This is a genomic window from Synechococcus sp. PROS-7-1 (genome assembly GCF_014279795.1).
Classification (GTDB): domain Bacteria; phylum Cyanobacteriota; class Cyanobacteriia; order PCC-6307; family Cyanobiaceae; genus Synechococcus_C.
In genome coordinates this window covers 620381-732030 of record NZ_CP047945.1, presented here as the reverse complement: position 1 = coordinate 732030, position 111650 = coordinate 620381, and the positions used below count along the sequence as shown (strand labels likewise).

Genomic DNA, 111650 nt, shown 5'->3' with positions numbered 1-111650 from the left:
CACTACGTGCTTCATGCACCCCAGGGCGACACCTATGCCGATCTTCTGTTCACGATGATCGAACGCCGCGGGCAGCGACCACCGGTGACTTACACCACCTTTCAGGCCAGAGATCTGGGAGGCGACACCGCAGAACTGGTCAAGCGGCATGTGCAAGAAGCAGCGGATCGCTTTCAACCCGATGCTCTGCTTGTGGGAGAGAGCTGCACGGCCGAATTGATCCAGGATCAGCCCGGTGCACTGGCGCAGGGTATGGGACTAACCATGCCCGTCGTCACCCTGGAGCTACCCGCCTACAGCAAGAAGGAGAACTGGGGAGCAGCAGAGACCTTCTACCAACTGATGCGTGGACTGCTGAAACAGACCGTGCCGCAACAGCCGGACCACGATGTGAAGGCTTGGAAGCACGAAGGTCGTCGGCCAAGAGTGAATCTGCTCGGACCGTCCCTGTTGGGGTTCCGTTGTCGAGACGATGTCCTTGAAGTGCAGCGATTGCTGTCACTTCATGGCATCGACGTTGGCGTTGTCGCACCGCTTGGTGCGGGTGTGGAAGACATCCTTCGGCTGCCCCAGGCGGACTTGAACGTATGCCTTTATCCAGAAGTGGCTGAATCCAGCTGCAGCTGGCTGGAACGCAACTTCGGCATCCCGTTCAGCAAGACGGTGCCAATTGGAATGGGGGCTACCCACGATTTTCTTGTGGAAGTGCATGATCTGCTGGGGATGTCCCCTCCAGAAGCCGCAGAGGGATACCAGCGATCCCGCATGCCCTGGTATTCCGAATCCGTGGATTCCACCTACCTCACGGGCAAGCGGGTGTTCATCTTCGGGGATGGCACCCACGCCATTGCAGCAGCAAGGATCTGCAGCGAAGAGCTGGGATTCACCGTGGTGGGGCTGGGGTCTTACAGCAGGGAAATGGCCAGACCCGTTCGCGCCGCAGCCAAACAACTGGGGCTTGAGGCCCTCATCTGTGATGACTACCTAGCGGTCGAAGCAGCCATGGCCGAGGCAGCTCCCGAACTGGTCCTGGGAACGCAGATGGAGCGGCACAGCGCCAAACGACTGGGGGTTCCCTGCGCTGTGATCAGTACGCCGATGCATGTTCAGGATGTTCCGGCCCGCCATAGCCCTCAGATGGGCTGGGAAGGCGCGAATGTGATCTTCGACTCCTGGGTCCACCCATTGATGATGGGCCTTGAGGAGCACCTGATCGGCATGTTCCGCCATGACTTCGAGTTTGTGGATGGACACCAGAGTCATCTGGGTCATACGGGGGGAGCGGGTGCCGGCAACGGCAACGAGGGACTGCATGAATCTGGCTCCCTGCAGGAGGCCCCATCAGGCCAGCTGGTCTGGACCGTCGATGGCGAAGCAGAACTGAAGAAGATCCCATTCTTCGTGCGTGGAAAAGTTCGACGCAATGCCGAGTCGTATGCCCGAGAGGTGGGCTGTAAGGAAATCAACAGCGAAACGCTCTATGACGCCAAAGCCCACTACAAGGCATGAGCATTTTCACTCAATTATTTAAGCCAATCAACCAATAATCAACAGCCAAGCTAAAGCTTCTGAAAGCAGATCTTTCATTTCCCGGTGAATCACAGACAGAACACATCCACTGCTGTTGAATGACAATGATCCATTGTGCGAAGGTCGCTGCATGACCACGACCCTGAAGCGTCCTGTTGACGGCGACGGCAGTGTTCAGGTCCATCAGGACCCCTCAGTAAACATCGAAGAGGAAACCCTGGTCATTGCCGTTTACGGCAAGGGGGGCATCGGCAAATCCACCACCTCCTCCAACCTCTCCGCTGCATTCTCCAAATTGGGCAAGCGGGTGCTGCAGATCGGCTGTGACCCCAAGCACGACAGCACCTTCACCCTCACCCACAAGATGGTGCCGACGGTGATCGACATCCTTGAGGAAGTCGACTTCCACAGCGAAGAGCTGCGTCCAGAAGACTTCGTCTTCACCGGCTTCAACGGTGTGCAGTGCGTCGAAAGCGGCGGCCCACCGGCAGGGACCGGTTGTGGTGGTTATGTCACCGGCCAGACCGTGAAGTTGCTGAAGGAACATCACCTGCTGGAAGACACCGACGTGGTGATCTTTGACGTGTTGGGCGACGTGGTCTGCGGTGGCTTTGCTGCGCCCCTGCAGCACGCCAACTACTGCCTGATCGTGACGGCCAACGATTTCGATTCGATCTTCGCGATGAACCGGATCGTTCAGGCGATTCAAGCCAAAGCCAAGAACTACAAGGTGCGGCTCGGGGGGGTCGTGGCCAACCGCTCGGCTGACACCGATCAGATCGACAAATTTAATGCGCGCACGGGCCTGCGCACCATGGCCCATTTCAAGGATGTGGATGCGATCCGTCGATCACGGCTCAAGAAGTGCACGATCTTCGAAATGGATGATGACGACGAGGCGGTTCAAGCCGTCCGTGAGGAATATCTGCGCCTGGCGCAGAACATGCTCGACAAGGTCGAGCCCCTCGAAGCCACATCGCTGAAAGACCGGGAGATCTTCGACCTCCTCGGCTTCGACTGATCAGAGTCCCACCAGCTGCATCGATAGTTCCCAGACCCGTCGGGCGGTGTCTGGGTCGGTGGCCTTGTCAGACAGCTCCTGGCTGAATTGCTGACCATCCTTCTTTTGCCGGTTGCCCCAGCTCCAGTGCACGCCCGATTCGGCGAAATCGGGATTGGCGACAACGTCTGCAACCCGTTCACCCGCTAGTGCTTGAGAGACGTAACCGCCAGTGATGTTCTTCTGGAACCAGGGAAAGATCGTCTGAAAGGCCTTGGGGGTGTTGCGGAACAGCGGTGTGTCTGCGACGCAACCTGGATAGAGCGAAGTGAAGGTGATTCCTGTGTCCGCGTGCAAGCGGCGATGCAACTCCTGGGTGGTGATCATGTTGCAAAGCTTGCTGTCTTTGTAGGCCTTGCCAGGCTTGAAGGGCTTGCCACTGGCCATCGCAATGGGGTCTTTGAAGCCGGCCTCGAAGCCAGACAGGTCACCAAGATCAGCAGGGGCCGGGATTGGAATCTTTCCACCCAGTTCTTTGGAGTTCGCAGTGACGGTTCCCAGAATCACCACCCGCTTGGAGGGATGGCTGGAGTTCTGCAGGCGACCCAGCAGCAGCTGCACCAGCAGGAAATGGCCGAAGTGGTTGGTGGCCATTGAAATTTCATAGCCCTGAGGCGAACGCTCCGGTTGCTTCAACTTGGGTTTGTAAACCGCTGCATTACAAACCACAGCGTCCAACGTCTCGGGCAGAGCATCAACCGCTTGGCGCACACTCTCGAGATCGCCAAGATCCATCAACACGTGTTGCAGCCGCTCTTTGGGAAGGTCCAGTTCGTCTGCAGCCGCCGCAGCCCGCTGTGGGCTGCGGTTGGCTGTGATCACCGTCCAGCCTCGACTCACTAATGCACGTGTGGCATTCAGGCCCACACCCGATGTGGTGCCAGTAATCAGAACGGTGCCGGGCATGGACATCTCAAAACCCTTGAAAGGAAGCCAGTCTGCCCCTCAGTGCTGCAGCGCTCACCGCAGGATCACGAAACTCAGCGCCAAATCACTCTCAGACGGTTCGGAGCAATCCATTGATCTTGCTCATCCATCAGACGCTCATCACCACCAAGGGTGAACAACGTGTCGAAACGCTGTTGCAGAGTCTGAAGTTTGGATGTTTCGACCTCGACAACAGCGGCCATCTCACCATGGCGATCGAGTCGTTCCTGATAGGCCATCGACAGACGAACCAAACTCACGACACCAAGAAAGGTGAGACCGAGCTTCACTGTCAGCGCAAGCGTGCTGCACAACAACTCCCTGCGATCGTTTTGATGCTGGAGAAGCGCAGCAAGAGATGCTGCGTCAGCTGGCTTGGTGACGGCGTTTTGCATGCCCGCTTGTAACGCAGGGAACACTCCTTGCCAAGGGGACGACCGCTCAGACCCTGATGCCGATCAAGCGCGGTAGAGGCTGACGCACAGACGCACCGCAAGCACCCCTGCGTGGGCAGCGACCACGAGAGCGATGAAGATTTCGGTCTGGGTGATGGAGCTGACCATGTCGGACCTCGAAACCATTGCATTCTTCCGCCTAGCCCCCTCCAAACGCCATCATTCGCAAAGGCCTGTCACACCTTTATGGAAGCCGGATGCCACCAGTCTTCGCTGACCATTACCGCAGAAGCGATCCAGCGACTGGATCTGAAGGCCCTCATTCCTTGGATGGAGCAGCCTCTAACCAAGCTGTTGAACGACGGAGCTGTTCTTGAACTGAACTATGAGTGGCCTCGAGCAGCGGAGGATCCTCGGGAACTGAGTGAATGCGCTGAACCCAGACTTTGGGCGTTAAGAGCTGACGCTCGCTATCCCTGGCTTCCCCTTCTGTTGAATCGCTCGAAGGGATGCCTCATTCAGCATGTGGCCATGCTCGTTCCCCATGATTTCCGCCCGAGCGAAGGAATCCGCTTCGATCCTCAAGCCCTCGAGCTCTGGATCACGCACCGGTTGATGGTTCTGGATCAGCTGGGGGCAGACGCAGGGGTTCCCGGACATCAACGCGGCAATCTCTCGCTAATGGCTGCAAGCCTCGGCTTCGAGCTCGACGCGGGCTTCTGGGAACTTCTGGACCAGACGCGATGACCCTGAGAACAACCAACACTCCCTGGTGCTGGCTCGTGCTGGCAGCAGTTCTTCTCCAGGGCTGCTTCAGGCAGTCGCTACCGGAGCAAGCCCTCACATCCCCCGCATCGGCGGCAGCCACCAGCCTGGATAGTCCCTTAGACACCCAACCGCAGACACCTCTGCCACCGGGGCAACTTGGTCCAAACCCAGAGCTCCTCGCCAGTCTGAGCGCAGCGCCCCTGTCCCTGTCGGCTCAGCGCACAGAGCGCAAACGTCTTGATGGAGAACGCCTCTGGACACTGGAGCTTCATCAAGACGAACGACTCCTGGCCCGCTGGGAGGCCGTGAGCGGATTCACCACCAGCCAATCCCTCGATCGCCGCTGGTCTCCAGGCAACGGAGCTCCCCTGCCCCCAGGCCTGTACACCCTGGGGCTGCCTGAAGCCTGGGGAGACGACATCTGGTTCACCCTGACGCCGCGCTTCGACACGACCCGCTCCGGATTGGGTATTCATGGTTGCAACCCCGGCAGTGGCTGCGTCTGTCTCCCGGATCGCGCCTCCTTAGAGGCCCTTGCGAACTGGGCCAAAACGGTCCAGATCCAGACACTCACTGTGTTGAATTAACCCTCCAAAGAAGACAGCAAGCAGCGTGGAAACATTCCATGTGTTGTAAGCATCACACCAACACTGCAGGACGGTCTCTAAAACCGGATGGAATTCCTTGGATCAATGGACACCAATATCTGGATGATCATCGGCTTCCTGTTGGCAGCCTATTCAGTAGTGGCCAACGACTCGCTGCAGACGCTTGGCACATACATTTCTTCGAACAAAAAACGCACCCCAAAAGTGGTGCAGATGATCTTCATCTGCTCCGTCACGATCTTCGTGTTGATGCTCGGCTGGTCCATCAACGGCGGCGAACCGGCCTGGGGAAGGCTGGAAAAATTTCCGATTCCTGAAACCTTCACTTGGGTTTACATCATTCCGCCACTTGCGGTGCTGGGCCTTACCGCCTGGGGCGCACCTGTCAGCACATCTTTCCTGGTGCTTTCCGCATTTGTTCCCAAGAACATCCCCAAACTTCTCGAAAGTTCTCTGTCTGGTTACTTCCTAGCGTTCTGTCTCGGTTTGGCTGCCTGGGGTCTTGGCATGTGGCTGCTGGAGCGTTGGGTGTTCCGGCGTACTCAGGAAGGCAAGGATTTCAACAAGGTGTGGTACGGCCTGCAGTGGTTCTCCACCGGCTTCCTCTGGAGCATGTGGATGGTGCAGGATCTCGCCAACATCTTCGTCTTCCTTCCCCGCAAGCTCGAGTTATTTCCGATGTTGGTCTGCACCGCCATCCTCTGCATCGGACTTTGTGTGCTCGTCGCCATCGGAGGTGGTCCGATTCAGGGTGTGCTGCGCAGCAAAACCAACACCGCCGATCTGCGTTCGGCCACGGTGATCGACTTCATGTTCGGACTTTGCCTGCTGTATAAAGCGTTTCTCAGCACCTTCCCGTTGAGCACAACGTGGGTGTTCCTGGGTTTACTGGGTGGTCGGGAGATCGCCCTGCGCATCAAAGAGCAGGAATTCGAATACGTCTTCACCAATCGGTCCGGAGGCAATCTCGGAAAGATCATCGGCAGTGATCTCTGGAAAGCATTCATCGGCGTGATTGTCAGCCTGGTCATCGCCCTTGGCCTGCAGCCACTGATCGCATGGACTGCGGGCTGAGTTCAGTTCAGAGGCAGCGCGAGGGCGATAGCTCGCCGGCCACTGTCGATGGCCAGCACCAAGGCCAGAAGCCGTAAAAGCCAGGCCAGTGTTCCTGGCCTGACCCGATCCAAGCGGGATGCGGTCCACTGGGCCGAAACAGCAGCGACCCCTCCCAGCAGCAACCCCATCGAAGCCAGTCCTCGCCCCTCTTGCAGAAACTGGAGCGACGCTGCACTGGCCGAACAGGCCACGGCCAAGGTGCTCAGTCGAATGGCTTGGCGGATGGGCATCGACAGTCCACTCACCATCAGGGGCACCATCAACAGCCCTCCCCCCAGACCAAGCAGTCCTCCGGCCAAACCCGCCACAGAACCGACTGCGGACAACCCCCAGAGAGATAGATCCTGACCATCACTCGGCGGAGCCTCCTCACGATCGGCTCGGATGGAGCCGGCCAGCACCAGATACAACAAAGCCTGCAGGGCCAAAAGGTGCCAGCCGGCCACCCCACCCCCCAGACGACTGAAGATCAGCGCTGTCGCGAAGGCCGTCAAGCCAATCACCAAGCCAGGCTTCAGCGGCAAGGAACGGCTCCGCCAGTGGGTGAAACTTCCGCCGATGGCGGTGGGAACAATGGCGAAGGTGCTCGTGGCCAGGGCCTGATGCGGAGTGAGGCCCATCCAAAGCAGCAAAGGAGCGAAAATCAGGCCTCCGCCGATGCCCAGGAGGCCTGCCAGGGCTCCCGCGAGCAGTCCCATCGGCAGAACCACTAGACCTTCTGCCAATGTCATCGCTGCCATGACGCTGTCTGCATCTTGCCCGTCCGGCGGACGCCGCCCAGCCAGGCTTGTGCCGACCCAGATCCGCAGCGGTGCTGAACAGATGGCCCTCGACACCCTGCTTCTCGAGCAGAGCTGCAGCGGCGCTGCTGATGCCCTGATTCTGCGTTTCTATCAATGGAGTCGCCCCACCCTCTCCTTAGGACGCCACCAGGGTCCCCCAACCGACCAGTGGCGACAGCTTGCCGCCTCCGGTGACTTGGATTTGGTACGGCGCCCAAGCGGAGGTGGCGCCGTCCTGCATGCAGGCGGACTCACCTATGCCCTGGTCTGGGCCGATCCTCCCCGTCAACGCCGGCAGGCTTATACCCAGGTGAACCACTGCCTTCAAGAGGGATTGCAGGCCCTGGGCCTCGATCTCCAACCAGGGATAGATCCGTCAGAAAGGATCGTTGCTGACTGTTTCGCCCAGTCCACAACAGCCGATCTGGTCGACCCCTTTGGCAGCAAACGCATCGGTAGTGCCCAATTCTGGAAACGGGGTCACCTGCTGCAGCACGGGGAAATCCCCCTGAATCCGCCTCAAGGCCTCTGGGAGGCTGTTTTTGCGACCTCTCCCCCCTGTTGGTCGCCCTCGGCACCCTCGGCAGCAAGCCTTGAGCTCGCTCTGAACCAGGCGTTCCAAAAGCTCAACCCAGGTCTGAATTGGCGCGACGAGGGACTATCCCCAGACGAGATTCATCGGATGGACAAGCTCACAACCGATTACCGCCTTGAACCAGATCAGGCCTGACGTTTGAGAAGTCCTGACGCCTGCATGCTGTTGACCACTTGCAGCAGGGGCAGACCAAGGGGGTAGGTGTTATTGCGCCTCGAGCTTTCCAACATGGCATCAGGAAGCTTCACGGCCAATCCACGAAGCACGGCCTCACCAAGCTCACTGCGATCAAGGGTGCCATCAGGGAGTCCTGCAGGGCCAAGCACAAGCAAACGCCCCTGATCACTCTGCTCCAAAGCGAGGACCGCCTTCCAAAGAGGCGATGACTGTTGGATGGACGGCAAGAGCTCCAAAGGCTGGAGATGATCGCTGATCGTCTGACGATCCCATTGCTGTACGGGGAGGTCCCTCAGGGGTTGATCGGTGATGAAGCCGACCCATCGACCGTTCCTGCAGACCAGAACCCAGTCGGAAAGGCGGGGATCATCTGATTCCACAGCCCCAAGCCTCATCTGACTGAGCGTGCGAAGGGGCTGATCGGCTTCAACAACACGAAAACGACGGGAGGCCGTCTTGCCGACAGTCTCGTTTTGAAGAACCTGCTGCAAAGCGAGGGTTTGGGTTTGGCTGCGGGAGGCACCCATGCCAAACCAGCCGAGCATCACCAACCAGAGGCCTGGCCAAACGGCGCCTTTAAAGATCAACCAAAACCCAATCACCATCGCCAACAGCGACAGGAAACGTCCGCTGGCCGTTGCCACCTGGATGCCTCTGCGTTGACTGCCGGTCCACTGCCAAACAAGGGCCTTAAGGATCAAGCCACCATCAAGAGGCAAACCAGGCAGAAGGTTGAACAGAGCAAGGATCAGGTTGAGCCAACCGAGCTTTGCGACCAGATTTCCCAGCAGCGGGTTCACCTGTACGGCTGCCTGCATGCTGGCCAGCAGAGCTGCAGCAAGAAGCAGACTCACAGCCGGACCTGCCGCAGCGACCCGCAAGGCTCCCATCGGCGTGGGACATTCCTTTTCAACTCTGGCCACACCCCCGAGCAGGAACAGGGTGATGCTGCTGACCTTGACGCCCTCGCGGATCGCCATCACCGAATGTCCCAGCTCATGCAACAGAACGGAAACAAACAGCAGAAGAGCGGTCAGGAAACCCGTCAACCAGCTGGCCCAAACAAGCCCTTGCGCTTCAGGAAGCTGAGCCACTTCACTCTGGAAGGCCAGGGTGAACAGAACCAAAATGATGAACCAGCTGGGATGGACCCGCAGTGGGATGCCACCGATACGCATCAGTTGCCAGCCATCACCCAAGAGATTCGCCGGCAAAGCCGGTCGCCATCAATTCCATGATCCTAGAAAGGATTGCGATCGTCGCTTTTCGCCATGGTGGGCCAGGCCCTGCACCTCAAGATCTGCGGTCTGACCGACAGCACGCAAGCTTGCGCCATCGCTTCGATGGGAGTGCAGGCCATCGGCGTGATCGGCGTGGAGGGAACCCCTCGCTGCGTTGCTCCCGAGAAGCGCAGGGAGATTTACGCCAAGCTGACTTCGCAATCAGATGTTGAGCGCGTCTGGGTGGCGGCTGACCCCGCCGACAATGAACTTGATGACGTATTGAGCGGCCAGGGCACGCCGTCGGTGGTTCAGCTCCATGGCCAGGAATCGGCAGCACGCTGCGCGGAACTCCGCGCCAAACATCCGAGCATCCGCTGGTGGAAGGCCCTGCGCCTCCGTGATGATGCGGATCTCGAGGCGATTCACTGCTACTCCCATCAGGTGGATGCGCTACTCATTGATGCTTGGAGCTCCAATCAGCTAGGGGGAACAGGGCACCAGCTGAACCCGATCTGGCTTGATCGCGTGCAAACGCACCTCACGGGGGGAGCTCCCTGGTGGCTTGCTGGCGGAATCTGTGCGGAATGGGTGCCGAAGCTCGACAGGATTCATCCCTTCGGCCTTGATGCGTCCAGTCGGTTGGAAATCAGCCCTGGAGTGAAAGATCTCGAACGTGTGCAAGCACTTGTGCAATCTCTTGAAGACAGAACTCTCAGGCTCGGATAGCTTGAATCTCTCTTCACTGCAGCTTCATGATTCGGCTGTCACCCCTGCTCTTGGTCTTGATGGCAGGACTACCGGCGGGAACGTCAGCGCAGGGACTGCTTCCTGGTTGCCGTCTCGAAAACGGCAGCCTTCAGTGCGTTCCTGGACTCACCGCCGATCCCCAGCAGCAGATCCAGGTTTTGGAAGGCCAGATCAACCGTGATGTGCAGACCGAAGGCCACCTGGAGCAGGCCATTGAAGGACTCAAACGCTTCGAACTGATCGGCGAAGCCAAAGAAGGTCAGTTGATCAAGGCTGAGTTGATGCTTCAAGGTGGAGGCTTCGAGGAAGTCCACATCCATTGGTATCGGCGAAACAACCAGGGCAATTGGCAGTTGGTCGATAACGTCACCGAGAGCACCTATCGCGTAGGTCCCAGTGATCGTGGAGAGCAGTTAATGGCCGTTCTCGTTGTACGTACCTCCGATGGGAAGGTGCAACGGATATCGAGCAATGTGCTCGGACCGGTCAGCAACTAAACCAAGAAAGCCTGTTGCTACAACGCGTTTCTCAAGTACTGAGGAGCGCTTCCTGCTGTCGCACGAGCTCGAAGAACTCTTGCTTGAGGCTGGGATCATGACGAAAATCGCCCCGGACGACTGAATTCACCATGCTGGTCTGCGGTTCTTTCACACCCCGCCATTTCATGCAGTAGTGCTGGGCTTTGATGATGATTCCCAACCCCTGTGGCTTACAAAGTCGCTCAATTTCATCAGCAAGAATCATCACTGCCTCTTCCTGGATATGAGGTCTTGAAAACACCCAGTCAGCAACACGGGTGAACTTAGAAAGACCAATCACCCTCTCTCCAGGCTTGATACCAATCCAGCAGTTGCCCATGATGGGCACCAAGTGGTGTGAACAAGCCGAACGCACAGTGATAGGTCCAACCGTATAAATTTCATCCAGCTTTTTCACATTGGGGAAGCTGGCCACTTTGGGCTGCTGGTGATAACGGCCTTTGAAGACTTCGTGTAGATACATCTTCGCCACCCGCTCAGCTGTTTCAGCCGTGTTGTGATCGTTCTCGATGTCGATCACAAGAGCATTGAGAAGATCTCGGACGCGGTCCGCCACCTCAACCTGCAATGCATCGAGTTCCCCGGGAAGCAGATGATCTGCCACATTGTCATTGGCAAGGAACGACACATCCCGTTCCCTTAGTCGCGCACGGATACGCTCAGAAACTCGGGACTCCAGCGCAGAGAGCTTTCCGTTCTGAGATACAGATCCGTTGCCGTTGGTGGAGACAGGAAGGGTGGAAGTCATATCGAGCAGTGATCAGAAAGCGCCGGTGGCCGGCATCAGAGTGAGGTCTTCGACGACCTGAGTGGCAGGTTGCTGAGCAAGATGCAGGAGTGCGGCAGCTGCCTGATTTACGGGAAGCATGGCACGGCGGTCGAAAGTGCTGTCGACCGTAGGAGAGTCCCACAGTGACGTATTCACAGCTCCGAGCGTGAGCGTGCAGGCGCGGATCCCATTTCCTCGCTCCTCCTCAGCCAAGCAGCGGGTGAAGCTGGCAAGAGCAGCTTTAACCGTGCAGTAGGCCCCCCAACCAGGAAAAGCGTTTCGCGCCGCGTGACTGCTCACATTGATGACCAGTCCGCCAGCGGGACGCATGGCTGGAACAACTGCAGCACAGACCTGAAAAACGCTGGTGAGGTTGAGCTGCATCAACCACTCCCAGCGATCAAGCGGCATGGCGAGCAAGTCTCCCGTCCAGGCAGCACCCGCATTGTTGATCAAAACCGACGGGCGAAGACCCTGGTTGAGGAGCTCCTCGAGACCTGGAGCGATCACGGAAGGATCGGTGAGGTCGATGGCTCGATAGACAACTCGGGAACCGCTGGCCGACAGCTCAGCCTTGAGGGACTGAAGCGCTGCCTCACTTCGAGAAACAAGCAGAAGATCCCATCCAGCTGATGCAAAGGCCTTGGCAGCAGCTTGACCAATCCCGCGGGATGCACCTGTAATCAGTACGGAAGGCAATGAATCCGTGCGAGCCGAGGTACCCTACTCAGCTGCAAGGGCTTCCGGTGATAGGCCATCGAGAAATTGCCCCATGGCCCGGAACTTGCCGTAGCGCTGCTCTTTGAGATCCTCCTGGGAGAGCCTCAGAAGAACCTCAAGATTGCGGGTTAGAGCCTCCTTCAAGATCTCGCCAGCCTCCAGTGGAGCCCAGTTATTTCCGCCGACTGGCTCAGGGAGCACCTCATCCACCACACCGAGGCTGAGCAGGTCCGGGCCCGTGATCTTGAGAGCCGAAGCCGCTTCGGAGGCTTTGCCTGCATCACGCCAGAGGATGGATGCGCAGGCCTCGGGACTCGCCACTGTGTAAACGCTGTGCTCAAACATCAGCAGCCTGTCGGCGACGCCGATTCCCAAAGCACCGCCGGAGCCACCTTCTCCAATCACAGTGGCAATGATGGGCACCCTGAATCGGAACATCTCACGCAGATTCACCGCGATCGCTTCCCCCTGCCCCTGCTCTTCGGCCAGCAGACCGGCGTAGGCACCAGGAGTGTCAATGAACGAAAGGATCGGAAGTTCAAAACGATTGGCATGATCCATCAGACGAAGAGCCTTTCGATAGCCGCCCGGGGTGGCCATCCCGAAGTTCCGCGCCACGTTCTCTTTCGTGTCCCGTCCCTTCTGATGTCCGATCAGCATCACGGCGCGATCGCCCAAGCGGCCAATACCTCCGATCAGGGCCTGATCGTCACTGCCCCGCCGGTCACCATGAAGCTCGACCCAGTCATCGCAGAGCATCTGGATGTAGTCCAGAGTGCTGGGGCGATGGGGATGACGCGCCACTTGTATTTTTTGAGCTGGCGTCAGCGATTTGAAAATCTCCTCACGGCGGCGTGCAGCCAGCGTTTCGAGCTGGTGGAGCTGAGGGCTGACGTCAACCTCTGAGTCGCGCGCGCGCTGGCGGATCTGTTCAATCTGCTGCTCGAGTTCGACCAGGGGTTTCTCAAACTCGAGAAGCGGACGGCGTGGCATGGCGAATCAAGAGAGTGAGGTCAGGCAGCTGCAGCCTGAGGAAGGCCCTGCAGATTGAGGGTGGTGAACCCATGGCGGACGGAGGCCCCACCAATGAAATCCATTTTCTCCAGCGTGATGTTGTTCCGTCCCCAGCTGAAGTTGGTGTGATGCGACTCAAACTCGAGAAGCATCGCTTCGGCGAAGCAGGCAAACATTTGACGCTGAGGTTTTTCCATCTCGGCGATTTCCATCATCGACCATCCGATGTCTGTGAAAAATTCAACAATCCCGCCCTTCAAGACGTGAATCCCTTTGGCAGCCACATGGGTATCAAGGTTTTTGGGGTAGCCGCCATCGATCATCAAACAAGGAGTTTTCAGCCTGGACGTGTCGATCTCAAGGGTGCGAGGCATGCTGGCGACCCAAACGACGACATCAGCTTCCGGTAGCGCATCTTCGAGACTAAGAATCCGACCTCCGCCGAGCTCTTCCTGGAGATCTTCAAGCGGTTTCTGTTGCCGAGCCACGAGCAACAGTTCAGCCACCCCGGTCCGGGAGGAGAGCCAGCGGCAAACGGCACTGCCGATATCCCCGGTTGCTCCGACCACAGCCACAGTGGCCTTTTTGAGATCGATGCCCAGAGAGGGAGCATTGTTTTCAACTTGGCGGCAGATCACCCAAGCCGTATGGGTATTGCCGGTGGTGAAGCGCTCCCAGGCCAGGGTTGTGCTGCGCACGTGCTGGTGCTGCAGCAGGTTGAAGTTCTCGAAGATGATCGAGGTGAATCCGCCAAGCGCAGTGATGTCAATCCCCTTTTTCTGGGCGAGCTCCATGGCATTGAGCACCTTGCGGCGTGCCGTTTTGAAACGACTCAACATTTCCGGCACGAAGCAGGAGTCGATGTAGGCACCCTGAATGGTCCGACCTGTGGCGCTGGTGACCTCGACGTGCTCCACAAGCTGAGGCGGGGCGCTGCACCACACATCGAGGTCACCCTCAGCGATGTGATCGAACCCAAGTTCGGAAGCCTTCCGCCTGGCAGCTTCAAAACTTGTGGAATGTCCGATCAGACCAAACATGTGCCGCCGACGATCGTGTGTAAACGCATTGAACAGAACCGCACCCGACGGTGCGCTGATCGATCATCGTCCCACGTTGGCACGTGTTCTGCACAACGTGCCTGTGAGCGAACCGGACCGGATCAAGGGGTCTTGCTTCAGACCGCGAGGGCAGCAGCAGCCATCCGAGCAATGTCCCTGGAAGTGAAACCAATCTGTTCCAGTGCCTCTTGATAAGCGATCAGGAAATCCTCGATGAGATCTTCCTTTTCCATCTTGAGAACTGCGGCATCGGCTGCCACTTGCTCGAGCATTGAGCGAATCAAGGGCAGATTGACCTTGTTGGCTTCCATCAATTCTTCGCGGCTCGCTTCGAGGTTGGCTTTGAGCCACTCCTGTCCGTAGTTGAGATGGGTGTATTCATCTTTCACCACACCCTCAGTGATCTTGCGCGCAAAGGGGTCAGCGACAGGGATATAGATGTGATAGGCGGAGATAGCAAAGGCCTCGATGAGTAACGCCTGAATCAGCAGACAGGTCACCACCTTTCCCTCTTTCAAAGCAGTCTGAAAATTGCCGTGAAGGGGCGCGAAAAAGTCCTTCGCGAAGGGCATATCCGCCTCTACGCCAAGGTTGCGACCGCAAGACATGAAGCCCTTCATATGCTTCATCTCCATCCTGGCCAGTCGCGCCAGTTCATCGGCCTGATCGGGGATCAGCGTGCCGAGGGAGATGTAGTTGTCATGCGCCTCTTGCTCGCCTTCGATCACGATCGCGTTGATACGGCTATACGCGTCCTTGTAGGCCTCGCTGGAGAAGTCGGGGAGCGCCTGGGTGGATCCAGCCTGCTCGTCCAGAACGGCGACCTCGGAGGTGACAGGGGTCGGCATGGATCTTTCCGAATTAATCAATGCGACCGACTGTAACCAGAGCCACCCGTTATGGATGCAAGGTTGATGGTCCTCGCACACGCCTGGCATCGGCGGTAGGGGGCCAATCAGAGACCATCAAACTGCTGAAAAGGCTGCTCCAATGGTCTATGAGGGCGGTGTTCAGACGGTGCCCGAGCGAGGCGTCGGCTTTGCGACTGTCTCCGACAACTCCGCTGTTGCTGATGTCGGCTGTGAACCAGGCATAAGGGGCAGCACCCTCGAGGCTCCACCCATCCGGCGGGGGTACGGCGGATTGGAGACCGTCGCAGGGACGCTCCGGTCCGACAAGTTCGGGGGCGAGGGCCAGCATCAGACTGGTTTCTGCCAGCCCTGCGTGCAATCCGTTCTGTAGCTCCTGGCTGGGGATCAGGGCCTCGAGCCCCGCGACACCACTCCAGAGAAAGCAGGGCAACACAGCCATCGATGGAGCTCGGGCCGCCAGCTCCCTGGCTGCGGTCTGCAGCAATCCAATCTGCCCGCCATGGGCATTGAAAAGAACTAGTCGCTTCACCCCCTGGTCTGCCAGCTGCTCCCCCACCTCAACAACAAGGCGAATCAACAGATCGGCACTCAGGCTCAAGGTGCCAGGAAATCCTCGGTGTTCAGGAGAGAGACCAATCGACTGAGGGGGGAGCGCCCAGATCGGCCACGCGTCCGGGAGCGTCTCCAAGACACGGGAAAGGATCCGCTCCGCGAAGAGAGCATCCGTCGCGAGAGGCAGCTGAGGGCCGTGCTGTTCCAGCGCTCCGAATGGCCAGACCAGCGTTGAACGTGGGTCGCGCAGCCGCGACGCTGCATCAGGCCAATGCAGGTGATCCAAGCGTCGCGATCTGCGGGAGTCTGAGCACTCCATCGACTCTTCACCATCTCCTGTCAAACTGACCGATCAAGGACGACGGGTCCCATGGCCGGCACAGAACGTCAGAATTCATCTTCAGAACCCCGCAAGGCAGCGACTCCCTCGGCGCAGCCGCCGAAAAAGCCCTTGCAGGTCATGCATATCAGTAAGCGAGAGGAGCAGGACCGTCTGCGCCGTGATGCCGAAGAAGCAAGAGCCGCGGCAGATGCTGCGGCAGCGAGGGCAGAACAACTCGAACAGGCGGCCCTCGAGGCAGGCACATCCCTTGCACCTCCGCCCCAGGCCGCCGCTCCAGCGGCTCCCCGCGCCGCAGAGCCGGAGGTGCGCCGATCCCCCGACCATGACGATTTCGGCGGGATGACCATGGCCGATCTCATGGGTGGATCGGAGTCGCGTCGGAAGCCTGCAGAGATGCAGCAGGCCTCCGGAGGACTTCAGCGCAGTGTGGATGATTTCGATTTTGATGAGGATGCCTTCCTGGCTGCCCTTGACGAGAACGAGCCCGTCGGCACCACGGGCGATGTGGTTACGGGAACGGTGATCGGGATGGAAAGCGATGGCGTGTATGTCGACATCGGCGGCAAAGCACCTGGCTTCATGCCCAAAAGTGAGTGCGGCCTTGGCGTGATCACGAACCTCAAGGAGCGTTTTCCCAAAGGCTTAGAGATCGAAGTCCTGGTGACACGGGAACAAAATGCCGACGGCATGGTCACCATCAGCTGCAGAGCCCTGGCACTGCGTAAAAGCTGGGACAAGGTGAAGCAGCTTGAGAAGGAGGGCAAGGTGGTGCAGGTGAAGGTGAGTGGCTTCAACCGCGGAGGCGTCACCTGTGATCTCGAGGGCCTGCGTGGCTTCATTCCCCGATCTCAGCTCCAAGAGGGCGAGAACCACGAAGCTCTCGTTGGCAAGACTCTTGGTGTTGCCTTCCTTGAGGTCAATTCCGAAACCCGAAAGCTTGTGCTCTCGGAGAAAAAAGCCGCAACGGCGGCCCGTTTCGCCGAACTGGAAGTCGGCCAGCTGGTGGAGGGCCATGTGGCTGCTGTTAAGCCCTACGGACTGTTCATCGATCTCGGAGGCATCAGCGGACTTCTCCACCAGTCGATGATCACCGGCGGCAGCCTGCGATCACTTCGGGAGGTCTTCGACCAAGGCGACAGCGTCAAAGCGCTCATCACCGAGCTCGACCCTGGACGGGGACGGATTGCCCTCAACACCGCCATGCTGGAAGGGCAGCCCGGAGAGCTTTTGATCAATCGCGACACCGTGATGGCCGAAGCTGCCGAACGTGCCAACAGGGCTCGTAACGTCCTCAGGCAGCAGGAACAGTCAGCTGGATGATCACCCCTCCACAGACAGTCGGTAATAACGGAGAACGATCCTCGGCGCCGAAACAGGCTGACTGGGAACTCGACTTCTACTCGAGACCCATTCTTGAAGCCGATGGCAAAAAGCGATGGGAACTCCTGGTCACAAGCACTCCCACCCCTTCAGCTCCGGACTGTTTTCGGTTTGAAAAACGCTGTCCAGCTGGTGATGTGAACTCCACCTGGTTGGCTGCAGCTCTGCGCGAAGCCTTGGGCACCGCCAACGAACAAGGGTGGATGCCGCCAAGACGTTTGCGCACATGGCGCAGCGCGATGCGCACGATGGTGCAACGCGCTGCCAGCGAGCTCGGCCTGGAAATGATTCCAAGCCGAAGAACCTACGCACTCCTCGACTGGTTGGAGGAACGGGAACGGGATCTCTATCCCCTCGATGAGGGATTCATGGCTGGCCCGCTCGCTCCACCTCCCGCTCCGATCGCCACGCCTCCATTGCCCTTGCCTGAGGCCGTCCGGGGAGACGCCTGGGGTTGGGCAGCCCTGCCGCTGGGAAGTCTGCGTGAAGCCGGCGAATGGCCCATGGGATTCAACGGTCTTCTACCGATTCCAGAGGCGATGGATCCTGAGCTGCCGGTCCCAGGCTTGCGCCTCTTCAGCCAAACCCGCGCCCTTGCTCTGGCCGGCTGGGTGGGAGGCTTGGAGCCCGTCCGGCTGCGCGTGAACGCCCAGCAACTGATCCTTGACGCCGGGCAGGATGACAGTTGGCTTGTTAGCGATCTAGGCCAAGGTGAGGCCGATCAGTGCCGTGATGCCCTGATGGACTCCGTCAGCAGGTCCCGCGGCCTGCAGTTCATCTCCGTGCAGACCACTCCCGACAGCCAGCGGTTTGACGGGTTCTGGATGCTCAGGGATCAACCCGAGGCCTAAGCGTGGATCCAACCCAAAGCAACGACCGCTGCTTCAATGCTCTCGAGCAGTGGACCTGGGTCGGCTGTTATGGGGGGTACTACCTCACCTCTGACCTCCTGCACGCAGCGGGGTTTGAGCATGGTTTTTTCACCCGTCGCTGGCAAGGCCGGGGACCTGACGAGCTCGCCGGTTACCTCTCGGCAGGCGCCAGTGTGCATCGTCCTCAGCAAGTGCATGGCAACGTCGTTCTGCCAGCATCGAAAGCAACTGAATCCCCCTGGCCTGAGGCCGATGGGCTGGTGAGCGATCAAGGCGGGCAAAGTCTCTGGGTCTGCGGTGCTGACTGCACGCCTGTACTGATTGCCGATCCGGACAGCGGTCACGTCTCGGCCTGTCACGCCGGGTGGCGAGGGGTGGCCAGCCGGATTCTTCCGGGAGCGGTCTCTCAACTGGAAGCCCTGGGTGCCCGAAGGGATCGCCTCCTGGTTGCGATGGGCCCTGCCGTAAGCGGAGAGCTTTATCAGGTTGAAGAGACTGTGGCTGAGAAGATTGGAGCCTCGTTAGGGAGTCGGCAGGCATCCTTCCAGGTCCTGGAACAGAGCGGAATCATTCGTGAGGATCCCGAGGACGGTCGCTGTCGCCTCGATATCCGCAAGGCCGCCTTCTCCCAACTGGTGGACTGCGGCCTACAAGCTGACAAGATCAGCCTGTGCCCGCTCTGCACAGTCAGCGAACCCGACCTGTTTCACTCCTGGCGACGGGATCAGGTGAAGGCGGTGCAGTGGAGTGGCATCGTCGCTCAAGCCGCGGCCTGATTCCGGCACCATCATTCCGAGGGTCGCTCCGAGAGGCGCAAGGCCACAGCTTCAGCCGCCCGAATTCCGTCAATGGCAGCTGACAGGATCCCCCCTGCGAACCCAGCCCCTTCACCGGCGGGAGTCAAACCCTGAACGTTGATCGACTCCAACGCTTGATCGCGCGGAATGCGCAGTGGAGACGATGTTCGCGTTTCGATAGCCGTGAGCACCGCATCGGGGTGGTCGTATCCAGGGAGTTGCTTCGCAAAGGCCGGCAGGGCCTCCCTAAGCGCAGCAATCATCGACGCTGGCAGCAGGTCAGCGAGGTCGGCAGGACGCACACCTGGCTGGTACGACGGTGCAACAGAGCCCACTCCCGTTGATGCACGGCCCTCGAGCAGATCCTGCAAACGCTGGATGGGGGCGCTGTAATCACCTCCTCCCAGCTCGAAGGCCCGACCTTCAAGCGCGCGTTGAAATGCCATGCCTGCCAGAGGATCCCCATGGAAACGTTCATGGGGAGCCAGGTCATCATCCGAGACCGGGATGACGAGCCCACTGTTGGCGTTGCGCTCATTGCGGGAATGTTGGCTCATGCCGTTCGTCACAACACGGCCTGGCTCAGAGGTTGCTCCCACCACAAATCCGCCGGGGCACATGCAGAAGCTGTAGACGCAGCGGCCGTTACCGGCGTGATGCACCAGCTTGTACTCGGCGGCACCGAGCAGGGGATGACCAGCACAATCACCCCAGCGAGCACGATCGATCAGTGCCTGAGGGTGTTCGATGCGTACGCCGATGGCAAAGGGTTTGCGTTCCAATGCAACACCAACCCCCTCCAGCATCTCGAAGGTGTCTCTGGCCGAATGTCCCGGCGCCAATACCAATTGGTCGCATGCCAGATGCGTGCCATCAGACAGTCTCACACCGGAGAGCTTCAACGGTTTCTCTGCCGAGGGTGATCCTGGTTCGATCTCCAGTGCATCCACCCTGCTTCCGAAGCGCACTTCACCACCCAGGGCTTCGATCCGCGCTCGCAATCCCCTCACCACTGTGGCGAGCTTGAAAGTACCGACATGGGGTCGGTGCAGCGTGAGGATCTCACGGTTGGCACCACAGGCGACGAGTTCCTCCAGCACCTTCCTGCCGTAATGGGCAGGATCACTCACCTGGCTGTAAAGCTTTCCGTCGGAGAAAGTTCCAGCCCCTCCTTCGCCGAACTGCGCGTTGGATTCCGGCTGGAACGCCGAGGTCCTTCGCCAGAATCCGAATGTATCGGCACTGCGCTGCTTCACTGGCTGCCCCCGCTCCAGCAGCAGAGGCCGAAAGCCCATCTGAGCCAGCAGAAGGGCCGCGAAATAGCCGCATGGGCCAGCTCCGATCACTACAGGTCGATGCTGCCCACTGGTTTCTTGGGAAGGTGGAGCCTGAGTGACGTAGTGATAGCGCTCATCGGGACTGCGACGAACCCGACGGTCCTGGGCACACCGACGCAGCAGAGCATCCTCTCCACGCACCTGCACGTCCACGCTGTAGATCAGGCGAATCCGATCGCGTCGACGCGCATCGATGCTGCGTTTCACCAGATGGCGCTCGAGCAGGCGATCCCGTGGAATTTTCAGGCAGCGAAGAACGGCCCGTTCCAGATCCTCCTCCGTGTGATCAAGCTCCAAACGAAGCTCGCTCAGCCTCAGCACAAGTCCGCTCTCCCGGGTCGTCCCCCTTGAAAACCTACCGACCGGGGATCCGACGGGTCGTGGCCTGCCCAGAAGGTGGTTGGCCCGGACGCTGCATCAGATCGCTCGCTGCGCCGATCAGACGCACAGGTTTTCCGCTTAGACGATCCTCAATGGCTTGGCAAAGGGGTTTCGGCTCTTGATCGGGGTCCAGCCAACCCAGTGGATCCCTCGTTCCCTCCGTCGAGACCGGTGGGGGTGTCAGAGAGGACAGGGCCATCAACCGAGCCGTATCAAATCCAGACGCCGCCAGCAGTGTGGGCTGCTCTCCACGTGAACGGCGATAGATGGAAGCGAAGTCAACCCAACCAGGACCATGGGCCGGCTGATCGAGAATCAACTGCGGCCAAGACCGTTCGGAAAGATCCTGAACGCGGTGATGGGGCAGCAACCAGACCCGAAGCAGGGCCTCGGGTGTTTGTCCGAAACGGCCTGAAGACTGAGCCTGATCAAGTTGCTCGGCCAAGGCACTGTCATGGGCTGCGGCCAAAACGATGGCCTGAGGTCCCTTCCAGGCCACATCGTTGACCAACTGTTCCAGAGCAGCTGTATCACCTGGGTTCACCGTCTGTACCAGGGATGGTTCGTAAGAGTCCACGATTCCGCCTTTCCCCTGAAAGGCGGAAACAAAATGCTCAGCTTGATCGGCACTCCGATCCGTTGGATCGGCCACCAGCATCACCCGTCGAATGCCTTGGTCGAGAAGGTCATCGGCCAGTTGATTCAGATCCTGCTGATAAGGCGGAACAACCGGATGGAGACGTCCTTCAGGATCGAGTTCAGCGAGGCTCTCGAGGGATTCTCCACGCTGATAGGGGAGGAGAACCCCAAGTTTGCGCTGGCTGGCGAGCTGGGAATAGATGGCCAGATCAGCAGAAAAAGGAGCCACCAAAACAGACACCTGCTGACCAAGAAGAGCCGATGGGTCATCTCCTGGAGCAATGGACAACCAGTCCACAGAGGCAGGTTCAACGCCACAAGCTCTGACCTGATCCAGACCAAGAGCAAACCCGCCCATGAATTCAGCACTCACGCCGGCCCCGTCACCGTGGGCAATGGCAACCACGGTGGATCGCGACGAGGCACTGGCAGACAGAGACTGGCAACCGATCAGCGTGGCAAGCAGAACAAATCCGGATTGCAGAGAGCGGAGGACACGAGACTGACCAGCCATACCCTCCTTAAGTCGAGACACCGCAAGAGGTTCATCCGATGCAGGGACCTTTGAAGGTGCTTCAGAAGAATGGGTCATGGCCAAACGCCCCCAGGATCTGAAGCTAGAGATTTCAGCCTGGGTCGTCGGGTTTTGTCACAGGATCCTGCTGCGTCTCTGGAGGATCCCCCTGAATCAGCAGAGCGAGACCACCTGCCAGAACCAGCAGAGCTCCCATACCCACCGCAAGCGGTCGATTGCCGGAGGCGGCGTCACCCCAGATCGCCGTACTGAAGAATGCAGAGCCGAGCAGGAAGCACGGGACCATCACGATGCCTGAGGCGATTCGGTTTTGTGCCATCTCAAGCGGGGGGACAGGTTGTATGGGCCAGACCCTCATTCACCAGAGCAGCACCCAGATCCTGGTCAGCACCGATCGGCGTCACGCGCGCAAGGAGGAGACCATCGGCGCTTCCCTCCGGACGAAGATTGACGCGACGGCGACGGGGAAGGGTCTGGCGCAACCAATCGACGGCCTGTTGCTGGTCCTCCGGCAACACCTCAATACAGGCCAGACGAACGCTGTAGTTGCGGTTGCGATCACCAACCTGAAGCAGTGTGGCTTCTCGAACCTGAAGGACCTCAGCAGCCTGGGTCAGCAAGGGTTGAACCACAAGCAGCATCAGCGCCAGTGCAACCCCCAAAACTTGACGCCCCATCACAGAGCGCTGCCACAAGAAGGGCAAAAGCGGTGATCACTGGAGGTGACGGCACCGCAGGCCGGGCAGTTGCGTTTGGGATCCATGGCCAGTTCAGGGTGCGAAGGAAGACCCACCATCTGAGCATTGCTGCAACCCGGTGGCACCATCGGATAACAGTTTTCTCCACGTCGGACATGCACATCCACAAGGGTGGGGTGAGGCGAGGCAAGGGCTGCAGCCAGTCCCGACTTGAGCTCGGCACGGTCCACAATCTTCATTCCCTCAACGCCAAAGGAGCGCGCCAGCATCTCGAAATCCGGCATTCCTTTCAGCATGTCTGAGGCTGAATACCGCTCCTCATAGAAGCTTTCCTGCCACTGGCGGACCATGCCCTGCCAGTGATTGTTCACGATCACCACCTTCACCGGCAGGTCGTACTGCGCGAGGGTCCCAAGTTCCTGAATGTTCATCAGAACACTGGCATCTCCTGCGATGCACACGACTCTCCGATCGGGACAAGCCACCTGGGCACCCAGTGCCGCAGGCATGCCAAATCCCATCGTTCCCAGCCCAGCGCTGCTGATCCAACCTCGAGGCCCGTTACGCAGGTACTGGGCAGCCCACATCTGATGCTGTCCTACGTCGGTGGTGACGATGGCATCGGACGCCAGATCTCTGACCGCCAGAAGCACCTCTTGGGGGTAGATCGGTCCTTCAGAAGGGGGAATGGTCAAGGGGTAGCGCTGTTTCCAGTCCTTGATCCTTTCCAGCCAGGCTGCGGTGCGCAGTTCAGGACTCTGTTGCAGGCTGAGTTCAACGAGTGCCGCCAGGCTGGCGCCAACGTCCCCGAGAACCGCCACATCCGCTCGCCTGTTCTTGCCGATTTCAGCAGGGTCGATCTCAAAGTGGATCACCCGTGCCCGGGGGGCGAAGGTGTCGAGTTTGCCGGTCACGCGGTCATCGAAACGCGCTCCCACCGCGATCAGCAGGTCACAATCGGTGACGGCGAAATTGGCGTAAGCGGTGCCGTGCATGCCGAGCATGCCCAGCGCCAGGGGATGATTCTCATCAAAGGCCCCCTTGCCCATGAGTGTTGTGGTCACGGGGAGCTGATAGCGCTCAGCGAGCACCCTCAGACTGTCGTGGGCTGAAGCGGCGACGGCCCCACCACCCACGTACAACAAGGGACGGTTGGCCGTTTTGATCAACGCAAGTGCGTCAGCAACAGCAGCAAGATCCGGAGGGGGTGTGGCTCTAAAACCAGCAGGAATGACCGTCCCCGGCTCGACGGGCAGGTAGTCGAACTCCTCCTGTCCGACATCCTTAGGAATATCGATCAGCACTGGACCTGGGCGCCCTGAGGCGGCGATGTGAAAGGCCTGAGCGACCACCGAAGCAAGATCCGCAGGATCGCGAACCACCCAGGAATGCTTCACGATCGGCAGGGTGATTCCGAAGATGTCGGTTTCTTGAAAGGCGTCGGTACCGATCGCCGTTCGGGGGACCTGCCCGGTGATCACCACCATCGGAACGGAGTCCATCTGCGCCGTGGCGATGCCGGTGACGAGGTTGGTAGCTCCCGGTCCTGAGGTACCGAAACAAACGCCGACACGACCGGTTGCCCGCGCGTAGGCATCGGCGGCATGGGTTCCACCCTGCTCATGCCGAACAAGCACGTGGCGCAGCCACCCTTCGCTTTCCGCCACATGAAGAGCGTCATAGATGGGGAGGATGGCCCCGCCTGGATAGCCGAAGATTGTGTCGACTCCATGGCGACGCAACGCATCCATCAGGGCATGGGCACCGGTCATCCGGCAGCCATCCCCATGTCCGGACGCTGCATCGACCTTGGGAGCGGAGGTCAGCGTCACAGCGGCATCACGACATACTGATCTTCAAGATTAAGGTTCAACCGACCTTCCTGCCCAATGGAGGAAGTGCTCTGTGGCAAGCCTTAGAGAAGACCGAGAGCATGCAACGGTCCGTGGCCGCTGATCAGCTCGAACAGGAACGCGGAGAATCCGAGCATTGCCAGGCGACCATTCCAAACTTCAGAGCTGTTGTTCCAGCCCCATTCCCATTTCTCCTGGGGATACAGCTTGACCTTTGTGGGCAGCTCTGCTGCAGCGTCAAGACTGACTTCAGGACCTTCCAAACTGGTCGTAACGAGATCCGCCAACCCTTCAATAAACGGCGGATAGGTATCCAGAGCGCGGACACGCCGGAAATTCACCACGCCAGCTTCAGTAGCCAACTCTCGGTACTCAATATCGATCTCCTCCAGGGTTTCGATGTGCTCACTAACAAAGCTGATCGGCACCACAACCAGGTCGTTGATCTTGGCTTTGCCAAGTTCCTCGAGCGCCTCCTCGGTGTAAGGCTTGAGCCATTCCACCGGGCCAACCCGGCTTTGATAGGCGAGGGTGAAAGGATTCTCATGACCCATCAGCTCGCCTAACGCCTTCATGATCAAATCCGTGCAGGCTTCGATCTCCTTCTGGTAAGGATCGCCGGCCTCCTCGACGTAACTCTTGGGAACACCATGGGCGCTAAAAAACACATGCGCCTTGGTGGGGTCATCGCTCTGACGCACGTCCTCGGCGATCAACTCGGCCATCGCCCGCACATAACCCGGATGATCAAACCAACTGCGGATGCATCGGATCGGTAGCTTTTCGAAGGCCGCGTCTCCCTGCCTCAGCCTTTGAAGCTCGCGAAAGCTGGAGCCACTTGTGCTGATGGAAAAATGTGGATAAAGGGGCAGAACCACCACCTCGTCCATGCCATCCGCTTTGATGTCGGCAACGGCGGATTCAGTGAAGGGATGCCAGTAGCGCATGGCCACGTAGCTGGTGGCATCAATTCCGCGCTGACGCAGCACACTCTGAAGTTCTCTGGCCTGCTGCTCTGTGATTCGCCGCAGCGGTGACCCTCCGCCAATCGAGCGGTAGGCCTCCTGAGACTTGCCGCTACGCAGGGTGCTGATCAACCAAGCCAAGGGCTTCTGCAGCGCGGGGATGGGCAACCGGATGATCTCCGGGTCAGCGAAGAGGTTGAACAGGAAGGGGCCTACGTCCTGAATGCGCTCGGGTCCACCAAGATTCAGCAGTACGACGCCGACGCGGGACATAGCAATCACACCGGGTTCAGGGGGTTGAGCGTAGCGGCCATTAACGCGATCCTTGGCGTCGGCGACACATTTATGGAGTTCGAGAAGGCGCTGAATTCCGCCAATACCCGTTTGGCGGCGCAGGGATCGAAACTGCGAATCGAGCAACGCGGCTCCCGCTTGAACCTGCGCGGCGTGCTGCCGTTGCGTTTGAATCCAGACCAGACAAAGCTCCAGCGCATCAGCCTCGGCGTCATGGCCGACCCCGCTGGGCTCGACCATGCCCTCAATGCCGCATCCCTGGTTCGACTGCAGATCGATCAGGGATGCTTTGACTGGTCAGCCTGGTCATCCCGCCGAAGCGACGCCAACGCACTGGAGCCCACCCAGGCGGTCGACGCCGCCTTGAAGCGCTTCGAAAAAGCCTTTTTCAATGATCCCAGGCGTCGCCGTTCTCCATCTGGCAGTCGCACAACCTGGAGCGGTGCCTACCTTCCTTACCTACGTCGTCTCTCGCATCAGTCCGATGGCGGCACCATCAGCGCCGATCTGCTGCTGCAGACTCTCATGAGCTACGAAGACGGCAGCCGCAGTCGCCAGCAATGCGCCACAGCGCTTGCGGCCCTGGCCCGCTTCCTGGAGATTCCGCTCCCTGACGACTGGCGTGAAGAGGCCGGCGGTTATGGCTTGCACCGAGCCCGGTTCCGCCAGCTACCCACAGACCGTCAAATCCTCGAAGCCGCACTCACCATCCCGAATCCAAGCTGGCGCTTGGCCTATGGCCTGATGGCCACCTACGGACTTCGCAACCATGAAGTGTTCTTTTGCGATTGTTCCGCCTTAGCCGAGGGCGGAGATCGCGTGCTGAGAGTCCTGCCCACCACAAAAACAGGCGAGCACCAGAGCTGGCCGTTCCATCCCGAGTGGGTCGAGCGCTTCGGCCTTCAAGAGCTGGCCGACAACCCCAAAGCGCTGCCGGCAATCCGCACCGACCTGCGCAAGACCACCCTGCAGCAAGTGGGGCGGCGGGTGAGCGAGCAGTTCCGCCGCTACGCACTGCCGATCACCCCTTACGACCTGCGTCATGCCTGGGCCGTGCGCACCATTCATATCGGCCTACCGGACACCGTTGCCGCCAGGATGATGGGCCACTCGGTGGCGATTCACACGCGCACCTATCACCACTGGATCACCCGCCGTGATCAGCAGCAGGCGGTGGATGCGGCCTTGGCCCGTCATCGAGCCTGACTCCCCTTCCCTGATGTCGTCATTCCTGCGCCCCCTGGCCTATCGCTATCGCTGGATTTACGACGCGGTCACGGCAGTGTCATCCCTGAGCGTGGGCGGTGTGGAGAAGCTCCGAGGCTTAGGCCTTGAAGCCCTGCAACCGCATCTGCCAACTGGAGCTGCCGTGCTGGATCTCTGTTGTGGCAGCGGCGAAGCAGCCGCCCCCTGGCTCGCAGCGGGCTTTGCCGTAACGGGTCTCGATGTCTCCCCTCGTGCCTTGCAGCTGGCCGCAACTCGCCACCCGATGCTGCAACGCGTGGAGGGCCTTGCCGAAGAGCCCCCACTCCGTTCCGAGAGTTTCACCGCCATCCAACTGAGCGTCGCCCTGCATGAATTTCCCCGCCGTGAGAGGGCAATGGTGTTGGCCAGTGCTCTCCGCCTGCTCCAACCCGGCGGTTGGCTCGTGCTGGTGGACCTGCACCCGGCCGGCCCCTGGCTGCGACTGCCTCAGCAGATCTTCTGTGAGCTGTTTGAAACGGACACCGCGACCGCCATGCTGGAGGACGATCTGCCCTCCGAACTTCAAGAGCTTGGTTTCACATCTGTGAAGCAGGAGCTTCTCGCAGGGCAGGCACTGCAGCGGATCACCGCGATGCGTCCCATCCAAACCGAACAGCCATGAGCACGAAGGATCTCGACCAATCGGCAGCGGAGCTGGGCATGGGCGGAAAGCTTGCCCCTGAATCAGACGATGCCGGTTATCGCAAACGGATGGAGCGACGTCAGCAGGTCCAAAAACAGCGGGTGGAAGAACGCAACAAGGAAAAGGGCCTGATTCTCGTGTTCACAGGCCAGGGCAAAGGGAAAACAACGGCAGGACTGGGTCTCGTCTTGCGCACGCTCGGTCATGGTGAGCGAGTGGCCATCGTGCAGTTCATTAAGGGCGGCTGGGAACCAGGAGAAGCACGGGCGCTGAAAGCGTTCGGCGACCAGGTGCGCTGGCATGCCCTAGGCGAGGGCTTCACTTGGGAGACCCAAGACCGGGAACGGGATCAGCAGCTGGTGGAAACGGCCTGGCAGACAGCCCTGGAGTATCTGCGTGATGCAGCAGTGAAGCTGGTGCTGCTCGATGAATTGAACGTGGCTCTGAAGCTGGGCTACATCGATGCAAACACCGTGATTAACGGGTTGAGGGAACGGCCCGCGCTGACCCACGTGGCCGTGACGGGGCGCGGCGCGCCTACAGAGCTTGTGGACGCAGCCGATCTGGTCACAGAAATGACCCTGATTCACCACCCGTTCCGCGAGCAGGGCGTCAAAGCGCAGCCTGGCATTGAGTTTTAGAGATCACTGTCGGTCGAGATCGCTGCGCAACAGCCCCATCGCTGCTGTCAGCACTGACAATCCACTCACCAGGAGTGCACGGTGAACCAGTGGGTCACGCCAGCAGGAAGGGTCCTGGCTGGCCCGATCAAGGGCCGAAAGGGTCAGACGGGCCATCACCGAACTGCGTGCGCCGTTCTCCTCAGCCATGGAATCCCTGTCGTTTCCCCATCCAAGCGGCTAAGGCCCTGTGGCGCCAGTGATGGGGCTGTCCGATCTCGCTTGCTACTGTCAGCAGGATCAGGTGGATGAATGGCCTACGCGCGCGCACTCCTGAAACTCAGCGGGGAAGCGCTGATGGGAGACCAGGGCTACGGGATCGATCCAGCCATTGTTCAGGCCATCGCCCGTGACGTGGCCGGTGTTGTCGCCAGCGGCACCCAGCTGGCAATCGTTGTAGGTGGTGGCAACATTTTCCGAGGGCTGAAGGGGTCAGCCGCGGGGATGGATCGGGCCACGGCGGATTACGTGGGGATGCTCGCCACTGTGATGAATGCCATCACCTTGCAAGATGGCCTCGAGCGGGCTGGCATCCCCACCAGGGTGCAGACAGCCATCGAAATGCAAGAAGTTGCTGAGCCCTACATCCGCAGGCGAGCCATCCGACACCTCGAGAAAGGGCGTGTGGTGGTCTTCGGCGCAGGGTGTGGGAACCCCTTCTTCACCACCGATACCACCGCAGCCTTAAGGGCTGCAGAGATCGGAGCGGATGTGGTTTTCAAGGCCACCAAGGTGGATGGGGTCTACGACAAAGACCCCCACATTCATGCTGATGCAGTGCGCTACGACGCACTGACCTTCCAGCAGGTTCTCAGTGGTGAATTGGCGGTGATGGACAGCACGGCCATCGCCCTCTGCAAAGACAACAACATCCCCATCGTGGTCTTCAATCTGTTCGAAGCCGGCAATATCGGCCGTGCCGTGGCAGGTGAGCCCATCGGTTCTCGCATCAGCAACTAATCATCGTCATGTCTCAATCCGATCTCGAATCCAGCATGCGCAAGTCGGTGGAAGCCACCCAGCGCAACTTCAACACCATCCGCACCGGAAGGGCGAACTCCTCCCTGCTGGATCGGATCAGCGTGGAGTACTACGGCGCCGAAACACCGCTGAAGTCGCTGGCCACCCTCTCCACACCGGATTCTCAGACGATTCAGATTCAGCCGTTTGACATCAGTGCTCTGGCATTGATCGAAAAAGCGATCGCCATGAGTGAACTGGGTTTCACCCCGAACAACGATGGCAAGGTGATCCGCATCAACGTTCCCCCGCTGACTGAGGAGCGTCGCAAGGAGTTCTGCAAGCTGGCCTCCAAGTACGCCGAAGAAGGCAAGGTGGCCCTGCGCAACCTGCGCCGCGACGCGATCGACAAGATCAAGAAGCAGGAAAAGGAGGGCGAGTTCTCCGAAGACCAGAGCCGTGATCAACAGGATGAGATCCAGAAGTTGACCGATCAGTTCATCGCCGAACTGGAAAAGCATCTCGCCAACAAGGAAGCCGACATCCTGAAGGTGTGAGCGTCTACGACGTCGCCGTGATCGGAGCCGGGGCCGCCGGCTCCGCAGCAGCTTTTCATCTCGCTAAGGCCGGGCATCGCGTGTCCGTTCTGGAAGCTGTCGATGGGCCACGCGTCAAACCCTGCGGTGGCGGCATGGCGTCATCAGTTCAGCAATGGTTCCCCTTCGATCTCAGCCCAGCGGTCGACGATGTGATCCGCCAGGTGGACTTCAGCTGGTGCCTGGACGATCCGGTTGTTGCTGAGCTTCCAGGAGAGGCACCGTTCTGGATTGTGAGACGCGAACGTCTCGATGGATTGCTACTGGAGAAGGCCCAGGAAGTCGGAGCCACGCTCCACTGCCCCTTTCTGGTGCAGACGATCGGCCGTGAGGATGGTCAATGGATGATCCGCAGCGACTGCGGCATCACGTTGAAGAGCAAAGCGGTGGTGATTGCAGATGGTTCAGCGTCGCCCTGGTCGGCTCAGTTTGGGCTTGGGCCCCGAGATCTCCATCTCGCCAGCACACTCTCCGTCCGTCTGGAGGGGCTTGGAACACTCAACCCTGGTGTCGCCCGCTTCGAATTCGGTCTTGTCCACCACGGTTTCGCCTGGGCTTTCCCCCTGAATGGAGGCATCAATGTGGGAGTGGGCACATTCATCGGCCGGAATCCGATGGATGCAGACACTATTCTCAACGCCTTGCTTCCTGATCTTGGTTTCCCTGCTGATTCAGGGCTCCGCCAACAGGCGGCACTGAGAGTCTGGAATGGCCACAGTCCGCTGCACGGCAATGGGATGGTGGCTGTCGGCGATGCGGCATCACTGTGTGATCCCTTTCTGGCGGAGGGATTGCGACCGGCACTGTTGAGCGGATGTGAGGCAGCGACATGTCTCGACCGCTGGCTCAACAATGAGGTGACGACCCTTGAGGACTACTCCACGGTGATGCGTCGCCGCTGGGGCGACTCCATGGCCTGGGGTCGGCGCATTGCCCAGGTGTTCTATCGCTTCCCCGGTGTGGGGTATCAGCTGGGGATCAAGCGGCCCACTGCACCACGGCGGATTGCTCAGATTCTCTCCGGGGAGATGGGCTACGGGGACATCGCCCAACGAGTGATCCGTCGCCTTCTGCTGCAGCGGGGCTAAAGATCCAGCGCCAGTTGTTCAACACCAGGGTCAGTGGTCTGCTGCCTCGATCGTCTCCGCCGGGTTGCGGGCAGACCTGAACGTCGGGAGCCATGGCGCTGCTGGATGGCATCCGCATGGCGATCAAATCCTGCGGAACGACGAATCTCGAAAATTCTCTCTTTGGCTTCACGCGCTGAAAGAGCGCAATCAACAATTGGCATCGGCCTGGCACCGCCGAGAGACCAGGGCTCATGCAAATGCACAGCAGGAACATCCTCGAGTTCCGGACACCAGCGGCGGATAAAGGTCCCATCAGGGTCGTGATCAAGCCCCTGCTTGATCGGGTTGTAGATGCGGATTGTGTTGATGGAGGTGCTGCCCGACTGCATCTGGCACTGACTCCAATGAATGCCCGGCTCGTAATCCACAAACTGTCTGGCCAGATGCAGACCTGTCTCACGCCAGGGAAGCCAGAGGTTGTAGCTGGCGAACGACATCAACATGGCCCGCATGCGGAAGTTGATCCAGCCATGGGCTCGCAGAGCCCGCATGCAAGCATCCACGAAGGGAACGCCTGTTTGACCCTCGGCCCAGGCCGCAAAGCGCTCGTGATCCAGAGAGCGGATGCCGCGCATGAAGGGGTGAAAGTCCTCCCATTCGATCGGCGGTTGATCTTCCAGTTTCTGGATGAAGTGGCAATGCCAGTGCAGCCTCGAGCTGAAGCTGCTCACCCCACGGCCTTGAAGTTCACGACTGCGTTGCAGCACCTCACGCATGGAGAGGCAGCCCCAGGTGATGTAAGCGGAAAGCCTTGAGCAGCCGTTGAAAGCCAGATTCGGACTGGAGATGGAACGGCAGTAGCGCTGCACCCGGTGCGCAAGGAAATCATCAAGCTCCTGAAGGGCCAACCGCCTGCCGCCAAGCTGCCGGTATGGGCAAGGATCAGAGCGCAGAGCCAGCGCTTCGCTGGTTGGCAGATCACCGGGAGCGATGCCCGGCAGGGGCGTCAAGCCTGTGGGTGCCGGGGTCATGGCCTCCCCCATCCGCGCTTCCCAGCGGCGGGCCCACCCCCTGCGCGTGCCCAACCGACGAACCACTCCGAATTGGGGCAGTTCATGCCAAGGGATGCCCCGTTCCCTCGCCCATGAAGCCACCCGACGGTCACGGGCATAGGTCCAGGCATTGCCTGTTTCCTCATGGCTCCAAAGTGCCGATACGCCGAGTTGACGCCAGGCGCGTTCCAGCACATCCACGGCATCGCCGCTCCGGATGATCAGCGGCTGGCCAAGAGAGGCACAGGCCTCCTGGAGATCCTGAAGGGATTCTCGGCAGAACGCCCATTGCCTGGCTGAACAATCCGGTTGAGACCAGAGTTCAGGTTCAAGGATGTAGAGAGGCAAAACAGGGCCCCTGGCCAGAGCTCTGGCCAGGGGCTGATGATCCACCAGTCTGAGATCACGTTTGAACCAGACCAACTGAAGGGTCATGGATCACGGCCAAAGCCGGCTTCAATCTGCAGACCTTAGAAAAACCGATCAGCTGACAGACGTAATTTTCAGATCGCGAAGACGGGAATCCACAGAAGCCAGCAGCTCGATGGCGAACATCGGCGCTTCTTGAACGGCAAACAGGAACTTCTCCCTGTTCATCTCAATGAGACGGCAGGGGCCTTCCGCCTGGGCAGTCCCGAGGCGACGGTGCCCATCCATCACCAGAGCTCCAGCTCCAAACACGTTGCCGGCTTGAATGAGCTCGTATCCCTCGTGACCGTGGTCGTTCCGCCAAGACAGGCGCACTGATCCTTCGAGGACCCCAAACATCGAAGATCCGGGATCGTCAGCTTTGAAAATAATGTCTCCGGTATTGAACGTGTGCACCTCGCTCTTCTGAGCGAGGGCACGCATGGTGTCGAGAGCGTTCACGTCAACTGATGGAACTAATTGGATTGTGATTGGCGCAGATCAAGAGCCGGTAATGGAATCCCTGATTCAGGCTGTTGTGAGCGACAGGGCAGCACCAAATCCCCGGCGCACATCTTCAGGGGTGAGACGACCATCGTGGTCGAGATCCAATGCGTCGAACACTGCATCGCTACCAAGCCACTCATCACGGGTGATGCAGCCATCACCGTTCATGTCATTGAGCAGAAAGATTTCCTGAACGGCGTGGCCAAAAGCCTGACCACCCTCAAGTTCAGCCAATCGGTGGGCCAGCATGCTCTCGAGCGTTTCGATCGCTTTGCTGAATCCCTTGATGCCCTCAGCGAGTTTGTCGGAGGCCATACGGTCAGTCTTCATCATGGCGTCGAACTGCTCACGATCCACATGGATCTGAGCCTCGCTACTGGAGGGATTCTCACCGTCGAGCTTGCGGGAGAGAGTGGCCTGGCTCTCACGCAGCTGATCGAGCAGTTTGGGTGAAATCGTCAACAGATCGCAGCCAGCGAGCTCTGTGATTTCGTCGATGTTTCGGAAGCTGGCCCCCATCACCTCGGTTTTGTAGCCGTAGGTTTTGAAGTAATTGAAGATCCGGGTCACAGACAGCACGCCGGGATCCTCAGGGCCGGGGTAGGAATCGCGACCGGTGTCCGCTTTATACCAGTCAAGGATGCGACCGACGAAAGGTGAAATCAGGGTCACACCAGCCTCGGCACAAGCAACGGCCTGACCGAAACCGAACAGAAGCGTGAGATTGCAGTGAATCCCCTCTTGCTCGAGAACTTCGGCAGCTTTGATACCTTCCCAAGTGGAGGCAATCTTGATCAGCACACGGTCATTGCTGATGCCCGCATCGTTGTAAAGGCGAATCAGCTTGCGACCTTTTTCGATCGTGGCGTCGGTGTCAAAGCTGAGACGGGCATCGACCTCGGTGGAGACACGCCGGGGAACGATCTTGAGAATTTCTTTGCCGAAGATCACGCTGATTTCATCCAGCGCTTCTCGCACAACCTGTTCCACCGGTGCGTTGTCGCCAATCAGTCGCCGAGAGGAGCGCAGAGATTCATCGATCAGATTCTGATACGCGGGAATCTGGGCTGCCGCCAGGATCAAGGAAGGGTTAGTCGTGGCATCCCTCGGCGTGAACTTGCGGATTGCCTCTAGATCCCCTGTGTCTGCGACCACAACGGTCATCGCAGAGAGCTGCTCGAGCAGACTGGCCATAGCGCTGAAAGTCTTGATGTGCGCAACGTAGCCACGTTTTTAAGAGTGGCATCCATGGAGGTATTCCTCTGCACAGGCCGTGATGAAAGGAATCAGCCCTGACGACTCAAATCCTGGGATTGGGCCGTACTCGGAGGGATCTTCTCGATCACAAGAAGACCGTCGATGATGGATTTCGCCACAGGCAGTGCCACCGTTGAACCGTAGGCATTGCCACCTTGAGGCTCATCCACGACAACCAGCACGACGTAACGCGGGTCGTCGATAGGAAGCGTGGCAACAAAACTGCAAATCAGGGCGCCAGGGACATACACACCATTGAGCGCTTTCTGCGCAGTTCCTGTCTTGCCTCCGATCCGATATCCCGGAGTTCGCGCTCCCTTGCCGCTGCCCTTCTCCACCACAGACTCCATCCATGCGAGCACCGTGCGAGTCACCTCAGGCCTGAGCAGTTGCTGGCCTTGGCGCGTTCCTGCAGGCGCAAGGGCATCACCGGTGCGCAATCCCCTGGTGATATGGGGACTAACAAGCCGGCCTCCGTTTGCCAGCAGCGCATGCAATTGCACAAGCTTGAGTGGCGTTAGTGAAAATCCCTGGCCAAAGGATGCGGTGGCAGGCTCAATCGGTTGGCTGGTGAATTGTTCTTTCGACTTGAGCTGACCAGCCACAGCCCCTGGCAGATCGGTATCGGGACGGGCATCGAGACGCAACCGACTGAGCAAGTCCCAGTAGCGATCGGCCGGTAGACGACGCATCGCCTGCACCATCCCCACATTGCTAGAAACCTGCAGCACCGTGGCGTAATCGATGACTCCATTCGCCCGGCGATCGTGATTGTTGATCGGCCATCCACCAATCGTGAGGGTGCCGTTGTCATGCACCTGTCCATCAGCCTTGATCGCACCCTCTTGAAGCGCGAGAGCCAAATTGATGGGCTTGAAAGTGGAGCCGGGCTCATAAAGGTCTTGCACAGACCATTCCCTGAATCGACTCGCAGAAAAGTCCCAATAACGGTTTGGGTCGTAGGTGGGAGCTGAAGCGAGAGCCAGCAACTCGCCGTTGGTGACATCCATCACGATGGCAACCCCTTTCTTCGCCTTCCATTGCTTCACCTGTGAGGCCAGAGCCTTTGCAGCCAGAGCCTGCAGGCGCGCATCAAGAGTGAGCTGAAGCCGGAGGTCATCTCCAAAGAAAACGCCAGCATCAAGGTTGTCTGGCAATGGGGTGCCATCAGCACCACGCCGCAGGCTGCGGGCCTGCTCATGACGCTGAAGGTCGTCGTGGCGGCTCTGTTCCAGGCCGGCCTGGGGGACACGCTCCTGATTGAGAAATCCCACCACATTGGCGAACAGATCACCCTGGGGATACACCCGATGGGGGTAAGACTCCAGATCGACACCACTGATTCCAGCCCCTCGAACAGCAGCCGCCGTTTCCGGGTCAAGCCCTTCCAAAAGCTTGATACCGGAGGGCCGGTTGCCAATCCGCTTGAGAATCTCGGCCGAGCTCAAGGACAGGAGCGGCGCCAAACGCTCAGCGACATCGGCTGATGGCCGAATCAGGGCCGGATCATCGCCTGGGAGATTGAAATAACGGGGGTGCAGCCACAGGCGATAGCGCTCCTCGTCGAGCGCGATGAGCCGTCCCGTGCGATCGATGATCGGCCGACGCGTCCCCAGCGGCTGGGTGCGCTGGGTCTGAACGGATCGAGCGCGTGCTTCAAGCTCTGAAGCCTGGAACATCTGCAGCCAGGCCATCCGGCCCATTAGGCCAACCAGCCCGACACACAACAGAGCGAACACCCAGCGCATCCGTGTGGCGGGAATCTGTTCCAAGGGCACAACGCGCCGACGGGCAGAGATCTTGTTCGGCCGTCCTGCGGCAGGCGAGCGACCCATGAATTAATAACCGTTCTTGATCGGACGCTCCATGAGGGAGCCCAGCATGGCCAGGTGGTCGGGTTGGTCTTGCGACGAAACCGTTCCGGGTCGATCGAGATACAGAAGATTGGCCACGGTGGTGGGCACCATTCGCCCGGGGACCTTGGAGCGTTCCAACAAGTGCCTTTCGAGCATCGCCGTCGACTCTGTGAGCCGATGGGAGAGCGTTCGGGTCAATTCGAGCTGCCGAAACGCCATCGTCCAGCGGTGCTGCCAGTGCAGCGTGAGGCCACTGAGCACGAGAACGGCGGCGAAAACCCCGAGAAGTCCTCCGTCGGCAGCGCGATGAAGTCCGGCCAGCAGAGGGGAATGGCGGGCAGCACGACGGGCCGACAGTGAGCCTTGGATGACCTCAAAGGTTCCGGCACTGGACGACCGCTGCGGGGACACCGGCTGGGGTTGGGGAACCGCGACCACGGCTGAGGTTCTGCAATGCGCCAGTGAACCACCTGGAGAGGGGAGCCGCAAGGCTGAAACCTTGATCAACACTGGGGCTTTGCTCAACCCCCAAGCAGCAAGAGATTGAGAAATGTCACGCCATTCCAGAGTGCATGCATCACCACGCATGGGAACAGGCGCCCAGTACTCAGCCTGAGCAATGCCAATCCGAGGCCGAGAACCAGCAATGGAGGAAGTTCACCGATGCTCAGGTGAGCAATCGCGAACACGAGTGCGCTGACCATCACACTGCCGGAACGCCCGAGGGACCGCCCCAAAACCGGCAGCAAGACCCCTCGGAAGATCGTTTCCTCAAACAGCGGTGCCAGCACAACAGCGGTGATGGCCAGCAGGGACAAGGCCAATGGGTCTCGGCTGTTCAGCACAATCTCAAGCAGGGGATTGCTCCCCCCCTGATCCCCGATCCATCGACTCACGAGCCAGCCGCTCATGACCACCGGGGGCATCACCATCAGCCATCCCCTCGCACCCTGGAGAAAAGCCAGAGGGATGGGACGCGCCTGCCATTGCAGCCACCCACCCGGAGGAAGCGCCTCTTGATCGCACTGCGATAACTGCTGGCGAAGGATGAGCAGAGGCGGAATCGCCAGGGCGGCATAACCGAAGAGGACGGTCACTCCCTGCATCAGTGCAGGAGACATGTCACGGCTCAGCCAGCCTGTGAATGGAGCAATAAGCAGTGGGACCAGCACCTCGCCTAAGACAACGAAGCCACCGGCCACCAGCAGAATCATGTCGAGGGGGCCGAGGGGGGCTGACACGAGCGGCGGCCAGGGCGGCAACCTGCGACCCAGCAGCTGCCACCCGTGCCTGAGCAAAAGCAGGCCTCCAAGGATCAGGGCCGCGAGTGGGAACACTTCGCTGAAGATCAGCCGACGTGCTGCGGCGGAGGCCGGAGCTGGATCCACGCAGTCAGCGGGTGGGCCTCCCAAGGCACTGCATGCCACGGTTCGGATCAAGGGATCCGGCGCCAGAGCCAATAATTCTGATCGTTCCAGCCCAGGAGCGTTGTTCCCATTCAGCGCCTGCTGAAGCGGGATGAGTTCCGGTTGGCCAACGGTCACCCGGCGAAGGCTTTGCTTGTAGTCCTCCTCTTGTTCCAGGGCCGTGAACAAAAGAATCTGGCGATCATCCAATCGGTCCAGCGGGGTATCGCGCAGGGTGCGCAGCAGGGCCGCAGCAGGGTCATCGCCGACCACCAGCGGTTGAAGCGATTCTGGAACCTTCGGCTGAGCCAAAAGGGACAGCTCTTGCTGCTCCAACGACAAAGCCGGAGCAACGGATGGCTTTCCAAAGCTGTCCACCAATCCCAGGATCCACACCAAGGTGGCCAGAACCAGTGAGACGAAGGCCAGAAACACCTTCAAGAACCGGTCAGCCGATGGACGTCCGGCAGGTGGGCTGGTCAACACGCCGCAGGCAACTCGATGCGATTCTGGTGGGTGACGGGTGCAGCGGGCGAAGCCAGAGCAAACCGGGGCTCACTCATACGATGGCGGCGCCCTGCACGCACGAAGCCGTGACCCTGCGTCTTCTCCTCGTTCGCCACGGACTCAGCAGCTTCAATGTGGAGCGCAGAATCCAGGGGCGGGATGACCTCTCTACGCTGACTGAAACAGGCGAAGACCAGGCACGCCGCACCGGCACGGCCCTTGCGGACGTACCGATCACAGCTGTCTACAGCTCACCGCTCCAACGGGCTGCATCAACCACGGCAGGGGTTCTGGCAGCCCGGAGCGATGCGCTTGAGCCGTGTTTCGAGGAAGGCCTGCTTGAGATCGATCTGGAACCCTGGAGCGGCCTAACGGCAGCCGAGCGTGCTGAGCGTTTTCCAGAGGAGTACGCAGCCTGGAGGAGCCATCCCGAGCAGCTGGAACTGTCCCGTCACGACGGCACCCGCTACCGGCCCCTGCAGGAACTGATGCAACAGGCCAGCCAGTTTCTGGACGCACTGCTGGCCCGACATCCCGTGGACGGCAACGACACAGTGCTGCTGGTTGGGCACAACGCCATCCTGCGCTGCCTGATCACAACATTGCTGGGCAACCCTGCGGGAGGCTTCCGCCGGTTGCGGCTCGACAACGCCTCTTTGTCTGTTTTCAATCTCATTCCTCAAGGGAGTGGCCACCAGGTGCAGATCGAGTGCCTGAACAGCACGGCGCATCTCAACCCACCGCTCCCTCCCAAAGGAGCCGGCGCAAGGATGATTTTGGTGCGGCACGGGGAAACCAACTGGAACCGTGATGGGCGCTTTCAGGGACAGATCGACATCCCCCTCAACAGCAATGGTCACGCTCAAGCCGAAGCAGCACGGGCGTTTCTGGAAAGCGTGTCGATTCAGCGTGCTTACAGCAGCGCGATGTCCAGGCCGCGAGAGACCGCCGAAGGAATCCTGCGCTCTCACCCTGGAGTGCCGCTGACGGTGACACGCGGACTGGTTGAGATCGGCCATGGACTCTGGGAAGGGAAGCTGGAATCAGAGATCAGGGCCGAATGGTCTGAACTTCTTGATGAATGGAAACGCACGCCTGAAACGGTGCAGATGCCAGAGGGAGAGACCATCCAGGATGTTTGGGAACGCTCAGTCCGCAGCTGGAACACGATTGCGGAATCCCTGGATCGGTCTGAAACCGCTCTCGTGGTCGCTCACGATGCGGTAAACAAGACCATTCTCTGTTCGCTCCTCGGCCTCAGTCCTGGTGACATCTGGGCTGTCAAACAGGGTAATGGAGGTGTCACCGTGGTCGACATGCCCACAGAAGCAGGGCAGCCTGCGGTTGTTGCTTGCCTGAACCTCACCTCCCATCTCGGAGGGGTTCTGGACAGAACAGCTGCTGGAGCACTCTGAACCTGATGGATGCATCAATGCTGCTGGATCCGGTCCAGGTCCTGGGCGGACCGGGTCAGGCTGTCGAGAAACAATCGGCCGTTCTGATCAGAAACCGGCGCCTTGAAGCCTTTGGGGACGAGGCCCGCCGAATGGGCCGGTCCGAGGCATTGGAGCCACAGGACGCCGGCCATCAGCTTCTGGCTCCTTGCCTGGTGGATTGTCACTCTGAACTCCCAGAACCGTTCCACGGCAAAGGAGAAACCTTGGCGAGTTTGCTGCGAACTGCTGGATCGGCAGGCTTCGGCCAGCTCGCGCTGCTCCCTGGAACATTGCATGGCCCACGGGAGCAGCCGGATCAGCTGCAGGGATTTCAGCAGAGCGACTGCGACGTCAACGTTCACCTCTGGGGAGGTTTCAGCAGCGGTAGCTCCGGGGTGGAGTTAACAGCCCATGCCGACCTGCTGGAAGCAGGGGCTATTGGCCTGACTGACGGCAGATCCATGCCACCGATTGCTCTTCTGGATCGCGCTCTGACGCTTGGAGACATGAACGCATCGCCGGTGCTGATCCCAGCGCTGGATTTGGCGCTGCGGGGCGAGGGACTCCTGCGGGAGGGAGTGAACGCCTTGAGGGCCGGATGGCCTTCGGACCCAGTGAGCAGTGAGACTTTGCCCCTCAGCCAGCTTGGGCAACTCCAGCAGTGTCACCCCGACCGCCGGCTGGTCCTGATGGCACTCTCCACCGCCGGCGCTGTGGAGCTGCTGCAACAGATGCCATTACGCCCGAAAGCCACCGTGAACTGGTGGCATGTGGTGGCTGATTCCTTTGACAGCAGCGCCACCGCATCCACATGGTTTGTGGACCCATCGCTGGGGTCACAATCGGATCGCAAAGCTTTGATCAGGGGACTGGCGGATAACCTGATTCAGGCCGTCGCCGTTCAGGCCACGCCACTGGACGACGAGGAATGCCTCTTGCCGCCCGATCAGCGCTCTCGAGGGGTCTCGGGACATCACTTGGTGCTGCCGACCCTTTGGCAGACCCTGGTCGTGGATGAAGGTTGGACCCCTGAGCAGCTTTGGCAGGTCGTCAGCTTCGGACCATCCCGCTTGCTGGGGTTAGGGGAAGAATGCCTGGCAGTGGGCAGCAACCGCTGGCTGCTGTTTGATCCGGAGCTCTCGTGGACGCCCTTACGTTCCGACCCAATGGGTCCCCGCGCCGCCAATCTGCCTCTGCAGGGCAAGGCGCTGCGTGGCCGGGTGACGCATTGCGGGCTTAGGACCCCAGCGAGCCGAGCCTGTTGAGGGGCCAGAAACGCCAGAACGCTCTGCCGATGATCTGGTCCTCCGGCAGGAAAGGACCTCCTGGCCAGTAACGACCATCCCAGCTGTTACTGCGGTTATCCCCGAGTGCCAGCACATGTCCCTCGGGAACCGTCACGTTGAGGGTGCGGCAGAGACTCATGCCCTGGTCATCCAAGGGGCAGAACTTTGTGACATAGGGCTCGTTCAACGCCTTGCCGTTGACAGAGACCTCGCCGCGGGGATTGACCACAACCCGATCCCCACCAACGGCGACCACACGTTTGATGTAAGCGTCGCAGGCGGGATGCCCCAGCCCTGGAATCAGGCCGACCAATGGAAAACTCACCAATGCACAGCGCAACGCAGAGGGGGACCCAGCTGATTTGAGAGCGGGGTCGAACGCATGGGGCGAGTTGAACACCACAATCTCGCCGCGCTGGGGGCTCCGTCCGCCATAGGTGAGTTTTTCCACCAACAACCGGTCCTGAATCTGCAGGCCGGGGAGCATGGATCCTGAAGGAATGAAGCGTGCTTCAGCAACGAAGTGACGGATTCCGAAATAGAGGGCCAGGGTGAACAGAACAGGGCCCCAGAAATCCCAGAAGGGATGGGAACGGGAGGGTGCTGAGGGATCGGGACCCGATGACGATGGGTCGTGCTGCACGTTGGGCAACGGGAACCTATGGCCTGAAGGAATCCAAGATAGGCGTGGAACGATGAGCTCCTAGCCTCATTTCACGATGGAGGAGCCATGGTCAGACCCCGCTGGCAAGGCGTGCGGCCCAGCGCGGCCAGGCGCTTCTGGCTGGGCTGGGACAGAGTTATCGCAACAATCGCTGCGCTCAATCTCGCCTGGGTCCTCTTTGATGTGACCTACGTTCCGCTGCGGAATTTCTGGCTGCAGCGAACCCTATTTCCGCTGCCATCGATCAACCTGGCGATTCCTCTGCCATGGCTGCCAGACATCACGCCTGCGTACGACAAGGTCAAGGGAATCGAACCCCAAAGGGACACGCAGAGTTACATCGACCATTTCCGGCGCTTGGAAACGGCCGCGGCCACACAAGGAATCGACAGCCAAGAGGTCCGACAGCTCCGCCTCGAGATGGTGGTTCGCAACAGCCAACTGATCGACGAAAATCCCTTCGTGAGCTCGGGGAAGGCGAGCACACTCGAAAAGCTCAAGAACCGCCTCCGCTCCAGAGCAGGCATGGATTCGGCAAAACAGGCTGCCGCCCATCTCCTGGGAGACGACCACCTCTCGGAACAGAATTGGGAGGAGGAAAGGCGCTTCTGGAACAAGAGCATCCTTCCACTGGCCGCGACCAATTACTGGCGCGGAACCGATGAGAACGGACAGGCGATCGATCGCTCCTGGCAGATCGATACCCCCTTCCAGATCCTGTTCCTTCTCGACATCCTGATCCGCAGCTTCCGACTGAAACGGCGTTACCCGGGAATCACATGGCGTGACGCACTGCTCCGCCGCTGGATTGATCTGCCGCTTTTGATTCCTTTCTGGAGATTGCTGCGCATCATTCCAGTCACCGAGCGTCTGTCCAATGCCGGACTGATCCAACTGGAGCCATTGCGGGCTGTGATCAGTCGCGGCGTGGTGGCTGTTCTCGCCATCGAGCTCTTCGAAGTCATCACCCTCCGAATCCTGGACACCGTGCAGGATGTGGTGAGATCACCCCGCTTGCCTGAAAAGATTCGAAGGTTGTGCACCCATCAGAGTGTTGTCGAGGAGGGGGAACCGGAACTTGCCGAACTTCTCAGGCTCTGGCTCCCACTCATTCTCATCCAAGTGGGTCCTGCACTTCGCCCCCAGCTGGTTGCCCTCGTCGGCCATGTTTTGCGCCGCAATCTGGAGGAGGCAGCGATTCCAGGAGCCCTAAGAACACTTCCGGGAGTTGACAGTGCCGAACAGAAATTGAGCCAAACACTGTCCGCCGGTCTGGTCGACTCGCTTTTGAATCTGTCGCGCAATGCCGGAGATCGGCTCGGCCAGAAAGACCCAGTCCTTGAAAGTCTTGGGGTGGAGACAGCAGATCGCTTCTGGGAAGAGCTGGCCCACAAACTTGAGACCGGCGCAGTACTCGAACGCAGTCAAGAGCTCATCGCCGTTTTCCTTGAGGATCTCAAGAGATCGAGCATGAGCCAGCTGCGTCTTCAGAAAGACGTTGATGAGCTGATCACGGAGCTGGATGGTCTGAACTTCAGCTCCGAAGCGCTTCCGCCCAAACCTCAGGCTTGAATCCAACAAGGAAGGATCCATCAGCGCCACACACGAAGGGGCGCTTGATCAGCTTTCCATCAGCAGCAAGTGCATCGATGGCTTCATCGGCTGTCATGGCCTTAACGACAGCAGCGCCAAGGGCCCTGTAACTCTGACCGCTCGTATTGAACAAAGGCTTCACCTCCCCGAATTGCTGAAGAGCATCAAGGAGGGTCTTCCGGTCAGGAGGCGTGACGGTGATGTCGACGACATCAGCATCGATTCCGTGGGACTCAAGCCATGCCAAAGCTTTTCGGCATGTTGAACAGCGGGAGTAGCTGTAAACCTTCAGGAGCGCCATGGCCCTGATCAGCGACCAAGGAGACTCTTCACGGCGCCAAGAAGGCTGTTGGAGCCTTTACCGACTCCATCATCCGGACGGGTGCGGATCGTGACATCTCCATTGACACTCGTACGGCAGCTCAGGCGGTAGTTGGCCGGACGGTCGGAGAGATAAACCTCTTCGACATCGCTGCGGGGTGAGAGGTTCTGGGATCCCTCCAGCACTTCAACGACACAGGTGCCGCACTGCCCCACGCCACCGCAGTTGTTCAGATTATTGAGCCCTTTGTAGGGGTTGATCCCTGCATCGAGGGCCGCCTTGCGCAGATTGGCACCCTCAATACAACCGACCTGCTGGCCTTCCTGCTCAAAACGGATGGTGGGCACGGTCGATCACAGGCTTGGCGCGAACCAACTTACAAGCAGCAGGGGACTTCTCGGGAGCCAGGAGCCAAACTTTGCTCGAACGTCACCTTCAATTCAGCACCCTGCAGCCTTGATGCAGGCCTGAAGCAAGGGCTGCACAGCCTCCGAATCTCTCCAACCACCGATTTCCGTGACCCGTCCTTCCATGTTTTTGTAAGTGCGAAAGAACTCAGCCACGTCCTCCAACTGATTGGGAGCGATTTGATGAATGCTGTGGATCTTCGCTTGGCGGGGATCTGCCACCGGCACACACAAGATTTTCCCGTCGTAATGCCCCATGTCGTGCATATCGAGGACCCCAATCGGTCGTGCCTGAATCAGACATCCCGCAAATGTGGGCTCTTCCATGATCACCATGGCATCGAGAGGAGATCCATCCTCAGCCAGTGTGTTGGGGATGAATCCGTAGTCGAAGGGGTAACGGACTGAAGAGTGGAGAACCCGATCAAGGGCCATCACCCCACAGGCTTCAAAATATTCGTATTTATTGCGACTTCCCGCTGGAATCTCCACGAGAAGATTGACCAGTCCTGGAGAGGGAGATGGGGAAAGAGCCCTGAGATCCATTGCTCTTCGTGACAAGGGAAGACTTTGGTGATGGTCGGTCGCTCAAAACCGCTGCCATCGGAATACCTAGCCCTGTGACAGCCAACATGAATCCCAAAAGAACAAGCAAAGGGATGGCCACCAGCGGACCAGACGCTGGGGTGCTCTCGAAGACAGGCTCGGGATCCATTCAGGGGGATACAGGGACACCCGGCTTCAGCCGAAAGGCTGAATCGAAGAGCGGAGTCTTCGACCGGGAATGGCAAAACATCGCATTGCCACGATCATTGTGGCACTTTCAGACGACCTATGCAGCGGGTCGATCCTGACGGTCTCGCCTGGAAGCCAGGTCCGATGGAGCGGCAGGAATGCCATCCAGCTGAGACCGAATGAGACGCAGCTCCTCGAGAATTGCAGCGAGAACCTGTTGGGTTGCCGTTGAGGGTGAATTCAACACCTCAACGGTGACCTCTTTGATCCGGAGCACATCCTTGGCGAAGCGTGCAACCTCGTTGGGGTGAAACAGCAAAGGATCTTTTTGATCGCTGCGATATTCAGGGTTGAGCTTTCTGGGGTTAAAGGGAGGATTGAGATTACGAGGGTCAGTATTTGTGTAGCGGTACACAGAAGCTCGTGAGCGGTTCAGCGACTTCTGCACATCATCGATTCCCACCAATGAATCCGACTGAGAAAGGACTGCCCCAATATCTCCATTCAATCCAGCTGAATCGGCCGCAGAAGTTACTGAACCATCAAGCGGACGAGGAAACATGAGACGGCTCTGGGACGGCTTGGAATTGGCTGACCCTAGCAGCTGAGACTCGTGATGCCAGCAACGATCACAGCCAAAGGGACACTTCTCGGATCGACCGTTTTATCAGCGGTGATAACTTTCCCGGGTTCTTTTGTTTGGATGTCATGCGCGTCTCCCGCCTGATGCTGGTGACGCTGAGGGACGTCCCTGCTGACGCAGAAATCCCCTCCCATCAATTACTTGTGCGGGGGGGATACATCCGTCGAATCGGCTCTGGGATCTATGCCTATTTGCCGATGATGTGGAGGGTGCTTCGCAAGATCAATGCGATTGTGCGCGATGAGCTGAACAGCCTTGGGGCTCTCGAGACTTTGCTCCCCCAGCTCCAGCCTTCTGATCTCTGGGAAAGAAGCGGCCGTTGGCAGGGCTACACCGCTGGGGAGGGAATCATGTTCCACCTTGAGGATCGACAGAACCGTCAACTTGGCCTCGGCCCAACCCATGAAGAGGTCATCACCGAACTGGCGGGCGATCTGCTCCGCTCCTATCGACAGCTGCCGGTCACGCTCTATCAGATCCAGACCAAATTCAGAGATGAGATCCGTCCCCGCTTCGGCTTAATGCGCGGGAGGGAATTCATCATGAAAGATGCCTATTCGTTCCACGCCAACCAGGACGACCTCGAAAGCACCTATCAGGCGATGGCTGCGGCCTATGCACGGATCTTCAAGAGGTGTGGACTTGAGGCCGTGGCCGTGGACGCCGACAGCGGCGCCATTGGCGGCGCGGCATCTCAGGAATACATGGTGACCGCCGAAGCTGGCGAGGATCTGATTCTCACTAGCAGCGACGGCCTGTACGCGGCAAATCAGGAGAAAGCAATGTCGCTGCCTGCCGTGGCCCAACCCCTCGAGGACGGCGCAGAGCGAACGATCGACACACCTGATCAGGTCTCCATCGAACAGCTGTGTGCCGCCAATGGTTTGGACCCTACCCAGACCGTAAAAGTACTCGTACTGCTCGCCCGCCTCGACGATGGACGGGAGCAGCCGACCCTGGTCAGCCTGCGGGGAGATCAGGTTCTCAATGATGTGAAGCTGGCGAATGCGGTCGGTCGATCGCTTGATGCCACCGTTCTTGAGATCAGTCCAATCTCCGAAAATCAGCTTCGCCAGCAAGGGCTTGCAGAGCTTCCTTTTGGATCCATTGGCCCCGATCTCAGCGACACCGCATTGAAAGGATGCCGCTCCTGGCAGAGCCATTTTCTGCGACTGGCCGATGCAACAGCACTCGATCTACCTCGATTCGTCTGTGGAGCCAATCGCAGGGATCAACACAGCTGGGGCCGCACCTGGGAGGAGATACCGGCGCAGATCAGAGCTGACCTAAGGACAGCTCATGCCGGAGAGCGATGTGTTCACGATCCTGCCCAGACCCTTTCGGAATGCCGGGGAATTGAAGTGGGGCACATCTTTCAACTCGGGAGGAAATATTCAGAAGCCCTGGATGCTCGGTTCACCAACAGTGACGGCCAGCAGGAAGCGCTGCTGATGGGCTGCTACGGCATCGGCATCTCCAGGCTTGCCCAGGCTGCTGTGGAACAGCACCACGATGATGCCGGCATCTGCTGGCCTGTGGGTATTGCCCCATTTCAAGTGATCGTGGTCATTGCCAAGATCCAAGATTCAACCCAGGCCGCCCTGGGAGAAGGTCTGTATCAGTCGTTTCTCGATGCCGGCATCGATGCCCTGCTAGATGACCGAGATGAACGGGCCGGCGTGAAGTTCAAGGATGCTGACCTCATTGGCATTCCCTGGAGAATTGTGGTGGGAAGGGATGCTGGCGATGGGAAGGTTGAGGTGGTTGAGCGATCTGCACGCAGTTCCACATCGATGGACCATCAAGAGGCCTTCCGACAGGTGCATGATTCGATCCTGCATCCCCTGCGACCAGGGATCTGACCCCCATTAAAGTTCCCCAAATCCTTCAAGCCATGCACGCCGCGCTGACCCGTCTGGGCCGACATCTCACCAGCCTCACCCTGTCGCTCTGCCTCGGACTCTCTCTTCTGCTCACCGCCTGTGGTGACAGCACAACCTCCTTGCTTTCCGGGGATTACGTCGAAGACACCGTGGCGGTGGTCCACATGCTTCAGAACACTCTGGCGCTGCCTTCCGACGCTGAGGGGCTGCAGAACTCCGAACATGAAGCCCACGATCTTATTAATGACTACATGTCTCGGTACCGTCCCAGGCCTCAGGTGAACGGATTGAGCTCATTCACAACGATGCAGACAGCGCTCAATTCACTGCAGGGTCACTACAACACGTACACCAATCGTCCTGTGCCGGATGCTCTGAAGACCCGCGTTGAGAAAGAGCTCACCAAGGCGGAAAAAGCGGCTCTTCGCGGAACCTGACACAACGACCGATCGGTCTCCATCACAGAATCCGAAGTCTCTTTGACCCGCGGCGGGTAAGTCTGAGAGACTTACGGATTGTGCAGAACCGCGGCTTCGGGCCGCCGAGTCTTTGGCCAACGTTGTCGTCATCGGTGCTCAGTGGGGTGACGAGGGAAAAGGAAAGATCACCGACCTTCTGAGTCGTTCCGCGGATGTGGTGGTGCGTTATCAGGGCGGCGTCAACGCCGGGCACACCATCGTTGTTGATGGCCAGGTCCTGAAGCTCCACCTGATTCCCTCCGGGATCCTCTATCCAGACACGATCTGTCTGATCGGATCGGGAACCGTGGTGGATCCGCGGGTGATGCTCGGTGAGCTCGACATGCTCATCAAAAACGGCATCGACATCTCAGGCCTGCAGCTCGCATCGACAGCCCACGTCACGATGCCGTATCACCGCCTGCTGGATCAGGCGATGGAACGACAACGGGGCGACCGCAGAATCGGGACCACCGGCAGGGGGATTGGTCCGACCTACGCCGATAAATCGCAGAGAAGCGGCATTCGAGTGATCGATCTGCTCGATGAACAACGGCTGAGGGATCGCCTTGAGGGACCGCTGCAGGAGAAGAATCAGCTCCTACAAACCATCTATGGCATGGATCCCCTCAACGCCGACGAGGTGATCGCCGAGTATCTGGACTACGGCCAGCGATTGGCACCCCATGTTGTGGATTGCTCCCGAGCCATCCACGGAGCTGCCCGTAACAGGAAAAACATCCTTTTCGAAGGTGCTCAGGGAACACTCCTGGATCTGGATCACGGCACCTATCCCTACGTCACCTCCTCCAACCCCGTATCCGGAGGAGCTTGCATCGGTGCAGGGGTTGGACCAACTCTGATCGACCGCGTGATCGGCGTCGCCAAGGCCTACACCACCCGCGTGGGGGAAGGGCCCTTCCCCACCGAACTCGACGGCAGCCTCAACGACCACCTCTGCGACCGCGGGGGTGAATTTGGCACCACCACTGGGCGCCGTCGCCGCTGTGGCTGGTTTGATGGCGTTATTGGACGCTATGCCGTCGAGGTCAACGGTCTCGATTGCCTCGCGGTCACCAAACTGGATGTGCTCGATGAGATCGATGCCCTTCAGGTCTGCGTGGCCTACGAACTCGATGGCGAACGCATCGATCACTTCCCCAGCTGTTCTGAGGCATTCGCCCGCTGCAAGCCGATCTACGAAACGCTGCCGGGGTGGCAATGTTCCACTGCGGACTGTCGCCGCTTGGAGGATCTGCCTGAGAAAGCCATGGCCTATCTGCGCTTTCTCGCCGACCTGATGGAAGTTCCCATCGCCATCGTGTCCCTCGGTGCCAGCCGCGATCAGACCATCGTTGTGGAGGATCCGATTCACGGACCGAAACGGGCACTACTGAGCGCTTGATCAACCAGGGCGTGCCGTAACGAGGGGGCCACGAACAGCGAGACTGCCCCAATTCACCCATCCAGCCCCCATGAGCACATCACGATTCGCCAACTCCTCCACCACGTTTGACGTGGTGGGGATCGGCAACGCCATCGTTGATGTGCTCGTGCAGACCGATGACGCATTTCTCGAGCAGCAGGGCCTGCAGAAAGGCGGCATGGCCCTGATTGATGAGCAGCAGGCAGAGGCGCTCTACAGCGCCAGCGGTCCAGGATTGGAGACCTCCGGTGGCTCTGTGGCCAACACGATGGTGGGCATCGCCCAACTCGGCGGCCAAGTCGGTTTCATCGGACGGGTGCGGGATGACCAGCTCGGATCGATCTTCAGCCACGACATCCGCGCCGTGGGAGCCCGATTTGACACACCAGCGGCCACCAGCGGCTCCACGACCGCACGCTGCCTGATCTACGTCACCCCAGATGCCGAACGCACCATGTGCACGTTTCTCGGTGCATCCACGCAGCTCGAGCCGGATGACTTGGATCTGTCGATGGTGAAACAAACAAAAGTGCTTTACCTCGAGGGATACCTCTGGGACAGTCCGGCAGCGAAACGAGCCTTCATCGCTGCAGCTGAAGCCTGCAAGGGAGAAGGTGGCCAGGTCGCACTCTCCCTGTCCGATGGCTTCTGCGTCGACCGACACCGCGACAGTTTTCTCGAACTGGTGAACGGCCATGTGGATGTGCTGTTCGCCAATGAGAGTGAAATCACATCGCTCTACAGCACGGATGATTTCGACTCCGCACTCGCACAGGTGAAAGGCTGCTGCAGTGTGGCCGCACTCACCCGCAGCGAGCAGGGGTCTGTGGTGCTCAGTGGTGACCAGCGCTGGGACATCCCTTCCTATGCACTAGGAGATTTGATTGACACCACAGGTGCTGGCGATCTCTACGCCGGCGGCTTTCTGCACGGGTACACCCAGGGACTTGCGTTGGAAACCTGTGGACAGATCGGCTCTATCTGTGCCGGACAGGTGGTGACCCAGCTCGGGCCACGTTCCCAGGTATCGCTGAAGGACTTGGTCGCCCAGCACCTGAGCTAAACCGACAGACCATCCAGACACGTAAGGAGCTCTTGCGTGCTCTGAACGACAGGGACAGTGTCTGGGGGGGAAGGACGCTTCAATTTCCACAGATGGAATCCGACGGACTCGGCGAGAGCGCTCCAAAGCGCATCAGCCGCACCTCCTGACTGTCTGCAGAGCACGTCGGTAATGGCCCAGCGGCGGCAGAGAGCGGCCTCAACAGCCCCTGGGCGAATTCCCCTCAGCGGTCGCAGCACCGCCAGATCGTCTCCGGAGAAACCCGCGGCTCCCGCAAGCCGGATCGCGGCTGGCGTCGGCAGCACGCGAGCCTTCACGATCGCGCCAGCAGCCTGCCCGGCTTGCTTGGCCGCTGCCAGATGTCTGGCGCCCAAAGCCAGTAACACCCTGTGACCCTGCAGAGGCTGATGGGCGAGCTCGTGCACCCCGCTGAGCAAGGACGCCCGGTCTGTGCTCCACCCCGGACGTTCAAACCGCACCAGGGGTAAACCATGGACCATGCACACCTGATGCAGCTGAGCGCTGATTGTGAGCGCGAAGGGATGGGTCGCATCCACTACCGCATCAGCGGCGTGGGTCAGACAGTGGGCGCCGAGATCCTCGAATGAGCGGAACGAACCCACATGCAAATTTTTAAGGTCTGCGAATCGATAGGCGTCTGCCGCGGATTCCGTGACGACGCTGACGCTGACGCCCCGGCCTGCATGGGCAAGGGCCGCAACCAGCGCAGGGCCCTCGCCGGTGCCTGCGAACACAAGAACGTGGATCTGGCGATTCGTACGTCGGTGCATCAGGATGGCGCTCACCGCATCGATCGAGGATGAATCACTGCGTTCTGGAAGTGGATGTGCTCCAGGCTCCCACCCTTCGTTACACCCAGGACAATCAAACTCCGATCGCCGAAATGGACGTGGGCTTCGATGCTCTTCGACCGGATGATCCCAGGGGGCAACTGAAAGTTGTGGGGTGGGGCAACCTTGCCCAAGACCTCCAGAACCGCGTGCAGGTTGGGCAACGGCTGGTGATCGAAGGCCGACTCCGGATGAACACTGTTCCCAGGCAGGACGGCACTAAAGAGAAAAAGGCTGAGTTCACCTTGTCGCGCCTGCATGCAGTTGGCGAAACGCCGTCTGGACTGCAGGCAGCTCCCTCCGCCCCGCAGGCCAAGCAAGCCTCTCAACCGGCAACGCCCCGTCCAGCAGCTTCCCAACCTCCTGCTGCAGAACCCGCCGCGCAGTGGAACAGCGCTCCGCTGGTGCCTGATACCGACGACATTCCCTTCTGATTAGCGATCGGCCGGTCGCTGCTCCGCGGCTCTGCGGAGCAGCTGACCGAGTTCCCGTTCCAAGGCGGCCAGGTCCAACCGGAAGTCTGACCAGCGCCCACGATCGATCTGCTCAAGCAGCCAGGCTCTGTCTTGTTCCAACTGTTGGATGAGCTCCGACGCACCCTCCCCGGGCTGCGAAGAGGTGTCCGGCGTTGTCGTGCTCTCCATCGGAGTGATCCGTGATCAGCCCATCCTGGCCCCCACGCCGGCAGAATGTCGCCACTGTCGTGAGCGAATGAAGGATCTGCTTTCACCGGGAAGTTTGGTCACTGTTGCCGGAGGCGTGCTCACGGTGGTCGGTGCAGTGGCTTACAGCACAGGCAACGCCAACCTCAGCCTCCCCACAATTTTCTACGGAATCCCGATCCTGCTCGGAGGCTTGGCCCTGAAGTCATCGGAACTGCCTCCCGCAAGACGCGTTGTTCCCAAGAACCATCTTCAGCAGGAAAGGGAGGCTGCAGCCCCTGAACTCGGCAAACTGCTCGGCGATGTGACGCGCTGGAGATACGGTCAAAAAGCCCATCTGGAGAGCTCCCTTGAGGCATTGAAACTCTGGGACGAGGATCGACCGCCTCAGCTACTCGAGATCGAGGAACTCCACGGTGCGTGCGGTTATGGCCTGCGCATGCGCTTCGCCTGCGAGGCGGTCCCGCTCGAGCGCTGGCAAGAGCGCCGGGAACGTCTTGGTCGATTCTTCGCCAAAGGGCTCACTGCAACCATCACGCCACTCGACGGGGACAGCCTCGATCTCACCCTTCTGCCGGCTGGCGCCTCCTCGGCAGGCGAGCATGGTGAGTCCTGATCACGAACCGATGGATGACGCTCTCAGGGTTTCCGTCCTGAGCGAAGCCCTTCCGTATATCCAGCGATTTGCCGGGCGACGGATTGTGGTGAAGTACGGCGGCGCGGCCATGGCCCATGCCGAACTCCAAACCGCTGTGTTCAGGGATCTCGCCCTCTTGCGCAGCGTGGGTGTGCAACCGGTGGTTGTTCACGGCGGAGGACCTGAGATCAACCATTGGCTGAAGCGGCTCGACATTGCACCTGAATTCCGCGAGGGCTTGCGGGTCACTGATCCATCGACGATGGATGTGGTGGAAATGGTTTTAGTGGGCCGGGTCAACAAACAAATTGTGAATGGACTGAATCGCCTCGGGGCCAAGGCGGTCGGCCTGAGTGGAAGCGATGGCAGCCTGGTGGAAGCCCGCTCCTGGGGAGACGGCAGCCACGGACTGGTCGGCGATGTCGCCCGCGTCAACCCGGATGTGCTCGAGCCCCTTTTAGATCGTGGCTACGTCCCGGTGATCTCCAGTGTTGCCGCCAATCATGAGGGGGTCGCGCACAACATCAACGCTGACACCGTCGCTGGCGAGCTAGCAGCGGCATTGGAGGCCGAGAAGCTGATCCTGCTCACCGATACCCCAGGCATTCTCAGAGATCGGGAGTCACCGGAGTCGCTGATCCGGCAGCTCAAGCTTTCGGAGGCCCGGCAGCTGATCGACGACGGCATCGTGGCCGGTGGCATGACCCCGAAAACCGAATGCTGCATCCGTGCACTCGCCCAGGGTGTCTCCGCCGCTCACATCTTGGATGGCAGGGTCCCCCATGCGTTGCTCCTGGAGGTGTTCACCGATGCTGGAATCGGCACCATGGTGCTGGGACGCAGCTGAACCATGACCATCGGCCTGGCAGAAGCGCAGCAGGCACTGGATCGGGGTGACTATGGCCGGTGCCTTCGTCTTCTAGACCCGTTGGCATCCACTCACCCCATCAGCGAACCCGAAGGGGCGATGATCCGCATGCTGATGGTCACAGCCTGGATGGGGCAAGGAGAAGAACGACGCGCGATCAGCACCTGCAGGCTTCTCACTCGCTGCAAAGACCCAGACCTACGCAACCGGGCGAAACAGCTTCTGAATGTGCTGGAAGCACCAAGCCTGGAGCGACCTGCGCGCTGGTCGATGCAGCTCCCCAGCCTCGAGATGACGCCGCGCATGGGCCAGCGTCCACGCATCAGCCGACGTCGTCGGCAACCGACACCGCCGCCACCACCACCAACAGGACCAACGCAAGGCCCATCAGCAGGATTTGCCGCGGTGGTGCTCGTGGTGCTCGTGGGTCTCACCCTTCTTCTGGGAGGCTGCATGCAGATCCGGGCGGACCTGGATCTGGTGGGCCCCGACCGCCTTGAGATGTCTTGGCACATCAACAGCCTGAGCGGCCGCACACTTCCCTGGCAGAGCAATTTCCAAGCAGCGGTGCGCGATCAGGAGCCGAACTGGACTCAAACCTTCCTGCGAGATGGAGAACTCAATCTCACCAGTCGGCCTCTGAACGCTGAAACGGCCGCAAGGTTGATGGCCGACACCGTTGAACGCGCGGGGCGCTCCGCAGGCCTGTCGCTGCCACCACCCGATCTCAGCATGCACGAACGGAACTGGTTGATCGGCGTGCAGCAGAACCTGACTCTGAACCTGGATCTGACGGAGATCGTCTCCCTACCCAACGATTCCCTGTCGGTGACCATCGGCCCAAGCACCGACCTGCGTCACGTGAGCAGCGTGCCGATCCCGGCGCGTCTCGAGGAGCAACGCATCCTTTGGCCCCTGGCTCAAGGAGAGGTGAACCATCTGGAATTGCACCGATGGCAATGGAGCCGCCTCGGCCTCGGCGGCCTCGCAATCCTGGGGCTCCTGCTGGTCAGCACCCTGTTGCAGGCGATCCGGCAATCCCTCGGCTTTGGATACCCGCAGCTCCCTTCCTGACGTCAGAGCTGAAGGGGATCGGGGTCCACGGAGAGGGTTACATCCTTGGGCAGCCCATCCCAAAGGTCCGAGCCCTCAGGCAGAGGGATGGGCGACTCCGGCGGACCGTGAAGCAACAGCTGCCAGCGGCTGCGCCCTGCCACACGGGCGACCGGCGCTGGCGCTGGTCCAAGCAGCTGCCACCCGGCAGCGAGGCAAAGAGGGCGAAGTTGCTCAGCCAGGAGAGTTCCGGCAGTCGCCGTGGCGGCTGCGGAACGCCCCGCCAATCGCAGCAGACAGGCTCGGGCATAGGGAACCAAACCCGCCTGCTGCCTGAGAGTCGCTTCCTCCTCGAGAAACCGTTCATAGCGGCCATCGATCAGATGCTGAATCACCGGGTGATCGGGGCTGTAGGTCTGCACAAGCACTTCACCAGGTTTCTCTCCGCGGCCTGCCCTTCCAGCCAGTTGGAGCATGAGCTGCAGAGAGTGCTCACCAGCCCGCAGATCAGGGCGATGCAGAAGACCATCAGCCGCGAGCACCGCAGCCAGGGTGACCTGAGGCAGATCCATTCCCTTGGCAAGCATCTGGGTTCCAACCAAAACATCAGCTTCACCGTCGGCGAATCTTGCCAACAGGCGCCGATGACCGTCTCGCCCTCCTGTTGTATCGCGATCAAATCGGAGCAGACGCAGCCCATCCAGCTCCTCGGACAAGCGCTCCATCACCCTTTGCGTACCCGCACCGAACGGCTTGAAAGCTGATGAGCCGCAGGCTGTGCAGTGATCGGTCACTGCAGCGCGATGGTCACACCAATGACAGCGCAGCCACTGCTGCTGCGAACGGCTGCCATGAACGGTCATGGCCACATCGCAATGTGGACACATCACCACCTCACCGCAGCTGCGGCAGCTGAGAAACGTGCTGTAGCCGCGGCGCGGAACCAAAACGACAGCCTGTTCTCCCTTAGCAGGCAGGGCCGCCAACCGATCCATCAGAGCGCGACTGATGAGCTGCTTATGGCCTTCCGCAAGCTCGTGACGCATGTCGATGACACGAACTGGGGGCAGGGGTTGCCGGGAGATCCGGGAGGAAAGCCTTGCCAGTTCAAGGGGGCCCTTCGGCTTCAACCGGCTCCAAGACTCCAGAGAGGGGGTGGCACTACCGAGCAGAAGTCGTCCTCCCTGACGGCGAATCCGATCCAGAGCGAGGTTGCGGGCGTGGTAGCAGGGCATCGGGGATTCCTGCTTATAAGAACTGTCGTGCTCTTCATCGAGCACCACAAGGCCGAGGGGACGCAAGGGGAGAAAGATCGCTGAGCGAGTTCCAACCACAACCAGAGGCTCCTCCGCTTCGAGGCAGCGACGCCAGCAGCGCACCCTCTCCCCATCGCTGCAACCGCTGTGATATTCGAGCACTCGCCGGCCGAAACGGTTGCGACAGCGGTCCGTTAACTGGGGAATCAAGCCAATTTCAGGCGTGAGCAGAAGGCAATGACGACCCCGGGCGATCTCCGCAGCTGCCAACTGCAGGTACACCTCTGTTTTGCCTGAGCCAGTGATTCCCCATAGGAGAAGACCGCCACCCTCAGGCAATTCCTGAAAACGTTCGAGCGCAGCCTGCTGCTCCCCAGTGAGATCCCGCGGTGGTTCCAGCCCGCCCTCATCGCAATGATCGCCATGGAGCTCTAAGGAAGGCCCGGAGGCCGGAGCAAGTCGCTGCTCTCGAAGCAAATATCCGTTGGTCTGTAAAGACTGCACCATCCCGGCGTGAAATCCCTGGGTCAGCAGATCGCGTTGCCAAGCCCCGCCCCCAGCTGCTTTCAGGCTCTCCAGCAAGGCTTGCTGACGCGCGGATTTCGGAGGAGGCGCACCGCCTGCGGGCAGGAGAGCGACCCACCAGAGTTTTCGACCGGATGCCGGCGGCTTGGCCCGCTGCCCCAGCCAGCCTGGCGGTAGTGCTGCTTTGAGCATCCGGAAGGAACTGGTGTGACAGGAGGCCGCCATCGCATCGAGCCAGGCCTGCCAATCAGAGTCCACGGCAGCTCGCTGGAGCAGGGCTTCCACGGGTTGAAGGTGAGGGGATCGCGCTTGCTCGTCATCGCGCAAGGGACGGGATGCTGTCACCAGCCCCTGCAGACGCCGACCGCGCAGACGCACGACGACAAGATCACCGAGGGATACTCCCAGTTGGCGATGGTCCGCGTAGGTGAACGTCCGCCCCTCCCGACCCGCCTCGAGCCAGACGTCCACCACCTGCATCGGGCGGGCAACACCCTTCGATTGAAAGGATTCCTCAGGGGTTGCCGACATCACATGTTTTTCTTAAGATGGTGAAGTTGGACAGCTCATAGGCTGTTGTCGGAACAATGCAGAGTTCCGTCCAGTGGGAAGACACGAAGCTCGAGCCATGGTTTACCCGTCGGCTCACCGGTCTGAGAAAGCCCCTGACAGCCCTGCATCAACCCGACCCATCACCCTGACCTTGATCACTGTCTCGTGTTGTCTGCCCCTGAGCAACGGGGAGATCAAAACACAGTGAAGCGTTTCTGAGCATTGCTCAGCCGCCACAGTTGCAAGTTCGACATCGAAGTTCTTCGCCTGATTCCCATGAGCCCTGCTGCGAGCAAGTCAGCTCAGGCTGACGCCAAATCATCCCCAGCAATTGTGATGGTGGCTGATGCCAGCGGCCAACCCAAGGAGTTGACTGTTAAAGCCAAGGCCAAGCCCAAGAGCAAAGCGGCTTCGACGTCGCCCAAGAGCAGCAAAGCCAAACCCGCCGCAAAGACAACCAAAGCGGCCAAAACCACCACACGCAGCCGCAGCAAGACTGCTGCCCCCGCTGCTGACGATCTCAATGCAGCGGCTGACCAGCTGCTGGCCAAGGCCGCAGGTAAGGGTACGGAGGCCACCAAGGCATCTGCGGATGCTGCAACCGCTGGCAAGGAAGAGAAAGCCAAAGCAGACGCCAAAGCCAAGGTTCTCGCCAGCATCAAGGTGGGGCCAAAAGGTGTTTACACCGAAGACTCCATTCGCGTGTACCTCCAGGAAATTGGTCGCATCCGGCTTCTACGTCCCGACGAAGAGATCGAACTGGCCCGAAAGATTGCCGATTTGCTCTACCTCGAGGAACTCGCAGCCCAGTTTGAAAGCGACAACGGCAAGCTTCCCGACAACAAGGAGTGGGCTGCTCTGGTGGAAATGCCACTCATTCGCTTCCGCCGGCGACTGATGTTGGGTCGCAGAGCTAAGGAAAAGATGGTGCAATCCAACCTGAGGCTGGTTGTATCGATTGCCAAGAAATACATGAACCGGGGGCTGAGCTTCCAAGACCTGATTCAGGAGGGCAGCCTGGGTCTGATCCGAGCCGCCGAAAAATTTGATCATGAGAAGGGTTACAAATTCTCCACCTATGCCACGTGGTGGATTCGCCAGGCGATCACGCGCGCGATTGCCGACCAGAGCCGCACGATCCGCCTGCCGGTTCACCTCTACGAGACCATTTCCCGGATCAAAAAAACCACCAAAGTTCTGAGCCAGGAATTCGGACGCAAGCCCACGGAAGAAGAAATCGCTGAATCGATGGAGATGACCATCGAAAAACTGCGTTTCATCGCCAAGAGCGCCCAGCTACCGATTTCCTTGGAGACACCGATCGGCAAGGAGGAAGATTCCCGTCTTGGCGACTTCATTGAAGCCGACATCGAGAATCCAGAACAGGATGTCGCCAAGAACTTGCTCAGGGAAGACCTTGAGGGTGTTCTCGCCACCCTGAGCCCACGGGAACGGGATGTATTGCGACTTCGCTACGGCCTCGATGACGGTCGCATGAAGACCCTTGAAGAGATCGGACAGATCTTCGATGTGACCCGTGAACGGATCCGTCAGATCGAGGCCAAGGCTCTGCGCAAGCTGCGCCATCCCAACCGCAATGGGGTACTCAAGGAATACATCAAATAGCAGTTACACCATTAATCAGCCCCTAAGTTCCCTTTCACATCAAGGGTTCTCAGGGGCTATTTTCATGGATTCCTCGTGAACAAGACAAAAAAATGATTTCGTTTCAAGCAGATGCACAGTTCCACGACAAGTTAAAAGTCTTTACTGAGTCCTCTGGATTAAAAGTCTCTCAACTCTGTCATTATGCACTGGCTCGTGAAATGGGTAGCATGTAAAACAAGGATTGCCCAGCAAGAAGCTTTATTACTTCACCTGATCTTCGTATTGATATCCGTTACGAGTACAGAACTCCAAAAGGTAAAATTTAACAACGTCCACAATAAAGTCCTGTGATCGATTGATCCCCATTGCAACAAACCCACTCCCCTTTCCCTTCGCACAATCAAATGAAAAGGAAGAAGGGACTATGTATCCATACTGTTTAGCAGATCTAGGTTCAACTACTGAAACAGAATACAGATCTTCAGCGTGGTCAGAACGATAAAAGGTCATCACATAGTTCTCCCCCCTTAAATACGCCACCTTTATAAGTCTTGCTTGCAAGAGCAGGCATTGCTGTGAGAAGCAAGGTTGTGAGGAGAAGTGGAAGTTTCATTGGCTTACAGCTTTCTTAAAAGATGCCTCATATTAACTTTCAAAAGTGCCCTTCACACTCATTATCTGAATAAGATCATCTTGCGTCAGCTCTGTGACTCTTTCAAGGCATTCTCAAAAACTGAAGGATCAGCCTTTTTACAATCACCTTGGATCTTCATGTCTAGAACTATTGGAAGTTTGGAAGAAATGAATATTCCCTTGGCCGCCACGTCAAATGGAGGTAGCAAAGCAATCGTCCACTGAAACTTAGATTTGCCATGGACGTTAACCTTAGCCCCAGAGAAGGCCAGTCGATCATTGGCTACCTCAATATCACAAGTATCCACCGGCTCTTTACGACCAAGGGTAACACCTTGAAGTGTTTTATCTATAAAATCTATCCTAAAAACCATAGATTTAACTTGCTTGTCATTCTTGATAAAATTTGATGTTTCTGCATGAAATACATCCACATCGAGATTTGTCTCACACTGTAAGTGCAAGGAATTATCAGCCACAACAGGTGATGCTGAAAGAAGCAGACTTGAGAGGAGAAGCGGGAGTTTCACACTGCTCTCAGCTTTATAACGCCAATATAACCACACTAAATAATTTTATCAGATAGAGCGCTGACTTACATCATTATCATCAGGGCAATGGGCATCTATTCAGAAGAATATGTGGCTGTACTTCACGAAGCAGCCGACAAAGTAATTGATCAACACAAGCTCGAAGGTGTTTCTCTTGAACACTTCGTCAATGGCATCTACATGTTGGAGTATGCCTTTCGTCGTGGACTGGGAAAGAAAGATGACATCAAATAATCAGATCAGAGTTTGACTGACATCACAAACCTCGATGATGTCAGCCTCTTAACCAGGCTCGATGCTGTCTGTGAATTCCTGGAACGCTTTTTTCAAACGCTCTACAGGGGTTTCTGACGGCGGGCATTCCTGATTCGTTGAGCGGGTATAGACCTGAAGAATTCGGGCTTCGGGCTCAAGCACTGCGGCCACTGCTGCCTTCAGCATCACGATGTTGCGTTGCGGTGTCAGCCCCGCCAGAAACGGTTGCAGGGACCATTCATCCCCATCGAGATCGCCGACCAGGCGCAGGGGGCGGATCAATTGATAAGCACGATCACCATCAGGATCGGTGGTCTGCCGGAGACGCGCCACGATCAAATGTCCGCTGGTGAGTAGCACCACGCGGATGGTTCCCTCACTGAGCACTGGCAGAAACGGAAGGGCTTCAGCCACTTGAGAGGCTGCCTCTCCGGATGCGGAACGTCCCACTTTCACACCGTTAACGACAGGTCCTGGCATGAAACCCAATCGATGGGAACTGATGTTAGGCCGGCTCGTGAGGTTCCTGGGATGCACCGCGCAATCAGGCCCTAGGGGTGATCGGCCCCGATCCAGATCACCCAAAGCCCACAAATCACAACAATTACCCAGGTCACAGCGGCGAGAGGACCGAGCCACAAGGCCAATGATGGGAGAACCAATGCAGGCAGGTCGAAGGCCAGCACCTGATGGATCACCAGGCTCGGCGTCAACAGACCGATGGTCAGCAACGCGCGAAGAGGCAACGGCAGCGATGGAATCCACCGCATGAATTCCGTGTCACTCTCTTCAACCTAAGGAGTTTTGGATCCGATGGCTTCGTAGGGTGACCCATCGTTTTGAAATGTCCATGGCTCTCGAGCACCTGCGCATTGCATCCCGCCGCAGCCAGCTGGCCATGGTTCAAACCAACTGGGTGAAGGCAGAACTCGAGTCGGCACATCCCGGCTTGGCGATCTCAGTTGAGGCGATGGCCACCCAGGGCGACAAGATTCTCGATGTGGCCCTGGCGAAGATCGGTGACAAGGGCCTGTTCACCAAAGAACTCGAAGCACAGATGCTCGTGGGCAGGGCGGAGATTGCCGTCCATTCCCTGAAGGATCTGCCCACCAACCTTCCTGAGGGGCTGATGCTGGGATGCATCACCGAGAGAGAGGATCCCGCGGACGCCCTTGTGGTCAACAGCAAAAACGCGGATCACACCCTGGAAACCCTCCCGGAAGGCTCGGTGGTTGGCACAAGCTCCCTGCGCAGACTGGCCCAGCTACGCCATCACTTCCCCCATCTCCAGTTCAAGGATGTGCGCGGGAATGTGATCACTCGCCTCGAGAAGCTCGATGCGGGGCAATACGACTGCCTGATTCTCGCGGCCGCTGGCCTGAGCCGACTGGGATTCGGTGACCGCATCCACCAGATCATCCCTGGCCACATCTCCCTTCATGCTGTGGGGCAGGGTGCTCTCGGAATTGAGTGCGTCTGTGACCGGCCTGAGGTGCTCAAGCTCATTCAGGTTCTTGAGCATGCGCCCACAGCCGGGCGCTGCCTGGCCGAACGGGCTTTCCTGCGCGAACTGGAGGGCGGATGCCAGGTTCCGATTGGTGTGAACAGCCGCATCGATGGACAGGAACTGATCCTCACCGGCATGGTGGCCAGCCTGGATGGCCAACGCTTGATCCGTGACGAGCGCCGCGGGAGCCTCACCGATCCTGAAGCCATCGGCCGCGCCCTGGCTGCAGACTTGAAATCCCGCGGTGCAGGCGAGATCCTTCAGGAGATCTTTGCAGAAATGCGCCCCGAAGCGTAACCATGTCTCTTCTGCACACAGCCGTCGGCATCTTCACGATCTCAAACCCCATCGGCAATCTGCCGATCTACCTGTCGTTTACGGATGGGAACCGGCGCAAAGATCGCGCCATCGCCCGCAGCAGTGCGATCACATTTTTGGTCAGCCTGATGCTGGCCACCTGGCTGGGCAACGACCTACTTGGATTTTTCGGAATTTCACGCCCGGCATTCCAGGTGGCCGGCGGGGTGATCGTGGTTCTGATCGGCCTCTCCATGCTGCGCTCAGAACCATCCAAGGTTCACCATGATCCAGAGTCCATCGAACGGGATCAGAACTCCGCGGTCAAGGGGATTGTGCCCCTCGGCATCCCCCTATTGGCAGGCCCGGGCACACTCACCGTGGTGATCGCAGACCCCAATGCAGCCAGCATGGGCGGCAAGATTGGCCTGAGTGGGGTTGTGCTGCTGCTCACCCTGGTGGTGTATCTGATTTTCGAAGCGGGGGAGATGCTCTCCTCGAAGATCAGTGCATCAGCGCTTCAAGTGCTCACCAAGATCATGGGTCTCCTCCTCACCTCCATCGCGGTGCAGATGATTTTCACAGGCTTAAGCGCAGGCTTTCCAGTGCTTCTTCAGCATGGTGCGAGCAGTTGATGCTCAGCGCGTGATCTTCACCGGGGTGCCCACATCCACCAGTTCATAGAGCTTTTGCACGTGGGCGTTGAGCATGCGCACGCAGCCATTGGAGACTGCCGCCCTGATCTTCACCCAATGGGGCCAGGGGGTTCCGTGAATCCCGAACTGATTCGGCCCATGCTGGAGAAAACCGATCCAGCGATGGCCCAGGGGACTGGAGGGTCCAGTCACCGGATGAACGCGACCTGACTTGGTGCTCTGGTACTGAGGATTCACCCGCTTGTTCTCAACCTGGAACACGCCGGTCGGAGTGGGAGTCTTTGGGTCTCCGATCGCCACAGGCCAAGGCCCGATGCGCTCGCCATTGCGAATCACGCTGATGCGACGCTGTCTCAGATCGAGATGAATATGCGTGTCCTCAGCGACCGGAGCAGGCGCCATCGAGGCCAAACCGGGAGCAGCACCGCCGAGGAGAACTGCAGCGACGGCGCCAGCAGAGCAGGCTGCCCGCCCGAAACAGACGTGTTTCATCTCGAGACACTCAAGACTTACTGGTCTCAAGCTATTCATTGGTCAGAGCAAAAACCGTCCACCATTGGAGGACTTTCTGAAGAAAGCGAACAGTGGGTCAAAGCAACGACAACGTCATCCCAGGCCTGGGTGCTAGACCCGGGCACCGGAACGCGATCAATGCCCAAGCAGCTTCAGTGGACAGACGCGGAAGCGCGCCTCTTTTTGCAGGCGATCAAGACCGTTGGAACAGCGGGAGGTGTGCTTCCACTGGAGCCGATCACGCTGGAAATGATGGAGGCCATACAGCGCCATGTTCTTCATTCCTCAGTGGATCTCGAAAGCCTTGAGATTCGCCATCCACCCGATTACCCCGCGCTGATTACGGATCCAAGCAAGCGAGAACAGCTGATTCAAATCCTCGTGCTCATTCCCTATGTGGACATGAACGTGGATCCACGCATGGTGGGCGTTGTGGACGATTTCGCCTCATTCCTCAACATCGCCCCCCAGACTCTGCAAGACCTGCACCAGGTAAGAGACAACCATCTCAGACGCTTACTGCTCGACTATGGGCGCAGAAGCATGGGTGAATTTTTAGGACTGGACACTCCCTCTCGCTTCGTTCGTGGCGTCATCACGGCCGTGCATCAGGCCATCGGGGATGCGTCCATCGCCAGCCGGTATGCCACTCTCAGCACGTTTGCTGAGGGAACCCTCGGCCACACGTTCTTTCACTGGTACCGCGATCGCGGCTGGGCCCTACCAGGGGAGCACAAAAGCACCTCAGAGCTTCTGGTGAATCACGACTGCTGCCACATCCTGGGCGGATTCAACACAGACAGTGCTGGAGAGATGAATGTGGCGGCCTTTCAGGCAGGTCTGTTCACTGATGGATTCGGATTTGAATCCCTGCTGGAGGTGATTCTCGACTTCCACCTCGGCAAGGCTTTCAGCACGAGTAACAGCATCATCCCTCCAGAAACGGGGCAATTCATTCCTGATGCAGCGATGGCTGGATATGAAAAAGGCTTGGCCTGCTCCGTCAATCTCATTCAAGACCTTGATTTCTGGGCGGTCGCCGATCAACCCGTTGCGGACTTGAGGGTGACGTACAACATCCCAGCCACCCCCGGCCCCTTGCTGATCAAACCTTAAGAACGATCAAACCAAAAAAATGCCGCTCACGGTTTCGCGAGCGGCATCAAGGATGGGAGAGATGTGAGAGGTCTCAGACCATCAAGCCAATTCAGTCAACGAGCTTGGGATCGATCTCCGCCATGTACCTGGCCTCACAGGTCTTGATGATCTCCACGGCCTTCTCAGTGCCGAAGAATCCGTTCACCGTGCAGGTTCCTGGCTTCTTGAGATCTTTGTAGTGCTCCCAGTAATAGGTGGTTTCCTTTTTCCAGTGATCACCAAGATCCTCGAAGCTCTTGATGTGATCCATGCGCTTGTCGTCAGCCAGCACAGCGATCACTTTGTCGTCGACTTCTCCACCATCATCAAACGTCATGATGCCGATGATGCGGGCCTCAACAATTGATCCGGGGATGAGCGGTTCGGTGACGTTGACGATTTCAATGTCAAGTGGATCGCCATCCTCATCCCAGGTGCGAGGAATGCAGCCGTAGGCGAAGGGATAGGCCAGCGAGGAATAACCGACGCGATCCAGCTTCAGATGACCGGTTTCTGTGATCAGCTCGTACTTGTTGATCGTGTTGGAGTTGAGTTCCACGATCGTGTTCAGACGCAGCTCAGATTCATCGGCGAAGGCCGGGAGCACATGCAACAGATTGGGCATGCTGCGGCTGGGAGCCTGGTCGAGATTGGCCATTGGAGACGGCATTCAGCGCGGTGATCCTACGGGGGCTGGATCGGCACACTGAAACGATCAGCGATCCGATTCCATGCCGTCCCTCTCTCCCTGGGCTCTGTTGCTGCTCGCCATCGGCGCTGAGGTGATCGGCACCTCTTGCCTGAAGGTTTCGGACGGATTCAGCCGTCCATGGCCAACTCTGGTTGTGCTCACTGCGTATGGGCTTTCGATGACGCTGATGTCACGGGTGGTGAAGACCATTCCCATGGGCATCAGCTATGCCCTCTGGAGCGGGATCGGCATTGTGGCGATCGTGCTGATTGGCGTGGTGGCCTACCGACAGGTCCCCACAGGAGGTCAGCTCATCGGGATGGGGCTGATCACAGCGGGTGTACTGATCGTGAATCTGTCGTCTCCCCTGACGAAAGGCTGAAAACAGCATTGCGGTATCGCCGAGCGAGGCACAGACATCACACTCCCTGTGGGAACTTCGATGGTGTGAAACGCGCATCAGCCCATGCTTCGCCTCCGCCGATTCCTGCTGATCGCTGCGAGCATTGCAGGACTCGCTGTGCTGTTTCACCTGGTCCAGGTGCACGGACTCGAGCCGCTACGCAACCAGGTGGAACGCCTGGGAGTCTGGGCTCCGGTCGGCATCGTGTTGCTCCGCGGAGTCAGCATCCTGTTGCCGGCCTTGCCGAGCACGGCTTACTCCCTACTCGCCGGCGCTCTGCTGGGCTTTCAGACCGGCTTCATCGCCATCGTGATCGCAGATTTGCTGTTCTGCCAATGCGCTTTTCTGTTGGCGCGCAGCTATGGCCGGGGGCCGATCAAACGTCTTGTCGGAGACAAGGCCATGGCCAAGGTGGAAGGATTCAGTCGCAATCAACTGGAGGGAAACCCGTTTTTACTCACGGGTCTTCTGATGACAGGTCTGTTTGATTTCGTGAGTTACGCCGCTGGCCTCGGTGGCACCAGCTGGCGTGCTTTTTCCTTGCCCTTGCTGGTGAGTGTGCTGCTCAGTGATGCCCCGATCGTGGCACTTGGGGCGGGGATTCTCAGCGGAGGCAAGCTTCTCCTGGGCGCAGCCCTGCTCGGGGTGTTCGCACTGGCATTGGTCGCCGGGCTGGTGAAGCAGCGTGCCCAGCAGCGACACGATGGATCAGCCAGCTAATCCAAGAAGCACATCGCTGCGCTCACGAGTTCGGCGCAGAGCATCGCCATCCGCGTTGAGGTCTTGGCCGAAGGAGGGGATCAGTGCTCTGAGCCGCTCTTGCCAGGCGGCTGTCGCCAGTGGCTCTGCGAAACAACGCTCAAGCACGGTGAGCATGATCGACACTGAAGTGCTGGCCCCCGGGGAGGCTCCGAGCAGGGCAGCCAAAGAGCCATCCGCGGAGCTCACGACTTCGGTGCCCATCTGCAGGCGACCACCTTCAGGCGTTCGCTTGATGATCTGCACACGCTGACCGGCCACGGAAAGAGTCCAGTCCTGCTCCCTGGCTTGCGGAAGGAAATCCCGAAGGGCATCCATGCGATCAGCAGGGCTTTGGCGCAGCTGCGTGATCAGGTAGTTCACCAAGGGGAGGTTGTTCACTCCCACTTGAAGCATGGGCTGCAGATTGCTGATGCGAACCGACTTCGGCAGATCCAACAACGAACCCGTCTTGAGGAACTTGCTGCTGAAGCCGGCGTAGGGACCGAACAGCAACGACCTCTTCCCATCAATCCAGCGGGTGTCGAGATGGGGAACCGACATCGGTGGTGCTCCCACCTTCGCTTTTCCGTACACCTTGGCGAAGTGATGATCCACAAGTTCTGGTTGCTGGCACACCAACCACTGGCCGCTCACCGGAAACCCAGCAAAGTCGGCAGCCTCGGGGATCCCGCTGCTCTGAAGCAGCGGTAAGGCACCGCCTCCAGCACCTAGGAACACAAACGGAGCCCTGACCTGACGGGCACCGGAGGGACTGCGCAGATCAAGCTGCCAATCACCAGCAGTCATCTGTGGTGTGCGAAAGCGCTTGAGCCTCTGCACACGGGTGCCGAACACCACATCCAGAGCGCCCGCACTCTGCAGTGGTGCCAGCAGCATCTGCGTCAGGCTGCCGAAATCCAGATCCATCCCTCGCTGAACCCTGGTGGCGGCGACCAGCTCACCACCATTCCGTCCTTCCATCATCAGCGGAATCCAGTCGGCGATCTCTCCGGCATCCGTGCTCCATTCCATCGCCGCAAACGCCGGCAGGGCACTGAGTTGGCTGTGCCGCTGCCGCAGAAACGCCACATCCTTCTCCCCCCATACGAAGCTCAAGTGGGGAACCCGATGCAGAAAACGGTTTGGTTGCAGGGATCCCAGCTCCACCAGCGATGCCCAGAACTCAAGACTGCGTTCAAAGGACGCATTGATCGCGAGGGCCTGCTCTATCGCGACCGATCCATCATCCCGCTGGGGGGTGTAATTGAGTTCGCAATTGGCCGCATGACCGGTGCCGGCGTTGTTCATCGCTGCACTGCTCTCCAACGCTGGGGCCTCCAAGCCCTCCACCAACAGCAGCCTGAGCCTGGGGTCCAGGGCATGCAGGAGCGATGCCAGGGTGGCACTCATGATCCCAGCGCCCACTAGCACAGCGTCGTATCGATCCACAGCAGAAGGGCACCCTTCACCAAGCGTATGGATCAACCGTGACGGGCGCATGCCTACGCTGGTTCTAAACGTCTTAATTCCGGCCATGAGCTCCGAAACGATGCCGCTGACCAGCGAAAACGTGGAGAAGGTGCTCGACGAGCTTCGCCCCTTCCTGATGGCCGACGGCGGCAACGTGGAAGTGGTTGAGATTGACGGGCCTGTGGTGAAGGTACGGCTTCAAGGAGCCTGCGGCAGCTGCCCCAGCAGCACCATGACGCTGAAGATGGGGATCGAACGCAAAATGCGTGAGTCCATTCCCGAGGTGAGCGAAGTGGTGCAGGTGCTCTGAGGGGTGAACGACAGGGGATACCAGCACACTGACGCCAACCTTCCCTTCAGCCATCCTGGGTGAACGTCAGTCGACGAATGCGCCGGACCATCTCAAGACGCTTCGGGTTTCTGCTCATTGCCTCGGTTCTGGCAATCACTCTCCTGCTGGGCACACGCGCGATCGTTGATCGCGGCCCGAGCGCGGAAACAATTCACCCTGCCGCGGTGCAGCAGGAGATGGAAGGCACCGCAGGTCTGGAGGCCGTTCAGCCCTCGGAGGAGCTCGTCGCCAAACACCCGTTCATCTATGCGGGTATTCATCTCGACAAGATCTACGAACTCAATCTCAACTCGCGCACCTTCACAGCAGATGGTGAGATCTGGTTGGAGTGGCTCCCCGAGGTGGAAGAGCTGCTCCAGCGTTACGACACTGACCCCGCCGATCTGATTTCACTGACCAATCGCATCGAGACATGGGACTCCACCTTTGAGCCATCCGCTGCAGGGCCGCGGGAGCTCTCGGGTGGACGACGTCAGCTGCTCTTCCGCTTCTCGAGTCGGTTCTACGACGATGCTGTGGACTTCCGAAGAGATCCCTTCGATGTGCTGAAGGTGCCGATCATCATCGAGCTCGAACCGCTCTGGACCTCCCAGAAATACGCCGATCTGCGTCTACTGCCTGCCCCCTCCAACGACGATCTCGTGGGGGAATTGGGCTCTCTCAGCGGCTACCAGCTTCAGGGCGCCAGTTTCAAACCATTTCTGCGCCGGAGCTCCAACAGCCTGGGCTCCTGGTATCGCCCCCAGCTCAGCCAGGTTCGCTTGGAAGTGACTTATCAGTCGAATTTGTGGCCAGGGATTGTGAACTGGATCATCCCCCTGATGATCATCAATTCGATCGTGCTGATGGCGCCATCGGTGGAGGGAACCCTCTCCGATGTACGCCTTGCCATTCCGTCAACGGCCCTGCTCACGCTGATTTTTCTGCAGCAGTCGTACCACTCCTCCTTGCCGAAGCTTCCCTACACCACCTTCCTCGATGATCTCTTCACAACGAGCTATCTGATTGCCATGGCTCTATTCGGGTTGTTCACGTGGGGGTACAACGTCTATGTGGCTGCACCGGATGAGCAGAAGGCCAGCACCATGCGGCGGATCAATCAAGCCGACATGCGTTTTCAGTACCTCTCCCTGGGCCTGCTGGTGCTGACCGCGGTGATCAGCTGGGGACGACGATGAACCAGGGAATCGCGACTGCGACGCGGAGAGGCCTTTCAGGCGTGATCAGCCTGCTGGGCTCGCTGTTGCTCCTCAGCTGCGGGCAGCGCAGTGGGCCGCAGAACACAGGCACAATCCGCGTTGGCATCCTGCACTCGCGGACCGGCACCATGGCGCTCTCTGAAGCCACAGTGGCCGAGGCGGAGCGTCTGGCGATCGAAGAGATCAATGCCGCTGGCGGCCTCAAACTCAACGGTCGGGTAGTGCTGGTTGAGGCCATCGAAGAGGACGGCATGTCTGACCCCGCCGAGTTCGCTCGCAAGGCACAACGACTGCTGAACGAAGACAAGGTGGTGGCGATCTTCGGTGGATGGACCTCCGCCAGCCGCAAAGCCATGGTTCCAGTGATGGAGACCAACAACAAACTTCTGTTCTACCCGGTGCAATACGAGGGACAGGAGTGCTCTGCTGTTGTGGTGTATGGAGGATCGGTTCCCAACCAGCAATCCGAGCCGGCCCTGAATTGGATGCTGAACAATCACAGCAAACGGCTGCTGCTGATCGGCTCGGATTACGTCTACCCGAGAACAGCCAATCGCATCATCCGCGCCCAGGCGCAGCGCGCACAAGCGCGTGTGCTTAAAGAGCGCTACTTGCCGCTGGGGAGTGCAGCTGTTGAACCGCTGATCGCAGACATTCAAGCCGCTCTTAACGAAGGTCCGGTTGCCGTGGTGAATACCCTCAACGGCGACAGCAATATCGCTTTCTTCCAGGACCTGCAAAAACAAGGATTGAATCAGCGTTCTGCACTCAAGGTGCTCAGCCTTTCCGTGTCGGAAGAGGAGGCGATCGCGATCGGAGGACGCAATATCGCCGGCAGTTACGCAAGCTGGAGTTTTTTTGAGAGCCTGCAGACGCCGGAATCCACCGCTTTCGCGCAACGCTTTCGGCGACGCTACGGCTACCACCGCGTGATCAACGACCCAGCAGAGGCTGGCTACAGCCTGGTGCACCTGTGGGCTCAGGCTGTGGAGACCGCTGGCAGCACAGAAACCAATGCTGTGCGGTCCGCCTTGATTGGCCGCCGTGTGATGGCTCCCCAGGGCTCTCTTCAAATGATGCCGAGCCTGCATTTCAAGAAACGGTCCCTCCTGGCGCGATCCGATTCCGAAGGGCGTTTCCAGGTCATCAAGGATTTCGGGATGATCGAGCCTCAACCCTGGAACCCTGAGTTACCTGAATCAGCCGGATTGACCTGTAACCACGTGGGAGCAGTGCCTCTTAAGGAGTGACGGCCGGCGCCGAGGTTGGGGCTGCAAGCGGAGGACAGGTGCGCGCCGTGAAGTTGCAGGAATAGATCGTTGACTTCTGCCAGCTCAGGGGGATTTCAAGCAGATCTCTGCTGCCGGTGATGCCCTGCACCACAAACAGCACGGCAGCCAGCACATTGGCGCTGACGTGCAGACGCCGCAGGCGCAGGTCACGCTGAATCTCTGGCTGGGCACCGAGAGAAAACAGCATCAGGCCCACCACAGCAACACCTGCCCAGTAATGGGACTGCCAGAAGGCAGGCGAAAACGGATCGTCGGAAAGCCGCCAGACCTCAGGCTGCGCGCCCAAACCGAGGACCCCGGCCCAGGTGATCAGCACGAAGGCAAGCCTCAGTCCAGGCGCCTTTGACACCCAAAGCGCTGCCAATCCCGCAACGCTGCCGGCAAGCACCAGCAGCAACTGCGCAGCCCTTGCGGCTCCGCCTTGAAAGGCCATCAAGGGTTGATCAGTGGCAATCGCCACGGTGAGGGCCACGAGCACCAGCACCACCACGCCCACCGCCAGCCAGCGGCCCAGATCACTGTGTTCACGCCCCACAGTGGGAGGACACTTCAGCGTCTGCAACCGTCGTGCCCGGGTCTGGATCGCCAATCGCACCACCATCCCGATCAGGGGGTAGATGATCACCACCGCCAACACGGGGTGAAGGATGCCGAGCCAGTCGACGGTCGTCATAGGGATCTCTCCGCACCGGAAACGTAGCCATGGGATAGGCAGATCCACCGGGTGGGAACCCGCTCGTTGCCTGGCGCGCTCTCACCCTTCAGCAGGAGGAAGCTGAAACCAGTCAGCAGAGCCGGTCATGAACCAAAGTCAGTGCCATCGGATCCAATCGGTGCAGGTCTTGGTGGATTCAAAAGATCGCGAAACCACCTGGGATGCCGTGGAGGTTTACTTCAACTGCATCAGCGAATGCGATCTCAACGACAGAGACTGCACCATCTCCTGCACCCGGCAGCTTCGTGATGCGAGTTGAAGAGGAGGTTCGCGATCATGAGCCTGAACCGACCCATCCATGCCACCCAGCCTGATCGCATGCTGAGAGATCTCTGTCCAGCCCTTAGCGGCAAGACCTATTTCAACTACGGGGGGCAGGGACCCTTGCCCGATCCCTCTTTGGATGCGATCACAGCCAGCTGGAAACGAATTCAGCAGCTGGGTCCGTTCACCACGGATGTCTGGCCCTACATCAGCGCCGAAGTGAACAGCACGCGGGCTCAGCTGGCCATGCTTTGCGGCGTCCCTCCCCATCGCCTGGCCCTGAGTGAAAACGTCACCAGTGGCTGCGTTCTGCCGCTCTGGGGACTCCCTATCAGCAAAGGCGATCACATCCTCATCAGCGACTGCGAGCACCCCGGTGTCGTGGCAGCCTGCCTGGAACTTGCCCGCCGCATGGGCCTTAGCGTGCACGCCCTTCCCGTGAAGCATCTGCGGGGAGGGCGCAACGATCAGGACCAGACGGACGCCGCCGTGCTGGAGGCCCTCGAGCAGCAGCTCACGGCAAAAACCCGCCTGGTGGTGCTCTCCCATCTGCTCTGGAACACCGGCCAGCGGATGCCGATCGCGGCCGTCGCCGCCCAACTTCAACAGCACCCGGGCCAACCGTTTCTGCTCGTGGATGCCGCCCAGAGCATGGGCCAGATTCCAGTGGATGAGGCTGCTGCTGCCGCAGACATCTATGCCTTCACGGGTCACAAATGGGCCTGCGGACCTGAGGGGCTTGGCGGCGTCGCTCTGTCGGAGCGCGTTCTGGAGGAGTCCAACCCAACCCTGATCGGATGGCGGAGCCTGCGCGATGAAACCCGAGCGTCCCTCGACGATCCCCATCCTTTCCACGCCGACAGCCGCCGGTTCGAAGTGGCCACCAGTTGCGTGCCCTTGATGGCAGGGCTGCGCTGTTCCCTGGATCAACTGGAACAAGAGGGGGGACCAGGCCAGCGCCTGGAACGCATTCGCCTTCTGAGTGAGCGTCTCTGGCAAGAGCTCTCGAACGTTCCTGGGGTGGTGCCTCTGCTCGATGGTCCTCCCGCTGCAGGATTAGTGAGTTTTGAGCTTGACCCGAACACCACCACGCTTCAACCAGCTCAGGTGGTGAAACGACTTGGAGAGCAAGGAATCTGGATCCGCGACCTCGCCGATCCGAGCTGCCTGAGAGCCTGCACCCACGTGTGCAGCAACGACAGCGAACTGCAGACCCTCGCCAACGCCATTCGCCACGTCACCGCGTCATGGACGTAACGCCAGCGCAACGCAAGCGTTCATTGCTAGGTTTGATCCGAACGGGCTAATCCATTGCTGGAAACCTTTTTCAGCCAGCCCATCCCGTGGCTCGCCGTCGTTCTCGCGATCCTTTCAGCCTTTCTGATGGGATTCGGCCGCAGTGGCCTGGGCACAGGGGGATTCATCGCCTCACCTCTGATGGTCTTCGCCATCGGCGCTGTGAACGGTGTAGCCGTTGTGGCGCTACTGATGCTTCCAGCGGCCCTGCTCGGTGTATGGCAGCATCGCGCAGGAGCGCGACGCACTCTGCTCCTGCCCCTCTTACCCAGTGCAGCGATCGGCACTGCCATCGGCGGACTGATCCTCTGGGGTCTGGTCTCCAACGGGGAGGAAGCCGAGGTACACCGGCGCCTCGAACTGCTCGTGGCCCTGCTCTGTCTGGTGTATGGCCTGCTGTTGGTCCTAAGGGACAGGCTGGCGCACCTCGGCGGAGGAGCTGAAGCCCCCCGCGCCAGCGGTCTCGTGCTGATGGGATCAGCGGTGGGTATCAGCCAAACCGTGAGCAACACCGGCAGCCCGCTGATGACGCTCTACTTTCTGCGCCACGGGCTGAACCGAGGGACCTTTGTGCCTGCCCAGCTGAGTTACATGCTGGTTCAGAACATCCTCAAGCTGATCCCTCTGATCAGCCTGGGACTGCTCACTCCCATCAACGCGACCGCCGGCTTAATCTTGATTCCAGTCACACTGGCCGGCAGCCTTGCTGGAAAACGGTTTTTCCTGAAGGCCTCAGAAACCCAGTTCTTCGGTCTCTATGTGCTGCTGCTCGTGATGGGATTTGCAGTCAGCCTTGGGTTGCTGATCGGCCGGATTCCCTGCCTGCGTGTTCTGGACACGCTGATCTGAACAGCGATCTCACCGCCAGTGGCGCAGGGCAATGAGCTTGGAAAAGTCGCGGTCATCAACAAGAGAAGAGAAACGAACCAGGTGGATAACAACGGCGGGACCGGCACAACAACCCAATCAATCCGTCACGAGAGCGTGATGACGACCTCTCAATGCGAATTAATCAAAAAGCGGATGCATGAGAATCACTCAGAGAGAGAGCCGTAGAGAGGGACGAGGTTGAAGACACAGCACCAACTCTGTGTTGAGCTAGAACCCTAAGCAAATCTCAAGAAGAGCCGAAGGCCTTAAAAAGTGCTGATCATCAAAGAAGAAAGCACTAGCTTTCGAAAAAGAGTATGTCTCAATGCGGCTAGCCATTCTTGGAGCGGGAACGGCAGGAGCTATCGCAACGCGCATGCTGAGGCGCCAATTTCCCAACGCCACAATCTGTATCATTCACTCACCTGTGATCCCAACCATTGGAGTCGGGGAGGGCGGAGGCCCATGGTTTCGTCGATGGCTAGACGAAGAAGACATCACAGCAGAGATCATGACGAACGAAGCCAATGCCACCAAAAAAAGAGGCATTTGCTTTGAAAACTGGGGCAACCATGCAAAGAAATACAATCACCTCTTTACACCCACAGGAATAGGCTATTCCTACCACTTTGATGCCGCCAAGACTGCAAATATCCTACTAAGGAATATTGATATCAATGTAATCAAGCGAACAGCATCAGAGCACCTAGCACAAAATCATCAAAAAGTTGCAGTAGAGCTTGATCGAGGAGAGAAAGAACTCTTTGACTATGTGATTGATTGCCGGGGCTTCAAACATGCAGAAAAGAATCCACAGGGCGAAAAAGCACGGCCCTTAATAGCCAATATGGCAACTTTACAAAAATGTCAAGAGGAAAAATTAGACTCATCACCTCGGCCTAACTTAAAAACCACAAAAGCAGTCGCAAGACCATTCGGTTGGATTTTTCAGATACCTCTTAACAATAGGCTATCAATTGGATACGTCCATGACTCAAGCCTGAGTACTGCAAAAGTCATCAACCAAGATTTAGACCGCTACCTTGAGGAGAGGGGCCTGCTTGCAATCAACACAAGGAAAACGGTTCAATTTGAGAGTCATCTAGGAGATAAACACCTGGAAGGAAGAGTGTACAGCCTAGGGAATCGAGCTGGGTTTATCGAACCCCTAGAAGCGACAACTATTGAGTTGACAATTCATCACTGCAAACTGATCGCAGCACATATCAAAAATCGAGAGCGCATAAGTGGAAATTACTGGATGATCGCAAGAAGTGAGCAGCGCTTCAACTCGATCGCGTCAAGCAACATGGAGAGGATCGCATTGTTCGTAAGCTGGCACTACTCTAACGGGTCAATTTACAACACTGACTACTGGAGAAAAGCCAAGCGAAATCATGAACGATTAGTCAATAATCAGGTCAGCAAAGCAACAGCCCGAGAATTCTTGATTTGGCGAGACACACAGTACACAGAAGAATGCAGTAGAAAACCCAGCAAGGGAAGAGATCAAATGTTTTTTGCATGGAATGCTCACTCGTTCGATGCAATTCGCAGAAGCATCGAATGATCATGCAAAAAAAACGCAAACTAACTCTTCACATCGGGCTCCCAAAAACAGGCAGCTCAACAATTCAAACATTTTTACACACGCAACACAGAGAGCTAACCAAACAATCCATTGAGACACCACAGTGCCTTGGAGCTTACTCGCACTACAAATTGGCCCTGATGTTTTACAGCACAAATCATAAACTAGACTTCCTCGCCAAAAACAATAACTTAGATTCGGCACATAAACGCCTACAATTCAAAGCTGAGCTAGAATACAAACTAAAAGGAGAAATTGAAAGCAAGACAACTCAGAAATGGATCATTTCAAGCGAATTCCTCCAACACACACTGCAGGCAGAACACGAAATAACGTCACTCGCCGAAATGCTTAGAGAATACTTCAAGGAAATCAATCTTCTCCTCTATGTACGAAAACCAATTAGAGCTGCCATATCAATGATGTCAACAGAGGTGAAAATGGGTAAACCCAAGTTTGGCATCGAAAGTCCAGCCTATTACCGAAACCTATGCAATCACAAAAAAACCATCACGATGTGGCAAAGAGCATTTCAACCAGATCATTTAAAAGTCAGCAACTTTGATGAACTACAGCAGAATGGAAAACTGCTCCAAGACTTTTGCGAGAAAACAGATATTGCATGGAGGGAAGCCTTTGACAAAACGCCACGATCAAATCAAAGTCTTAGCGTAGATGGACTTCAGATCATAACAAGCCTAAATCGCTACATGATAGCAAATAGCATTAAAGTTCAAAGCCAAAAAAGATTCCGCTTCATCGACCATGTGATCAAGAATTGCCAAGGACACACCAAGTACAAAGCAACAAAAGAACAAGCAATAGGCTTCTCTAACTACTACCACGCGTCAGACACATGGCTAAAACAGACTCTAGGCATAAACTATCTAGAAAAAATAGAAAACAATGAAACATTAGCTCAACATGAACAATATCAAATGAATAATTCAAAGATCACTGACGAGGAAGCCTTAGAGATCTGGAGACAATGGAACGAGCGAATCAATCAAGCAAGCGGCTAGATCACCATGAGGACACATCGTCCCAAGTATCTGAAGCCCAGTCAGAGGTGGAATCCCAGGCATCCGACGCCCAACTACTCGCGTCAGACGTCCAATCACTTGCGGCTGTCCAGGCTTCATCGGCAGCGTTACTAACTGCAGATGTCACCTCGTCCACGGTCGATTGAAGCCCTGCATAGGCATCTGAAAGGAGCTGTTGAGCATATGCAGAAGCCTCGTTAACAACACTGGTCACATACGAAGCCGCTTGATTGACAGCCCAATTCATAAATTCCGGACTCGTCAGAAACTCACCTAGATTGACCAACGAGTCAACACTATCGACAAAACTAGACCAAGAAGGGTTCTTGAAAAAGTCAGCAAATTCGTCACCAACATTCTCAAATGCACCCGTCACCGCATCCAAGAAATCGGGTTTGTTGAGGCTATAGTCAAAGTTCAAACCAAATTCTGGCTTGGCAACCTGAATGCCATCCTGCAGCGAGGCATCAATTGTCCAACTCAATTCAGGGTCAATTGAAGCAGATAAATAAACGCCATTGTATTCAGGATTAACAATAAAGCCGGCAACCATCTCCAGCTCCAAACCAGAGGAAGAAATATTATAACCACTAATTCCTTGCTGTCCTGGATTTTTTTCGAGTGTCAGCGTTAAGCTTGTCCCCAATGTTGCAGAAAGCTCGAGGTTATAACGAGGAATTTCCTTTGTATATGTACCTTCGGCGCTGAGTGTGAGATTAAAATCTAAGTCAGACTGATCAAGTGTGAGACTATAGTCACCCTTTCCATCTCGCTCAATTGAAGGATTCAACGTACCATCGATACTTGCAGAGAGTGAAACTTCCCCATATTTTCCATCATAAACATCAACAGAAGAACTAGTCCAGTCGATCGGAATTGAAGTTTTCTGATCGATTTGCTCACGCGCGTTGCTCAAAACGGTGCCGGAATCCTCTCCCATAGCGGCAGAGTCAAACGAAGAACCAAATTCCGCACGCGACAAGTCATCACGAGACGATGACTCTTGGATCTGTGAGCCTGACGAGTCCGACGGCTCCACGCGATCCGGGGAGACTTGAGTTTGGTCAGGTGAAAAGGAATTACTTTCAGAACGATCAGACGTTGAATCAGAGGTAAAGTCCTCACGAAATGCTTGTGGAGTACCCCCCTCAAATACATCATCAGACATATTAAGAACGCCGGGAACGTCACTCGAAGCGGGCCCCGTTGTTTGATCTGAAAAGAAATCAGGCTCCACACTCAAGGGCTGGCGATCATCAAAACCCTGGGAATCTTGGAGGGGCTCATATTCCAATTGACGCCCACCAGCGAATGCAGCCGATACGTTCCCAGAACGTTGAGGTGCAGGCCGACCGGAACCACCAGCAACGGCACGGAGCGTCCCTTGTAGCGATAACAACTGAATACGTATCGAGGCATGGGTATCGTCAGCACCCAATTGGCGAGCACTATCAATAATCGTTGAGAAAGGAATAATTGGCGCTCCATTTCCTTTCTGACGATCAGCAATCCAGGACGCAAAGGTATATGTTTTCCCGTCTGCATCAAAATTAAGAGTATCCAAAGCTGCCCAGATCTGGAACTTGTCAAAACCAAGCCTGGTCATCATCTGGCCTCTTGCTTCTCTACTCGGTAGCTGTAGGAAGCGACGACGCAAAGCCTGTCTGGACTGAAGTAAAAGTATGAACGCCAAAAACTCGTCCAGCGCAACACTTGCAGCCATAACAAGAATGGATGGGATAATTCAACCTAGCAATCAACATCAAAACTACAAAAAAGTATCGAAAGAATTCAGGATTAATTCCCGTCTTGGTATTGATGAAAAAAAGAAGCATTTAGATGCATCCCTGTCAGAGCAATCAACTGAAAGTAAGATGAGAATAAGTTCTGATAAGAAGAACTATAAGAAGACAACAAAGAAGAAAGCTGTTGTTGGGATTGAAAAATGACTGAATAGTCATCAATGCCAGCTTGCATCCTCAGCAAGTATGAGTAGTAAGCCTGTGCCTCAGCTTGATAACTAGAATCAAGTGACGTCAATAATGGCAAGGTATATTTAATTTCTTCAATACTCGACATTGCCTCAGACAACAACGATTGACTTTCCGCAAGGCTCTGTTGTGTGTAAGACAAAGATTGAGAGGCGTAACTACGGGCCTGGTTATAAGAAGAAAACCCATCGAAAATATTCCAGGTAAAATTCAGGCCGATGTAATTAGATACCTGTGAAGACCACGCACCTGACGGCTGCTGTGGGGGTGAGTAATCTTGACTACCTTGTGTACCGACATAGGTGAGATATCCAAGGATGGAAATCACAGGCCAGTAACCGTTCATACTACCCTGAGATAGTTGAGAATACTGACGAGCTTGGTGCTCATAAGCCAAAATACTGGGATATTGAGAAACCAGTTCTTTTGTCTGATCGAGGCTGATTGGCCAAGATTGAGGCAATGCAAGTGTTTGCGGCAATACAAAATTAGTCGCCATTTGAGAGATCATTGCTGAGACTTTAATCTGCTCTAAAGTCGATTGATAGGTGGCAACTGCAGACATCAACTGACTTTTTGATAATTCCAGATTGGAGCGTTGTGATAGAAATACAGCTTTAGAAATTAAGCCTTGCTCTAATTGATTTTGATAGCGTTCCAGTAACTTTTGAGAAGAGACGCAAAGTGATAAAATTGTAGCTATTTGGTATTCAGAAGCTTGAAGTTGACTGTAAAGGGTCGCAACAGACAGAATTGTTTGCCTAGCTTGATCCAAAGCCTGGAACTGTGAAGCAGTGAGCTGTTCTTTTGAAGCAGATATTGAGGATGATCGTGATAAATCAAAGAGCTGCCAATTAAGTGTTAAAACTGGGTATGCTTGCAAGTAAGATGAAGTCTGAGTATATGGTGGCACCAATCCAGAGTTATCTTGATTCATCTGAGTCTGAGAAATCCTACGACGGCTATTACCGATCTCTGTTGTAGGTTGAAAGGAAGTGCCGCTTGCAGATGGATTTGATCCACCAGAACCGGAAGAAGTGTAATTTTGAGTATTGGAAATATTGACAGACATCAAGGAACCAGAGGATAAGCTCAATGATGGATACCAAGAACTAAACGACTGACGAACCAGCCAACGGTTGGAGTCAACAGTGCTGAGCGAGGCAGCAATAGAAGGAGATAAAACGACTGATCTCAAAAGTAGGTTTTTAAAGCCAAGAGCGTGATGATCCAATGACGGGTCATAAGGGCGACATCGCTGACTGGACAACGAATAGACGATGTGAGAGCCAAATAATTGATCACATTGGAAGCTCAATCCAGCAAATTCATAGGAATTCATGCCTGCGTCAGGCTGGAATCGGACTGGACTAATCGATTCCTTCACTTCAGGCGGCATGACCGAAAGCAGTTGCGAGAGTTTTTGATATGAATGGGAATTGGAGGTTGAGATCTCAAGGGTTAGATCCGATACGTCAAGTGGTAGTAACTGATCTGCCTTGCTTGAGCCAGTTGGAAAAATGCCAACAAGAAGAGTACAAGACACCCAAAATGTATTGAAAAAACGCCTAGACATAGAAGATATCTGTTTAATTCTCAAATTTTAGCCCCATCAGAAGCAAAAGCAACGAGCACCATAAATGTGGCAATTGAGAAGCAAACTCCCACCAGAGCAGAAAGGAAACAAAACATATGATTGCCAATCAAGTAATGACAGCTATCTTACCTACATGAGATCTAACACGAAGCGACTGAAGAAGGTTTATCCCTTTCTTGGGTTCGTGACACAACAGCCTTTTGGTCTAGCGAGCTACGGCTTGATAGCGATAAGTGGCTGTTTTTTGATCTGGGCTTGTATTTATCGTGTGAATGCAACCGTTGGTGGTATTGGATTTACACTTAATCAAGGAAAAAATGTTCGTGCATACGCTCAGATTTCCGGAAGAGTGAATAAAGTCCATATTGACACAGGACAACGCGTTACCAAAGGACAAGCTCTCGTCAGTCTTGATAACCAGGTTCAGAAAATTCAAGCAGCATCGAATGAAGCAATTCAAGATCTAACCAATGCAATGACACCAGAACAGCTCAATGAAATGTTAATTTCAACCCAAAAAAGCATCGGTGGATTGCTCCAAACCCAAGAGACTCTTCAGCAGCAATTGACTTTGAATCAAGAACAGCTTGATCGATATCAAAAACTAGTTGGCAATCAAGACATCAGTCAAGCAGAGTATTTGTCTCAGCTGAATCAGGTCGATGAGATTAAAACACAACTGATGCAATTGCAAGGATCCATTGAGCAGAAACAATCTGAGCTAATACAGTTAAAAATTTCTGCCAAGTCTTCTCAAATAACTAGTGATAACAATGCCGAGATTGCGAATAACCAACTAAAACTCTCGCAAGATATCCTCTCAGGTACAAATGGTGTTGTCAGTGTTATTGATGTGAATGAAGGTGATTATCTACAAGAAGGGCAGACAGTTGCCACAATTGCTTTAAAGGATGGACCTGAGTTAGGAGTTTTTCTTCTCTCAGCAGAAGCAGCTAAAAGACTTAAGAAAGGGAGTCGATGTTTTTTAAGTCCAGCTGAAACACCTGCGTCTCGATATGGCTACATCCTCGCAAAAGTAAAGTCGGTAGGGGAGCTCCCAACAAATCCGCAGGAATTAACGAGAATCTTAGGCCTTGAATACACTGCTAATTCTCTCTTCGCAGAATTGACAAACCGGTCTACTTTCCAAGAATTTTCTGCTTTTCCATACTTGCTTGTAATTACTATGGATCGCACTAAAAAGGGAAATCTTCAATGGACAACCCAACGTCCTCCAAGTTGGGGATTCAAGACAGGTGGAGCCGCGACTGTGGATTGTATTTACGACACATGGACTCCGATTAGCTATTTGGTGCCACTAATGAGAAAAAATCTAGGGTATGGAAGGTAACTTCTATGATGAACTCAATCCTCGGATTATCTACAAACAAAAGCACACGACTAATCTTTCAATCTGATGAATCTGAGTGTGGGTTAGTCTGCCTAGCAATGATGGCACACTCGTTAAATGTCAATATCTCATTACAACAAATTCGAGCAATCTATGGATCATGTCATGGAGGAATTAATGCAAGCCAACTGCTAAGACTTGCAGAGCATATTGGGATTCGCATCGTACTTCACAACACAAGGAATGAAGTGGATGTGCTCGCAAGCTTAGAATTGCCCACAATTGTTTGCTGGAATAGTAAACATTTTATTCTGATCCTTGAAAAAACAGAGTCGCACTTCATCGTACATGACCCAGCCACCGGTTTTTTAGAGATTGAAAAGAACATTTTGGCTTGCAATATCGATCCCTACGCTCTTGTTGGACGAAAGATTGACGAGCGTCCACTGACAAGCAATGCAAACAATCACTCAAAAAAACAAGCGATTTGGCTTACTAGTGTAAAGCAAAGTTTTTCTGCTTCTCTTCTCACCATTATCGCGCTTCTTTTGATCGTTATTGCGACTTTTGAGCTTGCAAATGCACAAATTTTAAATATCTTTTTTACATGGGTTGTTGAGCTCAATCTTCCGCAATGGAGTCGGTCGCTTGCTATTTCTCAAATAATAATTGCAATTGTTTGTGGTCTTGGAACTTTTTTACTCTTCGGGTGTATATGCTTTGGAATCAGTCAATTAAGCCTAAGGCTCAATCAATACTTTTATCGTAAATTAATTAGACTTCCAGAAAACTATTTTTTAAGCCGACATACCGGAGACATTAGCGCAAAGTTTGAAAATCTTGACCAACTCTTACTTGCGAATCAATCCTCTCTAATTACGCTGCTGATCGCAGCTATTAATCTATTCATATTGTTCTTTATATTACTAGCAACTTCATTTTGGTTATTTATCTTCATTGCTTGCTTGATGGCCATTATCATTACAGCATCAATCGTAATGATACCAGTTCAGGTTGGTCTTCAACAAGAAAGTCAGCAATCATTAGCGAAAAATCAATCAGATTTGTATCAAATCATCAATGGATATGATCAAATCAAGATGGAAGGGCAAGAGCATCTTCACCTATCACGATATACGCAGAGCTTGATTATTGCGCAGCAATCGGAGAATCTATTGAATATTACCTATGCACAACAAGGTTTTTTTCTCAGCCTAATTGATAGCCTATCCACGGTTGTTCTGTTATTTGCGGCGTCACTACTGATTCTCAATGGCCAAATCACACTTGGTCAATATGCCGCTTTAGATACTTTAGTGAGCATGTCTTTAGCACCATTATCTGGACTCGCTTCAACGATTCAAAATCTGCAAGAGACATTGATTGCGTATAAGCGACTAGAAGACCTTACCACAACACCACTGGATGGGAGATACAATCCCGCATTTGGCAATCAACCTGCGATTGCAATTCATCAACCGCACGAATCTGAAATTCTACAAATGGAAGATGTTAGCTTTAAATATTCGTTATTCAGTAAAAATATTCTTCTTCATGCATCATGCAAGCTTAATACGCTTGCATTTCCAATCGCTATTGCTGCAGGCCAATCATCGGGGAAAACAACCTTGGGGAAGTTACTATCAGGTCGTATAAGACCTAATTCCGGACAAATTAAAATATTTGGCGAAAATATTAATCAGCAATCTGGGAAGAGACTTAATCAGTTAATTTTGATGGTGGAGGCAGAGCCTTTGTTATTTAAAAACTCATTGATGTTTAATATAGATCCATTTCAAGAAAGCGACTTTGAACAAATAATGGCCATGATAAAACATTTAGGGCTTTCCAATTTAAACCTTTTCAAAGACCTAAATCGTCCACTGAATGATTGCAAAAACTTGAGCGGCGGAGAGAAAGTGATCATGCAGGTGCTTCGGGCTTTAATCCGTCAACCTAAAGTGTTGATCATAGATAATGTGCTTGACAGCTTGCCAATAAAGCTTAAAGACACTTTTATTGAGGGGATTATTAAATATCAAAAACGTGCTATTTTTCTTGTTGATAATGACAATGATTTATTGAATAAGATTCACTCCTATACATTAACGCAAGGTCAAATCCATCGATTGAGGAGAAGCGAAAAATGATGCAATCGAATCCAGAAAATTTGGGCTGGGGTGATCCCGCAGACATCATGCAAAAGATCGTTAAAGATCCTGTTCTGTGCCTGGGCATGAGTGCATTAGAGGAAGATGCGGTAATGCATCAAATCGAGTCTCTGAATCATGCTGACTCAAGCAAATGCCTTACATTTATGGAATCTAAAATAAAGATATTAGTTATTAAGTTTGATCGACAGCCGATATTTAAATCACTTGCCTCCTTGCCAATGAAGATCCTAGTTATCAATAAAAAGGACAGTAAGTGGTGCTATATTAATTCATATCAAAGATACAAGTTATTTCTTCAGCAAGATTATCAAGTTTGTGAAAATTGCAATTTTTTCTCTCTGGTTTCTTCATTGCCGCAACGAAAATTAAGCAAACTAGAGCTTTCATGGTGGCAAATTACAGCTCGTTGGAAAAGCTATGTGTTGAGCTTAGTCGGCTTGTCAATATTCACACTATTATCAACATTGCCAGTTTTAGCAATGGGGCCCATCTTTGATCAGTTAATACCAACGGGTCAAATCAATCAATTGATTATAATTTGCATTGGTCTTTTCACTAGCCAATTAATTGGCACATTATTCAAAACAGTTTCAACGGTCTCTATTACATTTGCGCAATCATCTATTGATTTCCATGGACTCATTAGTTTAGTTAATCGCTATTTGGCTGCGAAGCCAAGTGCACTTCCATCATTATCACTAAGCCTGTGGGAACAAAATTTCAAGACAGCTCTGGCATTTACTTCCAGTGCAAGAGCACTTTTGATTTCGATACCTATAGCATTACTGACAATTGGAACCTATATGGTCGTTTTTGGATTCTACCTGCTAGAGCCAAGAATCGTTTTTTTAATTCTTTTATTAAGCTCTCTTCCTGCATGGGTTTCACTTGTATCTGGATACATAACAGGTCGAATATCATTTCAATTGATTCGGAATCAAGCAGAAAACAATCAAATTATTATTGATACGGTTCGCTACATCAATGAAATCCGATCGATGGGGCTTGAAGCTTTATTCGATCAATCATTTACAAATACGAAAAATCGATATTACAAGATGATTCGATCCGTCAATCAATGGAGCAGCTATGGAGTTCTTTTCTCGAGAATCGTAAGCTCACTGTTGGTTGCATTAATCCTATTTGCTTATTCAACAACTACTGGAATATCGCAAGGAAAATATCTAGTGATGTTCACAGCATTTTCTTTTATTTCTTCGGGTTTTTCGCAAGTAGCCGAGGCTATTTCCTCGCTCATGATTGCCTTGCCAACTTACTTCAGTAAAAATAGTTTACGAGGTCTTGAGCAATTTGAACACCTAAGACTTTCGTGGCAGCCTTCTTCGCCGATGGATCCGTTTGAACCAATCCAATCTATTGAACTCAAACAAATCGCTTACAAGCACACCAATACAAAATATAACATCATTAGCAACTTAAATCTTATTTTTGAGAAGGGAAGAAAATATGCAATCACAGGTGAGCCTGGGTCAGGTAAATCAACGCTGATTAAAGTGCTCGGTGGAATTCATGATGCTAGTGAGGGGGATATCATCATTAACAACACTCTCTTGTCGCACAAACAAAGTATCAAAAACTTCGCTAGAATCATGGTTATTCCTCAGAGTCCAAAACTTTTCGGTGCAACCATACGCGAATTTTTAGACCCTTGGAATCATCATCCAGATGACGAAATTATTGAGGCTTTAAATAATTGTGCTTGCAAGCAAATCTTCAAAGGCCTACCCATGGGTCTCCAGACCAACTTAAGTGAATCTTCCCAAGATCTCTCCAATGCAGAACTGCAACGCCTGCACATCACGCGCGTTGTGCTAGGCCAACCAACTGTTCTTTTATCAGATGAACCCACATCGTATCTAGACGAAGAAAGCCATCTAAGTCTATTGAACAAGCTGCATCAATCCTGTTCGATTCACATTTCTTGCCTACATCGCCTCAGCGCAGAAGACTCATTCAACGAAGTTATTCGCCTTGAAACTCAAAACAAATACCTAGATCAAGAGTCGTAAGAATGGACCAAAAACAGCATTTCCTCAAACCTTATCTCCAGAAAATTTCCAAGCACAAACTGCGCTTGATATACGAAGCCTGCAACAAACAGCGAATTTTTGTCGAATACTCATCTGATGCTTATGTCAACGAACCCGATGGCTGGCTTCAGCTTGATTTATTCCTTGAAAAACTCAACCAAACTCAACAAGATTGCGGCAATTATGTTTCACATCCATTCCTATTTGAAGGATCTATTTTGAGCCCAGAAATTTACTCTAGAATAGGTGGTCCGCAGACGATTGACTTACAATATAACCAGATTCGAATGGCGCGTTTTTTTGCCGGCAGTCGTGGAACCGGAACCCACGTTCATCAACATACTCGTGCCTGTTTCGAATGCCTTCAAGGAGAAAAACTCTGGTTTCTCGCACCCCATTCGGTGCAAAACAGTTCTGCTCTTACAAAATTCAACCATGAGATTTCTGGGCCAAGTTCGCAGTCGCTTTCAAAATGGTTTGACGTAGAAATCAAAAAACTATGGCCCCAGTTGAAAGGAGCACAATTCATACGAACCAAAGAAGGTGAGGCTTTATTCATACCCGATCGATACTTTCATGCCACTCTCAATCTCACAGCTTGCATCGGCATTTCCTACTCATGGAGGTCTAACTATCTGACCCTTCAGAATGATGCGTTAAAATCAATCCTGGAATGAACGAACTAGCAAAAAATATTACCTTACCCTTGCATTAGCGCACAGGACGTATTGCAAACAAGGCATGGAAGTCAGGTCGATCTGAGGCGGATGAGAACATTTTGAGCAGCACCTCGCTCAACCCTCAATGTTTGTAGATATCGTCCACAGTTTGGTTCAGAGTGCTTACCCGCATCTGCCTGAGACGACGATATCTATGCGTTCACTAGGAAACATGACCTGTTAGACAGGGTCAGGGCCAGTGGCGCAGAGCTTGCTCCGCCTCTTCCCGATCATCGAAATGCACTTTCTCAGTGCCGAGGATCTGGTAATCCTCATGCCCCTTGCCGGCGATTAACACCAGATCACCGCAGCGCGCCTGCGCGATCGCCAAGGCAATGGCCTTGGCACGATCGACCTCAACCTGACGCTCGGCAACGGCCGGGAGACCGGCCACCACATCCTCAAGAATCTGACCAGGATCCTCCGTTCGCGGATTATCGGAGGTCACCACCACCCGATCCGCCAGCGCAGCAGCGATGGCCGCCATCTGCGGTCGCTTGCCCCGGTCGCGATCACCGCCGCAGCCGAACACGCAGATCAACTGCCCCCTCACAAAGGGACGACAGGCCTCCAGTGCGTTGCGCAAACCATCCGGTGTGTGGGCATAGTCCACAAGCACGGCGGGATGATCCTCTGCGGCTGAGCCAGTCACAACAACCCGTTCCATCCGACCTGGCACGCCGCGGAACGAAGGAAGAGAGCGCAACAGCAGGGCCAAGGGCAATCCCTGCTGAAGCAGGGCACCCACAGCTTGCAGAAGATTCATCAAATTGAAGCGTCCCACCAGCGGTGAGTGGAACCGGCCTTCACCAAGAGGCGTGACAAGCATTCCATCCACGCCGTTGGACGTCATGCGCAAGTCGCCCATGGTCAGATCAGCTTCGTGCTCAAGACTGCATCGCCAGGCTCGCTCACCCAACCGATCCGCCAGCTGCAGGCCCCAGGGATCATCCACGTTCACCACCGCCCTGGGCCCCTCGCCCACCAGATAGGGCGAAGCGAACAACAGGGCCTTGGCCTCGAAATAGGCCTCCATCGACGGGTGGTAGTCGAGATGGTCCTGGGTGAGATTGGTAAAGACGGCTCCCGAGAAGCGACATCCCGCCACGCGCTGCTGATCGAGGGCATGGGAGCTCACTTCCATGGCTGCCACCTGGGTGCCCCCTTCCAGGGCTTCCGCCAGCTGAGCCTGCAAGCGATCGGCCGCCGCTGTTGTGTGCGTGGCGGTGAGGCTGTGGCCGGGCCATCGATTCACCAGGGTTCCAAACAAAGCAGCAGGCCGACCGCACGCCTGGCTGAGATGTTCAATCAGGTGGGTGGTGGTGGTTTTGCCATTGGTGCCGGTCACACCGATCAACTCCATACGCATGGAGGGCCGCTGCCAGAAGGCCGACGCCAGCTCCCCAGCCCAGAAGGCCACGGGATCCGGCACTACGAGTACGGAATCTCCAGGGGCCGGTGGATGGGCCGCTGCCGCCCGCTCACCGATCAGGACCGCTGCGGCACCCGAGGCCAGTGCCGCAGGCCAGAAGCTGCCTCCATCCACCCGTTCTCCAGGCAGGCCGATGAACAGGCTGCCCTTGCCAACGCAGCGGGAATCACAGGTGAGTGCTGTCACCGTTGCATTCGCCACCCCAGCAGGCATAGGCAAACCCACGGCATTGAGCAGGGCATGGAGCGTCTGCGTCATCACCAATCCCTGAATGAGAGATCGTTCTAGACCGATCCTGCAGCGTTGGCGCAGACCCGTTGCAACCAGCTGAACAGTCCCTCTCCGGAAAGACGGGGAGACACCCGTGGCAGGGGGCTGCTGTTCAGAGCCAGAACTGGAACCTCGAGGTCATAACGAGCCTTCAGGCCAGGTTCCACCCCAGGGGCATCAATATCCACCACCTGCAGAGCAAGCGGAGGCTCAAGAGCTGTGAGATCAAGGGCATGAAGCCGCTGCTCAAGCCCTTCACACAGACAGCAGCCCTGGCGGCTGTAGAGCGTCAACACGTGAAGCATGGAAGGGTGAACCACAAGCCGATCAATCCGGTACGGGGTCACACCCGCAGGGGGTGAGAGGGTGGCAACGGCTGATTCTGCGCAACGTGAGCCAGCCGCCCCGCCAGGGACCATGTCGCTGGATCGCCTCGAGCCCATAAGCGCTGCAGCTCGGGATGAAGCGGCAGCGCGGGCCGAGCAGCGGCGAGAACCAGCGGCGATAGAAGCCAATCAGGGCCAACATCACCTGAGCAAGCGCACGATTGATGCGCCCCACAAAGAAGGTGTTCCGATCGCCCGATAAGATGGTCGATTCGCGCATGTTGATCGCGATGCTGACACTGCGTTCAGCATGGCGTGCCAGCGGCGCGAAGGTCCAACCATTCCTTCCCCTATGTCTCGTTACCGCGGCCCTCGCCTGAGGATCACGCGGCGCTTGGGAGACCTCCCCGGTCTCACCCGGAAGGCCGCAAAGCGGTCCTATCCCCCCGGTCAGCACGGCCAAGCCCGTCGCAAGCGCTCTGAATACGCGATCCGTCTCGAAGAAAAGCAAAAGCTCCGCTTCAACTACGGAGTCTCCGAGCGTCAGCTCGTGCGCTATGTGAAGAAAGCGCGCGCCCAGGAGGGTTCCACTGGAACCAACCTGCTGAAACTGCTCGAGAACCGTCTCGACAATGTCTGCTTCCGCCTCGGATTCGGCCCCACCGTCCCCGGTGCCCGTCAGCTGGTGAACCACGGACACGTGACTGTGAATGGTCGTGTCACCGACATCGCCAGCTATCAGTGCAAGCCTGGCGATGTGATCGCAATCCGCGAGCGCAAGTGCAGCAAGCAACTTGCCGAAGGCAACCTGGAATTTCCAGGCCTGGCCAACGTGCCGCCACACCTGGAGCTCGATAAACCCAAGCTCAACGCCAAGGTGGTGGGCCGCTGCGAACGCGAGTGGGTCGCCCTTGAAATCAACGAACTGCTGGTGGTGGAGTACTACTCCAGAAAGGTCTAACCTTCAGTCACCAACTGGCTTTTGGGGCAATTCCGAGAGCCAAGACAAACTCTTGCCCCCTCCATCGATGGCGGGCAGGAGTTTTTTTATTCAGATGTGGCACCAGTCAACGTCGCTCTTCGGCAATTTTGAACAACAGCTCCAAATGGTTGACCTGTTGTTCCAAGGTCGCTTCGCGTCGTTTCAATTCGAGCTCTCGCTGATGAGCTTGCTCGTCCATCTGCGCGCGACCACCATTCATCATCTCTGAATACGTGAGAGCTCTCGGCTTTCCAGGGAGCGGCGATGGGTCAACCATTCACAAAATCCACTAAGGTGAGTGAAACAATGGCGAAACCGTGAAATTTCGCGCCATGTTGAACTGATTTTTACCACTCGCCACATCGTTCGGCACGACCTCCCTACAAAAAGTTCTCCGAATGATTCGCGCCTACACCATTAACCAACGAAGGCCATTCCCTTGAGCAGCGCCGTCACCAAACCCTTGCCAACAACACCACTGAGGCGCATTGATTTAAACATCAAGCCTTACATGGTAAGTGACGACAAAATCGCCTCATGGCAGATCATCAATACAGCCATTCCCTTAATCCTGTGCTGCGTTGCGATCGTTAAAACCACAGAACAGCTAAACGTATTGTCGTTGATACTAACGCCAGGCCTGTTCGCCTTAATCATTTTATTTTTAAGCAGAAGCTTCTCATTAATGCATGACTGTGGTCATCACAGCTTATTCAAGTCTAAAACCGCTAATCGCTCTGCCGCATTCCTACTGAGCATTTTCCATGCAATGCCGCACCACCCCTGGTCAAGAGGTCATGCCTTCCACCACAAACACAATGGCAATTGGAATCGATACAGAGGCCCGTCGGCCTTAACGACGCGTCGCGAATTTGAGAAAAAGGGCAAGAATTCCCAGTTTCTCTACCAAGCACTGCGCCACCCTTTAACTCTTTTCCCTGGAGGCTTCTACTACTTAGTGATCAAGCCAAGAGTGGCATTGCTTTTGGGGTTTGTTGAATTGATTACCAATGGAACCATTGATGGATTCCGAAAAATTTCTAGCAGAAAGCTATTCAACCCATTTATATTTATCAACAATCACAAATCCAGCTTCTTCTACACAAAGGAAGAGGTTTACGACACACTTGCCAATACCCTATGCATCTCGCTCGCATGGTGGTGGATCGGAAGCGCAATCGGATATTGGCATTTCTGGATTCTTTATACCTTAATCATGAGCACAAGCGCAGCAATTATGATTGCTGTTTTCTTTGTTCAACACAACTTCCCAGGTTCTTATGCGAGTGACGAAGATCATTGGAGTTATTTCAAAGGGGCTATCGATGGTTCATCGTTTCTGATCATGCCTCCTGTTCTTAACTGGTTTACCGCCGATATCGCTTATCACCACGTGCACCACCTGTCCGAAAGGATCCCCAACTATCGCCTCCGCCATTGCCACGAAGACCGACAAAACAATTTTGACGGAGTCAAGAGGCTCCGGCTAGACCAGCTCTGGGACTGCTTCTCGCTCATCCTTTGGGACAATGAGACGCTGCAACTCGTCTCCACAAAACAATCATTCAAACACTGATTTCATTGGTCAGCGAATGAGATTGGCCTTAAAGAAACCAAGACCCAAACCAAAACCTTTCGGCTTGTCTTCGAGGAAGGTGATCGCAAGTTCAAAATCCATCAACCCTGCCGCTTCAATGAATTCGCGAGAAAGCTTGCCCTCTCGTTGTTCGAAATAGCGAGAGTGGATTGCTTCCTTATTCTCGCTCAAAAAAGTAACGATTTCGCTGAGAACGTGATCTCTCCACTCGTCTTTCTGGGACTGCAAAGGGTTCTCAGTCACGATGACGCCTGGACACAAGGCATGACCCTAGTGGGTTCGCAAAGACCATTTCCTAGCCTTACAAGCTGAGCGGAGTCACCCCTTGCAGCATCCCGCGACCGCACCCGCTGATGCCACCCGTGCCATCCATCACGGCGAGAGCTTCGCGGATGACACCGGCACGGTGATGCCGCCGATTTACGCCACCTCCACCTTCGCCCATGGCAATCCTGGAGGCTTTGACTACACCCGTTCAGGCAACCCCAATTTCCGCATTCTTGAAGGTGTGCTGGCCTCGGTGGAACGGTGCGACCACGCCACCGTGTTCGGCTCGGGGGTGAGTGCGATCACAGCCATCGCCTCCACCCTCCAACAGGGAGACCTGGTGCTGTGCGAGGAGAACCTCTACGGCTGCACCGTGCGTTTGTTCGAACAGGTGTTCGCCAAATTCGGCGTGCGCACTGAATGGGTGGATTTCACAGATCCCTCATCACTAACGGCAATCGCCGAGCTCCAGCCCGCCATGATTTGGCTGGAGAGCCCAACCAACCCGCTGCTCAAGGTGATTGATCTAGAAGCGGTCTGCAACGCAGCCCGCAGCGTTGCGGTGCCTGTTGTGGTCGACAACACCTTCGCCACAGCCCTGGTGCAGCGCCCTTTACAGCTGGGTGCCACGCTCTCGCTCACCAGCACCACCAAATACATCAATGGGCATTCCGATGCCCTCGGGGGCGCCGTCTGCACAGATGCCCCTGAATGGCATGAGCGCATGGTGTTCGCCCAGAAGGCTCTGGGCCTGATGCCGTCTCCCTTCGACTGCTGGTTGATCACCCGAGGCATCAAAACCCTGCCACTGCGGCTGCGCCAACAGATCGAAAACGCGGCTGCACTGGCCGACCATCTGGCCGACCACCCCCAGGTGGAATGGACTCGCTATCCCCATCGCTCTGACCATCCCCAGCAAGCTGTAGCCCTTAGACAGATGCACGGCGGTGGAGCCATTGTGACCATCGGTCTAGAGACCAGCCGAGAACAGGCCTATGCGGTGTGCAAGGCACTGCGCTGGTTCACCATGGCGGAAAGCTTGGGGGGCGTGGAGAGCTTGATCTGCCACCCCGCCACCATGACCCACGCCGCTGTGTCCCCTGAAGTCAAGAGCAAGCTGGGCATCACCGATGGGTTGATCCGTCTGTCAGTTGGCTGTGAAGACGTCGCCGACCTGATCTCGGATCTCGATCAGGCCTTAGCGACGCTGTGATGAGTCCGCGCAACCTGCTGGAGGATCCCTGTTGGCAGGGGCACGATCTTGGCCATCCCCTGCCGGATGCCACCCATGCGGTTTCGGTCGCGCTGCCACGCTGGAGCGACGTGATCGCCTACGAGGAAAACGAACCCTCGTGCCGTGCGGCGCTTCGCGCGGTTTACCCACGCTTCGGACTGCATCCGCTGGTCAGGGAACTGGCGGATCTGGCACTGAAGGAGTCTGGATTGGCGCCGTCAACTGGATACAGCTGTTGGCCCTATCCCACTGAAGCCGCGGCCGAAGCAGCCGGGAACCATTGCCAGCGACAGGCCCTGGACGGCTTCAGCGCAATCCGAACGGTACGGGGTTTGCCCTGCCTGGTCGCTGACCCGATCAGGACGATGGCCGCGAAGGCCTTCTGGCAACACACGGGCCTGGGTGCATCGTCGCGCCTGGCGGCCATCGCCCTGGGCAAGGAGGCGTCGCCTGATACGGCGATTGCCAAGTCAGCCCTGAGCACGGTGATCCAACGCCTGGCTGGGATCTATGGCTGCGCTGAGGACGCCATCAGCCTGCATCCCTCCGGGATGGCTGCACTGCACTCAGCGCTTCAACGCATCGCCGTCCTCCATCCCGGGCGGCCGGTGCTGCAGATCGGCTTTCCCTATGTGGATGTGCTGAAGCTGCCTCAGGTGGTCTTCAGCGGAGCGGAGCTGCTCCTCGACGACACACCCGCACAAGTGCAGACGGCCTTGGATCGTCTCCAACCGGGAGCCATCGTGGTGGAACTGCCGAGCAACCCCTTGCTTCGCTGCGTGAATCTGCCCGAAATTGCAGCGCTGGCGCACGAACGGGGGATCCCGGTGATCGCCGATGACACGATCGGCTCCGGACTCAACATCAACGCGCTGCCCCACGCGGATTTGGTGTTCAGCTCCCTCACCAAAAGCTTTGCCGGACGCGGCGATGTGATGGCAGGGAGCCTGGTGATTAGTCCTTTTTCCCCCTGGTGGGAGACCTGGGCCCGGAGCACGGCATCACCTCAGGCCGTTGCGGATCTCGCAGACGCCGACGCCATCGCCCTGGAACAGGGCAGCTGCGATGTGGCCGAGCGTGTTGCCAAGCTCAATGCCAACACCCAGTCACTGGCGATCAGGCTTCAGGAGCATCCCGCCGTCGCCCAGGTGTTCCATCCGGGACGCTGCGAGCGGTTCAACAGGCTTCGCCGTTCCGATGGAGGCCATGGTTGCCTGCTGTCGTTCGCGCTAAAAGCAGGAGCTGAGAAGGCAGCACGGGTCTACGACGCCCTGCAGGTGTGCAAGGGCCCCAGTCTCGGCACCGCATTCACCCTGGTCTGTCCCTATGTGCTGCTGGCCCATTACGGGGAATTGCCCTGGGCCGAAACCTGTGGGGTTCCCTCACACCTGCTGCGGGTCTCCGTGGGACTGGAAGATCACGACCAACTTTGGAGCCGTTTTGATCGGGCCCTTTCGGCCTGACCTGAAGATCCTCTTAACACCAGCATTCCTGACGGGATGAGCTCTTTAAAATCGGTGGACTAGAAACGCCTTCACCGACATGTCACGCGTTTACGCCGACAACAGCCAGGCCATCGGCAACACACCGCTGGTGCGTCTCAACCACGTCACCAAAGGCTGCAAAGCCACCGTGCTCGCCAAGGTTGAGGGTCGCAACCCTGCCTACAGCGTGAAGTGCCGCATCGGCGCCAACATGATCTGGGACGCCGAAAAGCGAGGGGATCTCACCGAAGGCAAGGTGATCGTTGAACCCACCTCCGGCAACACCGGCATTGCCCTGGCCTTCACCGCCGCAGCTCGCGGCTACAAGCTCGTGCTCACAATGCCCGAGTCGATGTCCATCGAGCGTCGCCGTGTAATGGCCGTGCTCGGCGCTGAGATTGTGCTCACCGAGGCCGCCAAAGGCATGCCCGGTGCCATTGCCAAGGCCAAGGAGATCGCCTCTAGCGATCCCGCCAAATATTTCATGCCTGGGCAGTTCGAGAATCCCGCCAACCCTGAAATCCACTTCAAAACCACAGGGCCTGAGATCTGGAACGACTGCGACGGTGCCATTGACGTGCTGGTGGCCGGCGTTGGCACCGGCGGCACGATCACCGGCGTGTCCCGTTACATCAAGAACGAGGCCGGCAAGGCGATCGAGTCTGTGGCAGTAGAGCCCAGCCACAGCCCCGTGATCACCCAGACCCTCAATGGTGAGGAGATCAAGCCTGGTCCTCACAAGATCCAGGGCATTGGTGCTGGCTTCATCCCCAAGAACCTCGATCTTTCCGTGGTCGACAAGGTTGAGCAGGTGACCAATGAGGAGTCCATTGCCATGGCTCAGCGCCTCGCCAAGGAGGAGGGCCTGCTGGTGGGAATCTCCTGCGGTGCAGCTGCGGCTGCTGCCATCCGGCTGGCGCAACAGGATGCCTACGCCGGCAAAACCATTGTGGTGGTGCTGCCCGACCTGGCCGAGCGTTATCTGTCGTCCGTGATGTTCGCGGATGTGCCCACCGGCATCATCGAACAGCCTGTCGCTGTCTGATCGAACCCGTCACCGGGGGCGGGCATCCATGAGGACCGCTCCCGGTGCAATCCACATCGCATCCCCGTAGGAATAAAACCGATAGTCGCTTGCCATCGCGAGCTCATACAGATCCAGCAGCCGCTCTCTCCCAATCAGGGCACTCACTAGAAGGAGCAGGGAGCTTTTGGGGAGGTGGAAGTTGGTCAGTAATCCATCCACCACCATGAATCGGTAACCGGGCTGGATGACCAGGTCCACTGGCCCTTTGAGCGGTTGCAATTGCCCACCGCCGGCTGCAGCAGCCCCTTCCAGAGCCCGCACACTCGTGGTTCCCACTGCGATCACCCGCCCCCCGCGTTGGCGGCAGGCCTGCACAGCAGCCACAAGCTCCGAGGACACCTCCACCCATTCGCTGTGCAGGCTGAGTTCCCGCAGATCCTCGGTTTCCACAGGCCGGAAGGTCCCCAGTCCCACGTGAAGGGTCACGCTGGACATCTGCACGCCACGCTCGCGGATCGCCTGCAGAAGGTCATCACTGAGATGCAGCCCAGCGGTTGGTGCAGCTACTGCACCGGGGCGTGATGCATAGCGCGTCTGATACCGCTCCTGATCCGAGTCGTCGTGGCAGGTGATGTAGGGCGGAAGCGGAACTTCTCCGTAACGCTGCAGCAAGGCCTCGATCGCGATGGCGTCAGCAAAGGCCGGCGGGAACTGCACAATGCGTCCGCCGCTGGCTGGATCGCTCGCCAGCACCTGCAGGGGCAGCGGATCCTGTTCAAGGGCCTCGAGCCAAACCTGATCACCAGGCCGCAATTTCTTGCCAGGGCGTGCCAGACACAACCAACGTCCCTCTCCCCTCGGCTCCAGCACCAGCAATTCCCCCAGACCGCCACCGGAACGCCTCACCCGCAAGCGGGCCTGCAGCACCCGGGTGTCATTCACCACCAACAGATCACCGCTGCGGAGTTCGTTCTGCCAGTCCCACACCGTCCCATGCCGCCCCTGCAGGGAGGACGCCTCCAGAGGCGGAACCATCAGCAGTTTTGCAGCATGGCGCGGCTCAACCGGCCTCTGAGCGATCCGAGCTTCAGGAAGCTCATAGTCGTAGGCACTCAGCTGAAGATCCCTGGGATCAGCCACACTCTGTTTTGATCATTCGTCCATCGTGCCTGAGGGTCAGGACGACGCCCCGGACGACGGCTTCGGAATGAAATAGCGAACGATCGAAAACACCCGGCTGTGATCGTTGGACAGTGCCGCGAACAGGTTGCGGGCCCTCTGGTTCAGCAACATGGCGTCCAGTCGGTCGCGCGGGATGGCCACCGGCATCACCACCGTGGTGATGCAATCCGGTTGCGATTGCTCCGTTTCCATCACGAAATCGCAAAACGGATCGAGAAGGGAACTGTATGGACTCTCCAGGAGAACCAGGTCCAAGGCTCCGGTCTCACGCCCGGCGTAGCGATCCCAGGCTGCACTGATCGGACCGGCCTGCTCAGGGTTCGCCAGCACGACCACGGCCGTGACCGAATCAGCAAAGGAGCAGGCGTAGCGCACAGCTTCAAATGATGGGCGGCTCAGCGCTGCCATCCAGACGATGGCGTGGTGGCCGAGGGGAGGATCCCTGGGGATCACCTGGAGTGGGCTCATGGCCTCGTCCGGTGCGATGGCCTCATACACCTCCCGGTAACGGCGGCGGATTCCTGCCAGACCCCACACCAGCAAGGGGATGGCAATCACCACCGTCCAGGCGCCCTCGTCGAATTTGCTCACCACGATCACCAGCAGCACCACGAAGGTGGTGAATGAACCCAAGGCGTTCATCGCCATGCGTCCCTGCCACCCCTCACCACGCAGCCGCCACCAACGGCGCACGAGCCCGAGCTGCGAGAGGGTGAAAGCACTGAACACCCCAAGGGCGTAAAGATTCACCGCAACCGTGGTGTCGCCACGACAAACCAGGATGATCGCTGCGGTGATGCCCAGCAGCACACCGATTCCGTTCTGATAAACCAGGCGGTCGCCCTGCCAGCTCATCTGCAAAGGCAAGCAGCGATCCTCCGCCAACATGGCTGCAAGCCGCGGGAATCCGGCAAACGCCGTGTTGGCCGCCAGCACAAGAATCAGCAGTGTGGCGATCTGAAGCACCCAAAACAGAACACTGCCAGAACCGAACACGCGCTGACCGATCTGGGCCAGAACGGTGACGTCGGGATTGGGAGCGATCCCGTACATGAACCCCATCCCACTCACCGCAAAAAACATGGCGGAGAGCAGAAGGCCCATCACCAGAAGCGTCTTGCGAGCATTCTGCGCAGCTGGCTCCCGGAACACCTTCACGCCGTTGGCGATGGCTTCGATACCGGTCATCGCTGAACATCCCGAACTGAAGGCCCGCAGAATCAGAAACAAGCCGATGGGCTCCAGCCCGGCCGTGAGTGGGGGAGCATCGGGCGTCCAGCCATGGTGAAAGGTGAGATCCTTCAGGCCACCGATGGTGAGCAGGGCGATCATCACCACAAACACATAAGTGGGAACCGCAAACACCCGGCCCGCCTCTTTCACGCCGCGCAGATTGGCCCAGCCCACCAGCACCAGCAGAACCAAGGCAATCGGCACTTCGTAAGGCAGAAGGCTGGGAGCGAGGGACGACAGCGCCTGGGTTCCAGCCATCAAGCTCACGGCCGCCGTGAGGGTGTAATCGATCAGCAGCGCGGCGGCGGCCACCAATCCCACATTGCGGCCCAGGTTGTCCCGCGCCACCACATAGGATCCACCGCCATTGGGATAGGCCGCAATGGCCTGTCGGTATGACAGCACCACAATGGCGATCAGAGCAATGATCGCCAGGGTGATTGGGACCGACAGGCGCAGAGCTGCACTACCGCCGAGGATCAGGATGCCGAGCGCTGCTTCTGTGGCATAGGCCACCGACGACAACGCATCCGACGAAAGAATTGGTAGTGCCTGAATGCGCGGCAGTCGCTCGTCATCACCACTCGAACGCGGCAAAGGGCGACCGATCAAACGAGAAAAAATTGAAACGGACACGTGTCCAGCCAATCCATTTCAAGAGTGGCAAAACTCTTCAATTCAGACCGCTAGCGCTCTTGAACAGAATCGGGAGCCAGCCTCAGAGAGCCAGGCTTTCAGGACGCGTCTCGATCAGCTCAGCTAAATCCTTGAGGAATGCAGCTCCATCAGCGCCGTAGATCACCCGGTGATCCGCTGTGAGGTTCACCTGCATCTGCCGCTTCACCGCGATCGAACCGTCTTTTCCGGCTACCACCGTTGGCCTAGAGGCAGCGACCGCAAGGATCGCACCGGTGCCGGGAGGAAGAATGGCATCAAAGCGATCCACACCGAACATCCCAAGGTTCGAGAGGGTGAACGTTCCGGTGCTGTATTCCTCGGGCTGCAGCTGCTTGCTGCGGGACCGTTTCACCAAATCACCCCACTGACGGGAGAGTTCATAAAGGTCGGTGCGGTCGGCCTGACGCAGCACGGGCGTGATCAACCCACCGTCTTCCATGGCCACGGCCACCGCCACATTCACATCCGCGGGGTAGGCCATCCCTGCCTGGGTTGTGGCGGCGTTGACCTGGGGATGGCGCGCCAGTGTGACGGCCACCGCCTTGGCCAGAAGGGCTGTCATCGTCACACCCTTGGGTTTGACCTGCTTGTAAAAAGCGTCGAGCTTGTCGGTGGTGATGGTGTAACCCACACGGAAGCTGGGCACAGCCAGGCTGGCCTCCATGTTGCGGTTCACCGCAGCCTGCAGGGTGTTGAAGGGCACCGTCTCCCCGGGGCGCCCGAAGCTGTTTCCAGCGGGAGCACTTGGTGAGGCGGGAATGGCGCCACCGGAAGACGCTGCGGGTGCCGTGCCTTCACCCACCTGGGGAACGGACACGGGCCGGCCGGCGGCCCGCTCAACGTCCTCCGCTTGGATGCGACCGTTGGGGCCACTTCCTCGCACAAAAGACAAATCCACACCCATCTGGGCGGCGAGTTTCTTGGCACGCGGACTGACGATCAGGCGCCCGGTCCCTGTCGGTGCTGGTGCGGGCGTTGCTGCGGGGGCCGGCGTCGCTGCGGGGGCCGGCGGGGCCTGGGGAGTCGGAGCTGGAGCGGGCGCCGGTGGTGCCGCTTTCGGGGGTGCACTGGACGGAGCCGCCACAGCACCAGACGGTGCCTTGGCTTGCGCCTCCGCAATTTCCGCCTCTGATTCCACAATCAGTCCAATGGTTTCCCCCACCGGTGCCGTGCTGCCGGCAGGCATCAGCACAGCGGCCAGAAACCCTTCGTTGAACGACTCCACATCCATATCGGCCTTGTCCGACTCAACGACGAGAACGGACTCACCCCGAGCGACCCTTTCACCTGGCTTCTTGAGCCACTCCACGATCTTGCCCTCCGTCATGGTGGAGCTGAGGGCAGGCATGAAGATGTCGTGGGTCGCCAAAGCCGTCTCCGGATGGACTAAGTAGAGGGGGATTTTACGGGCCAGCAGACCGCGGCCCGTTGACGGGATCAACCCTGCTCAATCGACTCGATCACCCCGTCGCGCACGACAACAGCCACCTGCATCTTGTTAACGAGGTTGTCTCCCACCTGCACATCGCAGAAGCTTTCCAGCTGGCCTTGCTCCACGATCTGTTCCATCTCGAGCTCACGCACCTGAGCCTGCTGCTGCAGCAGGTTGCGCTTCTGCTCCTCAAGCTCGGCGCGCTTGGCCGCCACTTGCTGTTGCACCTGAGCCACCTGCTCCTGAACTCGGGGGTCCAGAGGATTGGCGCTTTGACGGCGCACATCATCAACCACCTGCTGGCCCTCCTGCTCCAGCTGAGCCAGCTGCTGGTCGGTGGTGGCGATCGCCGTGCTCAATTCGCGTTCGGCCTCCTCCTTCCAAGCCGGTGTAACCACAGCACGGACGGTGATGGAGCGCTTGATCGACAGGGTGATGCCGTCGGACATGGGAGCCAGGAAGAAGCGCCAAGCGTCTCAGCCCAACGGCCGATGGTCAAGCCAAGTAACCGACCCAGCGCTCAGCGCCCATACAGCGCTTCAATCGCCTCGGAATCCCGCTCAGAGATCCGATCGCGCCGCTGTTTCAGCGTTTGCGTCAGCAATCCGTTGTCGATCGAGAACGGATCCACCAGTGCCACACCCACAAGGCGCTCATCCCCTCGAGCGCCCACCCGTTCACTCAGCAGACGGTTGAGCTCTCCGCGAAGCAGCCGCCTCAAGCCTGGATCTCCTGGAGACCCGCCCAAATCCTCACCAGGGTCAGCGATCTGATCAAGGGCCCAGGCACGCATCGCCTCGAGACGGGGCACGACTAGCGCCCCCAGCTGACGTTCGTCCTGTCCCACCAGCATCACCTGCTCGATCAAGGGACTGGCCACCAGGGTTTCCTCGAGGGGGCCCGGCTCGATGTTCTCGCCGCTGCTGAGAACAATCGTGTCCTTGGCACGGCCGGTGAGTACCACCGATCCATCCGGGAGCAGCAGACCCAGGTCACCGGTGTCGAACCAACCTTCAGCATCCAGCACCTTGGCTGTGGCCTCGGGTTTGCCGAGATAGCCCCCCATCACCTGCGGCCCTCGCACCTGCACGACCCCCCGCTGGCGATAGCCGAGAGGCCGCCGGGTTTCGGCATCAACGATTCGGAACTCCGTTTCAGGCATGGGCAGCCCGGAGCTGCCTCGGATGTTGCGCCAAGGTCGCCGGCAACTCACCACCGGGCTGGTTTCCGTGAGGCCGTACCCCACAAGCAGTTCAATGCCCACCGCTTCGAAGAAGGAATCCACGTGGGGAGCGATGGCACCGCCCCCATTGATTGGGAAGCGCAGGGAGCCACCACTGAGCTGAAGTCGCACCTTGGGCCAGATCAGTCGGGAGGCCAGAGCATGGGCCGGCCAGCGGCTGGAGGCCTCAGCAGCAGCGATGACACGATCCCGCTTGCGCACGGGGTCCAGCATCAGATTGCGACTGCGGCGACGTGCCAGGGCATAGGCGGCACTGTTGGCCAGTGCTGCTTTCAGGAGCCGCTGGCGCGCAGGAGGGAACGTTTTCAAGACATCGTCAAAACCGGCCTGAACGGCCTCCCAGAGCCGAGGCACCGTGACCATCACCACAGGTCGAACCCGGGGCAAATCCCGTTTGAGCTGCTTGATCGTGGTGTAACTCTGCGAGCAAGCGCAGGAGAAGAAGTAGTACTCGGCGCTGCGTTCATACGCATGCCAGATCGGCAGCACGCTCAGCACTGGATCACCTGCTTCGGGGCGAGCGACACAGGCCAGGCTGCGCATCTGGTGGAGCAAGTTGGCATGACTGAGGGGCACACCCTTGGGTCGCCCGGTGGTGCCGCTCGTGTAGAGGAGCGTGGCGGTGGTGCTGGTCGCGGAAGCGCGGTCCCTCCCGAGCAGTGGGTCCGGTGCCGACGCCAACGCGCCAAGTGCCAAGAAGGCATCAAAGGAGATGGCCCCATCCGGGGCTTCTCCCTCCAGAACCAGCACAAAGCGCAGTTGCTCTCGCCCTGACGCAGGCAGTTCGAGTCGTTGCAACAACTCGGCGTTTTGCACCACCAACGCAACCGAACCTGAATCGTCGAGGATGTAGCGAAGCTCTTCCACAGGTGCCGCCGCACCCCTTACCGCATCGATGGCACCCGCCCGCATCAGCCCCTGATCGGCCACCAGCCATCGGGGGCTGTTTTCTGCAAACAAGCTCACCACGTTCCCCGTCGTGACGCCGATCCTGCGGAAGGCAGCCGCTGCCAGGCTGATCCGGTCGGCCAGCTCCCTGTAGCTGAAGCGCTCGGGATGGGTTGCATGGGGAGCATCCACGGCGAGCACTTCGCCGTGGTGATCGGAGAGCCACGGCCAGAGTTGATCAACACGCCCAAGACTCTGAACGTGGTGCTGACGGGCCAGGGCAGCCTGCTCGCGCGGGGTCGGGCGCCAGGAAGCGTGTGCGGTGGCAGTCACAAGGGTGAAACGCGGTCGCCCAGCCTTATCACCAACCTCGGCCTTCAGCAATCGCAGCGTTCGCACTGTCAACCCAGCGCAGGCCGAACCGTGCGGCCAACGCCTCACAAACAAGGGGTTGCACCTCAGAGACGCTCAAACCGGGAATCCAATCGCTGAGACGTCCCACGGCTCGCCCGGTGAGGCCACAGGGAACAACAGCCTCAAACCCCTCCATGGCGCAACACACATTCAGGGCAACCCCGTGTTGGGTGATCCAGCGCCTGCACCCCACACCAATAGCCGCCACCTTGCACCGCTCGAGCCAGACGCCCGTGAGTCCGGGGAATCGCTCACCTCTGAGACCGAGCACAGCCAGCACATCGATCACCACCTGCTCCAGCTGACGCAAGTACCAGTGCAGATCCATGCGGTGGCGATGGAGATCCAGCACCGGATAAATCACAAGTTGACCTGGACTGTGATGAGTCACCTCCCCGCCGCGATCGATGCGGTGCAGAGGGGCGGGGGGATGATCCGGATCAAAGAGGACGTGGGCTTCCGATGCGCCACGCCCCAGGGTGTAACAGGGTGGATGCTGCAGCAGCCACACGGCTGCTGCTTGCGAAGAATCGAGTCCCTCAGACTCTTTCAACAAGCGCTCCTGCCAACAGCGCTGCCAAGTCCAGGCTTGCGCAAAAGGAACCAGGTGCGCCGGCTGGAAAAGAAATGCCGCAGACCCTGTTCCGGAATCGGTCGTCGTCTCTAGGTTGCCGATAGGACGAGGCACCGGAGGGATGCCATGAAGCTGTTGATCCATGGTCGCAACTTGGATGTGACACCTGCACTGCGCGACTACACCGAAACCAAGCTCGACAGGGCGATTCACAATTTCGGCGATCTCGTGAAAGAGGCGGATGTGCATCTCTCCGTGGCCCGGAATCCACGGGTCCCGCAGCAAACAGCGGAGGTGACTGTGTTCGCCAACGGAACGGTGATCCGTGCCCAGGAACGCAGTGAAAACCTCTACGCCAGCATCGACCTGGTGGCCAGCAAACTCGCTCGCCAGCTGAGGCGTTACAAAGATCGCCACAGCGACCATCACCACAGCCACGGCCACAAGGCCAGCGAAACCCCCACCACGGAAGCGGTGCTCGACAACGAAGCCGTCGTCGAGTCCCTCCTCGACGGCAAGGAGGTGCAACTGCCCAGCCCAGGGGTGCGCCGCAAATATTTCGCCATGCCACCGATGACCCTGGAACAGGCCAGGCAGCAGCTCGATCTGATCGATCACGACTTTTATGTGTTCCGCGACAGCGGCAGCGGCGAGCTGCAGGTGATCTACCGCCGGAACCACGGTGGTTATGGCGTGATCGAGGCGCGCGGCTGAACAACGACCCATTGACTGCTTTGCCTGTCCCTTGTGATGACCGCGCCAGCGCGCCGGCAGGACCTTCCGGACCTGCCCCCCTTGATTCATCAAGCTCTCCTCAACCCCCTGCTGCTTGAGGACGACCTGCTGAGCCTCTGTGACGCGTCCCGTCAGTACGGCTTCGGTGGCGTGGGGGCCAGCCTGATTCACCTTCAGACCATCCGCCAACGTCTCGGGGGCAGTGGGCCGGTGAAGCTGATCGCCGCTGTGGCCTTCCCGTTCGGAGCCCTTCCGGCCGATTTGAAACAAGCCCAGGCGGAATGGGCTGCCGCCCAAGGCGCCGATGCCCTCGATGTCACCCCCAACCTGGCAGCGCTGGTGAACGGACAGCCCAACGTTTACGCCGAAGAATTGGCTGCGATCGCTTCTCTTGATTTGCCCATGACCGTGGTCCTGGATGTGAATCAGCTCTCGCCAGAGCAGTTAGCTCTAGGAGCCGAAGCGGCTCTGGATGCTGGAGCAGCCTCGCTGCAGGCGGGCAATGGCTTCGGTGGGGCGGTCACCACGGGACAAGTGAAGCAATTGCGTCAGCTCACGGGTGGACGCTGCGGCCTCAAGGCCGTCGGTGGCATCAAAACCCTGGACCATGCCCTCGACCTGGTCGAGGCCGGCGCCACAGCCCTTGGGACAGGCCACGGCCCTGCTCTGGCTCAGGCCTTACGGCATCCGGGATGAGTGGTGACAGACGTCTGCAGGGACTGGCCCTCAAGGTGGGTCCCCTCGGTGAGCATGACCGGCTGCTCACGCTTCTGAGCGACGATGTCGGCGTAATTCGACTGGCGGTTCCAGGAGCCAGAAGACCCCGCAGCAGCCTGGCCGCTGCCGTGCCCCTGACCTGCCTGGACCTTCAGGTGGTCGGTCGCCGCGGCCTGGCGCGGGTGCGACAGCTTCGGGTGCTGCGCAGCTACAACGGCTTGGGCCAGCGCCTGGACACCCTGGCCTCAGCCCAAGCACTCGCAGAGCTGGCGATCGCCCTGGTGAGCTCGGATGATCCCGTTCCTGGTCTTCTCGATGCGGTGCTGATCCATCTCGACCGGCTGGAAAACCTCAGCCGCACTCAAGGGGAAGAAGCTGATCTCTGCCTGGCGAACGTGGTGCAGGCGGGAGTGCATCTGCTCGCGCTTGGGGGGTATGGACTACCTCTTCAGGCCTGCTGTCGCAGCGGGGAGACCTTGACACCACCGATTGGGCAGTGGGAGTGGCGATGCAGCGTCCTACCGGAGGAAGGACTGGCCCTCGGGGCCTTGGCTGGAGCCAGACTCCAGCTGAATCCCTCGGAGCTCGCTCTCCTGCAGCGCTTGCCCCGAGCCGACTTGCCTCGCCGCAGCAACGGGGATCTCCTCGGACCGCGACCCGTCTGGCTGAAGCTACTTGCGGTGCTGGAGTGCTGGTGCCGCACCCACCTGCCCCGCCCGGTGCGCTCCCTGGCAATGGTGCGCGACTGCCTGAGCGCTGCTCCTTTGAGCGATCATGAGCCGACTTGACCAGGACCCTTGAGCGGATCCTCCCTGAACAACCCGGAACCGACACTTCCCACCGGGGGGAATCCGGATGGTCCCCGTGGTCTGCAGACCGTGGTGCGCTTCGACGGGTTCCGCCGCCTCTGGATCGGCCAGATCTTCTCCCAGCTGGCCGACAAGTTCTACATCGTGCTGATGGTGTATCTCATCGCCCAGTACTGGGTGACGAGCACCCCGCAGGAGAACGGGGCCCTGGCCGAGATCGCCTCGGCCATTCGCATGGATTTCGAGACCAGAGCCCAACGCATCACCCTCCTGGCGACCGGCGTCTACGTGGCCAACACCATTCCAGCGATGGTTCTGGGATCAGTGGCAGGGGTGTGGGTGGACCGCTGGCCAAAACGGCGCGTGATGGTGGCCTCCAACGGACTGCGCGCCCTGCTCGTGCTCTTCACCCCGCTGTTTCTGCTCCCTGGACCGCACTGGCTTGGCCTCAGCTGGGGCTACTGGGCCTTGCTGGTGATGACCTTCCTGGAATCCGTGCTCACCCAGTTCTTCGCGCCAGCGGAACAGGCAGCCATCCCCCTGCTTGTGCCCAAGGGACACCTGCTGGCAGCGAATTCGCTGTATCAGGCCACCAGCATGGGCGCCACGATCGTTGGATTTGCCCTTGGCGATCCGATCCTCCGCGGCCTGAACAACCTGTTTCAACTGGTGGGGCTGCGTGGGGGCGAGTTCCTGCTCCTGCCCTTCTGTTACGGAATGGCGGCCCTCTGTCTCAGCACGATCCGGATGCGCGAACAGCCACGCTCCCAAGGCGGTGAATCGGTCTGGAGGGAGATCGTTGCCGGTCTTCAGGTGTTGCGCGAACGACCATCCGTGAGAACCGCCATGGTGCATCTGGTCTTGCTCTACAGCCTGCTGGCAGCGCTCTACGTGCTGGCGATCAGCCTTGCTTCGGCCATCCAGGGGCTAGGGCCCACCGGTTTCGGATCCCTGCTGGCGATGAGTGGGCTTGGGATGGCTATCGGAGCGGTGGTCGTCGCTCAAATGGGCCATAGCTTTAGTCGTCGCCGCTTGGCAGCTGCAGGCCTTGGAGCGATCACCTGGAGCCTGGTGCTTCTGGGCCAGCTCCGCGGAAACCTTGGCTACACCCTCGGACTTTGTGGTCTTCTCGGACTCGGTGCAGCTCTTGTCGCGATCCCTGCGCAGACCACCATTCAGGAAGACACGCCTGAATCCCAACGCGGCAGGGTGTTTGGTCTTCAAAACAACCTGATCAACATCGCCCTCAGCCTTCCCCTTGTCTTGGCTGGAGCCCTGGTAAGCAGCATCGGACTGCTTCCGGTTCTTTGGGTGCTTGCAGCTTTCGCTCTGATCGCAGCGGTGATCGAGCGGCCATGGCAACGCTGCTAACTTCAGAGCCAGCGCTGGAACGGTGCGGTGAGGCATATCGCCTGGCTCGGCAAAAAATCTCCGTTCTGCGGGAACGTCACCTACGGCCTCAGCACCACGGAAGCGCTGAGAGCGCGTGGTCACCAGATCAGCTTTATCCATTTCGCCAACCCCGGGGCCCCCGGCAGCGACACGTCGTTACTGGCCAACGATCCAGACGTCAGCCTGCCGTATTTGGTGAAATCGCAGGTTTACACGATTCCTTCACCAGGGGCACAACGGGAGCTGAGGGAATCCTTGGAGCGTCTTCAGCCCGATCTGGTCCACGCCAGCCTCACGTTGTCGCCGCTCGACTTCCGCCTCCCCGACCTCTGCCAGCAACTGGGGGTTCCGCTGGTGGCCACCTTCCACCCCCCCTTTGATGCCGGACTGCGCAATCTCACCGCTGGGACCCAGCAACTCACCTATCAGCTCTACGCCCCGTCTCTGGCCAAGTACGACAGGGTCATTGTGTTTTCTGATCTACAGGCCGAGGTTCTGGCCCGTCTGGGCGTTCGCGAGGAACGGCTCGCCGTGATTCCCAACGGGGTTGACCCTGACTGCTGGCGACCGGCCGATACGACCCTCACCACCGTCGGCAGCCCGCTCCGGTCCGTGCGAGCACGCATCGGCGACAAGCGCATGTTCCTCTACATGGGGAGAGTGGCCACCGAGAAGAACGTGGAAGCCCTACTGAGGGCCTGGAGGCTTGTGAAACCCGAAGGGTGCCATCTGGTCATCGTTGGTGACGGTCCCCTCCACGCGACCCTTCAGAACACCTACAGCAGCAATGACGTGCTCTGGTGGGGCTACGAAGCTGATCTGGCAACCCGAGTGGCCTTGCTGCAATCAGCTGAGGTGTTTGTGCTCCCCTCCCTGGTTGAGGGCCTGTCCCTCGCGCTTTTAGAAGCCATGGCCAGTGGTTGCGCCTGTGTGGCCACGGATGCCGGTGCTGACGGGGAGGTCCTGGCTGGCGGAGCAGGCATTGTGCTGAGCACCCAGGGGGTAACCACACAGCTGCGAACGCTGCTTCCCGTGCTCAGAGATCAACCCGTGCTCACCCGCGAACTGGGCCGACAAGCTCGAGAGCGCGTTCTTGAGCGCTACACCATGAAGAGCAACATCGATGCCCTCGAGCGTCTGTATGCCGATGTGATGCGGCACGAACCGATGGCCGCTTAACGAAGCGCGCGTCCCCGCTCGGTAGCCGCCATCACGGCCTCGATCAACGCTGAACGCAATCCAGCCTTTTCCAAAACGCGGAGCGCAGCGATCGTCGTGCCCCCTGGGGACGCCACCATGTCTTTGAGCTGAGCTGGATGCAAGCTCTGCCGATCCAGCAGCGCAGCTGTGCCGGCCAGCGTGCGCTGCGCCAGTCGATGCGCTTGATCCCGCGGCAGCCCTGCAGCAACCGCTCCATCAGCCAAGGCTTCGGCGATCAACGCCACGTAAGCCGGTCCGGATGACGTGAGCGCGAGGAAGGCGTCAAGTTGCGATTCCGGCAACTCGAGCACTTCACTGACAGGCTCAAAAATCCCACGCACCCAGGCTTTTTGCTCTGGCGACACATCACGCCCCCAGGCGAGCCCACACAACCCTTCAGCCACCAGACAGGGTGTGTTGGGAACAGCGCGCACGCAAACCCTGCCTGGGAATGTGCTCTGCAACCGTTCCAAAGTGACACCGGCCAACACAGAAATCAGCAGCGGCGGCTCACTTAGGGGAGTGTTGCCGGCAGATTCAGCGACCTGATCGAGCTGTTGCGGCTTGACAGCCAGGAGCTGAACAGGAGTTTCCCATGCCTGAGGAACACGAGGATCACCACTGGAAATCACTGTGATTTCAGAAGGCAGTTCAGGTTTGAGGCGAGCCACTGATCGCTCGTGACCAACCACTGCAATCAGATCAGAACCCCGAAGGGCACCACTTTCAACCAAGGGACGCACCAAGGCCTGAGCCATGCGCCCCATGCCGATCACACCAACGGCAAAACTCACGGATCAGAATCAGAGCGCCGCAGCACCAGGAGCAGCCCAGGCAGGCGCAGGAGCAACGCTGGCCTCTGCGGATGCCTGCTCAACGTCTTTCGTTACGACGGTGGGTGTGCTGGCCTCTTCATGGGCTGAATTGGTCACCGTGACACAGCTGGGAGCGAACAAAAAGATGCTCTCGCCGACGCGTTCCTGATGGCCATCAATAGCGAAGGTGCCACCTGCCACGAAATCCACCGCACGCTGGGCTTGATCAGGCTCCATCATCGTGAGGTTGAGAATCACGGTCTTGCGCTCACGCAGGGCCTGAATCGCACGGGGCATCTCATCGAAGCTTCTGGGCTCCATCAGTGAGACTTCAGCCGCACTGGAGCTGATTCCGGGCATTCCGATCACATTGGAACCCGAGAATCCTTGGTCCATTTCAAAAGGATTGGCAGCATCCAGGGGAGCGAGGGCACTGGATGCCGACGCCATGGCCTGAGGGCTGTCCTCGTGCTCCCCCGCGTCATAGTCGAGGTCGTCGTAATCGCCGTCGAGATAGTCATCTCCTGCGACAACAGCACGAAGGCGAGAAATCAGCGACACCGGGAAACTGCAGAACCTTGACCCTGAATAGCGCTCCATGGAGTTGTGAGCAAGCGTGTCCAGATTGATTGACGCGTCATGTTGGGGATTGACGAGGACCGAACAGCACAGAACCCAGGCGCACCCAGGTCGCCCCTGCAGCGGCGGCCTCGCGCCAATCTCCACTCATCCCCATCGAGCAATGCTGAAGGCCGAGGAGATCAGCCAGATCACGGCACTCTCTGAACAGCGCACTGCGGTCTTCGGCCGCAACTCCCATTGGGGCCATCGTCATCAGCCCAGAGATCTGAAGGCCCTGCAGCGCCTGAAGCTCAGGCCAAGCATCCTTCAGGGCGTCAATCTCCCAGCCCCCCTTGGCTGGATCGTCCCGCAGCTTCACCTGGAGAAGCGCAGTGGGCAGTTGTTGTTCTTCAAGGGCAATGCGCGAGGTGCGCTGCGCCAGGGCAAGAGAATCGATGGAGTGGATCCAGCTGAAGGCTTTCACCACGGCTCGCACTTTGTTGGCCTGGAGACGACCGATGAAGTGCCAACGAATCTGGGCAAGATCACGCAAAGCCTCTTGCTTTGGAAGAGCCTCCTGCACACGACTTTCGCCGAAATCCAACTGACCGCATGCCACCAGATCTCGAATCGCATCGGCCGGATGCCCCTTGCTGACGGCCAAGAGATTCACCCCACTTGGCAACACCGACGACAGCTGCTGCCAGCGGCTCTGGATGGACGTCACCGGTGCGGCCCCCTCAAGCGATTCAGATGAAGGTCTGATCGAACAATTGCTTCCAACTTTCAAGGTCTGCGGCCCCTTCCCGGCGGCGCCTTGCCAGATTCAGTTCCGCATGATGACGGGCATCCAGATAGGGGATCACCTCAAACTGAGCACCTCGCGGTTGCAACGTGACCAGAAAAAACATTCTCTGCGCGTAGAGCGTTGCATAGACATCACGGCCATCTCCGGCCGGGGTCACCCTGTAGAGCATCCCGAACGTGGGGTGATTCAGATAACCCTCAGCGCTCACCGGACTCACTTGCATTGATTAAAGGGCACCGTACCTGCCACGCAGACCGATCACCAGAAGCAGTGCCACCGCAGACAACCAATTGAGAGTGCGCTGGCCTGCGGCAGCGGACACGGACACCGGCCGAAAAGCCTCCGCCGGCAACCAGACGCCACCACGTGCCAGAAGCGCCTCGGCGCCCTGTTCGGCGCGCAGCAGGATGTTGGCCAACAGCCGTTCCCCCACGGCAAGCACGAGACCAAAAGACGCCTTGAAGCCGAGACGACGGAGATTCACAGCACGGCTCGCCAGGGAGCGAAGCAAGTTCTGCAACTCCTCCTGAACCAGTGGCAGAAACCGCAGAGCGAGCAAGAGCTGAAAACTGAGCCTGTCCATCGGCACCCCCAGCCAAGCGAGCGGAGTCAGCCACCAACGCAGAGCCCACATCAGATCTTCACTCGGGGTCGAGAGCAGCATGAGATTCACGCTGTGGACCACCGTCACAATCAGCGTTGCGCTGTTCAAGCCGAGTTCGGCTGATCGCCGGTCCACCACCAGTGGACCGAGCTGGAGCGGTCCAACCTGGAGGGGACCAAGGCGCAGCAATTCCCATGACGGTGCCTGCAGCAGGAGTCCGGGCACCTCACCGGCGGAGCGCAAACTCAGCGAGGCCCCTGGGTCTCCGGTGGGCAGCAACATGGCCAACAAACCGATGCCACATCCCAGCGCTGAAAGGAAGAGCAGGGATCGCCACCACAGTCTCGGCGGCAAACCGCTCAACCCAGTGACCAGAAGCAGCCCGATCACCAGGCCGACCCTCCAGATCGGCCCCGCGAGCACAGGGGTCAGCAGGAACATCAGCACCCAGGCAAATTTGAGCCTGGGATCAAGACAACGCAGCCATCCCTCCTGCCCATCCACATATTGCCCAATCGGTATCTGCCGCAGCCAGTCCATGCCCCTCAGCCCTGGCGGTTCTGCTGACGGGCGAGGTCACGTTCGGCATCGCGCTGCTGCTTGCCGCGCCAGAACAGCTTCAGCGGGGTGCCATCAAAGCCGAGACCCTCTCGAATTTGTCGCTCCACGTAGCGGCGATAAGTATCACCAAACAACTTGGGTTCGTTCACGAACAACGTGAAGCTGGGGGGACGGCTGGCGACCTGAGTGCCGTAGTAAAGGCGGCCCTGGCGCCCGCCCCGGGTGGTGGGAGGGCTGCGCCAGCTCAAGGCCTCTTTCAGCACCTCATTCACCACAGACGTGCTGACCCTTCGGCGGTGCTGCTCCACAGCCAGAGCAGCCAACGCAAAGATGCTGTCCACTCGTTGGCCTGTCAGCGCTGAGGTGAACAGCATGGGAGCCCAATCCAAGAAGTAGAGCTTGGCTCTGAGCTCCTTCTCCATGGCCGGCATGGTGTGACTGTCCTTCTCCACGGCATCCCATTTGTTCACCACCACCACACAGGCACGCCCGTCTTCCTCGATACGACCAGCAAGCCGTTGATCCTGCTCTGTGACGCCGTCCAGAGCATCGATGACAAGGACGCAAACATCACTGCGCTCGATCGCTTTGAAGCTGCGGTTGATCCCAAAGAATTCAGGGCCGTAACTGACGCTGCGACGGCGACGAATACCTGCTGTGTCGACCAGACGCCAAGGCCTGTTCTCGCGCACCAGACTGGTATCGATGGTGTCGCGGGTCGTCCCGCGGATCGGGCTCACGATCGCCCGTTGCTCACCACAGATGGCATTCAGCAAGCTCGACTTGCCCACATTCGGGCGGCCGATGATGGCGAGCTGGATCGGCTCCTCGCTGTCACCCTCCTCGGACTTCGGTGGCAGGTAGGAAAGGACCTGATCCAGCAGCTCAGCGGTCCCAGCGCCGTGAATCGCAGAGATCGGGTAGGGCTCTCCGAGGCCAAGGCTCCAGAACTCAGCGGCCATCGCCAGTCCCTGCTCCGGAGACTCGCACTTATTCACGGCGAGCAGAGCAGGGCAACGCTGGCCGCGCAGAAATTCGGCGATGGCCTCATCCGAGGCTGTCACCCCCTGCTGACCATCAACAATCACCAGGGCAACACTGGCCTCCTCCAGAGCAAGAGCAGCTTGCTCGCGGATCTCAGGCAGGAACTCACTGTCGTCATCAAAGACCAGCCCGCCGGTGTCAACCACCTTGAATTCCCTGTCACTCCAGTAGCCGTCCTGATAGGTGCGGTCACGGGTAACGCCGGGCTGATCGTGCACGATCGCCTCTCTGCTGTGGCAGAGACGGTTCACCAGCGTGGACTTGCCAACGTTGGGTCGCCCGATAATCGCGACGACGGGACGCGCCAAGTCAGACCGATGCAAACACTGTCTTGACAGTACAGAGGCACCCTGACGAAGCCCGCAGATGCCGGAGGAATGGGAATTCTTTCCAAGGAAGACTAATGAGACTCAAATAAGACAGCTAGCGGTGGTGCAGTGCCGCCGCTGTCACACCACCATGCTGGACCTCATCGCCACCCTCGTGGTGGACCTCTCCGACCAGAAGCTCACCGTCCTGGACACGCAGGACAACATCGTGCGGGTGATCCCAGTGAGCACGGGGAAAGCCTCCACACCCACGCCCACTGGCCACGCCTCGGTGATCACGAAATACCGCTCCGTCACCATGCGCGGGCGCAATTACGTGGCACCAGGGGTTCCCTACGCCATGTGCATCACCGCCAACGAACTGATCTGCATGCATGGCGCCCCCTGGCAAGAGGATGCCGGCCAGTCCTTTGGCGTGCCCCGCAGCAACGGCTGCGTGCGCATGCCCACGGCCCAGGCTCGATGGCTCTTTGAGAACACCCGCAAAGGGACGAAGGTGATCATTCAGGGATGAGCCCACTCATCCCGAGGATTCCACAAGGCAATCAGCCAACAGGGGCATCCCCCGGATGCCCCTGCACGGGGTTCTCCGGGGGATCGCGCAGTTCGGGAAGAGGACCAGCCGAAGTCAGCTCGTCTCCCTGATCGGCGAGCCAGGCCAACAACCAACTCACGACTGTCGCTCGTCGCGTTCTGCGGGGGTAGAGCTCACCAATGCGATAGCCAGCGAAGTGCAGCTGCTCCTTGAGCAGCTGCTTGTGTTCTCGCGGAATCGATCGGGTCAAGGCC

At 57.7% G+C, this 111650-nt stretch carries 117 protein-coding genes (2 of these 117 running past the window's edge); 59 read left to right on the top strand and 58 right to left on the bottom strand.

Going from position 1 to position 111650, the window contains the following annotated elements:
- Together SynPROS71_RS03765 and bchL are read left to right on the top strand one after the other, a co-directional pair.
- Positions 1-1509 carry the 3' portion of a ferredoxin:protochlorophyllide reductase (ATP-dependent) subunit B gene (locus SynPROS71_RS03765; protein ID WP_186596740.1) on the top strand. It extends 78 nt beyond the left edge of the window, so 1509 of the gene's 1587 nt are visible here — the last part of the coding sequence; its start codon lies off the left edge, out of view; its stop codon occupies positions 1507-1509.
- A gap of 151 nt (positions 1510-1660) precedes the next feature.
- Entirely contained in the window at positions 1661-2551 is an 891-nt protein-coding gene (gene bchL, locus SynPROS71_RS03760) for a ferredoxin:protochlorophyllide reductase (ATP-dependent) iron-sulfur ATP-binding protein (RefSeq protein WP_186596738.1), read from the top strand.
- Here the strand turns inward: bchL and SynPROS71_RS03755 are convergent, their stop codons facing one another.
- From SynPROS71_RS03755 to psaM, 3 genes are all read right to left on the bottom strand, one after another.
- Positions 2552-3502, bottom strand: a complete 951-nt coding sequence (locus SynPROS71_RS03755; protein WP_186596737.1) for a protochlorophyllide reductase — start codon at positions 3500-3502, stop codon at positions 2552-2554.
- A 68-nt stretch (positions 3503-3570) separates the two neighbouring features.
- Positions 3571-3912, bottom strand: coding sequence for a hypothetical protein (locus SynPROS71_RS03750; protein ID WP_186596735.1), 342 nt, complete (start codon positions 3910-3912; stop codon positions 3571-3573).
- Positions 3913-3975: 63 nt separating this feature from the next.
- Positions 3976-4080, bottom strand: coding sequence for a photosystem I reaction center subunit XII (psaM, locus tag SynPROS71_RS03745; protein WP_071778033.1), 105 nt, complete (start codon positions 4078-4080; stop codon positions 3976-3978).
- A gap of 78 nt (positions 4081-4158) precedes the next feature.
- Between psaM and SynPROS71_RS03740 the strand changes: the two genes are divergently transcribed.
- The 3 genes from SynPROS71_RS03740 (at position 4159) to SynPROS71_RS03730 (ending at position 6362) form a co-directional block, all read left to right on the top strand.
- On the top strand, positions 4159-4659 hold the full coding sequence (locus SynPROS71_RS03740; RefSeq protein ID WP_186596733.1) for a CRR6 family NdhI maturation factor: 501 nt from the start codon (positions 4159-4161) through the stop codon (positions 4657-4659).
- Positions 4656-5267, top strand: coding sequence for a L,D-transpeptidase (locus SynPROS71_RS03735; protein WP_186596731.1), 612 nt, complete (start codon positions 4656-4658; stop codon positions 5265-5267). Before SynPROS71_RS03740 ends, SynPROS71_RS03735 begins: the two co-directional genes overlap by 4 nt.
- Before the next feature lie 87 nt (positions 5268-5354).
- Positions 5355-6362, top strand: coding sequence for a hypothetical protein (locus SynPROS71_RS03730; RefSeq protein ID WP_186596729.1), 1008 nt, complete (start codon positions 5355-5357; stop codon positions 6360-6362).
- Positions 6363-6364: 2 nt separating this feature from the next.
- On the opposite strand, the gene SynPROS71_RS03725 is transcribed toward SynPROS71_RS03730, so the two are convergent.
- Positions 6365-7144, bottom strand: a complete 780-nt coding sequence (locus SynPROS71_RS03725) for a sulfite exporter TauE/SafE family protein (protein ID WP_186596727.1) — start codon at positions 7142-7144, stop codon at positions 6365-6367.
- Between SynPROS71_RS03725 and SynPROS71_RS03720 the strand changes: the two genes are divergently transcribed.
- Positions 7143-7916 carry a lipoate--protein ligase family protein gene (locus SynPROS71_RS03720; RefSeq protein WP_186596725.1) on the top strand — a complete coding sequence of 258 codons (774 nt, stop codon included), beginning with the start codon at positions 7143-7145 and terminating at the stop codon, positions 7914-7916. The genes SynPROS71_RS03725 and SynPROS71_RS03720 overlap by 2 nt on opposite strands.
- Here SynPROS71_RS03720 and SynPROS71_RS03715 read toward each other — a convergent pair.
- Positions 7907-9157: a site-2 protease family protein gene (locus SynPROS71_RS03715; RefSeq protein WP_186597851.1), complete on the bottom strand. Its 1251-nt coding sequence runs from the start codon at positions 9155-9157 to the stop codon at positions 7907-7909. The two genes, SynPROS71_RS03720 and SynPROS71_RS03715, sit on opposite strands and share 10 nt — an antisense overlap.
- Before the next feature lie 72 nt (positions 9158-9229).
- On the opposite strand from SynPROS71_RS03715, the gene SynPROS71_RS03710 reads away from it, so the two are divergent.
- Positions 9230-9907, top strand: a complete 678-nt coding sequence (locus tag SynPROS71_RS03710) for a phosphoribosylanthranilate isomerase (RefSeq protein ID WP_186597850.1) — start codon at positions 9230-9232, stop codon at positions 9905-9907.
- 26 nt (positions 9908-9933) lie between these two features.
- On the top strand, positions 9934-10425 hold the full coding sequence (locus tag SynPROS71_RS03705) for a hypothetical protein (RefSeq protein ID WP_186596723.1): 492 nt from the start codon (positions 9934-9936) through the stop codon (positions 10423-10425).
- A gap of 31 nt (positions 10426-10456) precedes the next feature.
- Here the strand turns inward: SynPROS71_RS03705 and folE are convergent, their stop codons facing one another.
- The 6 genes from folE to SynPROS71_RS03675 all read right to left on the bottom strand — a co-directional run bounded on the left by folE (position 10457) and on the right by SynPROS71_RS03675 (position 15774).
- Positions 10457-11215, bottom strand: a complete 759-nt coding sequence (gene folE / locus SynPROS71_RS03700) for a GTP cyclohydrolase I (protein WP_186596722.1) — start codon at positions 11213-11215, stop codon at positions 10457-10459.
- A gap of 12 nt (positions 11216-11227) precedes the next feature.
- A complete protein-coding gene (locus tag SynPROS71_RS03695; RefSeq protein ID WP_186596720.1) occupies positions 11228-11935 on the bottom strand; it encodes an SDR family oxidoreductase in 708 nt (235 codons plus the stop codon).
- 24 nt (positions 11936-11959) lie between these two features.
- Positions 11960-12949: an acetyl-CoA carboxylase carboxyltransferase subunit alpha gene (locus SynPROS71_RS03690; RefSeq protein ID WP_186596718.1), complete on the bottom strand. Its 990-nt coding sequence runs from the start codon at positions 12947-12949 to the stop codon at positions 11960-11962.
- A gap of 20 nt (positions 12950-12969) precedes the next feature.
- The gene (locus SynPROS71_RS03685; RefSeq protein WP_186596716.1) at positions 12970-14010 is read right to left on the bottom strand and encodes a long-chain acyl-[acyl-carrier-protein] reductase; all 1041 of its coding nucleotides are present in this window, start codon (positions 14008-14010) and stop codon (positions 12970-12972) included.
- Positions 14011-14147: 137 nt separating this feature from the next.
- Positions 14148-14879: an aldehyde oxygenase (deformylating) gene (locus SynPROS71_RS03680; RefSeq protein WP_186597849.1), complete on the bottom strand. Its 732-nt coding sequence runs from the start codon at positions 14877-14879 to the stop codon at positions 14148-14150.
- A 49-nt stretch (positions 14880-14928) separates the two neighbouring features.
- The gene (locus SynPROS71_RS03675; RefSeq protein WP_186597848.1) at positions 14929-15774 is read right to left on the bottom strand and encodes a creatininase family protein; all 846 of its coding nucleotides are present in this window, start codon (positions 15772-15774) and stop codon (positions 14929-14931) included.
- 51 nt (positions 15775-15825) lie between these two features.
- Between SynPROS71_RS03675 and SynPROS71_RS03670 the strand changes: the two genes are divergently transcribed.
- The 3 genes from SynPROS71_RS03670 to pgeF are packed head-to-tail and all read left to right on the top strand — an operon-like array spanning position 15826 to position 18826.
- Positions 15826-17118 carry a S1 RNA-binding domain-containing protein gene (locus SynPROS71_RS03670; RefSeq protein ID WP_186596714.1) on the top strand — a complete coding sequence of 431 codons (1293 nt, stop codon included), beginning with the start codon at positions 15826-15828 and terminating at the stop codon, positions 17116-17118.
- Positions 17115-18029 (top strand): Tab2/Atab2 family RNA-binding protein, encoded by a 915-nt coding sequence (locus SynPROS71_RS03665; RefSeq protein ID WP_186596712.1) that lies wholly within the window; start codon positions 17115-17117, stop codon positions 18027-18029. Before SynPROS71_RS03670 ends, SynPROS71_RS03665 begins: the two co-directional genes overlap by 4 nt.
- 2 nt (positions 18030-18031) lie before the next feature.
- Positions 18032-18826, top strand: a complete 795-nt coding sequence (gene pgeF / locus SynPROS71_RS03660; RefSeq protein WP_186596710.1) for a peptidoglycan editing factor PgeF — start codon at positions 18032-18034, stop codon at positions 18824-18826.
- Between the two features lie 11 nt (positions 18827-18837).
- Here the strand turns inward: pgeF and SynPROS71_RS03655 are convergent, their stop codons facing one another.
- The 6 genes from SynPROS71_RS03655 to hemH all read right to left on the bottom strand — a co-directional run bounded on the left by SynPROS71_RS03655 (position 18838) and on the right by hemH (position 25528).
- Positions 18838-20505, bottom strand: coding sequence for an NAD(P)/FAD-dependent oxidoreductase (locus tag SynPROS71_RS03655; RefSeq protein WP_186596708.1), 1668 nt, complete (start codon positions 20503-20505; stop codon positions 18838-18840).
- Between the two features lie 34 nt (positions 20506-20539).
- Positions 20540-21796 (bottom strand): ABC transporter substrate-binding protein, encoded by a 1257-nt coding sequence (locus tag SynPROS71_RS03650; RefSeq protein ID WP_186596707.1) that lies wholly within the window; start codon positions 21794-21796, stop codon positions 20540-20542.
- Between the two features lie 34 nt (positions 21797-21830).
- A complete protein-coding gene (locus SynPROS71_RS03645; protein WP_186596705.1) occupies positions 21831-22058 on the bottom strand; it encodes a GIVxVP protein in 228 nt (75 codons plus the stop codon).
- A gap of 1 nt (position 22059) precedes the next feature.
- Positions 22060-22416, bottom strand: a complete 357-nt coding sequence (locus tag SynPROS71_RS03640; RefSeq protein WP_186596703.1) for a nuclease — start codon at positions 22414-22416, stop codon at positions 22060-22062.
- Positions 22416-24269: a biosynthetic-type acetolactate synthase large subunit gene (gene ilvB, locus SynPROS71_RS03635; RefSeq protein ID WP_186596701.1), complete on the bottom strand. Its 1854-nt coding sequence runs from the start codon at positions 24267-24269 to the stop codon at positions 22416-22418. Before ilvB ends, SynPROS71_RS03640 begins: the two co-directional genes overlap by 1 nt.
- A gap of 83 nt (positions 24270-24352) precedes the next feature.
- The gene (hemH, locus tag SynPROS71_RS03630) at positions 24353-25528 is read right to left on the bottom strand and encodes a ferrochelatase (protein WP_186596699.1); all 1176 of its coding nucleotides are present in this window, start codon (positions 25526-25528) and stop codon (positions 24353-24355) included.
- A 72-nt stretch (positions 25529-25600) separates the two neighbouring features.
- On the opposite strand from hemH, the gene SynPROS71_RS03625 reads away from it, so the two are divergent.
- The 3 genes from SynPROS71_RS03625 to cobO are packed head-to-tail and all read left to right on the top strand — an operon-like array spanning position 25601 to position 28078.
- Positions 25601-26755: a site-specific integrase gene (locus tag SynPROS71_RS03625; protein WP_186596697.1), complete on the top strand. Its 1155-nt coding sequence runs from the start codon at positions 25601-25603 to the stop codon at positions 26753-26755.
- Between the two features lie 13 nt (positions 26756-26768).
- Positions 26769-27416, top strand: a complete 648-nt coding sequence (locus SynPROS71_RS03620; RefSeq protein ID WP_186596695.1) for a class I SAM-dependent methyltransferase — start codon at positions 26769-26771, stop codon at positions 27414-27416.
- The gene (cobO, locus tag SynPROS71_RS03615) at positions 27413-28078 is read left to right on the top strand and encodes a cob(I)yrinic acid a,c-diamide adenosyltransferase (RefSeq protein WP_186596693.1); all 666 of its coding nucleotides are present in this window, start codon (positions 27413-27415) and stop codon (positions 28076-28078) included. Before SynPROS71_RS03620 ends, cobO begins: the two co-directional genes overlap by 4 nt.
- 3 nt (positions 28079-28081) lie before the next feature.
- Here the strand turns inward: cobO and SynPROS71_RS03610 are convergent, their stop codons facing one another.
- Positions 28082-28267, bottom strand: coding sequence for a hypothetical protein (locus SynPROS71_RS03610; RefSeq protein ID WP_186596691.1), 186 nt, complete (start codon positions 28265-28267; stop codon positions 28082-28084).
- A 102-nt stretch (positions 28268-28369) separates the two neighbouring features.
- Between SynPROS71_RS03610 and pyrH the strand changes: the two genes are divergently transcribed.
- Genes pyrH through SynPROS71_RS03595 form a run of 3 tightly spaced genes read left to right on the top strand, consistent with a single transcriptional unit; the run spans position 28370 to position 30761 of the window.
- Positions 28370-29077, top strand: coding sequence for a UMP kinase (gene pyrH / locus SynPROS71_RS03605; protein WP_186596689.1), 708 nt, complete (start codon positions 28370-28372; stop codon positions 29075-29077).
- An 8-nt stretch (positions 29078-29085) separates the two neighbouring features.
- Entirely contained in the window at positions 29086-29634 is a 549-nt protein-coding gene (gene frr / locus SynPROS71_RS03600) for a ribosome recycling factor (RefSeq protein ID WP_186596687.1), read from the top strand.
- Positions 29631-30761: an NAD(P)/FAD-dependent oxidoreductase gene (locus SynPROS71_RS03595; RefSeq protein WP_186596685.1), complete on the top strand. Its 1131-nt coding sequence runs from the start codon at positions 29631-29633 to the stop codon at positions 30759-30761. The genes frr and SynPROS71_RS03595 overlap by 4 nt, the downstream gene beginning before the upstream one ends.
- Here SynPROS71_RS03595 and SynPROS71_RS03590 read toward each other — a convergent pair.
- The 6 genes from SynPROS71_RS03590 to SynPROS71_RS03565 form a co-directional block, all read right to left on the bottom strand.
- A complete protein-coding gene (locus SynPROS71_RS03590) occupies positions 30758-32230 on the bottom strand; it encodes a deoxyribodipyrimidine photo-lyase (RefSeq protein ID WP_186596683.1) in 1473 nt (490 codons plus the stop codon). The two genes, SynPROS71_RS03595 and SynPROS71_RS03590, sit on opposite strands and share 4 nt — an antisense overlap.
- 48 nt (positions 32231-32278) lie before the next feature.
- Entirely contained in the window at positions 32279-32665 is a 387-nt protein-coding gene (locus tag SynPROS71_RS03585) for a Crp/Fnr family transcriptional regulator (protein ID WP_186596681.1), read from the bottom strand.
- 66 nt (positions 32666-32731) lie between these two features.
- Positions 32732-33904 (bottom strand): transaldolase, encoded by a 1173-nt coding sequence (locus tag SynPROS71_RS03580; RefSeq protein WP_186596679.1) that lies wholly within the window; start codon positions 33902-33904, stop codon positions 32732-32734.
- Between the two features lie 92 nt (positions 33905-33996).
- A complete protein-coding gene (locus SynPROS71_RS03575; RefSeq protein WP_186596677.1) occupies positions 33997-35802 on the bottom strand; it encodes a penicillin-binding protein 2 in 1806 nt (601 codons plus the stop codon).
- A 3-nt stretch (positions 35803-35805) separates the two neighbouring features.
- Positions 35806-36261 carry a hypothetical protein gene (locus SynPROS71_RS03570; protein WP_186596675.1) on the bottom strand — a complete coding sequence of 152 codons (456 nt, stop codon included), beginning with the start codon at positions 36259-36261 and terminating at the stop codon, positions 35806-35808.
- Between the two features lie 83 nt (positions 36262-36344).
- Entirely contained in the window at positions 36345-37712 is a 1368-nt protein-coding gene (locus SynPROS71_RS03565; RefSeq protein WP_255442337.1) for a CPBP family intramembrane glutamic endopeptidase, read from the bottom strand.
- A 110-nt stretch (positions 37713-37822) separates the two neighbouring features.
- On the opposite strand from SynPROS71_RS03565, the gene SynPROS71_RS03560 reads away from it, so the two are divergent.
- Both SynPROS71_RS03560 and SynPROS71_RS03555 read left to right on the top strand, forming a co-directional pair.
- Positions 37823-39151, top strand: a complete 1329-nt coding sequence (locus tag SynPROS71_RS03560; protein ID WP_186597846.1) for a histidine phosphatase family protein — start codon at positions 37823-37825, stop codon at positions 39149-39151.
- Positions 39152-39156: 5 nt separating this feature from the next.
- A complete protein-coding gene (locus SynPROS71_RS03555; protein ID WP_186596673.1) occupies positions 39157-40437 on the top strand; it encodes a dihydroorotase in 1281 nt (426 codons plus the stop codon).
- On the opposite strand, the gene lepB is transcribed toward SynPROS71_RS03555, so the two are convergent.
- Positions 40409-41101, bottom strand: a complete 693-nt coding sequence (gene lepB / locus SynPROS71_RS03550) for a signal peptidase I (RefSeq protein ID WP_255442478.1) — start codon at positions 41099-41101, stop codon at positions 40409-40411. The two genes, SynPROS71_RS03555 and lepB, sit on opposite strands and share 29 nt — an antisense overlap.
- Before the next feature lie 87 nt (positions 41102-41188).
- Here lepB and SynPROS71_RS03545 point away from each other — a divergent pair, with 87 nt between their 5' ends.
- Positions 41189-42694, top strand: a complete 1506-nt coding sequence (locus SynPROS71_RS03545) for a hypothetical protein (RefSeq protein WP_186596669.1) — start codon at positions 41189-41191, stop codon at positions 42692-42694.
- On the opposite strand, the gene SynPROS71_RS03540 is transcribed toward SynPROS71_RS03545, so the two are convergent.
- The 4 genes from SynPROS71_RS03540 to SynPROS71_RS03525 form a co-directional block, all read right to left on the bottom strand.
- Positions 42657-43016: an arsenate reductase family protein gene (locus SynPROS71_RS03540; protein WP_186596667.1), complete on the bottom strand. Its 360-nt coding sequence runs from the start codon at positions 43014-43016 to the stop codon at positions 42657-42659. The two genes, SynPROS71_RS03545 and SynPROS71_RS03540, sit on opposite strands and share 38 nt — an antisense overlap.
- Before the next feature lie 8 nt (positions 43017-43024).
- Positions 43025-43384, bottom strand: a complete 360-nt coding sequence (locus SynPROS71_RS03535) for a 2Fe-2S iron-sulfur cluster-binding protein (RefSeq protein WP_186584246.1) — start codon at positions 43382-43384, stop codon at positions 43025-43027.
- A gap of 93 nt (positions 43385-43477) precedes the next feature.
- Positions 43478-43990 carry an inorganic diphosphatase gene (locus SynPROS71_RS03530; RefSeq protein ID WP_186597845.1) on the bottom strand — a complete coding sequence of 171 codons (513 nt, stop codon included), beginning with the start codon at positions 43988-43990 and terminating at the stop codon, positions 43478-43480.
- A 286-nt stretch (positions 43991-44276) separates the two neighbouring features.
- On the bottom strand, positions 44277-44741 hold the full coding sequence (locus SynPROS71_RS03525; RefSeq protein ID WP_186596665.1) for a resolvase: 465 nt from the start codon (positions 44739-44741) through the stop codon (positions 44277-44279).
- 146 nt (positions 44742-44887) lie between these two features.
- Between SynPROS71_RS03525 and SynPROS71_RS03520 the strand changes: the two genes are divergently transcribed.
- From SynPROS71_RS03520 to SynPROS71_RS03505, 4 genes are all read left to right on the top strand, one after another.
- On the top strand, positions 44888-46684 hold the full coding sequence (locus tag SynPROS71_RS03520; protein ID WP_186596663.1) for a proline--tRNA ligase: 1797 nt from the start codon (positions 44888-44890) through the stop codon (positions 46682-46684).
- 32 nt (positions 46685-46716) lie between these two features.
- Positions 46717-47142, top strand: coding sequence for a photosystem II protein Psb27 (gene psb27 / locus SynPROS71_RS03515; protein WP_186584241.1), 426 nt, complete (start codon positions 46717-46719; stop codon positions 47140-47142).
- A gap of 112 nt (positions 47143-47254) precedes the next feature.
- Positions 47255-48568, top strand: coding sequence for an adenylosuccinate synthase (locus tag SynPROS71_RS03510; RefSeq protein WP_186596661.1), 1314 nt, complete (start codon positions 47255-47257; stop codon positions 48566-48568).
- A 70-nt stretch (positions 48569-48638) separates the two neighbouring features.
- Positions 48639-49652 (top strand): adenosine kinase, encoded by a 1014-nt coding sequence (locus SynPROS71_RS03505; RefSeq protein WP_186596659.1) that lies wholly within the window; start codon positions 48639-48641, stop codon positions 49650-49652.
- Here SynPROS71_RS03505 and SynPROS71_RS03500 read toward each other — a convergent pair.
- A complete protein-coding gene (locus SynPROS71_RS03500; protein WP_186596657.1) occupies positions 49649-50458 on the bottom strand; it encodes a precorrin-6A/cobalt-precorrin-6A reductase in 810 nt (269 codons plus the stop codon). The two genes, SynPROS71_RS03505 and SynPROS71_RS03500, sit on opposite strands and share 4 nt — an antisense overlap.
- A gap of 14 nt (positions 50459-50472) precedes the next feature.
- Here SynPROS71_RS03500 and SynPROS71_RS03495 point away from each other — a divergent pair, with 14 nt between their 5' ends.
- Positions 50473-50937, top strand: coding sequence for a single-stranded DNA-binding protein (locus SynPROS71_RS03495; RefSeq protein ID WP_186596655.1), 465 nt, complete (start codon positions 50473-50475; stop codon positions 50935-50937).
- Here the strand turns inward: SynPROS71_RS03495 and SynPROS71_RS03490 are convergent, their stop codons facing one another.
- Positions 50938-51147 (bottom strand): hypothetical protein, encoded by a 210-nt coding sequence (locus SynPROS71_RS03490; protein ID WP_186596653.1) that lies wholly within the window; start codon positions 51145-51147, stop codon positions 50938-50940.
- Between the two features lie 67 nt (positions 51148-51214).
- On the opposite strand from SynPROS71_RS03490, the gene SynPROS71_RS03485 reads away from it, so the two are divergent.
- From SynPROS71_RS03485 to SynPROS71_RS03475, 3 genes are read left to right on the top strand one after another with little or no spacing between them, the layout of a single operon-like run.
- A complete protein-coding gene (locus SynPROS71_RS03485; RefSeq protein WP_186597844.1) occupies positions 51215-51781 on the top strand; it encodes a DUF2854 domain-containing protein in 567 nt (188 codons plus the stop codon).
- Positions 51782-51791: 10 nt separating this feature from the next.
- Positions 51792-52649, top strand: coding sequence for an acetylglutamate kinase (gene argB, locus SynPROS71_RS03480; protein ID WP_255442335.1), 858 nt, complete (start codon positions 51792-51794; stop codon positions 52647-52649).
- A gap of 3 nt (positions 52650-52652) precedes the next feature.
- Positions 52653-53744, top strand: a complete 1092-nt coding sequence (locus SynPROS71_RS03475; protein WP_186596649.1) for a DUF3153 domain-containing protein — start codon at positions 52653-52655, stop codon at positions 53742-53744.
- A 2-nt stretch (positions 53745-53746) separates the two neighbouring features.
- On the opposite strand, the gene priA is transcribed toward SynPROS71_RS03475, so the two are convergent.
- On the bottom strand, positions 53747-56035 hold the full coding sequence (gene priA / locus SynPROS71_RS03470; protein WP_186596647.1) for a primosomal protein N': 2289 nt from the start codon (positions 56033-56035) through the stop codon (positions 53747-53749).
- A gap of 297 nt (positions 56036-56332) precedes the next feature.
- Between priA and rpoD the strand changes: the two genes are divergently transcribed.
- Positions 56333-57682, top strand: coding sequence for an RNA polymerase sigma factor RpoD (gene rpoD, locus SynPROS71_RS03465; RefSeq protein WP_186596645.1), 1350 nt, complete (start codon positions 56333-56335; stop codon positions 57680-57682).
- 680 nt (positions 57683-58362) lie between these two features.
- Here the strand turns inward: rpoD and SynPROS71_RS03460 are convergent.
- Positions 58363-58776 carry a hypothetical protein gene (locus tag SynPROS71_RS03460; protein ID WP_186596643.1) on the bottom strand — a complete coding sequence of 138 codons (414 nt, stop codon included), beginning with the start codon at positions 58774-58776 and terminating at the stop codon, positions 58363-58365.
- 138 nt (positions 58777-58914) lie between these two features.
- Here SynPROS71_RS03460 and SynPROS71_RS03455 point away from each other — a divergent pair, with 138 nt between their 5' ends.
- Positions 58915-59082, top strand: coding sequence for a hypothetical protein (locus tag SynPROS71_RS03455; RefSeq protein WP_186596640.1), 168 nt, complete (start codon positions 58915-58917; stop codon positions 59080-59082).
- Positions 59083-59130: 48 nt separating this feature from the next.
- Here the strand turns inward: SynPROS71_RS03455 and SynPROS71_RS03450 are convergent, their stop codons facing one another.
- Both SynPROS71_RS03450 and SynPROS71_RS03445 read right to left on the bottom strand, forming a co-directional pair.
- Positions 59131-59583: a DUF6561 domain-containing protein gene (locus SynPROS71_RS03450; RefSeq protein ID WP_186596639.1), complete on the bottom strand. Its 453-nt coding sequence runs from the start codon at positions 59581-59583 to the stop codon at positions 59131-59133.
- 71 nt (positions 59584-59654) lie between these two features.
- Positions 59655-59873 (bottom strand): hypothetical protein, encoded by a 219-nt coding sequence (locus SynPROS71_RS03445; protein ID WP_186596637.1) that lies wholly within the window; start codon positions 59871-59873, stop codon positions 59655-59657.
- 80 nt (positions 59874-59953) lie between these two features.
- On the opposite strand from SynPROS71_RS03445, the gene hemC reads away from it, so the two are divergent.
- Together hemC and SynPROS71_RS03435 are read left to right on the top strand one after the other, a co-directional pair.
- Positions 59954-60907: a hydroxymethylbilane synthase gene (gene hemC, locus SynPROS71_RS03440; protein ID WP_186596635.1), complete on the top strand. Its 954-nt coding sequence runs from the start codon at positions 59954-59956 to the stop codon at positions 60905-60907.
- Positions 60908-60909: 2 nt separating this feature from the next.
- Positions 60910-61542, top strand: a complete 633-nt coding sequence (locus SynPROS71_RS03435) for a MarC family protein (RefSeq protein WP_186596633.1) — start codon at positions 60910-60912, stop codon at positions 61540-61542.
- 3 nt (positions 61543-61545) lie between these two features.
- Here the strand turns inward: SynPROS71_RS03435 and SynPROS71_RS03430 are convergent, their stop codons facing one another.
- Positions 61546-62055 (bottom strand): L,D-transpeptidase, encoded by a 510-nt coding sequence (locus SynPROS71_RS03430; protein WP_186596631.1) that lies wholly within the window; start codon positions 62053-62055, stop codon positions 61546-61548.
- Between the two features lie 159 nt (positions 62056-62214).
- Here SynPROS71_RS03430 and SynPROS71_RS03425 point away from each other — a divergent pair, with 159 nt between their 5' ends.
- On the top strand, positions 62215-63192 hold the full coding sequence (locus SynPROS71_RS03425; RefSeq protein WP_186596629.1) for a hypothetical protein: 978 nt from the start codon (positions 62215-62217) through the stop codon (positions 63190-63192).
- 91 nt (positions 63193-63283) lie between these two features.
- On the opposite strand, the gene SynPROS71_RS03420 is transcribed toward SynPROS71_RS03425, so the two are convergent.
- A complete protein-coding gene (locus SynPROS71_RS03420; protein ID WP_011932517.1) occupies positions 63284-63871 on the bottom strand; it encodes an inorganic diphosphatase in 588 nt (195 codons plus the stop codon).
- 73 nt (positions 63872-63944) lie between these two features.
- Here SynPROS71_RS03420 and SynPROS71_RS03415 point away from each other — a divergent pair, with 73 nt between their 5' ends.
- Both SynPROS71_RS03415 and SynPROS71_RS03410 read left to right on the top strand, forming a co-directional pair.
- Entirely contained in the window at positions 63945-64286 is a 342-nt protein-coding gene (locus tag SynPROS71_RS03415; RefSeq protein WP_186584222.1) for a multidrug efflux SMR transporter, read from the top strand.
- A gap of 84 nt (positions 64287-64370) precedes the next feature.
- The gene (locus SynPROS71_RS03410; RefSeq protein ID WP_186596627.1) at positions 64371-65027 is read left to right on the top strand and encodes a TVP38/TMEM64 family protein; all 657 of its coding nucleotides are present in this window, start codon (positions 64371-64373) and stop codon (positions 65025-65027) included.
- Here the strand turns inward: SynPROS71_RS03410 and SynPROS71_RS03405 are convergent.
- Positions 65016-66548: a malate:quinone oxidoreductase gene (locus SynPROS71_RS03405; RefSeq protein WP_255442333.1), complete on the bottom strand. Its 1533-nt coding sequence runs from the start codon at positions 66546-66548 to the stop codon at positions 65016-65018. The genes SynPROS71_RS03410 and SynPROS71_RS03405 overlap by 12 nt on opposite strands.
- A 34-nt stretch (positions 66549-66582) precedes the next feature.
- On the opposite strand from SynPROS71_RS03405, the gene SynPROS71_RS03400 reads away from it, so the two are divergent.
- From SynPROS71_RS03400 to SynPROS71_RS03390, 3 genes are all read left to right on the top strand, one after another.
- A complete protein-coding gene (locus tag SynPROS71_RS03400) occupies positions 66583-66828 on the top strand; it encodes a NifU family protein (RefSeq protein ID WP_186472709.1) in 246 nt (81 codons plus the stop codon).
- Between the two features lie 77 nt (positions 66829-66905).
- Entirely contained in the window at positions 66906-68048 is a 1143-nt protein-coding gene (locus SynPROS71_RS03395; protein WP_186596625.1) for a hypothetical protein, read from the top strand.
- A gap of 41 nt (positions 68049-68089) precedes the next feature.
- Positions 68090-69319, top strand: coding sequence for an urea ABC transporter substrate-binding protein (locus SynPROS71_RS03390; RefSeq protein WP_255442331.1), 1230 nt, complete (start codon positions 68090-68092; stop codon positions 69317-69319).
- Here SynPROS71_RS03390 and SynPROS71_RS03385 read toward each other — a convergent pair.
- The gene (locus SynPROS71_RS03385) at positions 69309-70034 is read right to left on the bottom strand and encodes a DUF4079 domain-containing protein (RefSeq protein ID WP_186596621.1); all 726 of its coding nucleotides are present in this window, start codon (positions 70032-70034) and stop codon (positions 69309-69311) included. The genes SynPROS71_RS03390 and SynPROS71_RS03385 overlap by 11 nt on opposite strands.
- A 127-nt stretch (positions 70035-70161) precedes the next feature.
- On the opposite strand from SynPROS71_RS03385, the gene SynPROS71_RS03380 reads away from it, so the two are divergent.
- The 5 genes from SynPROS71_RS03380 (at position 70162) to SynPROS71_RS03360 (ending at position 75119) form a co-directional block, all read left to right on the top strand.
- A complete protein-coding gene (locus SynPROS71_RS03380; protein ID WP_186596619.1) occupies positions 70162-70335 on the top strand; it encodes a hypothetical protein in 174 nt (57 codons plus the stop codon).
- A 17-nt stretch (positions 70336-70352) separates the two neighbouring features.
- Positions 70353-71597 (top strand): aminotransferase class V-fold PLP-dependent enzyme, encoded by a 1245-nt coding sequence (locus tag SynPROS71_RS03375; protein ID WP_186596617.1) that lies wholly within the window; start codon positions 70353-70355, stop codon positions 71595-71597.
- A gap of 54 nt (positions 71598-71651) precedes the next feature.
- Positions 71652-72485: a TSUP family transporter gene (locus SynPROS71_RS03370; RefSeq protein ID WP_186596615.1), complete on the top strand. Its 834-nt coding sequence runs from the start codon at positions 71652-71654 to the stop codon at positions 72483-72485.
- Between the two features lie 346 nt (positions 72486-72831).
- Positions 72832-74076, top strand: coding sequence for a tryptophan 7-halogenase (locus SynPROS71_RS03365; RefSeq protein ID WP_255442330.1), 1245 nt, complete (start codon positions 72832-72834; stop codon positions 74074-74076).
- The gene (locus SynPROS71_RS03360; protein ID WP_222929541.1) at positions 74073-75119 is read left to right on the top strand and encodes a hypothetical protein; all 1047 of its coding nucleotides are present in this window, start codon (positions 74073-74075) and stop codon (positions 75117-75119) included. The genes SynPROS71_RS03365 and SynPROS71_RS03360 overlap by 4 nt, the downstream gene beginning before the upstream one ends.
- A 1-nt stretch (position 75120) precedes the next feature.
- Here SynPROS71_RS03360 and SynPROS71_RS03355 read toward each other — a convergent pair whose 3' ends face one another.
- Positions 75121-76863, bottom strand: coding sequence for a hypothetical protein (locus SynPROS71_RS03355; RefSeq protein WP_186596609.1), 1743 nt, complete (start codon positions 76861-76863; stop codon positions 75121-75123).
- A gap of 74 nt (positions 76864-76937) precedes the next feature.
- Positions 76938-78530, bottom strand: a complete 1593-nt coding sequence (locus SynPROS71_RS03350; protein ID WP_186596607.1) for a TolC family protein — start codon at positions 78528-78530, stop codon at positions 76938-76940.
- 382 nt (positions 78531-78912) lie between these two features.
- Between SynPROS71_RS03350 and SynPROS71_RS03345 the strand changes: the two genes are divergently transcribed.
- Genes SynPROS71_RS03345 through SynPROS71_RS03330 form a run of 4 tightly spaced genes read left to right on the top strand, consistent with a single transcriptional unit; the run spans position 78913 to position 84981 of the window.
- Positions 78913-80079 carry an HlyD family secretion protein gene (locus tag SynPROS71_RS03345; protein WP_186596605.1) on the top strand — a complete coding sequence of 389 codons (1167 nt, stop codon included), beginning with the start codon at positions 78913-78915 and terminating at the stop codon, positions 80077-80079.
- A 5-nt stretch (positions 80080-80084) separates the two neighbouring features.
- The gene (locus SynPROS71_RS03340) at positions 80085-82229 is read left to right on the top strand and encodes an ABC transporter transmembrane domain-containing protein (RefSeq protein WP_370586850.1); all 2145 of its coding nucleotides are present in this window, start codon (positions 80085-80087) and stop codon (positions 82227-82229) included.
- Between the two features lie 47 nt (positions 82230-82276).
- Complete coding sequence (locus tag SynPROS71_RS03335; RefSeq protein ID WP_222929540.1) at positions 82277-84283, top strand: ATP-binding cassette domain-containing protein; 2007 nt, start codon at positions 82277-82279, stop codon at positions 84281-84283.
- A 2-nt stretch (positions 84284-84285) separates the two neighbouring features.
- Positions 84286-84981, top strand: coding sequence for a hypothetical protein (locus SynPROS71_RS03330; RefSeq protein WP_186596599.1), 696 nt, complete (start codon positions 84286-84288; stop codon positions 84979-84981).
- Positions 84982-85213: 232 nt separating this feature from the next.
- On the opposite strand, the gene SynPROS71_RS03325 is transcribed toward SynPROS71_RS03330, so the two are convergent.
- From SynPROS71_RS03325 to yidD, 3 genes are read right to left on the bottom strand one after another with little or no spacing between them, the layout of a single operon-like run.
- A complete protein-coding gene (locus tag SynPROS71_RS03325; RefSeq protein ID WP_186596597.1) occupies positions 85214-86713 on the bottom strand; it encodes a UDP-N-acetylmuramoyl-L-alanyl-D-glutamate--2,6-diaminopimelate ligase in 1500 nt (499 codons plus the stop codon).
- A gap of 26 nt (positions 86714-86739) precedes the next feature.
- Entirely contained in the window at positions 86740-87030 is a 291-nt protein-coding gene (locus SynPROS71_RS03320; protein ID WP_186597842.1) for a glutaredoxin family protein, read from the bottom strand.
- A 22-nt stretch (positions 87031-87052) separates the two neighbouring features.
- Positions 87053-87331 carry a membrane protein insertion efficiency factor YidD gene (gene yidD / locus SynPROS71_RS03315; protein WP_186596595.1) on the bottom strand — a complete coding sequence of 93 codons (279 nt, stop codon included), beginning with the start codon at positions 87329-87331 and terminating at the stop codon, positions 87053-87055.
- Positions 87332-87403: 72 nt separating this feature from the next.
- Between yidD and rpsD the strand changes: the two genes are divergently transcribed.
- The 3 genes from rpsD to SynPROS71_RS03300 all read left to right on the top strand — a co-directional run bounded on the left by rpsD (position 87404) and on the right by SynPROS71_RS03300 (position 89609).
- Complete coding sequence (rpsD, locus tag SynPROS71_RS03310) at positions 87404-88012, top strand: 30S ribosomal protein S4 (protein WP_011932503.1); 609 nt, start codon at positions 87404-87406, stop codon at positions 88010-88012.
- A gap of 67 nt (positions 88013-88079) precedes the next feature.
- Positions 88080-88262, top strand: a complete 183-nt coding sequence (locus tag SynPROS71_RS03305) for a hypothetical protein (RefSeq protein ID WP_186596593.1) — start codon at positions 88080-88082, stop codon at positions 88260-88262.
- Positions 88263-88472: 210 nt separating this feature from the next.
- Positions 88473-89609 (top strand): fatty acid desaturase, encoded by a 1137-nt coding sequence (locus SynPROS71_RS03300; RefSeq protein WP_255442325.1) that lies wholly within the window; start codon positions 88473-88475, stop codon positions 89607-89609.
- A 9-nt stretch (positions 89610-89618) separates the two neighbouring features.
- Here the strand turns inward: SynPROS71_RS03300 and SynPROS71_RS03295 are convergent, their stop codons facing one another.
- Positions 89619-89873 carry a hypothetical protein gene (locus SynPROS71_RS03295; protein WP_186472700.1) on the bottom strand — a complete coding sequence of 85 codons (255 nt, stop codon included), beginning with the start codon at positions 89871-89873 and terminating at the stop codon, positions 89619-89621.
- 82 nt (positions 89874-89955) lie between these two features.
- On the opposite strand from SynPROS71_RS03295, the gene SynPROS71_RS03290 reads away from it, so the two are divergent.
- The 3 genes from SynPROS71_RS03290 (at position 89956) to cysK (ending at position 93660) form a co-directional block, all read left to right on the top strand.
- Positions 89956-91110: a PLP-dependent aspartate aminotransferase family protein gene (locus SynPROS71_RS03290; RefSeq protein ID WP_186596591.1), complete on the top strand. Its 1155-nt coding sequence runs from the start codon at positions 89956-89958 to the stop codon at positions 91108-91110.
- On the top strand, positions 91110-92594 hold the full coding sequence (locus SynPROS71_RS03285; RefSeq protein ID WP_186596589.1) for a PLP-dependent transferase: 1485 nt from the start codon (positions 91110-91112) through the stop codon (positions 92592-92594). The genes SynPROS71_RS03290 and SynPROS71_RS03285 overlap by 1 nt, the downstream gene beginning before the upstream one ends.
- A gap of 79 nt (positions 92595-92673) precedes the next feature.
- Positions 92674-93660, top strand: coding sequence for a cysteine synthase A (cysK, locus tag SynPROS71_RS03280; protein WP_186596587.1), 987 nt, complete (start codon positions 92674-92676; stop codon positions 93658-93660).
- Positions 93661-93669: 9 nt separating this feature from the next.
- Here cysK and queA read toward each other — a convergent pair whose 3' ends face one another.
- From queA to lipB, 6 genes are all read right to left on the bottom strand, one after another.
- Positions 93670-94782: a tRNA preQ1(34) S-adenosylmethionine ribosyltransferase-isomerase QueA gene (gene queA, locus SynPROS71_RS03275; protein ID WP_186596585.1), complete on the bottom strand. Its 1113-nt coding sequence runs from the start codon at positions 94780-94782 to the stop codon at positions 93670-93672.
- A 36-nt stretch (positions 94783-94818) separates the two neighbouring features.
- Positions 94819-96705, bottom strand: a complete 1887-nt coding sequence (locus SynPROS71_RS03270; protein ID WP_186596583.1) for an APC family permease — start codon at positions 96703-96705, stop codon at positions 94819-94821.
- Between the two features lie 70 nt (positions 96706-96775).
- Positions 96776-98104: a dihydrolipoamide acetyltransferase family protein gene (locus SynPROS71_RS03265; RefSeq protein WP_186597840.1), complete on the bottom strand. Its 1329-nt coding sequence runs from the start codon at positions 98102-98104 to the stop codon at positions 96776-96778.
- A 68-nt stretch (positions 98105-98172) separates the two neighbouring features.
- Positions 98173-98616: a YlqD family protein gene (locus SynPROS71_RS03260; protein WP_186596581.1), complete on the bottom strand. Its 444-nt coding sequence runs from the start codon at positions 98614-98616 to the stop codon at positions 98173-98175.
- A gap of 71 nt (positions 98617-98687) precedes the next feature.
- On the bottom strand, positions 98688-100631 hold the full coding sequence (locus tag SynPROS71_RS03255; protein WP_186597839.1) for an AMP-binding protein: 1944 nt from the start codon (positions 100629-100631) through the stop codon (positions 98688-98690).
- 28 nt (positions 100632-100659) lie between these two features.
- Positions 100660-101400 (bottom strand): lipoyl(octanoyl) transferase LipB, encoded by a 741-nt coding sequence (gene lipB, locus SynPROS71_RS03250; RefSeq protein WP_186597838.1) that lies wholly within the window; start codon positions 101398-101400, stop codon positions 100660-100662.
- Between the two features lie 12 nt (positions 101401-101412).
- Between lipB and hpf the strand changes: the two genes are divergently transcribed.
- Genes hpf through SynPROS71_RS03225 form a run of 5 tightly spaced genes read left to right on the top strand, consistent with a single transcriptional unit; the run spans position 101413 to position 106118 of the window.
- Positions 101413-102000: a ribosome hibernation-promoting factor, HPF/YfiA family gene (gene hpf, locus SynPROS71_RS03245; protein ID WP_186584201.1), complete on the top strand. Its 588-nt coding sequence runs from the start codon at positions 101413-101415 to the stop codon at positions 101998-102000.
- A 36-nt stretch (positions 102001-102036) separates the two neighbouring features.
- The gene (locus SynPROS71_RS03240) at positions 102037-102717 is read left to right on the top strand and encodes a 2-deoxyribose-5-phosphate aldolase (protein ID WP_186596579.1); all 681 of its coding nucleotides are present in this window, start codon (positions 102037-102039) and stop codon (positions 102715-102717) included.
- A complete protein-coding gene (gene recO, locus SynPROS71_RS03235; protein ID WP_186596577.1) occupies positions 102714-103526 on the top strand; it encodes a DNA repair protein RecO in 813 nt (270 codons plus the stop codon). The genes SynPROS71_RS03240 and recO overlap by 4 nt, the downstream gene beginning before the upstream one ends.
- A gap of 9 nt (positions 103527-103535) precedes the next feature.
- Entirely contained in the window at positions 103536-104918 is a 1383-nt protein-coding gene (locus SynPROS71_RS03230) for an MFS transporter (protein ID WP_186596575.1), read from the top strand.
- Between the two features lie 27 nt (positions 104919-104945).
- Complete coding sequence (locus SynPROS71_RS03225; RefSeq protein WP_186596573.1) at positions 104946-106118, top strand: glycosyltransferase family 4 protein; 1173 nt, start codon at positions 104946-104948, stop codon at positions 106116-106118.
- Here the strand turns inward: SynPROS71_RS03225 and proC are convergent.
- The 6 genes from proC to der all read right to left on the bottom strand — a co-directional run bounded on the left by proC (position 106115) and on the right by der (position 110840).
- Positions 106115-106933 carry a pyrroline-5-carboxylate reductase gene (proC, locus tag SynPROS71_RS03220; protein WP_255442323.1) on the bottom strand — a complete coding sequence of 273 codons (819 nt, stop codon included), beginning with the start codon at positions 106931-106933 and terminating at the stop codon, positions 106115-106117. The two genes, SynPROS71_RS03225 and proC, sit on opposite strands and share 4 nt — an antisense overlap.
- A 9-nt stretch (positions 106934-106942) precedes the next feature.
- Entirely contained in the window at positions 106943-107515 is a 573-nt protein-coding gene (locus tag SynPROS71_RS03215) for a cell division protein SepF (RefSeq protein WP_186596571.1), read from the bottom strand.
- 76 nt (positions 107516-107591) lie between these two features.
- On the bottom strand, positions 107592-108242 hold the full coding sequence (locus SynPROS71_RS03210) for a YggS family pyridoxal phosphate-dependent enzyme (RefSeq protein ID WP_186596569.1): 651 nt from the start codon (positions 108240-108242) through the stop codon (positions 107592-107594).
- Between the two features lie 22 nt (positions 108243-108264).
- On the bottom strand, positions 108265-108531 hold the full coding sequence (locus SynPROS71_RS03205) for a PipX family protein (RefSeq protein WP_186585799.1): 267 nt from the start codon (positions 108529-108531) through the stop codon (positions 108265-108267).
- An 18-nt stretch (positions 108532-108549) separates the two neighbouring features.
- Positions 108550-109467, bottom strand: a complete 918-nt coding sequence (locus SynPROS71_RS03200; RefSeq protein WP_186596567.1) for an energy-coupling factor transporter transmembrane protein EcfT — start codon at positions 109465-109467, stop codon at positions 108550-108552.
- 5 nt (positions 109468-109472) lie between these two features.
- Positions 109473-110840 carry a ribosome biogenesis GTPase Der gene (gene der / locus SynPROS71_RS03195; protein WP_186596565.1) on the bottom strand — a complete coding sequence of 456 codons (1368 nt, stop codon included), beginning with the start codon at positions 110838-110840 and terminating at the stop codon, positions 109473-109475.
- 151 nt (positions 110841-110991) lie between these two features.
- On the opposite strand from der, the gene SynPROS71_RS03190 reads away from it, so the two are divergent.
- The gene (locus tag SynPROS71_RS03190; protein ID WP_186596563.1) at positions 110992-111375 is read left to right on the top strand and encodes a L,D-transpeptidase; all 384 of its coding nucleotides are present in this window, start codon (positions 110992-110994) and stop codon (positions 111373-111375) included.
- A 31-nt stretch (positions 111376-111406) separates the two neighbouring features.
- On the opposite strand, the gene SynPROS71_RS03185 is transcribed toward SynPROS71_RS03190, so the two are convergent.
- Positions 111407-111650, bottom strand: the 3' portion of a protein-coding gene (locus SynPROS71_RS03185; protein ID WP_186596561.1) for a DUF1823 family protein. It continues 221 nt past the right edge of the window; only the last 244 of its 465 coding nucleotides appear in the window; the start codon falls outside the window, past its right edge — the gene reads right to left on this strand; the stop codon is at positions 111407-111409.

Bases quoted from the DNA above. Each gene is read 5' to 3' on its own strand.
- cobO (WP_186596693.1), top strand. From the start codon at position 27,413: ATGAGCACGAAGGATCTCGACCAATCGGCAGCGGAGCTGGGCATGGGC.
- SynPROS71_RS03705 (WP_186596723.1), top strand. From the start codon at position 9,934: ATGATTCGGCTGTCACCCCTGCTCTTGGTCTTGATGGCAGGACTACCG.
- SynPROS71_RS03365 (WP_255442330.1), top strand. From the start codon at position 72,832: ATGCGGCTAGCCATTCTTGGAGCGGGAACGGCAGGAGCTATCGCAACG.
- SynPROS71_RS03435 (WP_186596633.1), top strand. From the start codon at position 60,910: ATGTCTCTTCTGCACACAGCCGTCGGCATCTTCACGATCTCAAACCCC.
- argB (WP_255442335.1), top strand. From the start codon at position 51,792: ATGGATGACGCTCTCAGGGTTTCCGTCCTGAGCGAAGCCCTTCCGTAT.
- SynPROS71_RS03665 (WP_186596712.1), top strand. From the start codon at position 17,115: ATGATCACCCCTCCACAGACAGTCGGTAATAACGGAGAACGATCCTCG.
- SynPROS71_RS03545 (WP_186596669.1), top strand. From the start codon at position 41,189: ATGGTCAGACCCCGCTGGCAAGGCGTGCGGCCCAGCGCGGCCAGGCGC.
- SynPROS71_RS03285 (WP_186596589.1), top strand. From the start codon at position 91,110: ATGAGTCCGCGCAACCTGCTGGAGGATCCCTGTTGGCAGGGGCACGAT.
- SynPROS71_RS03530 (WP_186597845.1), bottom strand. From the start codon at position 43,990: ATGGATCTCAGGGCTCTTTCCCCATCTCCCTCTCCAGGACTGGTCAAT.
- psaM (WP_071778033.1), bottom strand. From the start codon at position 4,080: ATGGTCAGCTCCATCACCCAGACCGAAATCTTCATCGCTCTCGTGGTC.
- SynPROS71_RS03575 (WP_186596677.1), bottom strand. From the start codon at position 35,802: ATGGGTCGCTCGCCTGCCGCAGGACGGCCGAACAAGATCTCTGCCCGT.
- yidD (WP_186596595.1), bottom strand. From the start codon at position 87,331: ATGCGCGAATCGACCATCTTATCGGGCGATCGGAACACCTTCTTTGTG.
- SynPROS71_RS03190 (WP_186596563.1), top strand. From the start codon at position 110,992: ATGCTGGACCTCATCGCCACCCTCGTGGTGGACCTCTCCGACCAGAAG.
- SynPROS71_RS03755 (WP_186596737.1), bottom strand. From the start codon at position 3,502: ATGTCCATGCCCGGCACCGTTCTGATTACTGGCACCACATCGGGTGTG.
- recO (WP_186596577.1), top strand. From the start codon at position 102,714: ATGAGTGGTGACAGACGTCTGCAGGGACTGGCCCTCAAGGTGGGTCCC.
- SynPROS71_RS03445 (WP_186596637.1), bottom strand. From the start codon at position 59,873: ATGCGGTGGATTCCATCGCTGCCGTTGCCTCTTCGCGCGTTGCTGACC.
- folE (WP_186596722.1), bottom strand. From the start codon at position 11,215: ATGACTTCCACCCTTCCTGTCTCCACCAACGGCAACGGATCTGTATCT.
- SynPROS71_RS03350 (WP_186596607.1), bottom strand. From the start codon at position 78,530: ATGCCGCCTGAAGTGAAGGAATCGATTAGTCCAGTCCGATTCCAGCCT.
- SynPROS71_RS03685 (WP_186596716.1), bottom strand. From the start codon at position 14,010: ATGTTTGGTCTGATCGGACATTCCACAAGTTTTGAAGCTGCCAGGCGG.
- SynPROS71_RS03325 (WP_186596597.1), bottom strand. From the start codon at position 86,713: ATGACGCAGACGCTCCATGCCCTGCTCAATGCCGTGGGTTTGCCTATG.
- SynPROS71_RS03385 (WP_186596621.1), bottom strand. From the start codon at position 70,034: ATGACGACCGTCGACTGGCTCGGCATCCTTCACCCCGTGTTGGCGGTG.
- hpf (WP_186584201.1), top strand. From the start codon at position 101,413: ATGAAGCTGTTGATCCATGGTCGCAACTTGGATGTGACACCTGCACTG.
- SynPROS71_RS03475 (WP_186596649.1), top strand. From the start codon at position 52,653: ATGACCATCGGCCTGGCAGAAGCGCAGCAGGCACTGGATCGGGGTGAC.
- SynPROS71_RS03495 (WP_186596655.1), top strand. From the start codon at position 50,473: ATGAATCACTGCGTTCTGGAAGTGGATGTGCTCCAGGCTCCCACCCTT.
- SynPROS71_RS03740 (WP_186596733.1), top strand. From the start codon at position 4,159: ATGGAAGCCGGATGCCACCAGTCTTCGCTGACCATTACCGCAGAAGCG.
- SynPROS71_RS03405 (WP_255442333.1), bottom strand. From the start codon at position 66,548: ATGCGCCCGTCACGGTTGATCCATACGCTTGGTGAAGGGTGCCCTTCT.
- rpoD (WP_186596645.1), top strand. From the start codon at position 56,333: ATGAGCCCTGCTGCGAGCAAGTCAGCTCAGGCTGACGCCAAATCATCC.
- SynPROS71_RS03710 (WP_186597850.1), top strand. From the start codon at position 9,230: ATGGTGGGCCAGGCCCTGCACCTCAAGATCTGCGGTCTGACCGACAGC.
- SynPROS71_RS03430 (WP_186596631.1), bottom strand. From the start codon at position 62,055: ATGAAACACGTCTGTTTCGGGCGGGCAGCCTGCTCTGCTGGCGCCGTC.
- SynPROS71_RS03380 (WP_186596619.1), top strand. From the start codon at position 70,162: ATGAACCAAAGTCAGTGCCATCGGATCCAATCGGTGCAGGTCTTGGTG.
- SynPROS71_RS03640 (WP_186596703.1), bottom strand. From the start codon at position 22,416: ATGGGGCGTCAAGTTTTGGGGGTTGCACTGGCGCTGATGCTGCTTGTG.
- SynPROS71_RS03520 (WP_186596663.1), top strand. From the start codon at position 44,888: ATGCGCGTCTCCCGCCTGATGCTGGTGACGCTGAGGGACGTCCCTGCT.
- pyrH (WP_186596689.1), top strand. From the start codon at position 28,370: ATGGCCTACGCGCGCGCACTCCTGAAACTCAGCGGGGAAGCGCTGATG.
- SynPROS71_RS03200 (WP_186596567.1), bottom strand. From the start codon at position 109,467: ATGGACTGGCTGCGGCAGATACCGATTGGGCAATATGTGGATGGGCAG.
- SynPROS71_RS03305 (WP_186596593.1), top strand. From the start codon at position 88,080: ATGGCGGGCAGGAGTTTTTTTATTCAGATGTGGCACCAGTCAACGTCG.
- SynPROS71_RS03360 (WP_222929541.1), top strand. From the start codon at position 74,073: ATGATCATGCAAAAAAAACGCAAACTAACTCTTCACATCGGGCTCCCA.
- SynPROS71_RS03680 (WP_186597849.1), bottom strand. From the start codon at position 14,879: ATGCCGACCCCTGTCACCTCCGAGGTCGCCGTTCTGGACGAGCAGGCT.
- SynPROS71_RS03415 (WP_186584222.1), top strand. From the start codon at position 63,945: ATGCCGTCCCTCTCTCCCTGGGCTCTGTTGCTGCTCGCCATCGGCGCT.
- SynPROS71_RS03340 (WP_370586850.1), top strand. From the start codon at position 80,085: ATGATGAACTCAATCCTCGGATTATCTACAAACAAAAGCACACGACTA.
- SynPROS71_RS03590 (WP_186596683.1), bottom strand. From the start codon at position 32,230: ATGACCCTTCAGTTGGTCTGGTTCAAACGTGATCTCAGACTGGTGGAT.
- hemC (WP_186596635.1), top strand. From the start codon at position 59,954: ATGGCTCTCGAGCACCTGCGCATTGCATCCCGCCGCAGCCAGCTGGCC.
- hemH (WP_186596699.1), bottom strand. From the start codon at position 25,528: ATGTCCCGCGTCGGCGTCGTACTGCTGAATCTTGGTGGACCCGAGCGC.
- SynPROS71_RS03355 (WP_186596609.1), bottom strand. From the start codon at position 76,863: ATGGCTGCAAGTGTTGCGCTGGACGAGTTTTTGGCGTTCATACTTTTA.
- SynPROS71_RS03730 (WP_186596729.1), top strand. From the start codon at position 5,355: ATGGAATTCCTTGGATCAATGGACACCAATATCTGGATGATCATCGGC.
- SynPROS71_RS03505 (WP_186596659.1), top strand. From the start codon at position 48,639: ATGAGCACATCACGATTCGCCAACTCCTCCACCACGTTTGACGTGGTG.
- SynPROS71_RS03525 (WP_186596665.1), bottom strand. From the start codon at position 44,741: ATGTTTCCTCGTCCGCTTGATGGTTCAGTAACTTCTGCGGCCGATTCA.
- SynPROS71_RS03410 (WP_186596627.1), top strand. From the start codon at position 64,371: ATGCTTCGCCTCCGCCGATTCCTGCTGATCGCTGCGAGCATTGCAGGA.
- SynPROS71_RS03620 (WP_186596695.1), top strand. From the start codon at position 26,769: ATGTCGTCATTCCTGCGCCCCCTGGCCTATCGCTATCGCTGGATTTAC.
- bchL (WP_186596738.1), top strand. From the start codon at position 1,661: ATGACCACGACCCTGAAGCGTCCTGTTGACGGCGACGGCAGTGTTCAG.
- SynPROS71_RS03400 (WP_186472709.1), top strand. From the start codon at position 66,583: ATGAGCTCCGAAACGATGCCGCTGACCAGCGAAAACGTGGAGAAGGTG.
- priA (WP_186596647.1), bottom strand. From the start codon at position 56,035: ATGTCGGCAACCCCTGAGGAATCCTTTCAATCGAAGGGTGTTGCCCGC.
- SynPROS71_RS03650 (WP_186596707.1), bottom strand. From the start codon at position 21,796: ATGACCCATTCTTCTGAAGCACCTTCAAAGGTCCCTGCATCGGATGAA.
- SynPROS71_RS03690 (WP_186596718.1), bottom strand. From the start codon at position 12,949: ATGCCACGCCGTCCGCTTCTCGAGTTTGAGAAACCCCTGGTCGAACTC.
- SynPROS71_RS03555 (WP_186596673.1), top strand. From the start codon at position 39,157: ATGGATGCATCAATGCTGCTGGATCCGGTCCAGGTCCTGGGCGGACCG.
- SynPROS71_RS03330 (WP_186596599.1), top strand. From the start codon at position 84,286: ATGGACCAAAAACAGCATTTCCTCAAACCTTATCTCCAGAAAATTTCC.
- SynPROS71_RS03670 (WP_186596714.1), top strand. From the start codon at position 15,826: ATGGCCGGCACAGAACGTCAGAATTCATCTTCAGAACCCCGCAAGGCA.
- frr (WP_186596687.1), top strand. From the start codon at position 29,086: ATGTCTCAATCCGATCTCGAATCCAGCATGCGCAAGTCGGTGGAAGCC.
- SynPROS71_RS03675 (WP_186597848.1), bottom strand. From the start codon at position 15,774: ATGGAGTGCTCAGACTCCCGCAGATCGCGACGCTTGGATCACCTGCAT.
- SynPROS71_RS03645 (WP_186596705.1), bottom strand. From the start codon at position 22,058: ATGGCACAAAACCGAATCGCCTCAGGCATCGTGATGGTCCCGTGCTTC.
- rpsD (WP_011932503.1), top strand. From the start codon at position 87,404: ATGTCTCGTTACCGCGGCCCTCGCCTGAGGATCACGCGGCGCTTGGGA.
- SynPROS71_RS03485 (WP_186597844.1), top strand. From the start codon at position 51,215: ATGAAGGATCTGCTTTCACCGGGAAGTTTGGTCACTGTTGCCGGAGGC.
- SynPROS71_RS03735 (WP_186596731.1), top strand. From the start codon at position 4,656: ATGACCCTGAGAACAACCAACACTCCCTGGTGCTGGCTCGTGCTGGCA.
- SynPROS71_RS03320 (WP_186597842.1), bottom strand. From the start codon at position 87,030: ATGCTTCACGTGTTGACGCTCTACAGCCGCCAGGGCTGCTGTCTGTGT.
- psb27 (WP_186584241.1), top strand. From the start codon at position 46,717: ATGCACGCCGCGCTGACCCGTCTGGGCCGACATCTCACCAGCCTCACC.
- SynPROS71_RS03260 (WP_186596581.1), bottom strand. From the start codon at position 98,616: ATGTCCGACGGCATCACCCTGTCGATCAAGCGCTCCATCACCGTCCGT.
- SynPROS71_RS03425 (WP_186596629.1), top strand. From the start codon at position 62,215: ATGCCCAAGCAGCTTCAGTGGACAGACGCGGAAGCGCGCCTCTTTTTG.
- cysK (WP_186596587.1), top strand. From the start codon at position 92,674: ATGTCACGCGTTTACGCCGACAACAGCCAGGCCATCGGCAACACACCG.
- SynPROS71_RS03240 (WP_186596579.1), top strand. From the start codon at position 102,037: ATGACCGCGCCAGCGCGCCGGCAGGACCTTCCGGACCTGCCCCCCTTG.
- SynPROS71_RS03375 (WP_186596617.1), top strand. From the start codon at position 70,353: ATGAGCCTGAACCGACCCATCCATGCCACCCAGCCTGATCGCATGCTG.
- SynPROS71_RS03580 (WP_186596679.1), bottom strand. From the start codon at position 33,904: ATGGCCAGTCTGCTCGAGCAGCTCTCTGCGATGACCGTTGTGGTCGCA.
- SynPROS71_RS03725 (WP_186596727.1), bottom strand. From the start codon at position 7,144: ATGGCAGCGATGACATTGGCAGAAGGTCTAGTGGTTCTGCCGATGGGA.
- SynPROS71_RS03490 (WP_186596653.1), bottom strand. From the start codon at position 51,147: ATGGAGAGCACGACAACGCCGGACACCTCTTCGCAGCCCGGGGAGGGT.
- SynPROS71_RS03625 (WP_186596697.1), top strand. From the start codon at position 25,601: ATGGAGTTCGAGAAGGCGCTGAATTCCGCCAATACCCGTTTGGCGGCG.
- SynPROS71_RS03395 (WP_186596625.1), top strand. From the start codon at position 66,906: ATGCGCCGGACCATCTCAAGACGCTTCGGGTTTCTGCTCATTGCCTCG.
- SynPROS71_RS03750 (WP_186596735.1), bottom strand. From the start codon at position 3,912: ATGCAAAACGCCGTCACCAAGCCAGCTGACGCAGCATCTCTTGCTGCG.
- SynPROS71_RS03420 (WP_011932517.1), bottom strand. From the start codon at position 63,871: ATGGCCAATCTCGACCAGGCTCCCAGCCGCAGCATGCCCAATCTGTTG.
- SynPROS71_RS03455 (WP_186596640.1), top strand. From the start codon at position 58,915: ATGGGCATCTATTCAGAAGAATATGTGGCTGTACTTCACGAAGCAGCC.
- SynPROS71_RS03720 (WP_186596725.1), top strand. From the start codon at position 7,143: ATGACGCTGTCTGCATCTTGCCCGTCCGGCGGACGCCGCCCAGCCAGG.
- SynPROS71_RS03610 (WP_186596691.1), bottom strand. From the start codon at position 28,267: ATGGCTGAGGAGAACGGCGCACGCAGTTCGGTGATGGCCCGTCTGACC.
- SynPROS71_RS03540 (WP_186596667.1), bottom strand. From the start codon at position 43,016: ATGGCGCTCCTGAAGGTTTACAGCTACTCCCGCTGTTCAACATGCCGA.
- SynPROS71_RS03335 (WP_222929540.1), top strand. From the start codon at position 82,277: ATGCAAAAGATCGTTAAAGATCCTGTTCTGTGCCTGGGCATGAGTGCA.
- SynPROS71_RS03450 (WP_186596639.1), bottom strand. From the start codon at position 59,583: ATGCCAGGACCTGTCGTTAACGGTGTGAAAGTGGGACGTTCCGCATCC.